At 72.7% G+C, this 115343-nt stretch carries 83 protein-coding genes, 6 pseudogenes and 1 riboswitch (1 of these 90 running past the window's edge); of the genes and pseudogenes, 30 read left to right on the forward strand and 59 right to left on the reverse strand.

Going from position 1 to position 115343, the window contains the following annotated elements; all coding sequences use genetic code 11:
- The first annotated feature begins 416 nt into the window (after nt 1–416).
- Nucleotides 417–866, forward strand: coding sequence for a PTS glucose transporter subunit IIA (locus ACIF8T_RS07960; protein WP_400032381.1), 450 nt, complete (start codon nt 417–419; stop codon nt 864–866).
- Nucleotides 867–939: 73 nt separating this feature from the next.
- On the forward strand, nt 940–2610 hold the full coding sequence (gene ptsP / locus ACIF8T_RS07965; RefSeq protein ID WP_400032383.1) for a phosphoenolpyruvate--protein phosphotransferase: 1671 nt from the start codon (nt 940–942) through the stop codon (nt 2608–2610).
- A 79-nt stretch (nt 2611–2689) separates the two neighbouring features.
- Here the strand turns inward: ptsP and ACIF8T_RS07970 are convergent, their stop codons facing one another.
- Nucleotides 2690–3580 carry a hypothetical protein gene (locus tag ACIF8T_RS07970; RefSeq protein WP_400032385.1) on the reverse strand — a complete coding sequence of 297 codons (891 nt, stop codon included), beginning with the start codon at nt 3578–3580 and terminating at the stop codon, nt 2690–2692.
- Between the two features lie 157 nt (nt 3581–3737).
- Nucleotides 3738–5705, reverse strand: coding sequence for an acetoacetate--CoA ligase (locus ACIF8T_RS07975; RefSeq protein ID WP_400032387.1), 1968 nt, complete (start codon nt 5703–5705; stop codon nt 3738–3740).
- Between the two features lie 212 nt (nt 5706–5917).
- Between ACIF8T_RS07975 and ACIF8T_RS07980 the strand changes: the two genes are divergently transcribed.
- Nucleotides 5918–8296, forward strand: coding sequence for a TIM-barrel domain-containing protein (locus ACIF8T_RS07980; protein WP_400032389.1), 2379 nt, complete (start codon nt 5918–5920; stop codon nt 8294–8296).
- Here the strand turns inward: ACIF8T_RS07980 and ACIF8T_RS07985 are convergent.
- Nucleotides 8287–8823 carry an NUDIX domain-containing protein gene (locus ACIF8T_RS07985; protein ID WP_400032391.1) on the reverse strand — a complete coding sequence of 179 codons (537 nt, stop codon included), beginning with the start codon at nt 8821–8823 and terminating at the stop codon, nt 8287–8289. The two genes, ACIF8T_RS07980 and ACIF8T_RS07985, sit on opposite strands and share 10 nt — an antisense overlap.
- 213 nt (nt 8824–9036) lie before the next feature.
- Between ACIF8T_RS07985 and ACIF8T_RS07990 the strand changes: the two genes are divergently transcribed.
- On the forward strand, nt 9037–10689 hold the full coding sequence (locus tag ACIF8T_RS07990) for an EAL domain-containing protein (protein ID WP_400032393.1): 1653 nt from the start codon (nt 9037–9039) through the stop codon (nt 10687–10689).
- Nucleotides 10690–11198: 509 nt separating this feature from the next.
- Here ACIF8T_RS07990 and ACIF8T_RS07995 read toward each other — a convergent pair.
- The 4 genes from ACIF8T_RS07995 to ACIF8T_RS08010 all read right to left on the reverse strand — a co-directional run bounded on the left by ACIF8T_RS07995 (nt 11199) and on the right by ACIF8T_RS08010 (nt 15785).
- Complete coding sequence (locus ACIF8T_RS07995) at nt 11199–11804, reverse strand: GTP-binding protein (protein ID WP_400032395.1); 606 nt, start codon at nt 11802–11804, stop codon at nt 11199–11201.
- Between the two features lie 118 nt (nt 11805–11922).
- A complete protein-coding gene (locus tag ACIF8T_RS08000; protein WP_400032397.1) occupies nt 11923–12318 on the reverse strand; it encodes a DUF742 domain-containing protein in 396 nt (131 codons plus the stop codon).
- A gap of 9 nt (nt 12319–12327) precedes the next feature.
- On the reverse strand, nt 12328–12762 hold the full coding sequence (locus ACIF8T_RS08005) for a roadblock/LC7 domain-containing protein (protein ID WP_400032399.1): 435 nt from the start codon (nt 12760–12762) through the stop codon (nt 12328–12330).
- Nucleotides 12759–15785, reverse strand: a complete 3027-nt coding sequence (locus ACIF8T_RS08010) for a nitrate- and nitrite sensing domain-containing protein (protein ID WP_400032401.1) — start codon at nt 15783–15785, stop codon at nt 12759–12761. The genes ACIF8T_RS08005 and ACIF8T_RS08010 overlap by 4 nt, the downstream gene beginning before the upstream one ends.
- A gap of 418 nt (nt 15786–16203) precedes the next feature.
- Between ACIF8T_RS08010 and ACIF8T_RS08015 the strand changes: the two genes are divergently transcribed.
- Nucleotides 16204–16947 (forward strand): hypothetical protein, encoded by a 744-nt coding sequence (locus ACIF8T_RS08015; protein ID WP_400033083.1) that lies wholly within the window; start codon nt 16204–16206, stop codon nt 16945–16947.
- Between the two features lie 123 nt (nt 16948–17070).
- On the opposite strand, the gene ACIF8T_RS08020 is transcribed toward ACIF8T_RS08015, so the two are convergent.
- The 4 genes from ACIF8T_RS08020 to ACIF8T_RS08035 all read right to left on the reverse strand — a co-directional run bounded on the left by ACIF8T_RS08020 (nt 17071) and on the right by ACIF8T_RS08035 (nt 25089).
- Nucleotides 17071–21774 (reverse strand): hypothetical protein, encoded by a 4704-nt coding sequence (locus ACIF8T_RS08020; protein ID WP_400032403.1) that lies wholly within the window; start codon nt 21772–21774, stop codon nt 17071–17073.
- A 53-nt stretch (nt 21775–21827) separates the two neighbouring features.
- Entirely contained in the window at nt 21828–22709 is an 882-nt protein-coding gene (locus ACIF8T_RS08025; protein WP_400032405.1) for a hypothetical protein, read from the reverse strand.
- Nucleotides 22710–22740: 31 nt separating this feature from the next.
- Nucleotides 22741–24267 (reverse strand): hypothetical protein, encoded by a 1527-nt coding sequence (locus tag ACIF8T_RS08030; protein ID WP_400032407.1) that lies wholly within the window; start codon nt 24265–24267, stop codon nt 22741–22743.
- Nucleotides 24268–24384: 117 nt separating this feature from the next.
- On the reverse strand, nt 24385–25089 hold the full coding sequence (locus tag ACIF8T_RS08035; RefSeq protein WP_400032409.1) for a GntR family transcriptional regulator: 705 nt from the start codon (nt 25087–25089) through the stop codon (nt 24385–24387).
- 128 nt (nt 25090–25217) lie between these two features.
- Here ACIF8T_RS08035 and ACIF8T_RS08040 point away from each other — a divergent pair, with 128 nt between their 5' ends.
- Genes ACIF8T_RS08040 through ACIF8T_RS08060 form a run of 5 tightly spaced genes read left to right on the forward strand, consistent with a single transcriptional unit; the run spans nt 25218 to nt 29632 of the window.
- Complete coding sequence (locus tag ACIF8T_RS08040) at nt 25218–26519, forward strand: MFS transporter (RefSeq protein WP_400032411.1); 1302 nt, start codon at nt 25218–25220, stop codon at nt 26517–26519.
- A complete protein-coding gene (locus ACIF8T_RS08045) occupies nt 26516–27343 on the forward strand; it encodes a putative hydro-lyase (protein WP_400032413.1) in 828 nt (275 codons plus the stop codon). Before ACIF8T_RS08040 ends, ACIF8T_RS08045 begins: the two co-directional genes overlap by 4 nt.
- A gap of 44 nt (nt 27344–27387) precedes the next feature.
- On the forward strand, nt 27388–28146 hold the full coding sequence (locus ACIF8T_RS08050) for a LamB/YcsF family protein (protein ID WP_400032415.1): 759 nt from the start codon (nt 27388–27390) through the stop codon (nt 28144–28146).
- A complete protein-coding gene (gene pxpB, locus ACIF8T_RS08055; RefSeq protein WP_400032417.1) occupies nt 28143–28766 on the forward strand; it encodes a 5-oxoprolinase subunit PxpB in 624 nt (207 codons plus the stop codon). Before ACIF8T_RS08050 ends, pxpB begins: the two co-directional genes overlap by 4 nt.
- Nucleotides 28763–29632, forward strand: coding sequence for a biotin-dependent carboxyltransferase family protein (locus ACIF8T_RS08060; protein WP_400032419.1), 870 nt, complete (start codon nt 28763–28765; stop codon nt 29630–29632). The genes pxpB and ACIF8T_RS08060 overlap by 4 nt, the downstream gene beginning before the upstream one ends.
- Before the next feature lie 86 nt (nt 29633–29718).
- On the opposite strand, the gene ACIF8T_RS08065 is transcribed toward ACIF8T_RS08060, so the two are convergent.
- The 5 genes from ACIF8T_RS08065 to ACIF8T_RS08085 all read right to left on the reverse strand — a co-directional run bounded on the left by ACIF8T_RS08065 (nt 29719) and on the right by ACIF8T_RS08085 (nt 35426).
- Entirely contained in the window at nt 29719–30600 is an 882-nt protein-coding gene (locus tag ACIF8T_RS08065) for an SGNH/GDSL hydrolase family protein (RefSeq protein WP_400032421.1), read from the reverse strand.
- Nucleotides 30597–31736 (reverse strand): glycosyltransferase, encoded by a 1140-nt coding sequence (locus ACIF8T_RS08070; protein ID WP_400032423.1) that lies wholly within the window; start codon nt 31734–31736, stop codon nt 30597–30599. The genes ACIF8T_RS08065 and ACIF8T_RS08070 overlap by 4 nt, the downstream gene beginning before the upstream one ends.
- A gap of 227 nt (nt 31737–31963) precedes the next feature.
- Nucleotides 31964–33091 carry a glycosyltransferase family 4 protein gene (locus tag ACIF8T_RS08075; protein WP_400032425.1) on the reverse strand — a complete coding sequence of 376 codons (1128 nt, stop codon included), beginning with the start codon at nt 33089–33091 and terminating at the stop codon, nt 31964–31966.
- A 223-nt stretch (nt 33092–33314) separates the two neighbouring features.
- Nucleotides 33315–34733, reverse strand: coding sequence for a HEAT repeat domain-containing protein (locus ACIF8T_RS08080; protein ID WP_400032427.1), 1419 nt, complete (start codon nt 34731–34733; stop codon nt 33315–33317).
- Nucleotides 34734–35033: 300 nt separating this feature from the next.
- Nucleotides 35034–35426, reverse strand: a complete 393-nt coding sequence (locus tag ACIF8T_RS08085; protein WP_400032429.1) for an ankyrin repeat domain-containing protein — start codon at nt 35424–35426, stop codon at nt 35034–35036.
- A gap of 301 nt (nt 35427–35727) precedes the next feature.
- Here ACIF8T_RS08085 and ACIF8T_RS08090 point away from each other — a divergent pair, with 301 nt between their 5' ends.
- Nucleotides 35728–35922, forward strand: a complete 195-nt coding sequence (locus ACIF8T_RS08090; RefSeq protein ID WP_400032431.1) for a hypothetical protein — start codon at nt 35728–35730, stop codon at nt 35920–35922.
- A gap of 49 nt (nt 35923–35971) precedes the next feature.
- Nucleotides 35972–37493: pseudogene (locus tag ACIF8T_RS08095) on the forward strand (hypothetical protein); the annotation flags it as partial.
- A 1179-nt stretch (nt 37494–38672) separates the two neighbouring features.
- Here ACIF8T_RS08095 and ACIF8T_RS08100 read toward each other — a convergent pair.
- Nucleotides 38673–40172, reverse strand: coding sequence for a PLP-dependent aminotransferase family protein (locus ACIF8T_RS08100; protein ID WP_400032433.1), 1500 nt, complete (start codon nt 40170–40172; stop codon nt 38673–38675).
- Between the two features lie 99 nt (nt 40173–40271).
- Between ACIF8T_RS08100 and ACIF8T_RS08105 the strand changes: the two genes are divergently transcribed.
- The 4 genes and pseudogenes from ACIF8T_RS08105 (at nt 40272) to ACIF8T_RS08120 (ending at nt 43724) form a co-directional block, all read left to right on the forward strand.
- Nucleotides 40272–40925, forward strand: coding sequence for a YitT family protein (locus ACIF8T_RS08105; RefSeq protein ID WP_400032435.1), 654 nt, complete (start codon nt 40272–40274; stop codon nt 40923–40925).
- Nucleotides 40922–41689, forward strand: a complete 768-nt coding sequence (locus tag ACIF8T_RS08110) for a glycerophosphodiester phosphodiesterase (RefSeq protein ID WP_400032437.1) — start codon at nt 40922–40924, stop codon at nt 41687–41689. Before ACIF8T_RS08105 ends, ACIF8T_RS08110 begins: the two co-directional genes overlap by 4 nt.
- Before the next feature lie 48 nt (nt 41690–41737).
- Nucleotides 41738–43083 (forward strand): annotated as a pseudogene (locus ACIF8T_RS08115) (MFS transporter).
- Between the two features lie 266 nt (nt 43084–43349).
- A complete protein-coding gene (locus ACIF8T_RS08120; protein ID WP_003977404.1) occupies nt 43350–43724 on the forward strand; it encodes an RNA polymerase-binding protein RbpA in 375 nt (124 codons plus the stop codon).
- Nucleotides 43725–43839: 115 nt separating this feature from the next.
- On the opposite strand, the gene fxsA is transcribed toward ACIF8T_RS08120, so the two are convergent.
- The 4 genes from fxsA to ACIF8T_RS08140 form a co-directional block, all read right to left on the reverse strand.
- Nucleotides 43840–44415, reverse strand: coding sequence for an FxsA family membrane protein (gene fxsA, locus ACIF8T_RS08125; protein WP_400032439.1), 576 nt, complete (start codon nt 44413–44415; stop codon nt 43840–43842).
- An 84-nt stretch (nt 44416–44499) separates the two neighbouring features.
- The gene (locus ACIF8T_RS08130) at nt 44500–45306 is read right to left on the reverse strand and encodes a polyprenol monophosphomannose synthase (protein ID WP_400032440.1); all 807 of its coding nucleotides are present in this window, start codon (nt 45304–45306) and stop codon (nt 44500–44502) included.
- Between the two features lie 569 nt (nt 45307–45875).
- On the reverse strand, nt 45876–47480 hold the full coding sequence (locus ACIF8T_RS08135; RefSeq protein WP_400032442.1) for an amidohydrolase: 1605 nt from the start codon (nt 47478–47480) through the stop codon (nt 45876–45878).
- Nucleotides 47481–47537: 57 nt separating this feature from the next.
- A complete protein-coding gene (locus tag ACIF8T_RS08140; RefSeq protein ID WP_400032444.1) occupies nt 47538–47978 on the reverse strand; it encodes an Lrp/AsnC family transcriptional regulator in 441 nt (146 codons plus the stop codon).
- Nucleotides 47979–48241: 263 nt separating this feature from the next.
- Here ACIF8T_RS08140 and ACIF8T_RS08145 point away from each other — a divergent pair, with 263 nt between their 5' ends.
- Together ACIF8T_RS08145 and ACIF8T_RS08150 are read left to right on the forward strand one after the other, a co-directional pair.
- Nucleotides 48242–48688, forward strand: coding sequence for a hypothetical protein (locus ACIF8T_RS08145; protein ID WP_400032446.1), 447 nt, complete (start codon nt 48242–48244; stop codon nt 48686–48688).
- A 303-nt stretch (nt 48689–48991) separates the two neighbouring features.
- Complete coding sequence (locus ACIF8T_RS08150) at nt 48992–49240, forward strand: hypothetical protein (protein ID WP_400032447.1); 249 nt, start codon at nt 48992–48994, stop codon at nt 49238–49240.
- Here the strand turns inward: ACIF8T_RS08150 and ACIF8T_RS08155 are convergent.
- The gene (locus ACIF8T_RS08155) at nt 49203–50375 is read right to left on the reverse strand and encodes an acyl-CoA dehydrogenase family protein (protein WP_400032449.1); all 1173 of its coding nucleotides are present in this window, start codon (nt 50373–50375) and stop codon (nt 49203–49205) included. The genes ACIF8T_RS08150 and ACIF8T_RS08155 overlap by 38 nt on opposite strands.
- A gap of 329 nt (nt 50376–50704) precedes the next feature.
- Here ACIF8T_RS08155 and ACIF8T_RS08160 point away from each other — a divergent pair, with 329 nt between their 5' ends.
- Nucleotides 50705–51946: a glycoside hydrolase family 18 protein gene (locus tag ACIF8T_RS08160; RefSeq protein ID WP_400032451.1), complete on the forward strand. Its 1242-nt coding sequence runs from the start codon at nt 50705–50707 to the stop codon at nt 51944–51946.
- Between the two features lie 48 nt (nt 51947–51994).
- On the opposite strand, the gene ACIF8T_RS08165 is transcribed toward ACIF8T_RS08160, so the two are convergent.
- The 4 genes and pseudogenes from ACIF8T_RS08165 to ACIF8T_RS08180 form a co-directional block, all read right to left on the reverse strand.
- Nucleotides 51995–52651: a TetR/AcrR family transcriptional regulator gene (locus tag ACIF8T_RS08165; protein WP_400032453.1), complete on the reverse strand. Its 657-nt coding sequence runs from the start codon at nt 52649–52651 to the stop codon at nt 51995–51997.
- Between the two features lie 66 nt (nt 52652–52717).
- Nucleotides 52718–52858 (reverse strand): SCO1431 family membrane protein, encoded by a 141-nt coding sequence (locus ACIF8T_RS08170; RefSeq protein WP_400032455.1) that lies wholly within the window; start codon nt 52856–52858, stop codon nt 52718–52720.
- A 139-nt stretch (nt 52859–52997) separates the two neighbouring features.
- A pseudogene (locus ACIF8T_RS08175) lies at nt 52998–53144 on the reverse strand (peptidase C39 family protein); the annotation flags it as partial.
- A 2353-nt stretch (nt 53145–55497) separates the two neighbouring features.
- Nucleotides 55498–56252 (reverse strand): annotated as a pseudogene (locus ACIF8T_RS08180) (transposase family protein).
- A gap of 691 nt (nt 56253–56943) precedes the next feature.
- On the opposite strand from ACIF8T_RS08180, the gene ACIF8T_RS08185 reads away from it, so the two are divergent.
- Nucleotides 56944–57183 (forward strand): hypothetical protein, encoded by a 240-nt coding sequence (locus tag ACIF8T_RS08185; protein ID WP_400032457.1) that lies wholly within the window; start codon nt 56944–56946, stop codon nt 57181–57183.
- A gap of 252 nt (nt 57184–57435) precedes the next feature.
- Here ACIF8T_RS08185 and drmB read toward each other — a convergent pair whose 3' ends face one another.
- The 4 genes from drmB to ACIF8T_RS08205 are packed head-to-tail and all read right to left on the reverse strand — an operon-like array spanning nt 57436 to nt 69234.
- On the reverse strand, nt 57436–59283 hold the full coding sequence (drmB, locus tag ACIF8T_RS08190; RefSeq protein WP_400032459.1) for a DrmB family protein: 1848 nt from the start codon (nt 59281–59283) through the stop codon (nt 57436–57438).
- A 2-nt stretch (nt 59284–59285) separates the two neighbouring features.
- Complete coding sequence (locus ACIF8T_RS08195) at nt 59286–62525, reverse strand: helicase-related protein (RefSeq protein WP_400032461.1); 3240 nt, start codon at nt 62523–62525, stop codon at nt 59286–59288.
- Nucleotides 62522–64459: a UvrD-helicase domain-containing protein gene (locus ACIF8T_RS08200; RefSeq protein WP_400032463.1), complete on the reverse strand. Its 1938-nt coding sequence runs from the start codon at nt 64457–64459 to the stop codon at nt 62522–62524. The genes ACIF8T_RS08195 and ACIF8T_RS08200 overlap by 4 nt, the downstream gene beginning before the upstream one ends.
- Nucleotides 64438–69234 carry a DEAD/DEAH box helicase gene (locus tag ACIF8T_RS08205; protein WP_400033085.1) on the reverse strand — a complete coding sequence of 1599 codons (4797 nt, stop codon included), beginning with the start codon at nt 69232–69234 and terminating at the stop codon, nt 64438–64440. Before ACIF8T_RS08205 ends, ACIF8T_RS08200 begins: the two co-directional genes overlap by 22 nt.
- 532 nt (nt 69235–69766) lie before the next feature.
- Between ACIF8T_RS08205 and ACIF8T_RS08210 the strand changes: the two genes are divergently transcribed.
- Genes ACIF8T_RS08210 through ACIF8T_RS08220 form a run of 3 tightly spaced genes read left to right on the forward strand, consistent with a single transcriptional unit; the run spans nt 69767 to nt 73787 of the window.
- Nucleotides 69767–71863, forward strand: coding sequence for a helix-turn-helix domain-containing protein (locus ACIF8T_RS08210; protein ID WP_400032465.1), 2097 nt, complete (start codon nt 69767–69769; stop codon nt 71861–71863).
- Nucleotides 71860–72840: a hypothetical protein gene (locus ACIF8T_RS08215; protein WP_400032467.1), complete on the forward strand. Its 981-nt coding sequence runs from the start codon at nt 71860–71862 to the stop codon at nt 72838–72840. Before ACIF8T_RS08210 ends, ACIF8T_RS08215 begins: the two co-directional genes overlap by 4 nt.
- Complete coding sequence (locus tag ACIF8T_RS08220; protein WP_400032469.1) at nt 72837–73787, forward strand: DUF6339 family protein; 951 nt, start codon at nt 72837–72839, stop codon at nt 73785–73787. The genes ACIF8T_RS08215 and ACIF8T_RS08220 overlap by 4 nt, the downstream gene beginning before the upstream one ends.
- 20 nt (nt 73788–73807) lie before the next feature.
- Here ACIF8T_RS08220 and ACIF8T_RS08225 read toward each other — a convergent pair whose 3' ends face one another.
- The 5 genes from ACIF8T_RS08225 to ACIF8T_RS08245 all read right to left on the reverse strand — a co-directional run bounded on the left by ACIF8T_RS08225 (nt 73808) and on the right by ACIF8T_RS08245 (nt 82747).
- The gene (locus ACIF8T_RS08225; RefSeq protein WP_400032471.1) at nt 73808–75094 is read right to left on the reverse strand and encodes a DNA cytosine methyltransferase; all 1287 of its coding nucleotides are present in this window, start codon (nt 75092–75094) and stop codon (nt 73808–73810) included.
- Nucleotides 75095–75149: 55 nt separating this feature from the next.
- Nucleotides 75150–76136: a DNA cytosine methyltransferase gene (locus ACIF8T_RS08230; protein WP_400032473.1), complete on the reverse strand. Its 987-nt coding sequence runs from the start codon at nt 76134–76136 to the stop codon at nt 75150–75152.
- A 98-nt stretch (nt 76137–76234) separates the two neighbouring features.
- Entirely contained in the window at nt 76235–79207 is a 2973-nt protein-coding gene (locus tag ACIF8T_RS08235; RefSeq protein WP_400032475.1) for a Z1 domain-containing protein, read from the reverse strand.
- A gap of 142 nt (nt 79208–79349) precedes the next feature.
- A complete protein-coding gene (locus ACIF8T_RS08240) occupies nt 79350–80882 on the reverse strand; it encodes an ATP-binding protein (RefSeq protein ID WP_400032477.1) in 1533 nt (510 codons plus the stop codon).
- A 467-nt stretch (nt 80883–81349) separates the two neighbouring features.
- On the reverse strand, nt 81350–82747 hold the full coding sequence (locus tag ACIF8T_RS08245) for a peptidase C39 family protein (protein ID WP_400032478.1): 1398 nt from the start codon (nt 82745–82747) through the stop codon (nt 81350–81352).
- Nucleotides 82748–83062: 315 nt separating this feature from the next.
- On the opposite strand from ACIF8T_RS08245, the gene ACIF8T_RS08250 reads away from it, so the two are divergent.
- Nucleotides 83063–83611, forward strand: coding sequence for a uridine kinase (locus tag ACIF8T_RS08250; protein ID WP_400032479.1), 549 nt, complete (start codon nt 83063–83065; stop codon nt 83609–83611).
- A 451-nt stretch (nt 83612–84062) separates the two neighbouring features.
- The gene (locus ACIF8T_RS08255) at nt 84063–85928 is read left to right on the forward strand and encodes an AAA family ATPase (RefSeq protein WP_400032481.1); all 1866 of its coding nucleotides are present in this window, start codon (nt 84063–84065) and stop codon (nt 85926–85928) included.
- Between the two features lie 45 nt (nt 85929–85973).
- Here ACIF8T_RS08255 and ACIF8T_RS08260 read toward each other — a convergent pair whose 3' ends face one another.
- From ACIF8T_RS08260 to ACIF8T_RS08305, 10 genes are all read right to left on the reverse strand, one after another.
- The gene (locus ACIF8T_RS08260; RefSeq protein ID WP_400032483.1) at nt 85974–87059 is read right to left on the reverse strand and encodes a hemolysin family protein; all 1086 of its coding nucleotides are present in this window, start codon (nt 87057–87059) and stop codon (nt 85974–85976) included.
- Nucleotides 87056–88408 (reverse strand): hemolysin family protein, encoded by a 1353-nt coding sequence (locus ACIF8T_RS08265; RefSeq protein WP_400032485.1) that lies wholly within the window; start codon nt 88406–88408, stop codon nt 87056–87058. Before ACIF8T_RS08265 ends, ACIF8T_RS08260 begins: the two co-directional genes overlap by 4 nt.
- Before the next feature lie 245 nt (nt 88409–88653).
- A complete protein-coding gene (locus tag ACIF8T_RS08270; RefSeq protein ID WP_400032487.1) occupies nt 88654–89109 on the reverse strand; it encodes a PH domain-containing protein in 456 nt (151 codons plus the stop codon).
- 20 nt (nt 89110–89129) lie between these two features.
- Complete coding sequence (gene hisG, locus ACIF8T_RS08275; protein WP_400032489.1) at nt 89130–89978, reverse strand: ATP phosphoribosyltransferase; 849 nt, start codon at nt 89976–89978, stop codon at nt 89130–89132.
- Between the two features lie 45 nt (nt 89979–90023).
- Entirely contained in the window at nt 90024–90296 is a 273-nt protein-coding gene (locus tag ACIF8T_RS08280; RefSeq protein WP_023552153.1) for a phosphoribosyl-ATP diphosphatase, read from the reverse strand.
- A gap of 33 nt (nt 90297–90329) precedes the next feature.
- Nucleotides 90330–90815: a 6,7-dimethyl-8-ribityllumazine synthase gene (ribH, locus tag ACIF8T_RS08285; RefSeq protein ID WP_400032491.1), complete on the reverse strand. Its 486-nt coding sequence runs from the start codon at nt 90813–90815 to the stop codon at nt 90330–90332.
- A 32-nt stretch (nt 90816–90847) separates the two neighbouring features.
- Nucleotides 90848–92137, reverse strand: a complete 1290-nt coding sequence (locus tag ACIF8T_RS08290) for a bifunctional 3,4-dihydroxy-2-butanone-4-phosphate synthase/GTP cyclohydrolase II (protein ID WP_400032493.1) — start codon at nt 92135–92137, stop codon at nt 90848–90850.
- Nucleotides 92134–92775, reverse strand: coding sequence for a nicotinamide riboside transporter PnuC (locus tag ACIF8T_RS08295; RefSeq protein ID WP_400032495.1), 642 nt, complete (start codon nt 92773–92775; stop codon nt 92134–92136). The genes ACIF8T_RS08290 and ACIF8T_RS08295 overlap by 4 nt, the downstream gene beginning before the upstream one ends.
- Nucleotides 92772–93386, reverse strand: a complete 615-nt coding sequence (locus tag ACIF8T_RS08300; RefSeq protein WP_400032497.1) for a riboflavin synthase — start codon at nt 93384–93386, stop codon at nt 92772–92774. The genes ACIF8T_RS08295 and ACIF8T_RS08300 overlap by 4 nt, the downstream gene beginning before the upstream one ends.
- Nucleotides 93387–93530: 144 nt before the next feature.
- A riboswitch (FMN riboswitch) is annotated at nt 93531–93661 on the reverse strand.
- 313 nt (nt 93662–93974) lie between these two features.
- A complete protein-coding gene (locus tag ACIF8T_RS08305) occupies nt 93975–95249 on the reverse strand; it encodes an ROK family transcriptional regulator (RefSeq protein ID WP_400032499.1) in 1275 nt (424 codons plus the stop codon).
- 128 nt (nt 95250–95377) lie between these two features.
- Here ACIF8T_RS08305 and ACIF8T_RS08310 point away from each other — a divergent pair, with 128 nt between their 5' ends.
- Nucleotides 95378–96589, forward strand: a complete 1212-nt coding sequence (locus tag ACIF8T_RS08310; protein WP_400032501.1) for an MFS transporter — start codon at nt 95378–95380, stop codon at nt 96587–96589.
- Here ACIF8T_RS08310 and ACIF8T_RS08315 read toward each other — a convergent pair.
- Nucleotides 96549–97007, reverse strand: a complete 459-nt coding sequence (locus ACIF8T_RS08315; protein ID WP_400032503.1) for an acyl-CoA thioesterase — start codon at nt 97005–97007, stop codon at nt 96549–96551. The two genes, ACIF8T_RS08310 and ACIF8T_RS08315, sit on opposite strands and share 41 nt — an antisense overlap.
- A gap of 163 nt (nt 97008–97170) precedes the next feature.
- Here ACIF8T_RS08315 and ACIF8T_RS08320 point away from each other — a divergent pair, with 163 nt between their 5' ends.
- Nucleotides 97171–98562 (forward strand): uracil-xanthine permease family protein, encoded by a 1392-nt coding sequence (locus tag ACIF8T_RS08320; protein ID WP_400032505.1) that lies wholly within the window; start codon nt 97171–97173, stop codon nt 98560–98562.
- Between the two features lie 4 nt (nt 98563–98566).
- Here ACIF8T_RS08320 and ACIF8T_RS08325 read toward each other — a convergent pair whose 3' ends face one another.
- On the reverse strand, nt 98567–99712 hold the full coding sequence (locus ACIF8T_RS08325) for a glycoside hydrolase family 6 protein (protein ID WP_400033087.1): 1146 nt from the start codon (nt 99710–99712) through the stop codon (nt 98567–98569).
- 205 nt (nt 99713–99917) lie between these two features.
- On the opposite strand from ACIF8T_RS08325, the gene ACIF8T_RS08330 reads away from it, so the two are divergent.
- The gene (locus ACIF8T_RS08330; RefSeq protein WP_400032507.1) at nt 99918–100649 is read left to right on the forward strand and encodes a DUF5995 family protein; all 732 of its coding nucleotides are present in this window, start codon (nt 99918–99920) and stop codon (nt 100647–100649) included.
- A 34-nt stretch (nt 100650–100683) separates the two neighbouring features.
- Here the strand turns inward: ACIF8T_RS08330 and ACIF8T_RS08335 are convergent, their stop codons facing one another.
- The 10 genes and pseudogenes from ACIF8T_RS08335 to rpe form a co-directional block, all read right to left on the reverse strand.
- On the reverse strand, nt 100684–102381 hold the full coding sequence (locus tag ACIF8T_RS08335) for a flavin monoamine oxidase family protein (RefSeq protein ID WP_400032509.1): 1698 nt from the start codon (nt 102379–102381) through the stop codon (nt 100684–100686).
- A 50-nt stretch (nt 102382–102431) separates the two neighbouring features.
- On the reverse strand, nt 102432–103220 hold the full coding sequence (locus ACIF8T_RS08340) for a carbon-nitrogen hydrolase family protein (protein WP_400032511.1): 789 nt from the start codon (nt 103218–103220) through the stop codon (nt 102432–102434).
- Nucleotides 103221–103466: 246 nt separating this feature from the next.
- On the reverse strand, nt 103467–104681 hold the full coding sequence (locus ACIF8T_RS08345) for an MFS transporter (protein ID WP_400032513.1): 1215 nt from the start codon (nt 104679–104681) through the stop codon (nt 103467–103469).
- Between the two features lie 140 nt (nt 104682–104821).
- Nucleotides 104822–105274 (reverse strand): Lrp/AsnC family transcriptional regulator, encoded by a 453-nt coding sequence (locus ACIF8T_RS08350; protein ID WP_093551890.1) that lies wholly within the window; start codon nt 105272–105274, stop codon nt 104822–104824.
- Nucleotides 105275–105284: 10 nt separating this feature from the next.
- On the reverse strand, nt 105285–106751 hold the full coding sequence (locus ACIF8T_RS08355; protein WP_400032515.1) for an amino acid permease: 1467 nt from the start codon (nt 106749–106751) through the stop codon (nt 105285–105287).
- Nucleotides 106752–107189: 438 nt separating this feature from the next.
- Nucleotides 107190–107396: pseudogene (locus ACIF8T_RS08360) on the reverse strand (GNAT family N-acetyltransferase); the annotation flags it as partial.
- Nucleotides 107397–107565: 169 nt separating this feature from the next.
- Complete coding sequence (locus ACIF8T_RS08365; RefSeq protein WP_400032517.1) at nt 107566–109008, reverse strand: GuaB1 family IMP dehydrogenase-related protein; 1443 nt, start codon at nt 109006–109008, stop codon at nt 107566–107568.
- Between the two features lie 108 nt (nt 109009–109116).
- Complete coding sequence (locus ACIF8T_RS08370; protein ID WP_400032519.1) at nt 109117–109506, reverse strand: barstar family protein; 390 nt, start codon at nt 109504–109506, stop codon at nt 109117–109119.
- A 3-nt stretch (nt 109507–109509) separates the two neighbouring features.
- A complete protein-coding gene (locus ACIF8T_RS08375; RefSeq protein WP_400032521.1) occupies nt 109510–110553 on the reverse strand; it encodes a sugar-binding transcriptional regulator in 1044 nt (347 codons plus the stop codon).
- 78 nt (nt 110554–110631) lie between these two features.
- A complete protein-coding gene (rpe, locus tag ACIF8T_RS08380; protein ID WP_400032523.1) occupies nt 110632–111318 on the reverse strand; it encodes a ribulose-phosphate 3-epimerase in 687 nt (228 codons plus the stop codon).
- 230 nt (nt 111319–111548) lie between these two features.
- Here rpe and ACIF8T_RS08385 point away from each other — a divergent pair, with 230 nt between their 5' ends.
- Both ACIF8T_RS08385 and ACIF8T_RS08390 read left to right on the forward strand, forming a co-directional pair.
- Nucleotides 111549–112121: a hypothetical protein gene (locus ACIF8T_RS08385; protein WP_400032525.1), complete on the forward strand. Its 573-nt coding sequence runs from the start codon at nt 111549–111551 to the stop codon at nt 112119–112121.
- 180 nt (nt 112122–112301) lie between these two features.
- A pseudogene (locus ACIF8T_RS08390) lies at nt 112302–112862 on the forward strand (hypothetical protein); the annotation flags it as partial.
- Between the two features lie 43 nt (nt 112863–112905).
- On the opposite strand, the gene ACIF8T_RS08395 reads toward ACIF8T_RS08390, so the two are convergent.
- Complete coding sequence (locus tag ACIF8T_RS08395; RefSeq protein WP_400032527.1) at nt 112906–114315, reverse strand: RsmB/NOP family class I SAM-dependent RNA methyltransferase; 1410 nt, start codon at nt 114313–114315, stop codon at nt 112906–112908.
- A gap of 119 nt (nt 114316–114434) precedes the next feature.
- Nucleotides 114435–115343: the 3' portion of a methionyl-tRNA formyltransferase gene (gene fmt / locus ACIF8T_RS08400; RefSeq protein ID WP_400032529.1), read on the reverse strand. The gene runs 24 nt beyond the window's last position; the window shows 909 of its 933 coding nt (coding positions 25–933); its start codon lies off the right edge, out of view; the stop codon is at nt 114435–114437.

The raw sequence follows: 115343 nt of genomic DNA on the forward strand, positions 1-115343 counted from the left end.
CTGGCGTTGACTTTTGGCACGCTGTTGAGTTCTCAAGGAACGGACGCTTCCTTCGTACTCACCCTCGCGGGCTTTCCTCCGGGCGCTTCCCTTCGCTGTTCTCAACTCTACCAGTGTTTTTCCGTCTCTCCGACCACCGTCCCGCAGACATGCAGGAGGAGACCCCGAGATAGGATCTGGCAAGTTGGGTTGCTGCCGGGCCAGGACGTCTGATGGCGTCGCTCAGCCCCGTGCAGGAGTACGACTGTACACGGGGCCGTGGAGTCGGTGCAAATCCGTGGGAAGGGTGGTCTAGACCTCTCATCGGCAGCTATCGTGCGGAACCCGTCCTACCTGTGACATACGCTGCTGAACAGTGCTTCGTCCGGGACAGGCAGTGACGGCCCCTACACATCTCCACCCCTGGGAGGCTTCCCATGACCACCGTGACGTCCCCGCTCGCAGGACGCGCCATCGGACTGGCCGCCGTGCCGGATCCGGTCTTCTCCGGGGCCATGGTCGGCCCGGGCACAGCGATCGACCCCGTGCGCGAGCCGGGTGAGGCCATCGCTCCCGTGGACGGAGTCATCGTCTCCCTGCACCCGCACGCGTTCGTCGTCGTGGACGCCGAGGGGCACGGCGTGCTCACTCACCTCGGCATCGACACCGTGCAGCTCAACGGCGAGGGCTTCGAGCTGCTCGTGAACAAGGGCGACACCGTCGTACGGGGTCAGGGCATCGTGCGCTGGAACCCGGTCGCCGTGGAGGCCGCCGGGAAGTCGCCGGTGTGTCCGGTCGTGGCACTGGAGGCCACGGCCGAGGCCCTCTCCGAGCTTCGTGAGGACGGCGACGTGAAGGCCGGCGACAGCCTCTTCCTCTGGAAGTGAGCACTGCCGTCACAGGACGGCTGGTACGACCACCAACGCGCGGCGGGGCCCGCGCACTAGCGGAGACGGTGAGATGGAGACAACGCTGCGAGGCGTCGGCGTCAGCCACGGTGTGGCGATCGGCGAGGTTCGGCACATGGGGACGGCGGTGCTCGAACCGCCCGCCAAGCAGATCCCGGCGGAGGAGGCGGAGCGCGAGCAGGGGCGCGCCCGCAAGGCCGTCGAAGCCGTGGCGGCCGACCTGACGGCGCGCGGCAACCTGGCGGGCGGCGAAGCCCAGGCGGTGCTCGAGGCGCAGGCCATGATGGCCCAGGACCCGGAGCTGATGGCCGACGTGGACCGGCGGATCGCCGTCGGCAGCACGGCCGAGCGCGCGGTGTACGACGCGTTCGCCGCGTACCGGGAGCTGCTGGCGGGTGCCGGGGAGTACCTCGCCGGCCGTGTGGCGGACCTGGACGACGTGCGGAACCGTATCGTCGCTCGTCTGCTCGGGGTGCCGATGCCGGGGGTCCCGGACAGCGACGAGCCGTACGTGCTCGTCGCCCGGGATCTCGCGCCGGCCGACACGGCGCTGCTCGACCCGACGCTGGTCCTCGGCTTCGTCACCGAGGAGGGCGGTCCGACCAGCCACAGTGCGATCCTGGCGCGGGCGCTCGGTGTGCCGGCCGTCGTGGCGCTGCCCGGTGCCGGGGAGCTCGCCGAGGGCACGGTGATCGCCGTCGACGGCAGCTCCGGTGAGATCTTCGTCAGCCCGAGCGAGGAGAAGAAGGCCCAGCTGCGGGCCGCGGCCGCGGAGCGCAAGGCGGCGCTGGCCGCCTCGACCGGACCGGGTGCCACGGCCGACGGGCACAAGGTGCCGCTGCTCGCCAACATCGGTGGCCCGGCGGACGTGGCGGCCGCCGTCGAGGCCGGGGCCGAGGGCGTCGGGCTGTTCCGCACCGAGTTCCTGTTCCTGGACGACAACAAGAAGGCGCCGTCCGAGGAGAAGCAGGTCGAGGCCTACCGGCAGGTGCTCGAGGCGTTCCCCGAGGGACGTGTCGTCGTGCGGGTGCTGGACGCGGGCGCGGACAAGCCGCTGGACTTCCTCACGCCGGCCGACGAGCCGAACCCGGCGCTGGGCGTGCGGGGGCTGCGGACGCTGCTCGACCATCCCGAGGTGCTGCGGACCCAGCTGACGGCGCTCGCCCGGGCGGCGGAGGGGCTGCCGGTCCACCTGGAGGTCATGGCCCCGATGGTGGCGGACCGGGCCGACGCGAAGGCCTTCGCGGACGCCTGCCGTGCGGCGGGGCTGCGGGCGAAGTTCGGCGCGATGGTCGAGATCCCGTCGGCCGCGCTGCGGGCGCGCGCCGTCCTGCAGGAGGTCGAGTTCCTGTCGCTGGGGACGAACGACCTCGCGCAGTACACCTTCGCCGCCGACCGGCAGGTGGGTGCGGTGTCCCGGCTGCAGGATCCGTGGCAGCCGGCGCTGCTGGACCTGGTGGCGCTGTCCGCCGAGGCGGCGAGGGCCGAGGGCAAGAGCTGTGGTGTCTGCGGTGAGGCCGCGTCCGACCCGCTGCTGGCGTGTGTGCTGATCGGTCTGGGCGTCACCTCCCTCTCCATGGGTGCGGCGTCGATCCCCTACGTGCGGGCGACGCTGGCGAAGTACACGCTGGCGCAGTGCGAGCGGGCCGCGGCGGCGGCTCGGGCGGCCGACAGCGCGGAGGACGCGCGCGGCGCCGCCCAGGCGGTGCTGTCGGGCGAGTAGCGGACTCGGCCGGCCCAACCCCGGCCGACGGTCGTCCTGAGAGGGGCGCTCCACCCAGGTGGAGCGCCCCTTTCCTCTGTCAGTGGTGGTGCCCCGGTGCCGGTTCGTCCTCGCCGAGGTCGGGGGGTGCGCAGTAGTCGACGCCGGATTCCGGGGAGACGAGGTCGCCGGACTCGGCGTCGGTGCAGTAGGCGTCGAAGACCTCGCCCGCCGTGAGCGGGGTCAGGCCGAAGGCGCGCAGGCGCCAGCCGTAGACGCGGTCCGCGGTGCCGGGGGCGGTGGTCCGCATGACGAGGCCGCCGGGGCTGCCGGTGGCGAGGCCGAGGGCCAGGACCGTCGTGAATTCGAGGGCTTCGGTCTCGTCCAGTTCCGTGATGCCGTCGCTGTCGTCGGCGTGCAGGACGGCGAGCAGGGTGTCCTGCGGTCCGGAGACGCTGCAGACGAGGTGGCGGTTGCCGGGCGGGGCGGTGTCGAGGATGCGGACGAGGAGGTCGGAGGCGCGGGTGAAGGCGGCCCGGCCGAGGTCCTCCTCGCAGGTGGCGCAGGTGCCGAGGCGGGCCAGGAGGGTGGAGGCGTACTCCCAGGTGGCCCGGCGGACGGCTTCGTCGACGAGGGCCGGGAGGAGGTCGGACAGGGGCTGGCCCTCGTAGGGGAGGGTGGGGCCGGTCGCCGCGAGTTCCGCGGTGAAGCGGGTGCGGCTCGACGGGCTGTCGGGGTCGAGGCCCGCGTCCTCGCAGAACTGTGCGTAGTCCTCCGGGTCGAAGAGGGCGACCGTGGTGTGGCCGCCCCGGGAGGCGCGGGTCTTGAGGAGGTTCTCGACCTGCCGGAGGTAGGTGGCGTGGTCGTCGAAGGTGAAGGTGCGGTAGCGCCGCATGGCGTGGAAGTCGTGCTCGTCGGTGAGCAGGCCGATGGTGCCGGCGATTTCGCGGCGCAGGACGCGTCGCATGGTCAGGTCGTCGGTGTGCGCCATGTTTCCCCCTGTGCGCAGTCGATCAATGCTCACTCACAGTAACCGGCGGCACTGACAACGGCGTCGCGCTTCCAGTGGTCGCGCTGGGGGCGGGCGCGCGCCGGACCCGGGCTTCACCTCCCGGGTCCGGCGCCGGCGTCGGGGCTCCGCGGCGTCGTCAGGCGCGCTTGCGGGCCAGGTCCTCGTAGAAGCGGAGCAGGTCGAGGTCGTCGATGGAGCCCGGGTTGACCGCCTTCTCCAGCGGGGTGCCCTGGAGGAGGCGCTTGACCGGGACCTCGATGCGCTTGCCGGTGAGGGTGTGGGGGACGCCGGGGACCTCGATGATCTCGTCGGGGACGTGGCGCGGTGACAGCTGCTCGCGGATGGTCCGCTTGATGCGGGCCAGCAGCGCCTCGTCCAGGACGGCGCCCGGGGCGAGGTGGACGAACAGGGGCATCCAGTAGCCGCCGTCGGGCTGCTCGATGCCGATGACGAGCGATTCCCTGATCTCGGGGAGGCGTTCGACGGCCTCGTAGATGTCGGCCGATCCCATGCGGACGCCCTGGCGGTTGAGGGTGGAGTCGGAGCGTCCGTGGATGACGACGGATCCGCGGGAGGTGACGGTGATCCAGTCGCCGTGCCGCCACACGCCGGGGTAGGTGTCGAAGTAGCTGTCGTGGTAGCGGCTGCCGTCGGGGTCGTTCCAGAAGTGGACGGGCATCGAGGGCATCGGGTTGGTGACGACGAGTTCGCCGACCTCGTCGACCAGGGGCTCGCCGCTCGGGTCCCAGGACTGCAGGTCGGTGCCGAGGCAGGGGGCCTGGAGTTCGCCCACGTACACGGGGAGGGTCGGTACGGCTCCCGCGAAGCAGGAGCACACGTCCGTGCCGCCGCTGACGGAGGCGATCCACAGGTCGGCGCGGACCTCGTCGTGCAGCCAGCGGAAGCCGTCGGGGGGCAGGGGGGAGCCGGTGGTGGCGACGCAGCGCACGGCGGAGAGGTCGAAGTCGCGGGCGGGGTGGACGCCGGCCTTGCGGCAGGCCATGACGTAGGCCGCGGAGGTGCCGTAGAGGGTGGCTCCGGTGCGTTCGGCGACGCGCCACTGGGCGCCGGTGTCCGGGTAGCCGGGGCTGCCGTCGTAGAGGACGATCGTCGTGCCGGTGAGCAGGCCGGAGACGAGGAAGTTCCACATCATCCAGCCGGTGGACGTGTACCAGAAGAAGCGGTCGTCCGGGCCGAGGTCGCAGTGCAGGCCGAGCTGCTTGAGGTGTTCGACCAGGATGCCGCCCTGGGACTGGACGATGGCCTTGGGCAGGCCGGTGGTGCCGGAGGAGTAGAGCACCCACAGGGGGTGGTCGAAGGGCACCTGCTCGAAGTCGGGTTCCGTGTCCGCGGCCGTGAGGGCCGACCACTCCAGGGCGCCCTCGGGGGCCGGGGTGCCTAGGAGCGGGATGTGGACGACGGCGCGCAGGGTGGGCAGGTCGCGGCGGAGCTCGGCGACGGTGTCGCGGCGGTCGTGCTCCTTGCCGCCGTAGCGGTAGCCGTCGACGGTGAACAGGACGACGGGCTCGACCTGCTGGAAGCGGTCCAGGACGCTGCGGGCGCCGAAGTCGGGCGCGCAGGACGTCCACACGCCGCCCACGGCCGCCGTGGCCAGCAGGGCGACGACGGCCTGCGGGACGTTCGGGAGGTAACCGCTGACGCGGTCCCCGGGGCGGACGCCGAGGGCCCGCAGCTCGGCGGCGAGGGAGCCGACCTGGCGGCGCAGTTCCGCCCAGGTGACGGGGCGCGGCTCGTGGGTCTCGTCGACGTGCAGGAGGGCCGGGTCGTCCGGGCGGGTGGCCGCCGCGCGCAGGGCGTGCTCGGCGTAGTTCAGGGTCGCCCCGGGGAACCACTGGGCTCCCGGCATGGCGCGCTCGCCCAGCACGCGCGTCCAAGGGGTCGAGAAGCGGACGTCGAACCACTCGGTGACGGCCTTCCAGAAGGCGTCCGGTTCGTCGACGGACCAGCGGTGCAGGGCCGGGTAGCCGCCTTCGGCGGGGGCGCCGTGGTGCTCGGCGGCCCAGGCCTGGAACCTGGTGATCTGCGCCTGGGCGATGCGCTGCGGATCTGGCTGCCAGAGCGGCTGCGGGTTCACGGTCGACATGGGGCGGCTCCCGGACTGTGCGCGTCGTGTGCGTCCTCCGCGCACGGGCTGGGTGTGCGCGTGACGCGGCTGACACGGACGATGCCATGTGATCGTCTCCCGCACCAGGGAGTCCCCCACATAGTCCGTGTCGTGAAGATGTGGCCGGGGCACGGGTGAACGGCAGTTGAACGAGGCCTCCGTGCGGACCGGTCGATGGCAGGGTGAGCAGCATGGACGGTCGTGACCTGGTGCGTTCGGTGAGGGCGGTAGGGGTGGTGGGGGCGGCGCAGGGGATGCGTACCGTACGGGCCGCGTGGCGCAGGAGGCGGGCCGACGCCGCCGGGCTGCCGCCGCGGGGGGCCGAGCGCGCGCGGGTGCCCGGGGCCGTGCGGGAGGTGGAGCCCGGGCCGGGGGGCGGCGTCCTCCGGTTCGACCGCTCGGAGCTGCGGATCTTCGTCGCCGTGAACGGGGCCGTCTTCTGGGGGTGGGACGGGGCCGCTCCGGAGCCGTCGTACGCGCTGGCGGACCGGTGCCCTGAACCGGATCCGCGGGCCGTGCTGGAGCCGGACAAGAACGGCGGCTGGCGGGTGGTGGCCGAACGGGTGACGGTCGGCGTCTCGCGGCACGGCGAGGTCCAGGTGTGCACGCCGGGGGGCGTGTGCCTGCGCCGGGATCTGCCGCCGCGCTGGTGGGAGCCGGTCGGCGGGGGCGCGGCGCGCTGGATGCAGCGGTCGGAGGTGGCCGCGGACGCGCGGTTCTTCGGGCTGGGGGGACGGGCTTCGGGTCCCCGGCTGCGGAACGGGACGTACCGGCTGTGGAACACCGATCCCGGCCGTGCCTTCTCCCCCGGTGACGACCCGCTGTACCTCACGATGCCGGTGCAGACGGTGGTGGCCGACGCGGGCACGCACCTGGTGTTCCACGACAACTCGTGGGACGGCACCGTGACGCTGCGGGAGGGCGAGGAGGGCGCGGGCTCCGGGCACGACCGGGCCGGGACGAGCGAGCTGCGGATGGCGGGCGGTCCGCTGCGCTGCTGGGTGGTCGTGGGCACTCCCGCGCGCGTGCTGCACGTCTGGGCCTCGCTCACCGGGGCGCCCGCGCTGCCGCCCGCGTGGGCGCTGGGCCACCACCACGCGCGGGAGGACTTCGGCAGCGAGCAGGAGGTGCGGCGGGTCGTCTCGGGCTACCTGGAGCACGACCTGCCGCTCGACGCCGTCCACCTGGACACCGACCACTTCGACGGGCACCGGGTGTTCACCGTGGACACCGATCGGTTCCCGAAGCTGCCGGTGCTCGCCGAGGAGCTGCGCCGGGACGGCATCCGGCTGGTGTCCGTCGTCGGTCCGGCGGTCGGGGCGGCGCCGGGCGACGCCGTGTACGACAGCGGCACCGCCGGGGACGTCTTCGTGCGGGACGCCTCGGGGCGTGTGGTGCGGGGGGTGGTGCGGCCCGGGGAGGCGGTCTTCCCGGACTTCACGGACGCGCGGGTGCGCGCGTGGTGGGGCGGTCTGTACGCGGAGCGGCTCGCGCAGGGGTTCTCGGGTGTCCGGCACGACATGGACGAGCCCACGTCGTTCGCGGCCTTCGGGGAGCCGACGCTGCCGCGCTCGGCCCGGCACCGCCTGGAGGGCCGGGGCGGTGACCACCGCGAGGCGCACAACGTGTACGCGCTGTGCATGGCCCGGGCCGGTTACGAGGGGCTGCGGGAGCTGGCGCCCGGGGAGCGGCCGTTCGTGTTCTCCCGGTCCGGGTGGGCCGGCGTGCAGCGCTACGGGGGGACGTGGTCGGGCGGCGCGGCGGCGGGCTGGCCGGGGCTGCGGGCGTCGCTGGCGCTGGTGCTCGGGCTGGGGCTGTGCGGGGTCCCGTACTCGGGGCCGGACGTCGGCGGCTCCGGCGGGGACCCGTCGCCCGAGCTGTACCTGCGGTGGTTCCAGCTGGGCGCCTATCTGCCGCTGTTCCGCACGCACGCGAGCCCGCGGGCCGGGCGCGGGGAGCCCTGGGAGTTCGGGGCGGAGGTGCTGGAGCACGCGCGCGCGGCGCTGGCCGAGCGGCGCCGGCTGCTGCCGTACTTCGTGACGCTGGCGCATCTGGCCCGGCGCACCGGGGCGCCGTACGTGCGGCCGCTGTGGTGGTCGGCTCCGGAGGATCGGGCGCTGCGCGACTGCGAGGACGCCTTCCTGCTGGGTGACTGCCTGCTGGTCGCGCCGGTGCTCGACCCGGGCGCGGACCGGCGTGCCGTGCCGCTGCCGCGCGGGCGCTGGTACGACACGGCGACCGGGCGGGCGTACGAGGGGCCGGCCCGGGTGATCGTGGACGCGCCCCTGGGCCGGATCCCGGTGTTCGCGCGCGCGGGGGCCGTGCTGCCCGTGCGCGGCGAGGACGGCGGGCTGGAGCTGGAGGTGTGGGCGCCCGCCCGGGGACGGACCGGGGGCGGGCTCGTCGTGCGGGACGCGGGCGACGGGTGGGACGAGCCGGAGGTCGAGCGGTACGGCGTGGGCTGGGAGGGCCGGCGGGTCGTCGTCGAGCGTGAGGACGGGGGCGGGGGCGGCCGGCCCGCCCGTCCGGTGCGCGTCCGCGGGCTGCGGGAGGACCGGGTTCAGACGTAGCGGCCCTCGAAGAAGGCCCGCACGGCCAGGGTGTGCAGGGGGAAGGCGAGTTCCTCCGGGCGGCGCAGCAGGTGCCAGCCCTCGGTCTCGTGCGTGGCCTGGGACCGCGGCAGGTCCTGCGCCGGCCGTTCCGGGAGGAGCCCGAACAGCAGCAGGTGCCCGTCGGGCGAGCTCATGGCGTCGGCGAGCCGGACGTCGCGGCTCGCCGCGACGATGCCGGTCTCCTCCTCGAGCTCGCGGACGACGGCCTGCCGCCAGTCCTCGCGGTCGTCGACGAAGCCGCCGGGCAGGGCGACGCCGCCGCGCGCGGGGGCGACGGTCCGCGTGATGACGACCAGGGCGGTGCCCTCAGTGTCGTACACGGGCTGGAGGGCGACCGCCACGGGCAGCGGGTTGCGGTAGGCGGTGGTGCCGCACGCCGGGCAGGTGCGGGGCCAGCCGGTGACGCCCTCCCCGTAGGGTGCGCCGCAGCTCGAACAGTGGGAACCCGGCGCGGAGTTGGGGGCCGAGTGCTGAGTTTCGGACACGCGGCGGAGCGTATCCGATCACGAGGGGGACGCCTGTTCGGGGGGCGCGTCGCGCGGAGGTGCCACGGATGGCGCCCGCCGCCCGCACGCGTTTCCGCCGGTCGCACACCCGCGCGGACCAGGGGTCCGTACGCTGTGTGATCGCCCCGGAATGCTGCGTGAACGCTTCGTGAACTGGGATTCGGCGCACGCCCGCGGAGCCATCATGCTCCCGTGCGCTCCTGGACGGACACTCCCCGTTTCGCCTTCCAGCCGGTGGTCAACCTGACGACCGGCGGGATGGCAGGGCTGGAGATACTCGCGCGCGCGGAGACCGGCGACCTGCTGGCCGAGGCCCGGCGCGATCCCGGGCTGGACGTCCGCCTGGCGGTGTCGGCGGTCCGCGCGGCGGTGGGCGTGGAGACGCTGCTGCCGCTGTACGTCAACGTGTTCGCGGGCACCCTCGCCGACCTGGGCGGGCTGCCGTCGCTGCACGACGCCGTCCGCCAGGCGGGGCGGCTGCCCTGGGAGGTGACGATCGACATCGGTCCGCCGTGGACGCACGTGCCGCAGCGGTCCCTGCTGGAGGCGGTGGCCGTGCTGCGCGGCCAGGGCTTCCGGATCTGCGCGGACGGCGTCGGGGACGGCGACCTGCCCCTGCGGCTGCTCACCGACCTCTCCCCCGACCTGGTGAAGCTGGACGCCTCGCTGCTGGCGCGGCGCCCGGCCATCCGCGCGATGCGGGCGCTCTGCGACGAGCTGGGCGCGCTGCTGTCGGTGGAGGGCGTGGAGACGGAAGGGCAGTGCGCGGCCGCGGTGTCCGCCGGTGCGCAACTGGCGCAGGGCGAGCTGTTCGCGCCGCCGGCCCGGCTGCCCGCGGCGGACGTGTACGTTCCGCCCCGGGAGCCCGGTGTGGCGGTCACGCCCCGGTCCGGGCCGTCGGTGCGGGAGTTCGTGCGGCCCGCCGCGCTGCTGCCGGCCACCGCGTCCGCGGCGCAGGTCCGCGACCTGCTGACCGGGTCGCCGGACGTGTCCGGGGTGCTGCTCGTGGACGCGGCCGGGGTGCCGGTCCGGTCGGTGCACCGGTCCCGGTTCCTGCTGTCGATGTCGGGGCGCTACGGGCACGCCCTGTACGCCGACCGGCCCGCCGCCAAGCTCGGGGACGCGCCGCGGACGGTGGGGGTCGGCGCCACCGCCTGGGAGGTGCTGGACGTGGTGGCGGTCGGCGGCAGGGACCGGACCTCGGACGACGTGGCCGTGGTCGACGCGTACGGGCGGTGCGTGGGCGTCGTGCGGCTGGCGGACCTCGTACGGGCGCTCGCCGAGAGCCGGGTGGAGGAGGCGGCCGGGCTCAATCCGCTGACGCGGCTGCCCGGCTCGGACGCGATCACCGGCGAGGTGAACCGCCGGATCGCGCAGGGGCGGTCCTTCGCGCTGAGCTGGCTGGACATCGACCACTTCAAGCAGGTCAACGACGGTGCGGGGTTCGCGGCGGGCGACGAGCTGATCCGGGCGGTGGGGCGCGCGCTGCAGCGGGCCGCGTCCGGCGGCACGCGGGTCGGGCACATCGGCGGGGACGACTTCCTGGTGCTGAGCGATCCGGAGCGGCTGGATCCGCCGGCCGCCGCGGTGCTGGACGTGCCCTGGTCGGCGGGCGGGCGGCCGGTCACGGTGTCGCTGGCCACGGTGGTGTGCGGGCCGGGCAGCGTGCCGGACCACCGGGAGGCGGCCGCCTGCCTGGCGCCCCTGAAGAAGGCGGCCAAGGCCCTGCGCGGGGCGAGTTGGGTGCTGGGGCGGGCGGGCGTGCCCGGGTACGAGGTCCGCCGTGGGACCGAGGGGATGGCGGCGCCCGCCGGATACGCGGTGGTGGAGCCGGGGGCGGGGTGAGTCCGGCGCGGAGGCGGGCGTGCGGCCCCCGCCTTCGTGGCCCTGCCGTCCGGCGCCCGAGGACCGGGGGAAGCCCGGGTGGGCGGGTCCGGCACGGGGCACCGGTCGCGGGGCGGGCCGGTGTCCGGCTGCGGGGCGGGCCCGTGTCCGGCCGTGTCCCGGCGCTTCCGCGACCGTTGCGGTCGGCGGCCTCGACGGCCCCCGGGCGCGGGTGGACGCTTCCCGTGCCGGTCGGCATCACCGCGTCTTTCGGTGTCGTCCGGGACTGCGCCGCGCGGGGTCCGCCGCGGCGAGTCCTTCCCCACGGGGGACGCGGCCGCGGACGGCACGCTCGTCACGGCGCCGGGCGGGGCGGGCCGTACGCGCGCGTGCGGGTGGTCGCCGGCCGGAGCGGGTCGTACGCGCGCGGGCGGGCGAGGCGCGGGGGCCGTACGCGCGCAGGGCGGGCGGAGTGCGGGGACCGTACACGCGCGGGGCGGGCGGGGTGCGGGGGACCGTACGCGCGCGGGTCAGGTCGTGACCGCGCGGCGGCGGTCCGCGGTGTAGGTCATGGCGTGGCGGACGACGCCGATGAGGACCTCCTTGACCGACTCGCGGTCGCGGGCGTCGCACATCACGAGCGGGACGCCGGGGTCGAGGTCGAGGGCCCGGCGGACGTCCTCCGCCGGGTGGCGGGACGCTCCGTCGAAGCGGTTGACGGCGACGAGGAAGGGTATGGAGCGGCGCTCGAAGTAGTCGACGGCGGCGAAGGAGTCCTCCAGCCGGCGGGTGTCGGCGAGGACGACGGCACCGAGCGCGCCTTCGGAGAGCTCGTCCCACATGAACCAGAACCGCTCCTGACCGGGTGTGCCGAAGAGGTACAGCACCAGGTCCTCGCGCAGGGTGATGCGGCCGAAGTCCATGGCCACGGTGGTGGTCCGCTTGCCCTCCACCCCGCGGAGGTCGTCGACCGGGCGCCCGGCCTCGGTGAGCAGTTCCTCGGTGCGCAGCGGCCTGATCTCGCTGACCGCGCCGACGAGCGTGGTCTTGCCCACGCCGAAGCCGCCGGCCACCAGGATCTTGAGCGTGACCGGCTCGACCGGGGGCTTGCCGCGCTCAGAACGCCCGAAGATCATCGGTCTCTTCTCCTGCTTCGATGGGGGGTCGGGCGGCGGCGGGCAGCAGCCCCCGCCGCCGGTGATGGTGTCGGTGCCGAGCCGCGAACACCGGCCGCGCTCCCCGGGTTCGCACCGCTCACAGTGCGCGCAGGCCGTTGATCACGTCGCGCAGAATACTCTCGTCCGGCAGTTCGGCCGGTGGTACGGGCCGGTTCACGTGGACCCACTCGGCGTCCACGAGGTCCCCGACGAGGACCCGTACCACTCCGATCGGCAGGTCGAGTTCGGCGGCGAGCTCGGCGACCGACTGCGGGGTGTCGCGGCACAGTTCGACGATGTCCACGTGCTCCGGCGCGAGCGTGGGGTCCGCCTCCGGATCGTCCGCGTGCGGTTCCGTGACGACCACCGCGATCAGGTCGAGGCGGTGCTGGCCCGCACTGGTGGTGCGGCCGCGCGTCATGGCGTACGGACGGACGACCGGCCCGGCCTCGTCGTCGAACCAGTGGCTTCTTCCCTGACCGTCAGCGCTCATGCCATCCCACTACCCGCCCTGGGGCAGACCGGTGCGCGGGGCCGTGCCCAGATGCACACCGACCCGCTTCACGAGAAGGGTCATCTCGTAGGCGACCTGGCCGACGTCGGAGTCGGCGTCCGACAGGACGGCCAGGCAGCTGCCGTCGCCCGCGGCCGTCACGAACAGGAAGGCGTCCTCGAGTTCCACGACCGTCTGCCGGACGCTGCCGGCCTCGAAGTGGCGTCCGACGCCCTTGGCGAGGCTGTGGAACCCGGAGGCCACGGCGGCCAGGTGCTCGCTGTCCTCCCGCGTCAGGTCCCTGGACACCCCGGTGGGCAGGCCGTCCCCGGAGAGCACGAGGGCCTTGCGGATGCTCGCGACGCGGTCCACCAGCTCGTCGAGGAGCCAGTTCAGCTCGCCCTTCCCGGTCTCGGTGTGGCCGGTCGCCTTCGGTGCGGTCATCGACCGTCCCCCTTTGTCGTTCCCTGTGGTGCCGTGCCGCTGTGGGCGTCGTCGCCCGCGGCGTTCTCCGCGCGGCCGCGCTGCCAGCCGCGCTGGAGCGAGGCCATGCGGCTGCGTACTTCCTCGGCGTCCCGCTCCTCGGGCCCGGCCCGGTCGCCGGTGCGCGGCGCGGGGAGGCGCTTGAGCTGCGGGGCCAGGTTGGCCTGGCGGACGCGCCGGGGCAGCGGTGAGCTGCCGGAGGACTGCTCCTGCCCGGGCTCGCCGGGGCCGCTCGACGCGGCCGCCGGGCGGTGCGGGCCCCCGGGGAGGGCGGCCTCCGAACCGTCGCCGTCCGTCCGGCCCGGTCCCGCCGGGACCTCGGGCCGCTGCCCGGCGCCGCCGTCCCGGCCCACCGGACCAGTGTTACGGAAGGAGGCGGGCGCGGACGGCTCGTACGGTTCCGGTCCGCCCGGCGCCCGGCCGGCCGGGGCCTCCCCGGCGCGCCGGCGCACCGGCAGCGGGGACGCGGGCTCCGGCCCGGATCCGCCCCGGCCGCCGGGTCCCTCGCCGCGGCGCCGAGCGGACGGCGACGGCGCGGACTCCGTCCCGGAACGGTCCTCGGTGCGGCCGCGCGCGGACTCCGCGTTCCGGCGGGCCGGCAGGGCAGGCGCGGCCTGCGGTTCCGGCCCGTCCTGGGCCCGGCCGGTCCCGGCCACGGCGTCCTCGCCGGTCCTGCCGCGCCGGGGGCCGCGCTGTCCGGTGACCGGGCGGCCGTGCGAGCTGACCAGCTTGGGGGCACGGCGGCGGGGCAGCGGGACCGGTGCCCCGTCCTCCTGGCCGGCCCCGTCCGCTCCGGTGCCGGACGCCGGCCGGCGGGGCTCGCGGCGGTGGTCCGGTACCCCGTCCTCGGTGCGGCGGCGGGGGCCGAACAGGCCGCGGCCGCCGTCCTCGTCGTCCAGGGCGCCGGGGAAGTCGTCGGCGAGGGCGTCCAGGTCGACCGGGGCCTCCAGTTCGACCGGGCCGTCCAGCAGGGAGGCGGGCAGGGCGACGGGCACCTGCGAGAGCGCGGCGCGGCGGCCGTCCGCCGGCCTGCTCTCCCCGGCGCGCCGGGGGCGGTCGAGGCGGAAGCCGACCCCGTTGGTGTCCGGGACGTCGTCGGTGAGCAGCGCGTCGGGGAGGAAGACCACGGCGGTGGTGCCGCCGTACGGGGAGGGCTGCAGGGAGACCCGGACGTTCTGCCGCTGGGCGAGGCGGCTGACGACGAACAGGCCGAGCCGGTCGGTGTCGGTGAGCTCGAACTCCGGTGTCTCGGCGAGCCGGAGGTTGGCGTCCAGCAGCGCCTCGGCCGTCATGCCGAGGCCGCGGTCGTGGATCTCCAGCGTGAAGCCGTTGGCGACGCGCTCGCCCAGCACCTGCACGGCCGTGTGCGGCGGCGAGAACACCGTGGCGTTCTCCAGCAGTTCGGCCACGAGGTGGGTGAGGTCGGCGACCGCGGGTCCGGCGACGGCCATGCGCGGCAGGCGGCGGACCTCGATGCGCTCGTAGTCCTCGACCTCGGCGACGGCGGCGCGTACGACGTCCATGAGCTGGACGGGTTTGCGCCACTGCCGGGAGGGCGCGGCGCCGGAGAGGATCACGAGGCCCTCGGCGTGCCGGCGCATGCGGGTGGTCAGGTGGTCCAGGCGGAACAGGTCGGCGAGTTCCTCGGTGTCCTCGGTCCGGCGTTCCATGGCGTCGAGCAGGGTGAGCTGCTTGTGGAGGAGGACCTGGCTGCGCCGGGCGAGGTTGACGAAGACCTCGGAGACGCCGGCGCGCAGTTCGGCCTGTTTGACGGCGGCTTCGACGGCGGCCCGCTGCAGGGTGTTGAGGGCCTGGCCGACCTCGCCGATCTCGTTCTTGTCGTACTCCAGGCGCGGCACTTCGGTCTCGACGTCGACCTGTTCGCCGGCCGAGAGGCGGCGCATCACGCCGGGCAGGCGCACGCCGGACGCCTCGTGGGCCTCCAGGCGCAGCTGCCGCAGGTCGCGGATGAGGGAGCGGCCGACGCGCACGGACAGGAAGAGGGAGAACAGCACGGCCAGCAGGCCGAGCAGACCGGCGACGACGGCCTTGGTGACGACGGACATGGCGACCGGGCGGACCCGGTCCTGATAGCGGTCGTTCGCCTGGTCGTTGAGGGTCAGCAGGTCGCCGAGCACGCTCTCGGCGGCGGCGTCCCAGCTCCGCGCGGTCACCGTGCGCGGGGGTTCGGAGCCGACGGAGGCGATGACGGCCTGTTCCTCCGAGCGCAGGGGGGCGGTGGTGGCGCCCTTCCAGAAGCGGGTGTAGCGCTCGCGTTCCGCCGCGGGCAGGACCGGCAGGCTGACGTCGTACAGCAGCGTGCGCTGGGCGACGAGGTAGGAGACGTCCCGGACCTCCGCGCGGGTGAGTTCGCCCACCACGAGGGCGGAACCGAGCAGGGCGTCCTCGCGGGCGAGCAGTTCGCGGGCGCGGGCCAGGTTGACGAGGGCGCGGTTCTGCTTGTCCATCTCGACGCTGTCGACGCCGTCGAGGGAGGCGAGCAGGACGTAGCAGGGGTCGACGAGGCGGTTGTACAGGTCGAGGGCCTGGGCCCGGGTGACGGAGCCGTCCTCGACGCTGCGGCGCAGTTCGTCGATGCCCCGCAGGGCGTCCAGGGCCGCGGTGAGGTGCTCCCCGTCGTCCTCGTCCATCTTGTCGCGGACGTCGGCGCTCTTCTCGTTCGCCACGATCTCGGCGATCGCGCCGTCGGTGGCGGTCCGGGTGGCGCGCAGCGCGGACCGGGCGTCCGAGGCCCGGGGGTCGGCGAGGTAGACGAGCGTCTGGCGGCGTTCCTGCTGCAACGCGCGGACGGTGTCCTCCACGGGGTAACCGACCTTCTCCACCACGGACGTCACGTGCCAGAGCTCGGCCACCTCACGCCCCGTCAGCACCGTGGCGAAGGCCCAGATGCCGGCCAGGGACACCAGCGGCACGAGGAGAAGCGCCACGATCTTCCGGCGGATGGACTTCCCGCGAAAGCGCATGGCCTCCCCCAGCTCGGCCCCCCGGACGACAGGGGGTACGCATGTGCGTCAACAAACGGCGCGAGCCTACTACCGACGCACAGCTAACTCGAAGGGCTGTCCGGAACCTGAACGTCCGTACCGGCGGACCGGCGGGGGGAGTTGTCCGGGCATTGCGGGAGATTGCCTCCCGCGATCCGGTGGGGGTCGCACCGCCCGGCCACCCCGGTCCGGCGTACCGGTTGGCCGAATTTTTTCCCTCCTGGGAATCTTCCTGACGGTCCGTTCGTCCTTGCCCGTGGGAAGCGGGGGCGGAATCGGTCACAGGAGCCGTGTGCCGCACCCGGGCGGCGTAAAGCAGCGCAAGCCGGGCAGCCAGTGGAGAACCGGGTCTTCGGACCGGGCCGATGGTCTGCTGGCGGTGGGGAGTGACACGGTGATGGGCACGGCGGAGCGGCACAGGGCGCCCGAGGACGGCGAAGCGGTACGGGAGACGGACCGGCGGGGCGCCGAGGCGCTGGACCGCGGCCTGCCGGCGGCCGGAGGCGGGACGGCGGACGGGCGCGGGCTTGCGCGGGATGCCCGGGGTGCCGGGGCGACGGCGGTTCGGGCGGCCGGGGTCGAGGAAGGGGCGAGCGGGGAGCCCGTGGCGTACGGGGCCGGAGCGGCGGCCGGGCGTCCGGTCCGCCACCGGGGGACCCCGGTGGCGGACCGGACGGACAGGGCCGCCCGGCAGGGCGCCGCCGGAGCGCGTGGCGCGGACCAGGACGGTCGCGCCGGTGAACAGCCCTCCTACCGGCCGTTGTGGATCGAGGAACCGGCGCGTCGGCGCCGGCTGCCGGATCCGGTGCGGGCCGCGGCCGTGCGCGCGGGCCTCATCATCGCCGTGACCCTGCTTCAGGCCATGGTGGCCTTCCTGTGCACCATGGCCGGGTCCTGGCTGGCCTTCCCCATGGTGATCAGCAGTGTGGTCAGCACGGTGGTGGCCACCTGGGGAGCCCTCGACGTGTGGGTGACGCGCCAGGTCTGGAACCAGCGCAACGGTGTGGTGTCCACGCCCAGCAGCACCGCGCGGGCCCTGCGGCGCGAGCGGCGCCGGGCCCGCCGGCGGGCCCGGACCGCCGAGCGGACGCAGGAGCGCATACGGCGCCGGGGCGGTGCGGGGCAGCTGTCGCACTCCTGACCGCTCCGGACGGCTCGGGCCGGGCCGAATCGGGCCGGACCGGGCCGGACCCGTCACGAGGCGACGGCCGGGGGGCCGGAGGGACCGCCCGGCCCAGCAGCCGTCCCCTCCCGCGTCCTTCCGTCACCTGGTGAGCTGTGGCGTACTCCCCGGCGCCGGACGCTTGTACATGCGCGTCGCCGTGATCTCGCTGTGCACCGCCTCCTCGGCCCCGGTCTGCTGGGGCAGGCCCGGCCGCAGGTGCTCCTCCACGCGGATGTACTTCAGCCCGGCCCTGAGGTCGGCGTCGTTGCGCAGCCGGATCACCAGGGGGAACTCGGCGAGGGCCGTCGTGTCGAACAGGCCGGTGGTGTACAGCAGTTGCACACCGAGCGCGTCGGCCACGGCCCGCTGGAGCTCCAGCAGGTAGGTGGCGTTGGCGCGGCCGATCGGGTTGTCGAGGAAGAGCGTACCGGCGTGGCGGTGCCGGTCGCGGCCCCGGTCGTTGGAGCGCAGCGCGGCCATCGTGCAGTACAGGGCGATGGCCGCGGTGAGCAGCTGCCCGCCGGAGAAGACGTCGCCCATCTGGCCGACGGGGACCCGCTCGGCGCGCAGCACGGCGTCCGGCTTGAGGATCTCGACGGCGACGCCCTTGGGCTGGAGGGCCGCGGCGACACCGCGCAGCAGCAGGGACATGCCGTCGCGCCGCAGGTCGGAGTTCTTCCTGACGGCGGCGCGGGTCGCCTCGTCGACGACCTCGCCGAGCCGCTCGGTGAGGGTGGCCTGGTCGGGCTCCTCGAACCGGATGCGCAGGAACTCCTGCCCCGACCACTCGCCGAGCCCTTCCGGCAGGCGGGAGAGGCGCTGGGCGGACCGGAGCGTGGCGAGGGCCGACTCGACGAGCCCCCTGAGCCGGTCCACGATCGAGTCGCGGTTGCGCTCCAGCTGCTCCAGCTCGTCGGTGAGGACCCGCAGCCGGGGCGCGAAGGCGTCCGCCCACTTCTGGGCGTGCTCGGGCAGCGCGGAGGCGGGCAGTTCGCGGATCTGCTGCCGGGCCGGGGTGCGGACCTGCTCGTAGCGCGTGGAGTTGGCGTGCCGCACGAGGACGTCACTGGCCTCGCGCACGGCGGCCTCGGCGGCGGACAGGTCGGCGGCGCAGCCGCGCAGGGAGCGGCGGGCCTCCGCGGCCGACTGGCGGGCCTCCTCCAGGCTGCCCGGGTACGGCTCGGGCTCCTCCTGCTCCTCGTCGGGGGTGTGCTCGCGCAGCAGGTCGCGGAGCATCGCGGCGATCTCGTCGAAGCCGGCCGCCGCGTCCTCGGCGGCGCGGTGGGCGTCGAGCAGCTCGGCGTGGGCCTCCCGGGACCGGTCCAGCGCCTCGGTGCGCGCGGCCAGTTCGGCCGTCGCCGTGCGCAGCAGTGCCTGCGCGTGCTCGGCGTCGCGCGGCACCAGGTCCTCGGGCAGCTCGGTGTGCGCGTCGCCGTCCTTGGGGGCGAGGCGCTCGGCGTCGCTGCGCAGCCGCCCGAGCTGCTCGCTCGCGGTGGACATCCGGGTCTCCAGGAGCTGCACCAGCTCCTCGGCGCGCGCGGCGGCCGCCTGCCGGGAGGGCCCGTCGGAGCCGTCGGGCGACTCCAGCAGCTGCTCGGCCCGGGTGCGGACCTTGTTGCTGAGCCGGTCCAGCTCGGCGCGCGCCGCGCTCTCGTCGCTCTCGGCGCGGGCCTGCTCGGCGCGCAGGTCGGCGCCGACGCCGACCTTCTCGTACACCTGGGAGGCGGCCCGGTAGGCCTCGCGCAGGGCGGGCAGGGACGCCTGCGGGGCCGCCGCGCCGTCCTGCGGGACGTCGTCGGGGGCGCCGGCGATCTCGGCGCGCTCGGCGCGCAGCGCCCGCGCGGTGCGGCGGGCGTCGTCGGCGGCGCGCTGGGTGGCGCGGCGGTCCTCGTCGGCCGCGCGGGCGCGTTCCAGGCAGGCCTGGGCGCGGGCCTCGGCCTCGGTCGCCTCGTCGGCGAGCTCGCGCAGCCGGGCCTGCCAGCCGGCCCGCTCGCGCAGCCGGAAGGCGAGTCCGGCGAGGGCGTCGGCGGCGCGGCGCGCCTTCTGCGCGGCCTCCTGCCGCTCGTCCCGCACCCGGACGGCCTCGGCGGCTGCCTCGTCGGCCTCGGCGCGGACGGTGCGCGCCTCGGCGAGCTCCGCCTCGGCCTCCTCGGCGAACGCGCGGGCCTCCTCCGCCGCGCGGGCCAGCTCGGCGAGTCGGCCGGCGGGGCAGCCGGTGCGCCAGGAGGCGAGCCGGGCCGCCAGCTCCCGGTCCTTGCCGAGCCGGGCGGCGAGCGCGCGGATCTCCTCGTCCCGCTCGGCGGCCCGGGCGCGCAGCGCCTGCCGCTCCTCGTCGGCGGCGTGCTCGTCGTGCATGGCCGGGTTCGGCGGCACGAGGAAGACGTCCCCGGTGTCCGCGTCCGGGGCGGGGGTGGGGGCGAGCAGGGCCGCGGCCGTGCCGACGGCGACGGCGGAACGGGGCAGCAGCGCGGCGTCGCCGAGGGCCTGGCGGGCGCGGGCGTGGGAGTCGGGGTCGGTGATGATCACGCCGTCGACGAGTTCGGGCCGGGCGGCCAGCACGCGCGCGTGGTCGGCGGGGTCGACGGCCTGGGCGAGGTAGCGCCAGCCGGGCAGTGCGGGGATGCCGTGCTCGCCGAGGTACTCGACGGTGGCCAGGACGTCGGGGCCGGGCGGCAGGAGGCCGCCGTCGCCGAGGGCGCCGAGGATCCGGGCGTCGTCGGCGGCGGCCGTGCGCAGGTCGAACAGCTGCCGTTCGGCGGAGGCGACGGCGTCGTCGAGCAGGCCGCGCAGGTCGTCGGCGAAGCGGTCCAGTTCCTCGGCGGTCAGGGGGCCGTCGGCGGAGGGGCGCGGGGTGCCCTTGCCCGGTCCGCCGGCGCGGTCCCCGTCGGCCGCCGCGCCGCCGGAGGCGGTGTCGGATCCCGTCCGCGGCCCGGGCACCGCGGTCCGTCCCGTCCGGGCGGCCGGCAGGCTCAGCACCTCCGCCAGCCGTTCCTCCGCCGCCAGTGCCTCGGCGGTGCGCCGCTCCCCCTCGTAGGACCGCTCGGCGGCGGTGGCCGCGTCGGCGGCCCGGGCGGCGGTCAGCTCGGCGCGGGTCTCCGCGGCGGCCGCCTCGCGGGCGTGCTCGGTGGCCCGGCGGGCCGCCTCGCGGGCGGAGTCCCAGGCCGCGACCGCCGTCTTCTCGGCGTCGCTGGCGGCGAGGGCCGCGCGGGCCGGGTCCGCGTCGGGCGCGCTGTCGTCGAGCCAGCCGGCGCGCACCGCCTCGGCGGTCTCCTGCTCGACCTCGGCCAGGCGCTGGCGCAGGTGCCCGATCTCGCTGCGGGCGCGCTGCGCCTCGGTGGCGGCGGCGGTGGAGTCCCGGTGGGCGGCGTCGCCGGCCTGCTGGAGGGCGGCGGAGCGCTCCTCCTCCTCGTTGGCGAGGTTCTCCGCGTTGTCGGCGGCCGCGTGCAGGGCGCGGACCAGGTCGACGGCGGCCCTGGCGCGGGCGGCGAGGGCCGGGGCCGCGTCGCGTTCGGCTTCCTGGATGGCGGCGGACACGCGCGCGACCCGGTCGGCGGCGGCGCGGTGGCGCAGCACGGCCTCGGCGGCCTGCCAGGCGGCGTGCAGCGTGCGCGCGTCGGCGAGCTCGCGCTTCTGCGCGGCGGCGGCCTTCTCGGCCGCGGTGAGCGCCAGGGAGGCGTGGCGGTAGGCGAGTTCGGCGGAGACCAGGGCGCTGCGCTCGCGTGCCGCCTCGGCGTGGGTGACGGCGTACGCGGCGGCGGTGACCCGCTGTGCCAGGTCGGCGGCCCGGGCGCGTTCGCGGACGCCCCGCGCGGTGAGCCTGCGCGCCAGGGTCCGGGTGCGGCGCTCGGCCGCGGTGTGGACGTCACGCGCGCGGGTGCGGGCGCCGGCGGCTTCGACGATGCGGCCCAGCAGGTCCACGGACCCGGCCGTGAAGTCCCGTTCGGCGATCAGCTCGGCGCGCCGGCCCAGCTTGTTGCCGAAGCCGCCGACCAGGTCGGCGAGTCCGTCGGTGTCACGGGTGTCGGTGACGGCGCGCAGCAGCAGGTCGGTGAAGTCGGAGTCCTTCTTGACCGCGAACAGGCCGGCGGCCTCGCCCTCGTCGGCGTTCATCTCCCGCTGGTAGCGGAAGAGTTCGGGGTCGAGTCCGAGGTCGCCGAGGTGGTCGGTCCAGCGTTCGTGGATCTCCTCCCAGTGCACCTCCAGGTGCGGGTAGGTCTTGCCGGCCTCGGTGAGGGCGTCGCGGAAGCCCTTCATGGTGCGGCGCCGGCCGCGCGCGCCCGACTGGCCCTCGGCGGGCGGCCGTACGGAGGTGGACTCGGCGACGGGCAGGCCGTCCAGGCTGAGGCCCGGGCCGGGCCGGAAGGAGTACCAGGCCTCGGCGAACTTGCGCGGGTCGCTGGAGACCTGCCGCCCGCGCCACTCGCTGACCTTGCCGACGACGACGCACTCGCCGGTCTGCACGTGCTGCCACTCCAGGGCCACGTGACCGCAGTCGTCGGCGAGCAGGAACTTGCGCAGCACGCCGGAGCTGGCGCCGCCCAGGGTGTTGCGGTGGCCGGGCAGCATCACGGAGAAGATCAGCTTGAGCAGCACCGACTTGCCGCCGCCGTTCTCCAGGAACAGCACGCCGGCGGGCGCGGGGCGGCGCGGCGGCCCGACGGGCTCCTCCTCGAAGAACTCCGCCTGCGTCGGCGCGGGGTCGGGCACCGGCTCGCCCACGCCCCGCAGGTCCAGCACGGTGTCGGCGTAGCGCGCACCGGCGGGACCGATGGAGTAGAGGCGGACCCGGGACAGCTCGTACATGGCGGACTCTCGTAAGTCTTCGGAAGACAGGGGCGGTTCGGGGAAAGGGGAGGTCAGGGGGCGTGGAACGGGAGGCCCGCGTCGGCCACCAGGTCCAGGTCGTCGCCGTCCTCGGCGGGCAGCAGGGTCGGCGTGCCGTCGGTGACCGGGACGACGCCCAGTTCCAGCAGCTCGGCCATCGCGGCGCTGCCGGCCATGTCGCGCACCTGGAGCTGGTAGCGGGCCGTCGTGCGGTACGTGCCGCCGTGGTCGTCGCCGGTGCGCTGCAGGAACCCGGAGTCGGTGAGGAAGGCGACGGCCTTGGCGACGATGCCGGTGGTCGACCCCGCCGGGCGGCGCGCGTCCTTGGTGGCGCCGGTCGCGCTGCGTCTGGCCCAGATCCGCCAGGCGGCCTCCAGGCCGGGCGCGTCGGTGACCGGGTCGGTGTTCTCGCCCTGCTCGGCGGCCCGCTCCTCCAGGCGGTGGCAGGCCTGCCGGACGAAGGAGTCGACGCCGTTGACGGTGACGCGTCCTATGTAGCCGTCGTCGGCGAGGTCCTCGGGGCGCGGGAACGCCATGGCGGCGACGGCGAGATGGGCGAGGCCGTGCAGGAACCGGTCGCCGGAGTCGGTGGCCGTACGACGCGCGTAGTCCCCCATGCGGACGGCGAAGACGGAGTCCTCGGCGGCGGTCACGGCCATGCCCGCGCGCGGGGAGACCTCCAGCACGATCAGTCCGAGTCCCGTCGCCACGGCGTCGGCGAGCCGGGCGAACGGCGGGTCCTCGCGGTACCGGCGCAGCAGGTCCGCGTACTCCTGGTCGCGGGCGGGCTGCAGTTTGGGCTGCAGCCCGAAGGCGACGAGCCGCGCCGCGTCGGCGGCGTCGGCGGGGGTGACGGCGGCGGACGCCGCCGCGGCGGGCGCCTCCGGCTCGCTCCACTCGACGTGCTCGCTCACGGTCGGTGCTCCTTGTCGCGGTGGTGCTCGTTCATGCTGCTTCCGTCCTGTCCGCCGCCATCCCGGCCGCGTCCAGCAGGGCGGTCCCGACGATGAGGTCGGCGCCGCCGAACTCGGGGTCGTCGAGCTCCGTCCCGTCGTCCACGGCGAACAGCAGCTTCTCCTCGCCCTGCCGGTAGGCCGTCCCCACCGGCGGGCTGGCCGCGTGGATGGCCAGCAGGGCCACCAGGTAGGGCAGGTCGGGGTCGGTCCGGCGGGCCTGCGCCAGCAGTCCGGACAGCCGCCGGGGCGCGTCCGCCGGCAGGTCGAGCAGCTCCATGGCGGCGGCCAGCTGCTCCTCGCTGAACCGGCTGTCGTCCGGGGTGGCGATGAGGTCGGGCTCCGGCATCTCGGCGCCCAGGTGCTCCCGCTCGACGGGCGGGGTCAGCAGGATGTCGACGAGGTCGCCGACCCGGACGGACACCGGGGTGCGCAGCCCGGTGCCGCGCGCGAAGAACGCGTCGGTGACCCGGACCGCCTGTTCCATGGGCAGCGGCAGGACGGGCGCGACGAGCTGGCCGTACAGGTCGATCCCGGCCGTGGACGGGGGGGTGGCGAAGGCCTGCCGGTCCTGCTCGGCGCGGAACAGCGGTCCGGCCTCCAGCAGGCGGGACTGCAGCTGCGTGTGGCGGCGGATGCAGTCCTTGACGATGTCGACCAGTTCGGCCGCGCGGCGCTTGTGCTCGGGCTCCTCGGTCTCGTCGCGGGCCTTGCGGATGTTGGTCAGGATCGCGTTCTCGTGGCGGTAGCGGTCGGCGACGTGGTCGAGGGCCTCGGCGATCATGTCGGGCACGGCGTTGAGCCAGTCCACCGCGCGCACGTTGCGCCGGGTCGTCTCCAGGGCCTTGCGCAGGGTCTCGGAGTACTGCACGGTCCGGTAGCGGGCCTGCTCCGCCGCGAGCTGGGCGTCGGCGAGCCGGCCGCGGCTGATGAGCACCTCCAGCTTGACCTCGGCGGCGATCTGCGCGCTGGTGACGTCGGTGTCGAGGGCGCCGACGAGGACGTTGACCGCCTCGTCGGTGGTGCGGAGGTAGACCGTGCCGCCGGGGCCGGGGACCTCCTCGATCAGCTTGAAGTCGTAGTCGCGGCGCACGTAGGTGCCGTCCGGCGCGAACGTGCCGTACACCGCGCGGAAGCCGCGGTCGACGCTGCCGACGTTGATCAGGTTCTCCAGGACCCAGCGGGCCACCCGCTCGTGCTCGGCGGCGGGCCGCCGCGGGGCCTGGGCGGCGATGCGCGGGATCAGGCGGGCGACGATCTGCTCGTGGTCGGCGCCGGTGTCGAAGTCCATGTTGAGGGTGACGAGGTCGATCGCCGCGAGGGCGATCTCCGCCATGCCGTACACCGTGTACTCGCCGGCGAGGTTGGCCTTGCGGGCGTCGAGATCGTGCAGCGGCGCGGTGCAGGCGAGCGCGCGCAGCCGCCGCGCCAGCCCTTCGTCGGCGGCCGGCCCCGGGGCGGGGCGCGGCCCCGCGCTGAGCTGGGGCGGAACGCTGTCCGTCGATGCAGGCGAAGTCACGGTGCACAGACTAGGTCCTCGGTCTGACATCGGCCCAAACGGCACAGACGGGCTCCCGGGCCACGGCCGCCGCGCCGCCCGCTCAGGAGCGCCGGACCTCCCGGCCGCGCCCCGGGGTCAGGACCGCCGGCCCTCCTCCCCGACCTGCCGCCGGTACACCTCGACGACCCGTTCCAGGGAGTCGTCGAGGTAACGGGCGAGCAGCCGCTCGGCCGTGGCCCGGTCCCCGGCCCGCAGGGCTTCGAAGATGTCCGCGTTGCGCGTTATGTAGGGTTCGTGCAGCGGGCGGGGCTCGTCCACGACGTGGAAGGCGAGGCGCAGTTCGGCGAAGACGCTGCGCATCAGCTCGTCGGTGCGCGCGCTGCCGGCCAGGGCGACCAGTTCCCGGTGGAAGTGGATGTTGGCCGTACCCACCGCTTTCCAGTCACCTTCGCGCGCCGCCCGCCGGCCCTGTCCGACGGCCGCCGCGAGGGCGTCGAGCCCGTACGGCGGTTCGCCGAGGCCGCGGACCACGGCGCACTCCACGAGCTTGCGGGTGCGGTAGATGTCCTCGACGTCCTCGACGGCCAGCATCCGCACGAAGACGCCGCGGTTGAGCTCGTGGACCAGCAGGCGCTCGTGCGTGAGCAGCCGGAACGCCTCGCGCAGCGTGTTGCGGGAGACGCCGAGGGCCCCGCCGATGCTGTCCTCGGACAGCCGGGTCCCGGGCGGGAAGTACCCGTCGGCGATGCGGCTCCTGAGGATGTCCGAGACCCGCTCGGCGGTGCTGGTGCGCCCGAGGAGCGCGCGGTCGTCGGCCAGGTCCGTCAACTGCTCTGCCATGCCCGGAATTCAAGCGCAGCCGGGAGGACGAGACAACGGGGGTATTGAAGGATCGTTGAACGATCCTCTACGTTCTTCTGCGTTGGCTCACGTCTGAAGCACCCTCCGTCCTCTCCTGCGAGGTGCCCATGAGCACGACCCCTCCCTCACCGGCCCTGACCGGCGGCACACACCCGGACGCGGATGAACAGCGGTCCGACGACGGCCCGTTGGGCTGGCTGCGCGCCCTGGGGCCGCGCGGCCGCCGTGCCTTCGCCGGCGCGTTCGGCGGCTACGCCCTGGACTCCTACGACTACTTCACCCTGCCGCTCGGCATGGTCGCGCTGGCCGCGTACTTCGGCCTGGACAGCGGCCAGACCGGCCTGTTCACGACCGTCACCCTGGTGGTCTCCGCGGTCGGCGGCGCCCTCGCGGGCGTCCTGGCGGACCGCGTCGGCCGGGTCAAGGCGCTGCTGCTGACCGTGATCACCTACGCCGTCTTCACGGTGGCCTGCGGTTTCGCGCCCGACTACGAGACGCTGCTGGTCTTCCGCGCCCTGCAGGGCCTGGGCTTCGGCGGCGAGTGGGCGGTGGGCGCCATCCTGGTCGCCGAGTACGCCGGTGCCCGGCACCGCGGCCGCACCCTCGGCGCGATCCAGAGCTCGTGGGCCGTCGGCTGGGCGCTGGCCGTGATCGTGTACACGCTGGTCTTCTCCCTGGTGGACCACGACCTGGCCTGGCGCATCATGTTCTGGACCGGCGCCCTGCCCGCCCTGCTGGTGGTGTGGGTGCGGCGCAGCGTCCACGACGCGCCGGAGGCGGTCGCCGCGCGGGAGCGCAGCGCCGGCCGGGGCTCGTTCACGGCGATCTTCAAGCCCGGCCTGCTGCGCACCACGGCCTTCGCGGTGCTGCTCTCCACCGGCGTCCAGGGCGGCTACTACACGCTCGCCACCTGGGTGCCGACGTACCTGAAGACCGAGCGCGACCTGTCCGTGGTCGGCACCGGCGGCTACCTGACGTTCCTGATCTCCGGGGCGTTCCTCGGCTACCTGACCGGCGGCTACCTCACCGACCGGCTCGGCCGCCGGCGCAACATCTGGCTGTTCGCCCTGCTGTCGGCGCTGTGCATCCTGGCGTACGCGAACATCCCGAGCGGCGCCAACGGGCTGCTGCTGGTGCTCGGCTTCCCGCTCGGGTTCTGCATGTCGGCGATCTTCAGCGGCTTCGGGTCCTACCTGAGCGAGCTGTACCCGACGGCGGTGCGCGGCACCGGGCAGGGCTTCACGTACAACACCGGACGCGCGGTGGGCGCCGTCTTCCCCACCACGGTCGGCTTCCTGGCGGACGGCTGGGGCGTGGGCGGCGCGCTGGTCTTCGGCGCGCTCGGCTACGGCCTGGCGGCGCTGGCCCTGCTGGGGCTGCCGGAGACGCGCGGGAAGGAACTGACATGACCGGCGCCTCCGCGCAGGACCGTCCCGTGACGGCCGTCGACCCCCGCGCGCACGCGTGGAGCCCGCGGACGGCCCGCGCCCGGTTCCGGGCGGGGCTGACCGGCCCCACCGCCGGGGTCGCGGCCGGCCACACCCAGGCCAACCTGATCGCGGTGCCCGCCGACTGGGCGTACGACGTGCTGCTGTTCTGCCAGCGCAACCCCAAGCCCTGCCCGGTCCTGGACGTCACCGACGCCGGGTCCTGGCGGACCGTCCTCGCCGAGGGCGCGGACCTGCGCACCGACCTGCCGCGCTACCGGGTGTGGGTGGACGGCGAGCTGGTGGACGAACCGACGGACGCGCGCGCGTACTGGCGCGAGGACCTGGTGTCGTTCCTGATCGGGTGCAGCTTCACCTTCGAGGCGGCGCTGTCCGCGGCCGGTGTCCCCGTCCGCCACGTCGAGCAGGGCCGCAACGTCCCGATGTACGTCACCGGCCGGCGGTGCAGGCCGGCGGGACGGCTGCACGGGCCGCTGGTGGTGTCCATGCGCCCGGTGCCGCCGCAGCACCTGGCGGCGGCGATCCGGGAGACCGGCCTGCTGCCCGCGGTGCACGGCAGCCCCGTGCACTGCGGCGACCCGGCGTGGCTCGGCATCGGCGACCTCGGCCGCCCCGACTTCGGCGACCCGGTGGACCTGGAACCGGACGACATCCCGGTCTTCTGGGCGTGCGGAGTGACCCCGCAGGCCGCCGTGACGGCCTCCCGCCCGCCGTTCGCCCTCACCCACGCGCCGGGCGGCATGTTCCTGACCGACGCCCGCGACGAGCAGTACCGCGTGGTCTGACGGACCGGCGGTCGCGCGCGGTCCGGGAAGGAGACACTGGAAGCATGACCTCCATCGATCTGAACGCCGACCTCGGCGAGGGGTTCGGCCGCTGGCGCCTGACCGACGACGAGGGCCTGCTGTCCGTCGTCACCAGCGCCAACGTGGCCTGCGGCTTCCACGCCGGGGACGCGGTCACCATGCGGCGGGTGTGCGCGCTGGCGGCCGAGCGCGGGGTGCGGATCGGCGCCCAGGTCTCCTACCGGGACCTGGCCGGGTTCGGGCGGCGCGCGATGGACGTGCCGCCCGACGAGCTGGCGGCCGAGGTGGCGTACCAGATCGGCGCCCTGGAGGTCTTCGCCCGCGCCGCGGGCACGCGCGTGGCGTACGTCAAGCCGCACGGCGCGCTCTACAACCGGGTCGTGCACGACGAGGAGCAGGCCGGCGCGGTGGTCGACGGCGTGCTCCTGGCCGGGGCCGCGCCGCCCGTGCTCGGCCTGCCCGGCTCGCGCCTGCTGGACCTGGCCGGGAAGGCCGGGCTGCCGGTGGTACCCGAGGCGTTCGCGGACCGGGCGTACACCGACGCGGGCACCCTGGTGCCGCGCTCCCGGGAGGGTGCCGTGATCACCGATCCGGAGACCGTCGTGGAGCGTTCGGTGGCACTGGCCCGCACCGGCGAGGTCGTCTCCCGCACGGGGGCGCGCATCGAGGTCCGCGCGCGGTCGCTGTGCCTGCACGGCGACACGCCCGGGGCGGTGGACCTGGCCCGCCGGGTCAGGGAGCGCCTGGAGGCCTCCGGGGTCCGGGTGGAGGCCTTCGCGTGAGAGTCCTGCGCGTCGGCGAGGACGCCCTGCTCGTGGAGGTCTCCTCGGGCGACGAGGCGCAGGCGCTGCACGCGGAGCTGCTGCGGCGCCGGGAGCGGGGGGCGCCGGCGGTCCGCGAGATCGTGCCCGCGGCCCGCACGGTCCTCCTCGACGGCCTCGACGACCCGGCCGGCCTCGCCCGGGAACTGACCGCCGCCGACGTTCCTCCCGCGCCCCCTCCCGCGCGCGAGGTGGTGGAGATCCCGGTGCGCTACGACGGCCCGGACCTGGCGGACGTCGCCGCGCACTGGGGCGTGTCCGAGCGGGAGGTCGCCGCCGTCCACGCGGCCACCGAGTTCCGCGTCGCGTTCTGCGGGTTCGCGCCCGGCTTCGGCTACCTCACCGGCCTGCCGCCCCGCTACGACGTCCCGCGCCGGGCCACGCCGCGCACGGCCGTCCCGGCCGGGTCGGTGGGGCTGGCGGGCCCGTACACGGGGGTGTACCCGCGCTCGTCGCCGGGCGGCTGGCAGCTGATCGGGACGACGGACGCCGTGCTGTGGGACCCCGCGCGCGTGCCGGCCGCGCTGCTGTCGCCCGGCACGCGCGTGCGCTTCGTCCCGGTCGGGGCGGAGGCGTCGTGACGGACCGCGCGCTCGCCGTCGTACGCGCCGGTGCCCTGACCACCGTGCAGGACCGGGGCCGCCCCGGGCACGCCCACCTCGGCGTGCCCCGCTCCGGGGCCCTGGACGGGCCGGCGGCGGCCCTGGCCAACCGGCTGGTCGGCAACCGGCCGGAGGCGGCCGTCCTGGAGACGACCCTCGACGGGTGCGCGGTGCGGCCCCGTTCGGCGGTCACCGTCGCGGTCACCGGCGCCCCGTGCCGGGTGACGGTGGACGGACGCCCGGCCGCCTGGGGCGCGCCGGTGCACGTGCCCGCCGGGGCGCTGCTGGACGTGGGACCGGCCACCGCCGGCGTGCGCGGCTACCTGGCCGTCTCCGGGGGCGTCGTCGTCGAGCCGGTGCTCGGCAGCCGCTCGACCGACCTGCTGTCGGGCCTGGGACCGCCGCCGCTCACGGACGGCGCCGTCCTGCCGCTGGGCGCCCCGCGCGTCCCCCGCGCGCGCGTGGACACCGCCCCGCAGCCCGCGCCCCCGGCCGAGCTCGTCCTGCGGGTCACGCTCGGCCCGCGCGACGACTGGTTCACGGCTCAGGCCGTGCGCACCTTCACCTCGCGCGCGTACCAGGTGTCCTCCGCCAGCAACCGCATCGGACTGCGCACGGCCGGGCCCGCCCTGGAGCGGGCCCGGCCGGACGAACTGCCCAGCGAGGGCATGGTCCTCGGCGCGGTCCAGGTCCCGCCCGACGGCCTGCCCGTGGTGTTCCTCGCCGACCATCCGACCACCGGCGGCTACCCGGTGATCGCGGTGGTCCGCGCGGCCGACCTCGCGGCCGCGGCACAGGCCGTGCCGGGCACACCGGTGCGGTTCGTGGCGGTGCGCCGCCGCTGACCCCCCGGCGGCCGGGTGTGCGTCACGGCCGCGGACGGAGCGGCGGCGACACGCCCCGCACCACCGCCCCGGACGCACCCGCGCACTCAGCCGTACGTCACCGCCGCGGACTCGGCCGGTGCGGCGGCCGGCCGTCGCTCCCCCGCGGACAGCGCGGCCAGCGCCGCCGACGCCGCGGCCGACGACCGCAGGTCGAGCCGGGCGCCGGTGCCCCGCGCCCGGTGCCGCAGCTCGTCGGCGGCGAGCACCAGGAGCTGCGGCAGCAGGTCGGTGCAGCGCCGGGCCACCCAGCCGGTGCCCGCCGTGGCCAGCAGGCGCAGGCGCGCCGCCCTGGTGGGAGCGGGGAACTCGGGCTCGGCCGAGGGCGCGGGCCCCGTCGCCAGGCCGTGTTCCGCCAGCAGCGCGTGGCAGCGCACGGCCAGTTGCCGGTGCCCCCGTTCGCCGGGATGCAGCCGGTCCGCGCTCCACAGGGCGCGGTCGGAGACCCAGTCGCCCCCGCACGCATGCAGGTGCAGGGCGCCGTGGCGGTCGGACAGGGCGTGGACGACCGTGTTCACCGCCCGCTGCCGCCGGGCCAGCGGGCGGGCCAGGGCGTCCGGCAGCCCGAGCACCGCGCCCGGGTCGGGCAGGCACGCCGTGAGCAGGGCCGCGCCCCGCCCGGCGCAGGCTCCGTAGACCGTGTCGAGCCGGGCGGCCACGGCGTGGATGTCGAAGGTGCTGCGCAGGGTGTCGTTGACGCCGACGACGACGGACACCAGGTCGGGCCGCAGGGCCAGCGCGGCGGGCAGCTGCCGCTCCAGCACGTCGCGCGTCTGCGCCCCGCTGACGGCGAGGTTGCGGAAGTCGACGGGGCCCTCGGCGAGCCCGGCGGCGAGCAGCGCGGCCCAGCCGCGCCGTCCGCCGCCGACGGGGTCGCCCACGCCCTCCGTCAGCGAGTCGCCGAGGGCGACGAAGCGCGCCGGCCTCATGCCACGCCCCCGGCCACGGACGGACGCGGCGAGACCGTCGCGTCGTGGGCGGCGAGGAACGCGGCGACCGCCGTGTCCCACCCGAAGCACGCGGCACGCGCGCGGGCCGCCTCCCGCCGGTCCGCCTCCCGGCGTTCCGTCAGCAGTTCGACGGCGTCCGCGAAGGCCTCGCCGTGGTCCGCCGCGACGGCGCCCGCCTCGCCGATCACCTCGGGCAGCGCGGAGGACGCGCTCGCCACCACGGGCGTGCCGCACGCCATCGCCTCCAGCGCGGCGAGCCCGAACGTCTCGGCGGGTCCCGGCGCCAGGCACACGTCCGCGGACGCCTGGAGCGCGCCGAGCAGGCCGCGGTCCGAGACGTGCCCGAGGAAAGCGACGGGCAGGCGCCGCTGCCGTGCCCGCTGTTCGAGCCGTGCGCGCAGCGGCCCGTCGCCGGCCACCACCAGGACCGCCGGCCGGCCGCGCCGCCGCAGCGCCTCCAGGGCGTCCAGCGCCGTACCGGGCCGCTTCTCCACGGAGAGGCGGGAGCACAGCACGAGCAGCGTCTCGTCCTCGCGCGCGTGCCGGGCGCGCAGCGCGGGATCGCGCAGCGCCGGGTGCCGCTCCGCCAGGTCGACCCCGAGGGGTGCCCGGACGACGTTGCGGGCCCCGATGCGGACGAACTCCCGTTCGGCGAACTCGGTGGTGCAGACGACCCGCGCGTACGTGCGGGCCGTACGGACGTTGAGCGCGTCGGCGGCCCGCCGGGCCGCTCCCTCCGGCAGGCCCCAGGTGCGCAGCACGCCGTCGGCGGTCTCGTGGGAGACCATCACGGCCGGGACGCGGGCCCGCCGCGCCCACTTGCCGGTCCAGCGCAGGGTGGTGCGGTCGGAGACCTCCAGGCGGTCGGGCGCCAGCTCGTCGAGGAGCCGGGCCACCCCGCGCTTGTCGGTGAGCACCCGGTAGCCGCCGGTGCCGGGCAGCAGCGGTCCGGGCAGGGTGACGATCCGGCCCTGCTCGGTCTCCCGGTCGCTCGCCCGCTCGCCGGGGACGACGAGGACGGGGTGGTGCCCGGCCGCCCGGTAGCCCTTGCCGAGCTCGCGCAGGGCGGTGCGCAGACCGCCGGACGCGGGCGCGACGAAGTTGGCGAGCCGCACGATCCGCAGCGCGTCCCCGCCGGCCCCGCGACCCGCCCGCGGGGCGCCGCCGCCCCGGCCCCCGCCGTCCGTCCGCGGGGCGCTTCCCGCCCCGCCGCGATCCGGGGGCGGCGCCGCGCCGGCCGCACCCGGTCCGGCCGGCCCTCCGGCCACGCCGCCGCCTCGCGCGCCCGGGCTCGTCCCGGCGCTCACGCCGTCACCCCCCGTGCCGTGGACCCTCCCGGCGCTCATGCCGCCACCACCGCCTCCCGCCCGGCGAGCACATCCGCGTAGTGCCCGATGAGCTGGTCCCCGACGGCCGCCCAGGTGCGCCCTTCGACCAGGGCGCGGGCGGCGGTGCCGAACGCGGCGCGCAGCTCCGGGGCGGCGGCCAGTGCCGCGACCGCGTCCCGTACGGCGGCCGCGTCGCGCGGCGGCACCAGCAGCCCGCTGCGGCCGTGGGCAACCAGGTCCAGCGGACCGCCCGCGGCGGGCGCGACGACCGGCACACCGCTGGCCATGGCCTCCTGCACGGTCTGGCAGAAGGTCTCGAACGGCCCGGTGTGGACGAAGACGTCGAGCGAGGCGAAGATCCGCGCCAGGTCGTCGCCGGTCCGGCGCCCGAGGAACACCGCGCCGGGCAGCTCCTGCTCCAGGCCGGGCCGGCTGGGCCCGTCGCCGACGACCACGACGCGGACGCCCGCCAGGCCGCACACCCCGGCCAGGAGTTCGACCTGCTTCTCGGGGGCGAGCCGGCCGACGTAGCCGACGATCAGCTCGCCGTCCGGCGCGAGGTCGCGGCGCAGGGCCTCGTCGCGGTGGCCGGGCCGGAACCGGTCGGTGTCCACGCCGCGCGGCCACAGCCTGACCCGGGGCACCCCGTGCGCCTCCAGGTCGCGCAGGGCCGCGCCGGACGGGGCCAGGGTGAGGTCGGCGGCGGCGTGCACCGAGCGGATCCGCCGCCAGGCCGCGGCCTCGCCCGCGCCCATGTAGGTGCGGGCATATCCGGCCAGGTCGGTCTGGTACACGGCCACGGCGGGCACGCCGAGCCGGGCGGCGGCCGCCATCCCGCGGACGCCGAGGACGAAGGGGCTGGCCAGGTGGACGACGTCGGCGCGGTGCTCGGCGAGCGCCGCGGCCACGCGCCGGCTGGGGAGGGCGACGCGCACCTGGGGGTAGCCGGGGAGCGGGAGGGAGGGGACGTGGACGACGGGGCAGGGCGCGACGGCGCCGGACGGGGTGCCCGGCGACGGGGCCGGGGCGACGACGACGGGGACGTGACCGCGGTCGACGAGGTGCCGGGCGGTCTGGAGCGCGCAGTGGGCCACGCCGTTCACATCAGGGGGGAAGGATTCGGTGACGATGACGACACGCATACCGGTGTTGTCGCCGGGTGCGACGTGGCCACGTCAACGTCGATCTTTCCGGCCGAGGAACGTCCCATGAGCGTTGCGCTCCGCACCCGCGCGGGTCAGGCGGTGTCCACGCCCGCCTGACCCGCGGGTCATCGCTCGTTCACCCGCCGGTGCCGCGACACCGCCGCTGTCCCGGGAACGGAGGCCGGACGGCCGCGCACCGCCGCTGTCCCCGGACCGGCAGTCAGACGGCGGTCCCCTCCGGACCGATCCGGCTGCGCACGGCGGTCTGCACCTCGGCCTCCTCGGCCGGGTCGGCGGCGAGCCGGCGCAGGCGTTCGACGACGCGGGTGTCGCCGGTCTCGGCGTGGCGGGCGGCCAGTTCGCGGGTGGTCTCCTCGCAGTCCCACAGGCACTCGACGGCGAAGCCGGCGGGGAAGGAGGGGTCGGTGGCGGCCAAGGCGCGGGCGGCCCGGCCGCGCAGATGGGAGGAGGCGGTCTCCCGGTAGACATGGCGCAGGACGGGGGCGGCGCAGGCGATGCCGAGCCGCCCGGTGCCGTCGACGAGGGTCCACAGGGTCGGGGCGTCGGGGCCCTCCCCCCGTACGGCTTCGCGCAGGGCGGCGAGGACGAGGTCCCGGTCGCGGGTCCCGCCCCGGCAGGCGAGCACGCGTCCGGCGGCGGCGCCCAGGGCGTCGGGCCGGCGGGCCCAGCCGCGCGCCCGGTCGACGGCGGCGACGCTGCGCATGCGTTCGAAGGCGTCGACGGCGGCGTCGGTGACGGCCGCCGGGCCGGTGGCCACGGCCGCCTCGATCAGGTCGAGGGCGTCGGGGTCGTTGCTGTCGGCGAGGTAGCGCAGGGCGGTGCACCGGGCTCCCTCGGTGCCGTCCCGGGCGGCCCGGACGATGGCGGGCCGGTCCTCGGGTCCGGCCACGGCGCCGAGGCAGCGGGCGGCCGGGACGTGCAGGGCGGTGCCGCGTTCGAGGCCCTGCTGGGCCCAGTCGAAGACGGCCTGCACGCTCCAGCCCGGGCGGGGTCCGGTGGACCGCATCTGCCGCTGCCATCGGTCGAAGCAGCCGGCTTCCTGGGCGGCGCGCACGCGCGTGGCGATGGACGCGCGGGGGTCGTCGGCCCACAACCGCCAGGGCCGGGGCTCGAAGGCGTCGCGGACGGCGGCGGCCAGCTCGGCCTCGCCCTCGGCGTCGGTGGCGAACCGCGCGAGGACGGGCGCGGCCAGGGACCGCAGTCCCGCGTCGTCGTCCCGCAGGGCGAGTTCGTCCAGGGCCCAGGCCCAGTTCGAGCCGTGGGCGGCGTACCTGCGCAGCAGGTGGAGCGCGTCCCGCCTGCCGTAGGAGGCGAGGTGGCCGAGGACGGCCAGGGCGAGCCCGGTGCGCGTCTCGTCGGTGTCGAGGACGTCCTCGGAGTCGAAGAGGTGGGCCTCGATCGCGTCGAGTTCGCCGTGCAGATCGAGGTACAGGCGGGCGTAGTAGAGGGAGCGGTTCTCGACCTGCCAGTCGTGGCGGGGGTCGCGCAGCACACAGTGGTTCAGCGCCGCGAGCGCCTCGGCGCGGGGGGCGGTGAGCGCGTGGAGTGTGCCGTCGCCGCGGCCCCTCTGGAGCAGGCCGAGCAGCGTACCGCTGGGCGCTATGACCGGATCGAACATGGGAAACAGCCTCACATCAAGCGTCGACGCAACCGGGGACGTGCACTACCTGGCCGCGTGACAACACGTCGGGGCGCCCGCCGTTTCCTGCTTGCTGTAGACCATCTTCCTCTGCCTCTCGTCGGTGGCCCATGCGGGCCGCAGCACGGCCCGCGCGGTGCGGCATCACCTGCCCAGCCATCACGTCCGTGAACCACGACGTCATGATGACCCGGCACTCCGACCTGCCGCGACCGATATTTCGGCGGCCTGGTACCGCCTCCCCCGTTGGTGGTGTTCTTACAGGTCAGCGCGCTCGGATCAGTGCTCGCCGAAGAGTTCGAGGACCTCGGTCCGGGCGAACATCCGGGCGGTGTCGACGGCCGACGGGGTGCCCGCGGCCGGGTCGGCGCCGCCTTCCAGGAGCGCCCTGACCACCTCCGTCTCGCCCTTGAAGACGGCGCCGGCGAGCGGGGTCTGGCCCCGGTCGTTGACCCGGTCGACGTCGGCGCCGCGGGCGAGCAGCGCCCGGACCGTGCCGGCGTGGCCGTGGTAGGCGGCGAGCATGACGAGACAGTCGCCGCGGTCGTTGGTGAGGTTGGCCGGAACCCCGGCGTCGACGTAGGCCACGAGTTCCTCGGTCTGCCCGCGCCGGGCCAGATCGAAGATCTTGGTCGCCAGCTCCACGACCTCGGGGTCGGGGGCTTCAGTCATCGGCCGGACCACCTCTCACTGCGTATGTCGGGGAATCAGGGCGTACGGCCGCGAGCGGCGCGGCCGTACGGGTGAATCGCCAGGGTACTGGCTCGCGCGGCACATGACCCGATGTGCCCGAGGTAAAGATCACCGCAGACGGGACCGCACGCAAGCGCGCGGCCCGGCCGGGTCAAGCACCGCCCCGCCATTGGTGGGAAAACTTCCGAATTTCCACCATTTGCACCTTTTATCGTATGGATACATGCTGTGATCCTGGAAGTACTCATGGTGACTGTCCCCCGCGAACCAGGAGAACCCCATGATCCTGTCCATCTCAGGTGTCGTCCTGCTCGGCATCATCGTCTTCCTCTTCTTGCGCAAGGACGGCCTCAAGGCCTCCCATGCCGTCGTCTCGGCCCTGTTCGGCTTCTACCTGGCGAGCACGGCCATCGCGCCGAGCATCAAGGCCGGCGGCGAGAGCCTGGCGAGCCTCCTCGGCGGCATCAAGTTCTGAGTCCCCTCCTGACGCCCCACCCGCCCGTACGCACTCCCAGGAGGCAGCAGTGGCCCGGCGCCCCCTCCCCCGCATTCTGAGCAACGGCGGCGCACAGCTCGCCCGGAGCAAGGAGCTGGCCCGGACGGCGGCCGACAGCGCCACCGACGTCCTCCACCCACTGATCACGATCACCCGTGGTCTGCGCCGGCTGGCCTCGGCCGGGCGGCGCAAGGTGGCCGACACCCCCAAGGACAAGCGCGGTGCGCTGCTGTTCATGGTGGCCTCGGTGATCCTGGCGGTGGCCCTGGTGCCGTACGGCCCTCTGCTGGCCGTCATCACCCTGATGGCGGCCGCGGCCTGGCAGGGCCGGGACCGCACCCCGCCGGTCCCGGAGGGGCCCGACGAGTCGCAGATCCAGCGCCTGAAGGCGCTGTACGAGGCCCTCGTCCCGCACTTCTCCACCGCCGAGGACCCGTCGCCCCTGTACGCGCACGGCGGCGAGTGGGAGAAGGCCTTCCCCGCCTACGAGTTCGACGGCGCCGGCCGGATCACCCACTTGGCCGTCAGCTACCCGGCGTACTTCCCGGACGGCGAGGCCGGGGCCCGCGCCCGGATCGAGCACCTGCTCGCCGCGAAGTCCGGCCGGGGCCGCGAGTACCACTTCGTCTGGGACGAGGAGGGCAACGAGCTCACGCTCGACGTCCTCGCGCCCCTGCCCGTCGACATCGCCGCCCAGCGCTTCGTCACGGCTCCCGGAGAAGTGGTCCTCGGCTTCACCGACCCCACCCGGGTCCAGCGCACGCTCCCCCTCACCCACGGCGTGGAGCGGCGCGACGTCCCCCCGGTCGTCTGGCGCACGGGCATCCGGTCGACCGAGCCCCACCTGCTCGCCCTCGGCCAGCCCGGCAGCGGCACCTCGACCCTGCTGCGGTCCATCGCCCTCCAGGCGCTGCGCCACGGCGACGTCGTCATCGTCGACGGCGGCGGCACCGGCGAGTACGCCTGCCTGATCGGCCGGGACGGCGTCCTGGCCGTGGAGTGCGGGCTGACCGGTGCGCTGGCCAGCCTGGAGTGGGCGGCGCACGAGACGGAGCGCCGCCTGATCGCCGTCAACCGCGCCCACCAGGCCGGCCACCCCCCGCCGGCCGACACCAGGCGCCCTCTGTGGATCCTGCTGGACCGTCCGAGCGCCTTCACCCACCTGGCCGCCGCCGACGGCCGCAGGGACCCGCAGTCCCTGCTCCAGGTCCCGCTGCGGCACGGCCGCCCGGCCAACGTCACGGTGGTCGTCGCCGACCAGCTGGACGGCCTCGACGCCCTGAGCGACGCGGTGCGCCAGCACACGCGCGCGCGGGTCGTGCTCGGCCCGGCCACCGCCCGGCAGCTGGAGACGGCCCTCGGCGCGCCCCCGCACACCACGCCCGTCGACGCCGTCCCGCCGGGCCGCGGCTACGCCCGCCTCGGCACGGGCCAGGTCCACCGCCTCCAGGTCCCGGCCACTCCCGACCCCTACGACGACGCGACCGGCGCGGCCCACCGGCAGGCCGTGCTGGACCTCCTGCCGCCGCGTACCACCCCCGCGGACGCCGCGACGGGCACCCCGTCCGAGCCCACCGGAACGGAACCCGTCCCCGCGGGCGAACCCCTGCCCGTACCCGGGCCGGTCTCCCTGGAGAGGGAGCCGGTCGCCGCCGGGGCGAAGGCGGCGACCGCCAGGGTGAAGGCGGTGCGCATCGAGTCCAAGGCGTTGCCCGTCACGGTGAAGCCGGTGGCGGTCGAGGTGAAGCCGGCACCGACCGAAGCGGAGCTGGTGCCGTCCGCGGCGGAGCCGGTGACGCTCGAGGTGAAGCAGGCGCCGACCGAAGGGGAGCTGCTGGTGCCGTCCGTGGCGGAGCCGGTGACGCTTGAGGCCGAGCCGGGGCCGTCGGGGGCCGCACCGGTGGCCTGCGGCGAAGCCGGGCGCGTACCGGCCGAACGGGTGGCCGGTGAGGTCGAGCCCGTGCCGTCCCGGTCCGGACCGGTGGCGTCCGCGCTCGAGCCCGTGGCTCTCGAAGTCGAGCCGCTGCCCTCCGACTCCGAGCCGGTGGCCGCCGAAGTCGCGCTGGTGCCGCCGGAGGCCGACGCGGCGGCCGTCGGGGCCAGGCCGGGGCCGCCCGACGTCAACCCCGTCCCCTCCGGGTCCGAGCCGGTGGCCGTCGAGATCAAGCCCGTACCGTCCGAGGCGAAGGCGGCCCCCGCCCAGGTGCACGCGGCCCTCGCCGAGGCGAACGCGGTCCCCGCCGAGGCCGTGGCCGTGCCCGCCGAAGCCGAGCGGTGACCGCCGGGACCCTGGTAACCGGAAGGCCCGACCCACCTCCCCTATACCGACACCGTGGCGGCGCCCGCCCACACCACGGCGGCAGTGCCTGCCGCAGCACAACCGGGTCCCGCCGAGGGGCAACCGGTCCCCACCGGGGCCCAGCCCAGTCCCGGCATCACCGAGCGGTGACCGCCAGGACCGCCATGACCGGAACGGCCCGACCCACCTCCCCCACCGACGCCGTGGCGGCGCCCGCCCACACCACGGCGGTAGTGCCTGCCGCAGCACAGCCAGGTCCCGCCGAGACCCAGCCCGGTCCCGGCACCACCGAGCGGTGGTCACCGGGTCCCGGGTCACCGGGACGACCCGACCCGCCTGCCCCACCGCCTCCCGCCGGAACAGGCGGGGCAAGCGGGGGCAGGCGGGGGCAGACGGGGCGGTCAGTCCCGGCTGCGGTCCCCGCAGTCCCTCACGCCACGAACGTGCGCGGCGCCTCCACACCCCCGGCCCCACCGATCTCCACCAGCCGTGCCGCCGCCGCCAGCCGTACGGCGGCCTCCTCGGCCACCGCGCCCCCCACGGTGAACGGCAGCCGCACGTACCCCTCGAACGCCCCGTCGACCCCGAAGCGCGGCCCGGACGGGACGCGCACGCCCACCCGCTCCCCCGCCTCGGCCAGCCGTGACCCCGAGAGGCCCCCCGTCCGCACCCAGAGCGTGAGCCCGCCCCCGGGCACCTCGAACTCCCACCCGGGCAGCTCCCGCCGCACCGCCGCCACCAGGGCGTCCCGGTTCTCCCGGGCCTGCGCCCGCCGCACCTCCACGGCCTGCTCCCAGCCGCCCGTGCCGAACAGCCAGTGCACGGCCAACTGCTCCAGCACGGGCGTGCCCAGGTCGGCGTAGGCGCGCGCCGCGACCAGGCTGCGGATCACGTCGGGGGCCGCCCGCACCCAGCCGATGCGCATCCCGGCCCAGAACGCCTTGCTCGCCGACCCGACCGTGATCACCGTGGACCCGGCCGGGTCGAAGGAGCACACCGGCCGCGGCATCTCCACGTCCGCGTCCAGCCACAGCTCGCTCATCGTCTCGTCGGCGACCAGCACCGTCCCGGCGGAGCGCGCCGCGTCCACCAGCCGCCGCCGCTGGTCCTCGTCGGCGAGCGCGCCGGTCGGGTTGTGGAAGTCGGCGACGACGTAGGCCAGCCGGGGCGCCGAGTCGCGCAGCACCTGCCGCCAGCGGTCCATGTCCCAGCCCGCCAGGCCCTCGGCCATCGCGACGGGCACCAGCCGGGCCCCGGCCTCCCGCATCAGCTGGAGGATGTTGGCGTACGAGGGCGACTCCACGGCGATGCGCTCGCCGCGCCCCGCGAACAGGTGGCAGATCGCGTCGATCGCGCCCATCGCCCCGGTCGTCACCATGATCTGCTCGGGCATGGTCGGGATCCCGCGGGCGGCGTAGCGCTCGGCGATCATCGCGCGCAGCGCGGGCAGCCCGGCCGGATAGTCGCCGTGGGTGTGGGCGTAGGGGGGCAGCTCCTCCAGGGCGCCCCGCACGGCCCGGGTCAGCCAGGGCTCGGGCGCGGGCAGCGCGGCGCAGCCGAGGTCGATCATCGAGCCGAGGGCCTCGGGCGGCAGCGGCTCCAGGCCGCGCGCCGGCAGCGGATTGCCGGCGGGCACGGCCGTCCAGCTGCCCGCGCCGCGCCGCGACTCCAGGAACCCCTCGGTGCGCAGCGCCTCGTAGGCGGCGGCGACGGTGGTGCGGCTGACCGACAGCGACAGGGCGAGCTCGCGCTCGGCGGGCAGCCGGGCGGCCACCGGCACCCGCCCCTCCAGCACCAGCAGCCGGATGCCGTCGGCGAGCGCCCGGTAGGCGGGCGGCCGGCGCGTGCCCGGCCCCGCCGGACGGTCCTGCTGCGAGGTGAGCAGCCGGGCGAGCTGCGCCGCACCCACGGCCGAAGTCCACTGCGCCATGGAAATCAGTCCACCTTCCACGAATTGGCCATGGATGACGTCTTCCTCCAAGCCACAGGGTGTCATGCGTCAGGCCACTGCGACCACTGGGGGCACCTCTTGTCCACGCGGGGACACCTCGTCCGACGACTGATCCAGCTGTACGCCGGGCTGGCGCTCTACGGGGCGAGTTCGGCCCTCCTGGTGGAGGCGGGCCTGGGGCTGGAGCCCTGGGGGGTGCTGCACCAGGGACTGGCCGAGCGGACCGGCCTGACGATCGGGGTCGTCTCCATCGCCGTGGGCGCGGTGGTCCTGCTGCTGTGGATCCCGCTGCGCCAGCGGCCGGGCCTCGGCACGGTCTCCAACGTGTTCGTCGTCGGCCTCGCGATGGACGCCACGCTCGCCGCGGTGCCCGCCGCGCACTCGCTGCCCGTGCGCGTGCCCCTCCTCCTGACCGGCATCGTGCTCAACGGCGTGGCCACCGGCCTGTACATCGCGGCGCGGTTCGGTCCCGGGCCGCGGGACGGGCTGATGACGGGACTGCACCGCCGCACCGGCCGCTCGATCCGGCTGATGCGGACGGCCGTCGAAGTGGCCGTGGTGGCGTCCGGCTTCGCCCTCGGCGGCACCATCGGCGCCGGCACCCTGCTGTACGCGCTGACGATCGGCCCGCTCGCCCAGCTGTTCCTGCGTGTGTTCGCCGTCCCCGCGACATCCGGCGGCAGCGAGGTCGTTGCCGCCGGTCGACCGCGAGGGGCGATACTGCGTCCGTGACCCCGCGGATACGCCATCCCTACCTCGACCACCCCGGCCCCCTCGCCTTCGCCCACCGGGGCGGGACCGCGGACGGCCTGGAGAACACCGTGCGGCAGTTCCGCCGCGCGGCCGAGGCGGGCTACCGGTACATGGAGACCGACGTCCACGCCACGCGGGACGGCAGGCTGGTGGCGTTCCACGACGCGACGCTGGACCGCGTGACCGACGGCACGGGCCGGATCGCCGACCTGCCCTGGCAGGAGGTGCGCCGCGCGCGCGTGGCGGGCCGGGAACCGGTGCCCCTCTTCGAGGAGCTCCTGGAGACCTTCCCCGACGTGCGCTGGAACGTCGACGTCAAGGCGGAGCCGGCGTTGCTGCCCTTCCTGGACCTGGTCGGGCGCACCGGCTCCTGGGACCGGATCTGCCTCGGCTCCTTCTCCGAGGCGCGCGTGGTGCGCGCCCAGCGGCTGGCGGGGCCGCGCCTGGCGACCTCGTACGGCACGCGGGGCGTGCTCAACCTGCGGCTGCGCTCGTGGGGGCTGCCGGCCGCGGTGCGCCGTTCCGCCGTGGCGGCACAGGTGCCGGAGGCGCAGTCGGGCATCCGGGTGGTGGACCACCGCTTCGTCCGCGCCGCGCACGCGCGCGGGCTGCACGTGCACGTGTGGACGGTCAACGATCCGGCCCGCATGCACCGGCTCCTGGACCTGGGCGTGGATGGCATCATGACCGATCACATCGACACGTTGCGCGAGGTCATGGAGGACCGCGGCGTCTGGGTCTGAGGCCCCGCGACCCGGCCTTCGTGCGTTCACGGGGAAGCGAGGGCACGGGTGGGCACCGACACCGTGCGGACACCGCCGGCCGACGAGGCCGCCGCACTCAGACGCGAGCAGCGCGGCTGGTACTTCTACGACTGGGCCTGCTCGGTCTACTCGACGAGCGTGCTCACCGTGTTCCTGGGCCCCTATCTGACCTCGGTCGCCGAGTCGACGGCGGACCCGGACGGGTTCGTGCACCCCCTGGGCGTCCCCGTGCGCGCCGGGTCCTTCTTCGCGTACGCGGTCTCCCTGTCGGTGGTCCTGGCCGTGCTGGTGATGCCCCTGGTGGGGGCGGCGGCCGACCGGACCGGCCGCAAGAAGCCCCTCCTCGCGGCCGCCGCCTACACCGGGGCCGCCGCCACGGCGGGCATGTTCTTCCTCGGCGGGGACCGCTACCTGCTCGGCGGGGCACTCCTCGTCGTCGCGAACGCCGCGCAGTCGGTGGCGATGATGCTCTACAACTCCTACCTGCCGCAGATCGCCCCGCCCGAACAGCGTGACGCGGTCTCCTCCCGGGGCTGGGCGTTCGGCTACGCGGCGGGCTCCCTGGTCCTGGTCGTGAACCTGGTCCTCTACACCGGGCACGAGAGCTTCGGCCTCTCCGAGGGCACGGCGGTCCGCGTCTGCCTGGCGTCGGCGGGTCTGTGGTGGGGCGCCTTCGCGCTGATCCCGCTGCGCCGGCTGCGCGACCGCCGCGCCCCCGCGCGGGAGGCGGCCCTGCCCGGCTTCCGGCAGCTCGCGGCCACCGTGCGCGACATGCGCCGCCACCCGCTGACCCTCGCCTTCCTGCTGGCCTACCTGGTCTACAACGACGGCATCCAGACGGTGATCTCCCAGGCCTCCGTCTACGGCTCGAAGGAGCTGGGCCTCGGCCAGTCCACCCTGATCGGGGCCGTCCTGCTGGTGCAGGTCCTGGCGGTGGCGGGCGCCCTGGCGCTGGGCCGGCTGGCCCGCAGGTACGGGGCCAAGCGCACGATCCTGGGGTCGCTGGCGGCGTGGACGGTGATCCTGGCGGCCGGCTACTTCCTGCCGGCCGGGGCGCCCGGGTGGTTCTTCGCCCTGGCCGCCGGGATCGGCCTGGTCCTCGGCGGCAGCCAGGCCCTGTCCCGGTCCCTGTTCTCCCACCTCGTACCGCCCGGCAAGGAGGCCGAGTACTTCTCCGCCTACGAGGTGAGCGACCGCGGCATGAGCTGGCTCGGCCCCTGCTGTTCGGCCTCACCTACCAGCTGACCGGCAGCTACCGGGACGCGATCGTCTCCCTGGTGGGCTTCTTCGTCATCGGCTTCGCCCTGCTGGCCCGGGTCCCGGTGCGGCGTGCGATCTCCGACGCGGGCAACCCGGTCCCCGAAAGGATTTAGCACTCGGCGCGAAAGGGCTGTAGTGTACGCGTTTGGCCTGCCAGGCGTACCGTTACTGCGCGTCAAAGATGCCGAAACGCTGGGTCACATGTGCTAGCAGATGTGACAAACCGGGCGCAGGTGGGTACAACAAGGGCGGCTACGACGGCGACGCATGACCCGGAACGGGACTCGGAACGGGAATCTTTACCGCCGACCGGACGTTGACCGGATGACGACGACAGCGACACCTGTCCTGTGGGCGACAAGCCCGGGAGGCACGATTCATGAGTGAGCGAGCTCTTCGCGGCACGCGCCTCGTGGTGACCAGCTACGAGACGGACCGCGGCATCGACCTGGCTCCGCGCCAGGCCGTGGAGTACGCATGCGAGAAGGGGCACCGCTTCGAGATGCCCTTCTCGGTCGAGGCGGAGATCCCGCCGGAGTGGGAGTGCAAGGTCTGCGGGGCCCAGGCACTCCTCGTGGACGGCGACGGCCCGGAGGAGAAGAAGGCCAAGCCCGCGCGTACGCATTGGGACATGCTGATGGAGCGGCGCACCCGTGAGGAACTCGAAGAGGTCCTCGAGGAGCGCCTGGCGGTTCTGCGCTCCGGGGCGATGAACATCGCCGTTCACCCCCGGGACAGCCGCAAGTCGGCGTAACCCCCACGGGGCCTGGGCGGACAAGCACCGCACCTACGAGATCGCGGGCGCCGTACGTGAGACATCACGTACGGCGCCCGCGTTCGTGCGTCCGGGAGGGGCGCGGGTCAGCGGGTCAGCGAGTCAGCGGCGGACGCTGCTCCCGCGGGGCGTCGCCCGGCTCGTCCCGGACGACCTCGCCCTGGACGACCTTGCCGTCGGGGTGGTGCATCCGGGCCTGCCGGAAGGCGTCGCCCAGCGTCCCGGGACCGGCCGCGCGCAGGCGGCGGTCGAAGGAGCGCTGCGCGGAGCGGCTCACCGCCTTCTGGACGGGGGGCAGCAGCAGGAGCAGACCCGCCGCGTCCGAGAGCAGGCCGGGGATCATCAGCAGCAGGCCGCCCAGCATCATCAGCCCGTTGCCCTCGCTGTCGGGGCGGGGCCCGGCGGGCGCCGTGCCGCTCTGCTGCTGTTGCAGCGTCTCGGTCAGGTTCCGGAAGGCCCGGCGCCCGGCCCTCTTGATCACGAGGGAGCCGAGGACGAGGCCCGCGATCAGGAGCAGGACGACCACCAGTCCGTTCGACGCGCCGGCGACCAGGGTGAGCAGCCAGATCTCCAGCACGAGCCACGCGGCGACGCCCAGCGGCAGGAACGTGCGCAGCCGGGAGCGCCGGGGCCGGGCCGGGTGGCTGGGGGTCTGAACACCAGTCGTCATGCCCCCAGTGTGCCCGGACCCTCCTCAGTTCGGGATAAGGCCCCCGGCCGGGCGGCGCCGTGCGGCCGGGGCGGCCGCGGGCGGCTAGGCCTTCGGCGCCGGTTTCCCGTCGCGGCCCAGCACCTTGCCGACCCGCTCCTCCACGCCCCAGGCGGTGACCCGCCACAGCGCCTCGACGAGGATGTCGCGGCTCATCTTGGAGTCGCCGTGCTCACGCTCGACGAAGGTGATGGGCACCTCGACGACGTGGTAGCCGGCCTTGATCGCGCGGCGCGCGAGGTCGACCTGGAAGCAGTAGCCCTGGGAGGCGACCTCGTCGAGGCCGAGGCCCTCCAGGGTCTCGCGGCGGAAGGCGCGGTACCCGCCGGTGATGTCGCGCAGCGGCAGGTCGAGGGCGAGGCGGGAGTACAGGCTGCCGCCGCGGGAGATGACCTCGCGGGAGCGGGGCCAGTTCACGACCCGCCCGCCGGGCACCCAGCGGGAGCCGAGCACCAGGTCGGCGCCCTTGAGCGCGGTGAGCAGGCGGGGCAGTTCCTCGGGCTGGTGGGAGCCGTCGGCGTCCATCTCGACCAGCACGCCGTAGCCGTGTTCCAGGCCCCAGCGGAAGCCGGCGAGGTAGGCGGCGCCCAGTCCCTCCTTGCCCTTGCGGTGCAGCACGTGGACGTGGTCGTCCTGGGCGACCAGCTCGTCGGCGAGCTTGCCGGTGCCGTCGGGGCTGTTGTCGTCGGCCACCAGCACGTGCGCCTCGGGGACGGCCTTGCGCACCCGGCCGACGATGCCCTTGATGTTCTCCGCCTCGTTGTAGGTCGGGATGATCACCAGAGCGCTGCCGAGCGGACCGAACGTCCTCTGCTGGGCCCCTGCCGCGAGGGTCCCGTCGCCGTCGTTCACTGCTGCCCCTTCATGTCCGTACGCAGGGTCCCACCATAGTGGCCCCGGCCTGCACCGACGTGACAGGACGTGCGTACGGCGGTGTCGGTTCCCCGGGACGGGAAGATGCCGGCCAGGACGTGCGGGGAGCCCCGGGACCCGCCGTACGGCCCGCCGGGCCGGTCGTACGGCGGATGGGGGCCCGGCGCCCTTCGGGCCGACCTGGGGTCCGCTGGCTGCGGATCGACCGAAAGCCGTTGTCTACTGAGCGCCCGGGCCCCACCCGGGTCACACCTCCCGGCCGGCCGGAGCGGTCCCCCGGCCCGGCGCCGGGCCGAGCCCGGCTCCCAGTGGCGGCGGTGCCCGGTGCGGCACACCGTCCCTGGCCCAGCGGCGCCGCGACGCGTGCGCGGATGTCCCCCGGTCGGACGTCCGGTGGTGGACGCGCCGAACCTACCGGCCTTCCGCCGCAGCCTGTCAACAGCCCTTTGACCTGGGCGTTCACGGTCAAAGGCCAGGTCAGGGCGGAGGATACGCAGGTCGTGCCACGGGGGTCCAGCGGGTGACCGCCGCCCCGCCGCTCCCGTAGATCACTCGCCCGGCCGTACGAAGACCGTCCGCCCGCCGACCACCGTGCGCAGGCATACCGGCAGGTCGGCGCCGGGGGTGAGGTCGGGCAGCCCCGGGGTGCCGGAGCGGGGGTCGGTCGACCAGCGGGCGACCCGGTCGTCGGGGGCCTGGACCACCAGGGCTCCGGTGCGCCAGACGGCGTAGTCGGCGGGCGCGCCCGGGACCAGGACGCCCGCGTCGTCGCGGCCGGCCGCCCGCCAGCCGCCGCGCGTGTGCGCCGTGAACGCGGCGCGGACGGAGACGCGGTGCTCGGGGGTGCGGTGGAAGGCGGCGGCGCGGACCGTGCCCCACGGGTCGAGGGGGGTGACGGGGCTGTCGGAGCCGAACGCGAGCGGCACGCCGGCGCGCAGCAGGGCCGCGAACGGGTTGAGGGCGCGGGCCCGTTCGGCGCCGAGGCGCTGGGCGTACATGCCGTCCTCGCCGCCCCACAGTGCGTCGAAGGCGGGCTGGACGGAGGCGGTCAGCCCGAGTTCGGCGAAGGCGGCGACGGTCTCGGGGGTGAGCATCTCGGCGTGCTCGACGCGGTGGCGGGCGGCGCGGATCCGGGCCGGTCCGAGCCGCTCGGCGGCGGCGCGCACGCCCTCGACGACGGTGGTGACGGCGGCGTCGCCGATGGCATGGAAGCCCGCCTGGAGGCCCGCCTCGGTGCAGGCGGCGACGTGGGCCGCGACGGCGGCGGCGTCCAGGTAGGCGGTGCCGGTGTGGCCGGCGTCGGCGTACGGCTGGTGCAGGCAGGCGGTGTGCGAGCCGAGGGCGCCGTCGACGAAGAGGTCGCCCGCCGCGCCGAGCGCGCCGAGTTCGCGGGCCTTGCCGACGTTCTGCTCGGCCCAGTAGCCGACCACCCGCGGGCCGGGTTCCTCGGCGGCGAGCCGCAGCAGGCCGGTGAAGTCGTCCTCGGAGGAGATCTCGGGTCCGGCGCACTCGTGGAGGGTGCCGATGCCGAGGGACGCGGCGTGCGCGAGCGCGGCGCGCTGGGCCTCGGCGCGCTGCGCGGGGGTGATCGCTCCCAGCGCGGCGGCGCGCACGGCGTGGTGGGCGTCGCCGGTCAGCGGGGCGTCGCCGCGGCCGGTGTCGCCGGGCACCAGGTCGAGCAGGGCGGTGGTCACGACGGCGGAGTGGACGTCGATCCGGCTGAGGTAGAGGGGGCGTCCGCCGGTGGCCTCGTCGAGTTCGGCGCGCGTCGGCGGACGGCCGCCGGGCCAGCGGGAGGCGTCCCAGCCGTGCCCGAGCAGGACACGGTCGCCGGGGCGGGCGGCGGCGAAGTCGCGGACGCGTGCGAGGGCGGCCTCCAGGGTGGGGGCGCCGGACAGGTCGAGGCCGGTGAGCGCGAGCCCGGTGGCCGTGGTGTGGACGTGCGCGTCGGTGAACGCGGGGGTGACCAGTGCCCCGTCCAGGTCGACGACCTCGTCGACGCCGTCCGCGAAGGCGTCGGCGGCGCCCTCGGAGCCGACCCAGGCGACCTGGCCGCGCTCGACGACCATCGCGGTCGCGAACGGGTCGGCGGGGCTGTGGACCTCTCCGCGGCGGAGCAGGACGGTTTTCGGCGGGGCGGTGCGTTCACTCATGACGGACAGTTTCGCGCCTGGCCCCGGCCGGCCCGCAGCCAGGTCCGCCGGCCCGGGTCAGATGCGCGGCGGCCGGGCCTCGTAGGGCGTCGACAGCACCACCGTGGTCCGCGTCGAGACGCCCGCCAGCGACCGCAGCCGGGAGAGCAGTTCCTCCAGTTCGTGCGGGGTGGCCACGCGCACCTTGAGGATGTAGTTCTCGTCGCCCGCCACGCTGTGGCAGGCCTCGATCTCGGGGACGCCGGCGAGCCGGTCCGCGATGTCGTCGGGGGCGCTGGGGTCGAACGGCTTGACCGAGATGAAGGCGGTCAGGGGCAGGCCGACGGCCTCCGGGTCGACGACCGCGGCGTAGCCGCGGATGACGCCGCGCTGCTCCAGCCGGCGCACCCGCTGGTGCACGGCCGACGTGGACAGGCCCGTGGCCTTGCCCAGGTCGGTGTAGCTCATCCGCCCGTCCTTGACGAGCAGCTGCACGATCTGTCGGTCCAGCTCCTCCATGGCGCAAGAACCTACAGGGCCGGTGATCTCCTCGGATACCTCGGCGGCCCGGGTCGTCTCCGGCCGGTGAGGTGGCCGCGCCGGCGTGCGCCCCCGGGGGCCTACACCCGCCGACGGGCACCTGCGGGCGGCATGTGACGAACGCCACACCACTCGAACGGTCTCCGTGATGTTCTCGTGATTACCGCCCGGGGGTGGCGGGAAGTGCTTGCTGTGGTCGAGGCCGCAGTGCCTTCACGGCCCAGCCCGAGGGGGAGAATCCCATGCAGAGTCTTAAGCGCCCTGGTCGTTTCGCACCCAAGCGCCAGCAGCCGGTCGTCGAGCCCGAGCCGGAGGGCGTCGAACCCGACGCCTTCGACGACGGGGACACCGACGAGTTCGACGCGTACGACACCTTCGAGATGTACCGGGTGATCTGCCCGGACTGCGCGCAGCCCATCGCCCTGCTGGCGGACGAGGAAGTCCTCCCGGAGCACGCGCTGTGCGCCTCGCCGTGGAACCCCTTCGGGCTCACGGTCTGCCGCGGCACCGGCCGCAACGCCTCCGAGGCCCGGCCTGCGGACGAGTCCTTCCAGCCGCAGGAGCAGGACACCGCCCTGCTGCTGACGCTCCCGCAGGGACTGGACTGGCGGACCCAGCCTTTCTCGCACGTCGGCGGCCCGGGCTCGCGCCCCATCAGGGTCCCGGTGATGCGGCGCCACGCCGCCTGAGCGCGGAACCGCCGCCCGCGCCCCTTCCGCAGCCCTCCCGCACCACGGCGCAGAACGCCGTCGTCCGCCCTGCCGCATGACGGCGGGCGGCCGTCCGCCCTGCGCCCCGCCGCGGGCTCGTGCCCGTCCCGCACCGTGGCCGCGAGCCGCCGTGGTGCGGGCGGTGCGGTCAGTCCGGGACGAGGTCAAGTGCCGTGCCCGACGGGCGAGTCGGGGACGGCCGGCGTCGGTGGGACGCCGCGTGAACGCACGGCCGATTCCGCCGGCCGGTGACCTGCCCGCCCCGTCCGGCGTTGCCCTGGTATGAGCCCCACCCGTTCCACGGCCGGGGACCGGCGCCGCCTGGTCGTCCCGGCATCCGCAGAATCGGTTCCGCCCGCGCCGCCGCGCGTTCCGGATCCGCCGATCTACAGCGCTCTGATGCGGACGTGGGCCGACCGCGGCCGCACCCTGCCCGGCCGGCACGACCCGGAGTGGACGCGGCTGACGGCACCCTGGCGGGGACTCGGCCGGTTCAGCGTGCCTCCGGACCCGCGAGGTGGCGGGCGATGACCATGCGCTGGATCTGGTTGGTGCCCTCGACGATCTGCAGCACCTTGGCCTCCCGCATGTAGCGCTCGACCGGGAAGTCCGCGGTGTAGCCGTAGCCGCCGAGGATCTGGACGGCGTCGGTGGTGACCTTCATCGCCGTGTCGGTGCAGTGCAGCTTCGCCATGGCCGCCTGCCGGGCGAACGGCAGGCCCGCGTCGCGCCGCCGCGCCGCCGCGAGGTACAGCGCGCGGCCGGCCTCGATCTGCGTCGCCATGTCGGCGAGCATGAAGCGCAGCCCCTGGAAGTCGACGATCGCCCGGCCGAACTGCCGGCGCTCGGTGGCGTACCGCAGCGCCTCGTCCAGGGCCGCCTGGGCGAGTCCGATCGCGCACGCCGCGATGCCGAGCCGCCCGGAGTCCAGGGCGGCCAGTGCGATCGCGAAGCCCTGGCCCTCCTCTCCGATGCGCCGCTCGTCGCCGACCCGGACCCCGTCGAAGTGGACCTGCGCGGTGGGCGAGCCCTTCATGCCCATCTTCTTCTCGGGGGCCGCGCCGCTCACGCCCGGCGCGTCGCCGGGCACCAGGAAGGCGGTGATCCCGCGCGGGCCCTCCTCGCCGGTGCGCGCCATGACCGTGTAGAAGTCGGCGATGCCGCCGTGGGTGATCCAGGCCTTGGTCCCGGTGATCACCCAGCCGTCGCCGTCCCGCACCGCCTTGGTGCGCAGCGCCGCCGCGTCGGAGCCGGAGTGCGGCTCGGACAGGCAGTACGCGCCGAGCAGGCCGCCGCCCAGCATCGCGGGCAGGTGCTCGACCTGCTGCTCCTTGGTGCCGTGGGCGGCGAGCGCGTAGGAGGCCAGGGTGTGGACGCTGACGCCGAGGCCGACGGTGAGGCGGGCCGCGGCGAGCTCCTCCAGGACCTGGAGGTAGACCTCGTAGGGCTGGTCGCCGCCGCCGTACTCGGCGTCGTAGGGGAGGCCGAGGAGGCCGGATTCGGAGAGCAGGGTGAAGACCTCGCGCGGGAAGCGTCCGGCGTCCTCCTCCTCGGCCGCCTTCGGAGCGATCTCTCGCTGCGCGATGTCACGGACGAGCGAGATCAGGTCCCGGGCCTCGTCCGTGGGCAGTTGCCGGTCCACCGGCTGCGGGGCGCGGTCGGGCATGGCGACGCTCTCCTCCCTGTTCGGGCGCTGACGGTGCGGCCCGTTGGTGGGGGCGGCTCCGCCGGGTCGTATCGGTGCCTCGCCGATGCTCGCACTTCCGGGTCTCGGAAGCTGCTGACCAGCGGCTGTGCGCTGTGAGTATGCCCGATCGGACGCAGCGAGTCATCAGTTAACGACCGCTTACTTCAAGAAAGCCCCGCCCCCTCCCGGAGGCGGCGTTGGTCCGCACCATTGACCAACTGGTCTAGTCCTCCTACTGTTTCGCTCCACCGAATTACCGCGTTCATGCCAATGGGCGCGCGCTCGCCTCCCCCACGAGGAGACACCGGATGCCCACCCCCCACCGTCCCCGCGCCCGCCGTTTCCGGGCGCTCGTGTCCACCGTGTGCTGCGCCGTCCTCGGCGCCGGCCTGCTGGCCGGCGCGGGCGCCACGACCGCGGCCGCCGCGCCCCCGGCCCGGGAGGCCGCCGGCTCCAAGGTCCTCGGCTACTTCACCGAATGGGGCACCTACGACCGCAAGTACCACGTCAAGAACATCAGGACCTCGGGCTCGGCGGCCAGGCTGACGCACATCAACTACGCCTTCGGCAACGTCACCGGCGGCAAGTGCGCGATGGGCGACGCCTACGCGGCCACCGACCGCGCCTACACCGCCGCCGAGTCGGTGGACGGCGTCGCCGACACCTGGGACCAGCCGCTGCGCGGCAACTTCAACCAGCTGCGCAAGCTGAAGAAGCTGCACCCGAACATCAAGGTCCTGTGGTCCTTCGGCGGCTGGACCTGGTCGGGCGGCTTCGGCGAGGCCGCGAAGAACCCGGCCGCCTTCGCCCAGTCCTGCTACGACCTGGTCGAGAACAGCAAGTGGGCCGACGTCTTCGACGGCATCGACATCGACTGGGAGTACCCCAACGCCTGCGGCGCCACCTGCGACACCAGCGGCCGGGCGGCGTTCGGGAACCTGATGCAGGCGCTGCGCGCGAAGTTCGGCTCCGGCAACCTCGTCACGGCCGCCATCACCGCCGACGCCACCGCGGGCGGCAAGATCGACGCGGCGGACTACGCGGGCGCCGCGCAGTACGTCGACTGGTACAACCCGATGACGTACGACTACTTCGGCGCCTGGGACGCCGCCGGCCCGACGGCCCCCCACTCGCCGCTGACCTCGTACGCCGGCATCCCGAAGGCCGACACCCACACCTCGGCGACCATCGCCAAGCTCAAGGGCCTCGGCATCCCCGCCGCCAAGCTGCTGCTCGGCATCGGCTTCTACGGCCGCGGCTGGACCGGCGTCACCCAGAGCGCCCCCGGCGGCACCGCGACCGGCCCCGCGGCGGGCACCTACGAGCAGGGCATCGACGACTACAAGGTGCTCAAGGCCAAGTGCCCGCCCACCGGCACCGTGGCCGGCACGGCGTACGCCAAGTGCGGGAGCGACTGGTGGAGTTACGACACCCCGGCGACCATCGCGACCAAGATGACGTACAAGAACCAGCAGGGGCTGGGCGGCACGTTCTTCTGGGAGCTGAGCGGCGACACCGCCAACGGTGAGCTGATCAAGGCGATCAACTAGGCCGGGAACAGGGGGCGGTGGTCCGGGGAACCGGCCGCCGCCCCTTTCTCACGCGCCCCGGCGGGCGGGCTCCGGCGCCGGGTGGGAGGGCTCCAGTTCCTCGATGGCGCGCAGCGCGCCGCCGAGCGTCCTCACGAACAGCTCGCACATGACCGCGCGGGGCAGCTCGGGGCGGTCGATCCAGGCCAGGGTGGCGCCCTCCACGCTGCACACCCAGGCCAGCAGGCCCATCCGGGCCAGCGGCGCGATCTCGCTGCGGCCGTACGCCCCTTCGGCGAGGGTGTCGACGATCGCCTCGCGCACCCCGTCCCGGATGGCGTGCACCTCGGTGTCGAAGCCGACGCCGCCGCTGACGATCGTGCGGAAGGCCGCCTGGTTGTGCTCGGCGTAGCGCAGGTAGCCCTCGATGGCGCGGTTGACCCGCTGGGCCGGCGGGAGTTCGAGGCCGCTCGCGGCGAAGGCGACCAGGTCGGCGACGGAGTCCTGGACGATGGCCAGGTAGTAGCCGCGCTTGGACTGGAAGTAGTAGTAGATCAGCCCTTTGGCGACGTGGGCCTGCCGGGCGATGTCGTCCATCGAGAGCGCGTCGTAGGACCTGTCGGCGAACAACCGCCGCCCGATGGCGATCAGTTCGGCACGGCGCGCCACCGAGCGCTCCGTGCCGCGCGCTCTGGGACGGGCGGCAGGTTGCTGACTGATATTCAATTTCTGCCCTGGTCTGCTGCGGGGGGTGGGACCTCCGCAGTATGGCAGGTCGGAACGTGGGTCAGGTCACAGCAGTCCGAGCTGGGTCACGAGCATCGCGACGACCACGACGAGGACCCAGCCCATGGCGTGTTCGAGGAGCTCCGGGCCGTCGTCCTTGGGACCGCCGGTACGGACGCGGGCGGCGGTGAGTGAGTTCGCGGTCATGGCGTCTCGCTGATTCTCGGTAGTGCGGTGGTTCCCCCGGTCGGTCATCCACCTTGCCACCCCCGGAGGCCGAGTGGGGCAGAGACGTTGGTCACACGCCGCGGGGCCCCGGCCGCGCCGGGACCCCGCGCCGGGCGGTTCAGCGCACGCCCACCGCGGCGAGCGCCGCCCGCTGACCTGCGGTCGGCCGCGCCGGGAAGTACAGGTAGCAGACGCCGCCCGTGCCGGAGGCGACCTTTCCGGAGGCGTTGTACCGCTTGGTCCTGAGCCAGATGTTCTCGAACTGCTACAGCAGCCCTTACCAGAAACGGCTCCTCACGGCAAACGGACAGCTCAAGGGCGTGGCCCCCTCCCCTGCGAACGGGTCTACACCAGCCTCGTGCCGACTCCCACTGCCGTCCACCCCGGTCCGCTCGGGCCCGCCGTGCCGGTTCGGTGCTGACTCTTACTCCCCAACCCAACTCACACCACACTTCCACACCCAGACGGCTAACCTTCACAGAGAGTGACCGTTGCCATAGGGACGGACAACGCCTTTGGCGCGGCCGCTCCTCCATACCTTCATCCTCACGAGATGATCAAATCATCCGGAGGCGTCATGACCGAGTCGCTCTAGGATGTTGCCGCCCTGGCCGAGTTCCTCGGAAAACCCGTCTCCCGGGTCTACGACAACCACACCAAGGAAGCCATCTCTAGTTTCCTCATCGGCCAGCAATTGCGCTTTCCCCCGCCGAATCCGGAATATGGAGCGTAAGTGCCGTACAACGACGTGAGCAACACACATTCCACAGTCTGACGCCCTCCCCTACGACTGGATTTCCCCCCTTACCAGCGCACCACACCGGACCACAGCAGCAGACAGGCTCGATGCACTCTGACCGCAACTGCTCTTGTATCGAATGCTGGTGAGACAGCAGGAAGGGGCAGCGTGCAGGACGACTTGCTGGTGGTCGAACTTGACCTGGGAACCGGGCGCGAGGTGCGTGTCTCCGAGCAGTCGATGGAGTATTGGAAGGCCCATGGATACAGCACTCTGGTGTGCTTCTACTGCTTCCACGGATTTGAGGCCCCCATGGGAACCCGGATGCCGTTGATGGTCCGCGGACGCCCGGGCGGAAGGGTCCGCCGCACTTCGCACATCCGCCTGGGAAAGCCCCGGCCGGCGGTCACCATCCCGAGACAGTCTGGCACCTCACCGCCAAGCACACCCTGGCCCGCTGGGCACGTGGCCTCCCCACCGTCACGGCCTTACATCTGGAGCAATGCCCCCAGCCACAACCGGCGCGCGGACGTGGCCGTACGACTCCACGACGGAACACGCATCGCGTTGGAAGCACAACAGGAAATGATGCCGACGGCGCCTGGCGTCGTCGGCATCACGATTACGCCCGTGTCGGGATCCGGAACGTGTGGTTCTGGCGGCCAGATCTGCACGTCCCACATGTCGCCTTCCGCGAGGGCCTGCCCATCTGGCTCTACGCCCCCTCCGGTGGCCAGGTCGGTACGGCCTTCGGCCGCCCCCACATCCGCGGCACCGGTAGTGGGAGCCAGAAGACCTGACGGTCTTCGCCCTGCACCATCCGCCCTGTCCACAGGACGAACTGGACAGGCATCGCCTGCCCCTGGCCGCACTCGGTCTACACCCATGGCGCCGCCCTGCCGGAGGGGATGCGGAAGTCGCTGCACGACTCACAGCAGAAGGTGCGACAGGAAGCCGCATAACCCAAGGGGAGCGAAGCCTGTTACGTGCGCCAGCTACACCACGCCCAACAGCGGATAGCCGCCCGGCACAGCTCCCAGCACCCCCAGGAGGGCGGCGGTGCGCAGTATGCAAGCGACCGCTCGCCTCCGAATTAGCAAAAGCTGGACGGCGCATCCTGTGCTGACACCCCTACCTCAGAAACCGTTGCTCTATCGATCATGGTGAGCATTGGTTCGAGTATGGGGATTCAGCTGGGAGACCTTCGGCCGGTGCAGTCCTGAAGGCAGGGCCTCCTGTCCAGCTCGGGGTCACTGAAGTCCCTCGAACGCCAGAAGGCCCTGTGTCGCAACCTTCCGTACGGACGGTCGGCGAGTCCAATTCGGTTGCCCCACCGTGGGACTGCCGCGCGCACCGGTCCGGAAACGCCGCGGACCGGCCGCACAGGGAACCGACGCACCCCTCGGATATAACGGGCACCGAGTGGGTGGCGGTCCGGAACCTGCTGCTGGCGCCGGGATAGCTGGAAGGCCGGGGCGGGCAGCCAGAGAGCTACTACCACCGGAAAATGCTCGATGCGATCCGCTATCTGGTCGAGAACGGCATCAAGTGGCAGACGATGCTGGCCAATTTCCCGCCGTGAGAATGGATCTACGCCTTCTTCCGCCGCTGGCGGACCGGCCACCTGGTAGCCGAGTTCCACGACCGGCTGCGAAGGCCGTGCGGAGCATCGGCTCAAATTGCCTGGTCGGGTCGAGCTGTCAGTGAGCCTTCCAACCTGACTGGAGTGAGCTGCTGATCGCCGCCTGGAGGCGGCCAGGGCCCGATCTCAAGAGTAGGAGACCGCTGCTCAGGAGTCTGGTCCGGCTGCGGCCGCAGTTTGGCCCCGGGCTTCTGACCAGCCCAAGCGGCAGGTCGGAAAAGGCTCAGTGAACGCTTCTCATCCTGCGCGCCAGGCGATTTCGATGGCGTGAATGCCAGTGACCGTGCGCCCGATGCGGTTGGTGCTGCACTGGGCCTTGCGGAGAATCCGCCATTGCTTGAGACGGGCGAAGGGGAGTTCGCCCGGTGCTCGCAGCCGGGCGTGATCCCGGTTGTACTGCTGGTAGTGCTTGGGAAGCTCGTGGTGACGGTAGTAGGAAGTGCGGACGGTGGCGCCGGCTCCCTCGTAGGCGCGGTCGGCCAGAACGAGGAGCTGACGTGACAGGCAGGCCTGGATCACACCGTGTGCGCGGGGTGCGGTCAGGTCGTGGGGGCGGCCGGGCAGCGCATGGGAGAGCCACAGGGGTGTTCCGTTCGGAGCGGCCATGAGCTGCACGTTCATTCCGTCACGGCGGTGCTTCATCAAGTAGTACGGGTCGTCCGCCGCGATACGGTCGGTGGCGATCAAGGTGCCGTCGGTGATGACGAACCCCTCCGGTGGCAGCTCGAGCAGGGCCTCGTGCAGGCTTGGGACGCGCTCGGCGAGGCTGTCGACCGTCTCACTCACGTACCGGCCAGCGGTGGCGGTGGCGGTGGAAACACCGAACCCCGCGGCGCCCTGGGTCAGAGTCTCGTTCTTGCGCAAAAGTGCACCAGGAACAGCAGAGCCTGCCGGAAGCAGTCCAACCTGCGCCGACGGGAGTTCAGCTCACACCTTCGGTCGTAGATCAGCCAGGAAACGTGCTCAACGACCTCGTGCGGGACGTCGAGCATGGCTCGATACGGGACCAACAGGACTCCTGTGTCGAGATGCTGGCGAGTGAGATCACCAGCCGAAACGACTAGAATCCCTGCCGCGTCGCGGCTCCCGGCCGTCAGCAGCCGTAACCCGCGAATCACAGGATGAGAAGCGTTCATTCACAAGGTTTCCCGGTGGATGGGCCATAGCACCATCAAGGTCACGGTGGACCGCTACGGTCACCTCACCCAAGACGGGAGCACACTGCCGTCGGATAGTCGAAGCAATCTTCGCGGGACAGGAATCAACGACTCTTTGATTTCCACCGTCCTCGATGCGGGAAAAGTCGAGAAGGAGGAACGGGAGGCACAGTGCTCCACCGGCCCTTTTCACACCTATAGCCACAGTGCGCCGTGGGAGGGCAAGGCTCACCGGTGCTCCAGCCGAGAACCACAGGCGTGGTACTCCGCACCTACAGCGATCCTCTCTCAAGAAGATCACGCAGCGCATCCTCTTGGCGTCGTAGCACAATGTGACCGTCTACGTTGCTGTACGGAAGACGGCGCTGCCGGGGCCAAGCCCGGCCTCGGCCAGAACCCCCATGGGAATCTCCACCCGACCGTGCTCGTCGATCGTCACTTCCGCCGGTTCCCTGATCACGCGGGCAGTGTGCCACCTGGTACCGGTGAGGCCTGCGATGTCGGTACGAGTCGGCAGAATGGGCGTGTGAGGCGCTTGGAGACGACCGCGAAAACCCGGGCTCGGATGAGCCGGCAGCGGAGCCGCAACACCGAGGGGGAACTGGCGCTGCGGCGAGTCCTGCATGCTTCCGGCTTGAGGTACCGGGTCCATCGGCGGCCTGTGAAGGGCGTACGGCGCGAGGCCGACGTGGTGTTCGGTGCTGCCCGCGTCGCGGTGTTCGTGGACGGCTGTTTCTGGCACGGGTGCCCGGAGCAAGCGACTTGACTCAAGAACAACGCCGAGTTCTGGCGCCGCAAGATCGAAGGCAATCGCACTCGCGACCTGGACACCGACGCCCGCCTGGCGGAGGCCGGGGGGATGGCGGTGCGGGTGCGGGAGCACGAGGATCAGGCGGATGCCGCGGAGAGGATCGCCGCGCTGGTGGCAAGCCGACATCGCGGCGGGATTAAAACCTGAGGTGCGTCGGAACGGTCGGCGCTCCGCGAAGTGCCGACCGTCCCGATGGCGGCTTCGAGCCTACTCCGGCACGGTGAAGAAGCCCCGCACCTCTTCACTGGGCGTGCCCACCAGCAGGGCACGGTCCAAGAAGCAGTTGTTGTTCTCGCAACTCGTTTCGGGTAGAAGCACACAGGCATGACAGGCAGCCAGGTTCATGCTGTCCACACCGCCGGCCTCGGATTCCATGCACAGGGGATCGTTCGAGCACCACGCCGCGCGCCGTAGTGCCGAGCGCAGGGTCTGCAGGAGTCGATCCGGTTCCCCCTGGACCACGATTCCGCCGAGGCTACCGGCCGAATCGCTGGTGGCCGTGTAGATCAGCACCCCTGCCATCTTCCCGTCGGAGTAGATGCGCTCGCGAAGAGCCGCGGCAGGATAGCCGCCGCCCAGACTCCACTCGTTGATCAACACATGGGCGAGGGTGTGCAGGAGCAGAAACCTCGGCGTGACCGGGGATTTCGGCAACTCCGCCGTCGCGTCGCCGGCGCGCTCGCGCAGGAGGGCGAGGTGGTTGGCACGAATGAGCTCGCTGCGGTCGACCACCTCGGGGTGAGTCTCCTCCCACTCCTCGACCCGGCGGCGGTCGAGGCGGAGGAAGACACCTTCGCCGCTTACTTCCATGGCGGGGAGCCAGTCGATCCCTCGGGCCAGTGTCAACGGTGCTCGACGCCTGTCCGTATCGGCGTCCGAGGGAGCTTCGCCCCTGGTGAAGCTCTCCAGAGCACGCACCTCACGCAGTCGCTTCACCAGCATGGTGGTGTCGATGCCCATTGCACGAACAGCGCCCGTGTCTTCCTTGGGCGCCTCGCAGACGAACTCCTGCAACTCCGCGCCGTACCGCTCCGGGTTGCCATGGACCAGACGCTCGTACTCCTGCTGCCGCAGCGCGTTGTGCGCCTGGCCCACGGGCACGTCGTCCTCGGCGGACCGGACGTCTTCCTCCTCTATCGCCTGGACCAGACGGACCACTTCATCGACGGTGTGGCCGGTGCCCTGCAGAACGTTCTTTTTCCGCTCGAAGAACTCCCGGATGTAGCCCTCGGACGCTCCGAACAGGTTGTGGCGCTCCACGATGGCGTGAAGCCCTTCGCCCCACGGCGGGATGGACAGGGCCGACCGCACAACCGGGTGCCATACGGAGGAGGAACCTCGCTGCATCGCTCGTGGCTGCCGATCGCAGTGCTCCACCGGAGCGTCCTTGAGCCAAGGCCGTTTACCCTCGCATCGAATGCCCAGCTCTCTGAGGGAACGGCTGCGGAAGGCCCCCTCCATGGAGACCTCCGGCACGCCGCAACTGCAACTGATGATCACAGAGCGCAAGGAGGCCGTGTCTCCGTTGGTGCGGAGCTTGAGTTCACCGCCACACCGGCCGCTGGCCGCTGCGCTGCCCCGGTGGACCCACTTCCAGTAGGGGAAGTCGTCGATGTGGCCGTGCGGACAGGCCAGTACGAAGCGGGACGGGACGAGATCCTCCTCGCAGTCACCGCATCGTGCCTTCCCCGGCGGGCAGTTGAAGCGCTGGAACGACTGGAGGCTGTTGCAAGAGGGGCAGGAGTACTTGTCCGGGAAGCGGTGGACGCGTACCCCGTCGGTGGCCCGGTCCGAATCGGGCGCCGGCGGAAGACGGAAGGACCTCACCTTGAGAATGCGCGCCAGTCGGTGCTCGAAGATCTCCGGTGCCTCGGAGACGTTCCAGGAGTCCAGGCCCGAGACGATGAAGGACTCGTTGTCGACCGCGATCATCGCGCCCACGCCGTACGTGGTCACGAGTTGGGACCGACGCGCCGTGCCCAGCTTGCGGGTGTTCCTCGGGGTGGGTGTGCCTGCGCCACGACGGCGGCGAATACTAGGGGGCGAAGGGGTCATGGTCAGCGCTCCAGGAAGAGGGTGGACTCGGCATCGACATCACGCAGACTCCACAGCGTGGCCATCCCGGCTTCGGGATCGTCGTCGTCGAAGCCGCTGAGCAGTGCGGGGGTCTTGGAGCCGCGCCTGGCCCTGTACACGAGGTTCGGTTTGTCGGCTGCCTCGTCCCGCCACCACTCGACGACCTCGTCGAAGGCACGCGCCGTGGCCTCACGCTCGTCGTCGTCCACGGACTTCACACGCGCCAGAACGCGCGGACGCACGATCCGGTTGATGTCGTCGGTGAAGCCCTCGATTTCCGCGGCGGATTCGTTGGGGCATGCTGCAGGTACGAGGATGCGGGTGAGACCGACGAGCACAGCGTGCAGTCCTCGGTCACGGGAGCGGGCCGAGAACGGAGTGACACTGGTGGATTCCACCTCGCGGTAGAGCGCGGAGTGGAAGCCCGGGAAGTTCTCGTAGTGCGAGCGGTCACGGGAACGGGCCGAGTTCAGCATGACCGCGACCAACCCGGGATGGCGGCGGCCGACTCGGCTGGTCGCCTGGATGTACTCGGCCGTGGTCTGGGGCTGGCCCATGACGGCCATCAGACCGAGACGGTCGATGTCCACACCCACGGAGATCATGTTCGTGGCCAGCAGCACGTCCAACGTATCGGAGCCGGGAAGCGCGCGTTCCAGTTGCTTGAGGCGGCGCGGGATCTCGCTGGAGTCGGCACGGCTGCTGAGTTCGATGAGGTTGGTCGCCTTGCGGGCTTCCTGTCGGCCGTCTCGCGTGGCGAGGTGTTCGAGGCGATCCTGCACGTCGTCCAAGACCTGGAGTTCGGCCGCCGACAGCAGACGCAGGCTGTTGAAGTAGCCGACCAGGGTCCAGTACGCGTCCCTCACCGTCGGGTCGGCCTCCGCGCGGGCCGCCGCGTGCAACAGTGCCGCATAGGTGCGGACGAGGAGAGTGGCCTGGCTGGTGCTGGGGGTGAGCAGGCCGACGTACCGGCGTGACGCCTTGGCTTCCCGGGGGGTTTCGACGGCGAACCAGGAGTCGCGGGAGTCCAGGCCGGCCGGCGGGAACTGGGCCACTTCGCGGTCGAACAGCGCCCTTCCCTGCTCGGATGCGCGCCGAATGGTGGCGGTCGAGGCGACGACCTTGGGACGGTCGGCGAGGACGTCGACCGCGGTCTCGTACAGGCCCGTCAGCGTGCCGAGGGGGCCGGATATCAGGTGCAGCTCGTCCTGGACGATCAGCTCGGGCGGACGTGGCCCGTCCGGCTCGTCACGGTTGAACAGGGCTGCCGTTTCCGGGCGCCAGGGCAGGGAGGCGAACTTGTCGACCGTGGCGATCACCAGGGTCGGGTGGGCGTCGTACACGGCCTCGTCGACCAGGTGCACAGGAAGTCCCGTGCCGGTGTGGAAGTCGCATGCGGAATTCGGACAGTGCACCATCATGCATCGCGACTCGTGCTGCACTCGGTAGTTGCGTGCGTCGAGGGGCTCACCACACCAGGGGCAGGTGTGGAGCTGTACCGGGTTCTCCTTCTGGAGTGACTTCTTGGGGGTGCTGCGCAGCTTGTCCAGCTGTGCCTCGGCTCGCTCCAGATTGTTGGGAGTCGCCGAGGCGCCTACCCACATGCCGATGGAGACGGGCTCGGCGCCCAGCCGGCCCTTGTGCTCGGCGCGGACGGTCTCCATGGCACAGATCAGCGCGGCGGCACGCTCGAACTGCTGGAGCGTGAGCAGCCTCAGCGTGTACCGCATGAGGACCGTCACGCCACCGCCACGCACCCCGTCGCGCAGGCGCCGCAGGAAGGTGGTGAAGGCGATGAGACCGAGGTAGGCCTCCGTCTTTCCGCCACCGGTGGGGAACCACAACAGGTCGGCGATGTCACGGTCCCTGTGGTTCGGGTCGACGATGCCTTCCAGGCAAAGCAGCATGAAGGCGATCTGGAAGGGCCTCCATCTGCCGATGGCGGGATCGGGGGTTCCCCGGCGCCCGTTCTTGATCCAGACGGTACGGGCACGCTGCTGAGCCATGGCCCGGTTGGCGAACCGGAACGCCTCCAGAATCTCCGGTCGTTTCCCGTCCCCGAGCAGCTCCACTCCACGGCGCATGCGGCGCAGGGCCTGCCTGCACAGTTCCACCTGCTGCTTGGCCGCGGCCTCGTGCTCGGTTCCGGCCAGTCCGGCAGCCTCTTCGGCCCGCGCGTCGATCCACTTCCCGTACTCGACCAGGAGACCGTTCAGGGCCGCGCGAATCTCGACGGCCGGGCGTTCGGCCAGCCCTCGCATGGTCAGCGCCCGGTCGTCGATGTCCGGGTTGGAGTCGGTCAGCAGCACCTCGTGCGTCGGTACGAACTCGGTGCGCAGGGAGGAGACGACCGCCCGCTCCGGCATGGGCGTTCTGATCGCCGGAGGGTTCCACTCCCATGCGACGGAACAGCCGTGTCCGGTGGCGAAGTAGGGCGCGTGGCGGTGAAGGAGCCGACTGAGGGCCTGCTCGCTGTCGACCGCGCCAAGCGGGGCGGGCCGCTCGACGAAGGGCTCGGTCCCCGCGGGCCCGGAGAGCGCCAGTTCGGGTTGGAAGAAGCAGTACGCGTCCTGGAGGTCCCACTCCCCCACCTTGTGGGTGTTGACCAGAGTGGCCGTCACCGTGACCGTGCCGTGGGGGGCAGCGGGGCGGCGCACCAGAACCCGGAGTTCGAGTCCGGGACACAGCGGCGTCGGGGTGTGATTGCCCGGGGTCGTCACGTCGATCGGGACCGATTTGCAGGTCACGGGTACGCGCCGCCAGCGCTCGCGCTGCTTCTCGGTGCTGCGGGCCTCGCTGCGGCGGGGCTCCACGGGCAGGCCGTTCTCGTCCTCGGGGACGTAGGTGGCGGCGGTGACGGTGGCCGTGATCGTCGGTGCCATCGCCGGATCGACGGCGAAGGTCATTCCCATCGACGAGGGTTTGCGGCGGTTGGCCAGTGCCACGCCGAGGTCGGTGCCGCCCTCCTCGCCGCTGTCGCCGGTGACGACCGCCGCGGGCACGTCCACTCCGTCGATCTCGCCGGCCTCCGTGGCGGCGGCCTTTTCGGCGGCCTTGTCAGAAGGTTGCGGGAACAGCACACCGATCGGGTACGCCGTGACGGGGGCATCACTGGCCAGGGTCTCGTGGTTCCCTCCCTGGGGACCGAGGAGATCGGCCTTCAGCTCGGCGCGCAGTTCGCCGCGCAGCGCGTAGTGCGCTTCGTAGGGGGATTCGCTCACGAGTGGGTGAGTCCTTCCGATGCGGTCTTTTCACGGCGTCGGTCGAAGCGGCCCAGGCCCGACAGGCGCGGCGCCAGCCACACACCTGAAGTGCCCAGTTTCGCGCGTTCGGTGACGGCGGTGGTTCCCGCCACCGTTTCCAGTCCTTCGACGCGCAGGCCAATGATCCGGAACGGCAGGTTGACCTCCCAGGTACGGCTGATCTTCAGAAGGCGCCACAGGTCTTTGCGGAAGCGTTCCGACACCTCACCGATCGATCGCCCGTTGTGGAAGATGCCGTACGGCGGTGCCTGCTCGGAGTCCATCGGGAGGTCGTGGAGTCGGCGCAGTTCCACCGGGTCGTTCGGCCGCACGACTTCGGCCAGATAGCGCTGTGTCTGCACAGGGTCGGCCTCTGGTTCCCGCACACCGGCCGGAAACTCGTGGCAGACGTCCTGGTCCCGCGCTTCGATACCATCGCGTTTGTATTTCTCGCGTCCCCCGATGTACCAGCGGTCGACTGACGTGTGCTTCCGCAGGTACCAGGTGTTCGGTCGGGCGAGGCGGAAGATGTCGTCACGGGGGCGGGTCATGGCGACGTACAGCAGCCGTACCTCCGCGGCGGGGTCGTAGTCCCGCTGCCTGCCGCGCGCCCGCGGGGCCACCAGCGGCTCCGGCTCGACGATCAGGACGCGGTCGAACTCCAGGCCCTTGGCACGGTGGACGGTGGACAGCACAAGCGGATGGTTCGGGGCGGCGGTGATCTCGTCCGGGAGGCTTCCCTGCGCGATGGCCTGGTGCAGCTTTTCGATGTTCAACGTGTTGCGCGGGCCGGCCGCGGCCCGGCGGAGGGACCGCCACGCCTGTGCTGCGGTGGTGCCCTCGGTCAGGTCCAGGTTCGCCACGAGTTCCGCGAAACGGTCCTCGGTGAAGGACACGGCCTCGGTGGCCGATATCAGTCCCGCGAGCCACGCGTGGGCCGGGCGCTCCTTCGGCGAGCGCTGCAACCGGTGTTCCACGCCCGCCGCGTGCAGCTTCTCCGACAGGTGCAGCACCTGGCCGTTGTCGCGGCAGAGGATGGCCGTGGTGCCGTCGAAGTCCCGCAGCGAATCCCGGACAAAGGTGTCCTCGAAGTCGCCGAACTCCGGAGCCGACAGAAGCTCGGCGCGCAGATCGGCGTGAATCCGTTCCGCCTCTTCGGCGGCCTCGTCCGGGGCCGTGGGAAGGGACTGGATGCGGGCACCGTACGGCAGGGCGACTCGGGCTTCCGGTGTGCGAGCACGGAAGTTGTGATCGAGGACAACCTCGACCAGGTCCTCCCCGAACGAGGCGCGCACCCAGTCGAAGAACCGGTTGGTCTCGCCCGAGCGCTGTTCGGGATCGGACACCTGGAACCCGTACACGGCCTGTGCCGCATCACCGACGACGGTGAAGCCGCAGTTGTCCTTGAACCGGTCGAGAAGCGCCTCGGTCATCTCCCGGCGGACTCCGACGAGGTCCTGCACCTCGTCGATGATCACGTGGGCGGGGACGCCCTGCTCGGTCGCCTCCACCGCGCCCTGGTCCACGGCGTCGGTCGCCATTTCGATGCGTTGGTCGAAGGTCGTGTCCGAGAGGTCCCGGTCGGGGTACGCCTGGTGCAGGAGGGCGGCGGCCCACGAGTCGAAGGTCTGGGCCCGCACCCGCCGTGCGATCCTGGCGTGCCTGTCGATACGTTGGCGCAGCTCACGCACTGCCGCACGGGAGAAGCTGAGCATCAGGATCTCGGCGGCCTCCAACTCCTCCCGGCCGGTGAGGGCTTCCAGACGGTGGGTGAGCGTGGTGGTCTTGCCGGCACCGGCGCCCGCCGTGACCAGCGTCCTGGCGTCCCAGGGCTGGTCGACGACGAGCTGCTGGGCCGGGGTGAGCATGTGCCCCACCACAGGGGTGATCGTCACCGCTGTCCCTTCTTCCATAGGTGCTCGAACTCGGTGAAGGCGAGGTCCTTCTTGAAGTTCACGATGTTGTCGCCGACGTCGAGGATCAGGCAGACGGCCTTGCCGCCGTTCAGAGGGCCGCGCAGGCCGCGCCCGATCATCTGCTGGTAGTTGTTGGCGCTGTAGACGGGCCGAGCGATGACCACGGCGTACGTGGCCGGGGCGTCGAAGCCCTGGGTCAAAACGCCATAGTTGGTGATGACGCGGATCTCGCCCTTGCGGAAGGCTTCCACCCGCTTGCTCCGTTCGGCCGTGGGCGTGGCGGAGTCGATGGCTGCGGCCCGGACACCACGATCACCCAACTTCGCGGCCAGGAACTTCGCGTGCTGGACGGACGTGGCGAAGACCAGGGCGGGGCCCTTCTCGGACACAGCCGCGATCTCCTCGATCAGCACCTGGTTGCGTTCCTGGTTGTCGGCCAGACGCTGCTCGGCGCCCTTGGGGAGGAAGCCGTTGAACTGCTCGATGGTGCGCAGTTCGTCGGCGTTCAGGTACATCTTCGCGCCTGCCAGCTGCCGGTGCTCGACACGGGAGAGCACACCGAGTTCCTGGAGCCTGGTGATCGGTTCTCCCTCGAAGATCCCTTCGTCGAGGCGTCGGTCGCCGAAGCGCTGGACCAGGCGGCGGGTCAGCTCGGCGTCGTTGCGGAAGGGCGTCGCAGTAAGTCCGACCAGGTGCCGGGTGGTTTCCCGGTGCGTGAGTCCCAGGTGCTCCAGGATTTCGGTGTACAGGGGCGAGATGGCGACGTGCGCCTCGTCGACCAGGACCAGGGAGGCCCTGCGCAACCAGGCGTAGGCATCGGTACCTAGGTGCAGGCGCAGCTTGGCATCCGTGGCGACGACGAGGTGCGGCCGACCGGTCACGGGGGTCGCGGAGTTCTTGCTCCAGAACCGGTCGATGACCAGGGGCTGGTCGGCGCCGACCTTCTCCCACACGAACTTCCAGCTCTGCACGGCCTGCTCGCACAGTTCCTCGGTCTGGGCGATCCACAGGATCGGGCCGTTCGGAGCGCCGGACCGGCGGATCCAGCGGATCACGCCCTCGGCCGTCACGCGAGTCTTGCCGGCGCCCGTCGGCAGGCTGAGCATGCCCCGCTGCGGCGTGTCCTTCTGGAGCAGGGCGGTGAGCTTCGAGGCCAGCTTCTCCTGGTAGTCGTGCAGGGCCGGGAACCGGGTGGGACCCTTCGCCTCCTCGCGCTCCGGGGGCGACGGCACTCGCGCACCGGCGAAGGAGTCGGGGAAGCCCAGGTTGGTGACGAATCGCAGCGCGGGGCCACTGCCGTCGAAGGTGCGCGGCGCGTCGTGGTATTCTGCGGCGATGTCCTTGGCGTGGACACGCAGAATGCCTTCTCCATGGGCGTTGTAGGCCATCTCGGCGAGACGGCGTGCGCTGGGCCTCTTTCCGCTCTCGGCGACCTCGCTGTCGTAGAGACCGGTCGGCAGTTCCTTCTTGAGGTTCTCCTCGGAGATCAGCAGAGAGATCTTGTCGATCACGCTGGCACCGTTGCGGATTTCATCAAGGCGGGCTCGGTAGGCACGGTCCTCCTGCTGCTTCCGGTGGATTTCCAGCAGTTGACGGCAGCCGCCGATCCCCAAGCCCCAGCCGAACTCGCGGTCGGCGGCGATCAGCGCGTCCTCGGAGGATGCGGTGTCGAGGACGAGGACGGTGGTCTCCTGCCGAGCGCTCTTCAACGGCTCCGTACGGCTTCCGGAAGGCGTACGGACGATCTCCTCCAACTCGCTGCACCGCTGCAGGAAATGCCCGTGCACCTTGGTACCGAGACGCTGGCGCAGCGGTGGGTACTCGTCCACGAGCGGCACCGCGGGACTGCTGAAAACGGACCGGACCCGTTTTTCGATCACCTCGGAGACACGGCTCATCCCCCACTCTTTGATCATGAGTTCGGCCTGCTCGTGGTCCTTGGGGGAGTCGACGAGCAGTGCCGGGTGGCATTCGCGTACGAGCTCCCCGTACTCCTCCTTCGACACGGCGACGGCCACCTCGCTGTCGGGACGCATTTCCCAGCGGTCGCCGACGCGGCAGCGGACGGTGGCTTCCTCGGAGAAGTCGAAGCCCACCCGTATCAGCAGTGCGTAGGTGCTGCCGACGAACGCGTCGTTCTCGCCAGCCTTTGCCAGCTCCAGCAGCTCACTCCACCGCTCGGGCTTTACCTCGTCGACCGTCGTGGGCAGACCGAGGCGCTGGGCCTTCCCGGCGCTCAGCTCAGCCACTGGAAGGACGTTGGTGTACGCCTTCAGCTGGGGACCGACCGCGTCACGGAGTCGGGTGAGCCCTTTGGAGGTCCTGACCCATCCGTACTTGCGCAGCAACCAGCGAATAGGCGATGTCACGGCCTCGCGCGTGCCGGCGCTGCGGCCGATCTGCCGGGTCCAGCTTTCCACGAGTCCCTCATCGGGAAGCTCGGCGAGGAAGGCGGCCCTTCCCTCGTCGGAGAGTTGGGTGAACAGACGCAGAGGGCCGGCGACGGGCGCGCCTTCAAGCTTCAACGTGTGGAGCTGGATTCGGTGAGCCTTGACATCGAGCCCTTCGCAGTAGGCCTCGTGCATGGCCTGGTGGTAAGCGGGAAACCAGTCCTCCGCCTCGGGCCTGTAACCGTGCTTCGGGCGATCGGTCATGCCGAGCTCGCGGAGAGTGAGGATGTCGTCCGCGTGGAAGCGGGGATCCACCGCCATCGCCGAGTCCCGGGAGCCGTCGCCCGGGATGACCGGTCCGGGCAGCAGACAGTCCTTGAGTGGACGGAATTCCCCCGCCACGGTCCTGACGTGGACGGTCGCAGGGAAATCCTCGACCCTGCCCTTGATGTCGGCCATTCGCTGACTTCCGCCTGCGCTGCGCAGCAGCTCCCAGAAGCGAGTCCACGACCGATCGGTGTAGCCCCTGAAACCCTGGTCCAGGACGCTTTGGAAGCGCCCCTGGGCATCGGCGTTGTGAACGCCGATCCGCTCCAGGTGATGCAGCATTGTCGGGTCCTCGGAGACCTTCGGATCGACATAGACCAGATCGTCGCGCAATCCGTCCTCGTCGGTTCGGCGGTAGACGCGGCCCGCGACGGGGGCGACGAAGCCGTGGCTCTCGGTGAGCACGATGCGCGCCTTGCGCGCCTCCTCGACGTCCTTCCGAAGGTCCGCGTCACCCGAGGTGAGCTCGTGTTCCAGGAGATGCGAGAGCAACCGGATCGCGGCGGCCGACGCCTCGGCGGTGCCGTCCTCAACCAGCGCCTCGAGCCAGGATCGGATGTCGGCGGTCTCCTCCTTGATCCCGGCCGCTTCGAGAATGTGGTTCACCTTGCCGCGCCGGTTGCGATCGGCCTCCACCGAGTGGTGCACCCAGTTCGTGGGACGACCGGAGTGGGACCGCCACAGCTCCATGGCCTGTGAGCACATCTTGGACGGGTGGATGCGCAGGTCCTTGGGAAGCTGTAGGACGCCTTCCTGGTCGGGCAGGGACGGATTGACGGCGGCCCGCTTCCACACCTGCGCCGTCAAATACTCGCAGGCCCAGTTGGGCGACTCGCGCGTACGGCCCGGCAACAGCGGCAGGTAGGCGGCCGGGTCCTCCGGAACGACGAGGTCTTCCAGCGAGCCGACGACGAGCCCGGCCGCCACCCTCAGGAGTTCCTTGTTGAGGTCGCTGCCGTCGAGGAGGTTCTGCCGGTCCTCATTGGTCTTCCACGCGGCGTTGAGCGCACCGCTGAGGGTGGTGGGGTACTTGGTCGGGAAGAAGGACCAGAACGTCCCGCGCTCGCCAGGTACCAGGTGAGTCCCCCGCTCGCCGATCGTGTACTCGGGCACCGCCCAGGACACGTCGATGGTCACCCGGTCGTGCAGCTCGCCCGCGCTGTCGCGGGACGCGTCGGTGACCTGGTGCGGCAGGGTGAAGACCCGGTACCGCACCTCCGTGGACTTGGCCCCGTTCCGCGACTCGTGAATGGCGTGGTGCACGCCTTGGTGCTCGACGGTGATCTCACGGCGCACGTACGGCATCCGGCGCCGGTCCTCAAGGTGCACCGTGCCCACGTGGTGGGAGAACAGCTGGAAGAGACGGGGGAATTCCTGCTTCTCCCCGTCCCCGCGTCCCTTGGACGGCTGGTGGATGTCCTGGCCCAGACGGACCGCCGCACCCTTGATCAGCGGCAGACGCACAACCGTGGTCGCCCAGGACAGCAGCTCGTGGAGGATGGGGTCGGCGGCCCGCTCCCGGTCGGCGTCCAACGGGCGCGCGAGGCGAAGGACCGGGGTGTCCCCGAGCTTGTCGAGCGAGGGCTCGCCGCGATCGGTGCGTCCCTCGTTCACCGCCTTCAGGATCTCGCTCGCGGACCAGTCGGCGTCGAAGCCGAACGACCCCGAGGCGCCGAAGAACTGGGGGGTGCGGGTGACCGACAGGACGGACTTCACGCCGACGCCGAAGCGGCCGATCTGCCCGCCGCGCTTTCGCGACACTCCCATGTGCAGGATGGTCCCCGCACCGGCGGGAGTGACCGGTGTGCCCTCGTTGGCGCAGTACAGGTGGTCGTCGGTGAGAACGACCTGTATGCGTCCGCCGGGCTCCGACTGCAGCTCGTCGGCCGCGTTCTGTACCAGCTCGAAGAGCTGCCGGTCGCCGTAACCGCCCTGGGTGATGCGGCGCTCGCCGTTGGCGTGTTCTTCGACGAGCCCGGGGTTCACACGGTAGGTGCGCAGGGCGAGTTCGGAAAGCTCGGAGACCTTCTTCAAGACAGGGGTGTCCAAGGGCATGTTCAAGGGACGGTTCGCTCCTCGGCGGAAACCAGGATTTTGAATGCGGGAACCGTGGGGGGTTCGAGACCACGCCCGGGACAGGCGGGTCGGAAAGTGGTGACGGATGTCGAAGATCGCGACCGATACGACCGGTCCGGCTCTGCCGACTCGGACGGGTTGCGAGGAATACCTCGCGTGCGGTAGTTACGCGTGCGCGCCGGGCACGGCAAAGATAAATGAATACACGAGTGAACCCCCCGCAACGCAGTGAATCGGAACAACGAGCGCGTTCGACCCCGGTCTCCCCAACCGTTACGGATCGGACGCTTCCACAAGTGAGCGAACCCTACAACCAAGCCCTTGGGCTGTCCAGTTGGAGCTCGCGACCTTCCTCATCCCGGTTACGACCCGCGATCATCGGGTCCGTGCCGCAAAGACACCGTCAAATATGCATTGTATATCGATATTTGACGCATGTCGACTCGTCAAACAGAGGTGCTAGGTTGTTCGATGCATACGACAGGTAGCGCCGGGACGAGGGAGGACGCCGATGGCAACGCAGCGGGGGGAGGAGTTCGGGCCTTGGCTCGGGAGGCAACTCCAGCGCACGGGTATGAAGCAGGCCGAACTCGCCGAACGGCTCGGCCTCACCAGGGCGGCGGTCTCCGCCTGGATCACGGGCAGGGCGGAGCCGCGGGAGGAGACGAAGCGTGCCCTTGCCGAGGTGTTCGGCACCGATCCGGCAGCCGTACACAACCGCACCACGGACGTGCAGGTGGACCTGCCCATCCAGTGGCACCACCGCCCCGCACACGCCGACGGCGGGCGTGAGTACGGGAACGCGGCGGCCTTCGCCTTCGACGCCGATCTCTCCGTGCTCGCCCGCGAGGCCACCCAGAACTCCCTCGACGAGCGTCACGATCCGAAGAATCCCGTCCGGGTCCGATACACCCTGCACGAGTTGAGCGGCGAGTACCTCGACTCCTTCCTGCGCTCCCTGTGCTGGGACAAGTTGCGGCCTCACTACGACCGGGCCTCGTCGGCGAAGCAGAAGGTCTCGCGCAGCCTCCGGGCAGCGCTGGACGACCTGGAGGAGAGCAGGACTCTGCTGTTGCTGCGGGTCGACGACTACAACGCGGCGGGCCTCACCGGTCCCGAGTACCAGGACGGCCGCTTCGCCGCCGTGGTGCGTCGGCAGCTCGACAGCCACAAGCAGTCCGGCGGTCGCGCCGGCGGTTCCTACGGGCTCGGCAAGGCCACGCTTTGGGCCACCAGTCGCTTCGGCCTGGTGCTGATCAGCTCCACCCTCTCCGAGCCGCACGAGGGGCGGACCGAGCGCCGGGTGATCGGCCGTCTCGACCTCCCCTGGCACCAGCTCGACGGCCGTGCGTTCGCCGGCCCGGCCTGGTTCGGCGAGCCCGACACCGACCCTGAGCACAAGGACGTCTCCCGCTCGTGGTGGGCCGACGAACAGACCGTCCGCGACCTGCATCTCGAACGGCCCCGCCCCGATCCCGGAACCTCGTTCCTCATCGTCGGCGCCCACGACGCCTCCGGCGACGCCGAAACGCTTCAGGAGATGCACGACAAGCTCGTCCGTTCCCTGGCGGACGGCTTCTGGGCCGCGATGATCGGCGGGCGGAGCGCGGACGCGCTGCTCGAAGCACGCGTCACCACACTGCGCAACGGGCATGTGCTCATTCCCGAGGAGCGCGTCGACCCGCACTCCCACCACCCCGCGTTGAGCCGCGCCCTTCAGGCGTACCTCGACGGCGAGACCGTCCCCGAGCTCACTTCCGGTGACCAGGTCGCCCGCGCGGACATACCCCTCGTCGTCACCCCGCTGAAGGGCAGGGGACGCCCCCGCGACAGGGGACGCGAGCACCTCGCCGTCCTGCTGCTCACCCCGGCGGCCGATACCGACGAGCGCCACAGCCGCGTCGTGTGCATGCGCGGCAACCGCATGACCATCACCGAACACCGTCCCCGGGAACTTCCTCTGGGTACCGCACCGTTCCAGGCCGTGTTGCTCGCCGGGTACGCCACCGAACGGAACGGAGAGGACGTCGACCTCGCCGAGGCGTTCCTGCGGGCCTCCGAGCCTCCCGAGCACGACCGGTGGGACCGTACGGAGGAGTTGACCTCCCTCTACGAGCGTGGTGCCCTCACCCGCCTCAAGGAATTCCGCGCCGAGATCGACAAGGCCGTCCGAAACCTCGTCGGCCGGCGGGAGACCGCGCGGAGCGGAGGTCCCGCGGTTCTGCGCGAGCTGTTGAGGCTGGACGGCGGCACGGCTGCTCCGCGTCGCGCCCAGGGTTTCCCCGTGGTCAACAGTCTCAAGGCCCATGTCGAGGACACCGGTGCATGGCACGTCACCGTCGGCCTCAAACTGCCGAACTCTGAGGATCCCTGGATGCTCACTCCGGTCGCCAAGTTCGACGTACGGTCCGGGGGCCGCCCCGCGGTCGACTGGGCCGTGCTCACCGCTTCCGACAACTGTCGGGTGGAACAAGGCAACCTCGTGATCGATCCCAGGGTTCGGACGGCCGTTTTCACAGGCGTCACCGACCCGTCCACCCATCCCGTGAGAAGCGGCTTCGCCCGGCTCGTCGTGGACATCCAGAAGGCCCGTGGGAGTATGTCGTGAAGCCTGTGTTCCCCTATCCGACCCTGTTCGGGGATGTCGAGCTCGAGGTCGTCTCCGTCACCGTGGACGGTGCCGAGCTTCCGTACTCCAGAATTTCCAAGCCCGAGCGGACGGTCGCCCTGCACCAGTCGGGCCGTGAACGCTGGGATCAGGCCGGCTTGCGCCTGAAGGCCTCGCTACCCGATCGGGAACTCGCCGAAGGGCCGTGGTCGGACGTCGTCTGTCTGGCGGTCCTGTCGGAGAAGGCGACGAACGCACGTGCCACCGCCCGACTCACCCCAGGCGCCGACGGCAACCTGCACGGCAGCATCGATCTGAACCGCGCCTGTCATCTGAGCCGGGCCGCTCTGGGCCTGGTCGTCGTCGCCACGGTCGACGGTGTCGCGGGACGTGTCATCGGCTCGGCGGCTCAGGACTGGTACATGGACCTCAAGGCCACCAAGCCCGTGCGTCAGCGCGAGATCGACATCGTGGAGGTCGACTTCCGGGAGGGTCCCCACGAGTGGCTTCGGCCTTTCAAGGAGTCCTCGTGGATCGTCGAGACCACCGGGGACGCCCCCACCGTCTACCTCAACACCACGGCGGTGGAAGGGCTGATGGAGGTCCTCGGCGGTTCGGGCGGCAGCGCGGCCGAGAAGCTGCTGCGTGAGGTGACGGCAAGTCAAATAGCCCAGGACGCGTGGACCGCCATGTTCCACACGGCGGTCAGCGACCTCGATGTGGACGAGGACGGCACTCCGATCTTGCCCACCGGCTGGCGCGAATCCGTACTGCGGATGATGCTCCCCGACGTCCTCCCCGGACGGCAGCTCACCGACGCCCTTTACGACATCAACGAGCGCCGGACCAAGGGCTTCGGCTGGGCCGAACTCCAGACGAGCGTGCAATACGCCGCAGGACGCCGAAGTCAGATCGTCAAGAAGCTGACCAATGCGGTGCGCTCCGTCGACCGCGCCGAAAGGAGCGGAACCCGATGAGCCGTGTGAGCCCCCCCGACCTGCCGGCCGTACTCGGTCTGCTGCCCGACACCGCCGTCACCAAGCACCTGAGCCGAGGCATGCAGGCCGGTCAGGAGAATCCGCCACAGGTGGCGCTCAGGCGTGCGTCCACTTCCCTGGACGAGAGTGCCGTCCGGTGGCGCACGGGCCCCGTGCGGGAACTCCTCGAAGAGGCGATGCGGCGCTTCGACGGCGGGCGGACCGCGGCGGACGGCTGGCTGGCACCGCGTCTGCACGCCACCTTGCGCATGACACGGGCCGAGGCGGCGGACAGCCGTCTGTGGAACTTCCTCGCCATGATTGTGGCCCCGGACTACGTGGTGTGGCGGCACAAGGGCACCGATACCACGAACAGCCCGGGCACCGCCGCCACCTCACGTTTCAGCGGTCCTCACTACACCCAGGCGTTCGCCAGGCTGTGGTGGGCCGCGGAGCTCCTCCGAGACGGGCCCGACTACGGCCCCGTCGAGACCGCATGCCGTGTCCAGGACGTGTTCAACACCACCCTGCGCCTGGACGTCATCGATCACAGACCGACCGCTCAGGCGATCTTGAAGGTACTCGAGCGGCTGATCAGCGCGGGCATGCCTCGCCCGGGCGATCACGTCAACGCGCTGTCCTCCGCGGTGAACGCCGCCGGCAGCACTCTCGTGTACGACGTGCTGGCCCCCGACTCCGGTCCCGACATCGATGCCCTGCAGGACTGGATCTCCGAGGCCGAGTACAGCGCAGCCGTTCCGTGGGAACGGCTGCCGGAAGGCCCTGACGACGGCTCGGTGAGTCCGCAGGCAGTGAATGCACTGCTGCCCCTCTTCGAGAGCCTCTTGATCGAGGCGCCGGTCCGCAAACGCACGAAAAAGAACGCTTTCCCCGAGGACGCCCCCGCACCGGGAGTGAGCCTCGTCAAGGAGGTCGCCGCTCCATAAGGGGCAGCTTCCGGATATTTTCAGGACCGACCGGACAGGAAGGTGTGGATGGCCTCGGCAAGCTTCACGGCGAGGCCCGTCGGTACCGCGTTGCCGATTTGGCGGGCGATCTGAATTTTCGATCCATACCACTTGAAACCCTCGGGAAACCCTTGGATCAAAGCGGCTTCGTAGTGGGTGATGGGGCGATTCTCTTCCGGGTGAAGGTATCGCCCTTTCTCCGGTTTGTAGAACTCGGTACGAATAGTCACCGAGGGGTCGCTCTTACGCAATCGCCCCATGACATCGCCGGACCCCTTGTTGTGCTTGTCCCAGCTCTCGGTGGACAGGTAAACCGGAACTCCGTCAACCCGATCATACTCTTCATCGGTCGACAACCAAATATTTCCACCCTTGTCCATCTTGAAATATTTACCGCGCAGGTCGTTGCGGTTTCCGTTCTCAGGAATCGCCATGTACCGCGCACGAGACAAAGGTTCAGGGTTGCGCCCGAAATGAAGGTCACCAGTTCGATAAAAACCGGGAATTCCCGGAATGTAGGACTCCTCGTCCTGCGGCTCGGGCATTTGATCCCACAGGACCTTCTTGGCCGACTTCTCAAAGATTTGCGAGACCGGGACCCAACGCGGCTTCCCCCCCTCCCTGCCGGAAAGGGCGGGGAAGAGCAGGCCCTGAGGATCTTCCTCCGACGGTTCGTAGCCACGCCTGTCATGCGTGGGAACAGGGTGCCGCAAAGGATCACCGAAGTCCTTGTGAGTACAGATGACAATGACACGACGCCGGGCCTGCGGCACCCCATAGTCGGCCGCATTGAGGACCTTGGTGACCACTCTGTAGTCGTGCAGTGGGTGGCCGGGTTGCCGCGATGCGGCTTCCAACTCCCGGTACTGCCCCGACCTCAGGAAACGGTCGACGTTCTCGATCACAAAAATTTTTGGATGGACCTTGGCAACGATGTTCACGTATTCTCGCCACAACTCATTGCGCGGATCATCGGGATCCTCATTGCCGAGACCGGAAAACCCTTGACAGGGCGGCCCTCCCAAGATCACGTCGACCTGCCCCTTGAAGGGCGTCGAATCGAAGTTCGCAATGTCACCTGCATGAACGTGCGCGGCACCGAAATTCGCAGCATAGGTGGAAGCGGCTGCCGGGTCGAACTCGACCGCTGCCACGGAGACGAACGGGTTCTTTCCCCGAATCGGTCGATACATGGCGAAACCGGCAGAGAACCCACCTGCCCCGGCAAACAGGTCCATAACGCGAATCTGCCCTGGTTGGGACGGGTGAGGTTCTGTGCTCGTCATGGGGTTGAAGTTTAGCCGGCTTGAAGTCCGTCCGGTCACCGGCTCCCACCACCGATCATGATCGCAGTGCGGCAGCCACAGCCCGTCCCAAGGCGCGTCCCACCGGCGGAGGGCAGGCATGGCCCACCTGCCGATACTGAGCCGTCTTCCGGCCTGCGAAGCACCAGTCGTCCGGGAAGCCCTGAACGCGCGCCGCTTGGGCGACGGTGAGGGGCATCATGCCCGTCCTGCCCAGGGACGGGTCCCAGTGGAAATCGGGGCCAGGAACGTCGTCGGCCACGGTCCCCCCGTCCACCCCCATGCGAGCCCAGACTTCCTTTGTACGGGTGGGGCCCAAGTCGGCCCCGCCCCGGTCCCAGGAGCCACCGACGATCGTCGGAGCCGGCTGGTTGGCCTGCGCGGCCCAGGCCCGGGCACCCGGCCAACCGCGCGAGGCCATGGAGTCGACCAGGGACTCCCCCACCGTCGTGTGACGGTCGGCGGTCGGTGCGGGCGGGGTGAAAGCGTCCATGGCATCGCCTTTGAACGCGACGAGGATGCCTTGTCTCCTGTTCTGAGGGACGCCGAAGTCGGCGGCGTTCATGACGAACCAGCGGTATCGGTAGCCGAGGTGCTCCAGCTCCGCGTGGACGAACTCGCGGATCGGCGCGTGCTCGTCCTTGATGACGAGATCGGGGACGTTCTCCAGGAGGAACGCACGGGGCTGCACCCCATGGAGGAGCATGATCGTGGCTTCCAGCAGCTTGAGCTCGGTGTCGCGCTCCCGGCGGGCCACTGCGGCCGTCGCCTTCACCCGCGGCAGCCCTGCGGAGAGGAGGTCGACGTCGTAGGTCTGCTGGTGCTCGTACGGATCGAAGTCCAGCAGGTCCTCTTCGAGGACATCCCAGGTGGGGCGGTTGAGACGCAGGGTCTCGCAGGCGACCTTCCGGTTGTCGAGCAACAGGACGGGCTGGAAGCCGGCTTGTTCCAGGCCGAGTGCCAGGCCTCCCGCACCCGAGCAGACATCCAGCGACCGCAGAAGTTCCGTTCCGGGAGTGGTCATGTTCTCCGATTCATCGCGATGGGCTCGAGGTCGAATCTCGCGGTGGCACGCCGGAACGAGCCGGCGTGCCACCGCCATACGGCAGGGCTTGCGAAGCCTCAGGAACGATCGGCGTCGCTCGCGTCGATGATCGGCGAGCCCTTCTTCGAGGAGTCGATGGTGGTGAAGCGGACGACCCGGCCGTCGCCGCTTCGCGCGGAGGACGGCGCCACGAAGGAGAAGGCGAGCACCAGCTTGCCAGGGTCGATGCGCCCGTCCGTGCCGAGCTCCGCACGGTGAGCGGACTCGATGATCGGATACAGCACGACCACACCGCGCCGGTCGCCGACGAGTTGCTCCGTCGCCTGATCCCCCGAGCCGGTCAGGGCACCCGCGATACGCAGCGGAACCGCGCGGTGCTTGCGGTCGCTGATCGCACCGAACAGGGGGCCACGACGACGGTCGCGGGCGAACCAGGAGTAAGAGCGCCCCTCGCTCCCGATGACCACGTCCTGTTTGCCGCGCCCTGTGAGCTGCGGTGCCAGAACGACCCAGTCGTCGACCTGCGCCGGGACTGTGTTGGTGATCTCCTGAAGGTAGGTGCGGTGAGGATCGAACTGCGACGGGGCGTACCACTTGAGGTTCTCGACGAGACCGAGGAACTCGGCTGCCGAGAGACGACCGGTGAAGGCCTCGAACCGGTGGATGACCCCTTCCTCCTCGAAGCGGTACGCGAAGGTGGTGGAGGCAGTGGACAGCGCCTCCAGAACGGGAGTCCACAGCGTGGTGTTGTGCTGCAGATCCACGGCTTTGATCGGATAGGCGGTCGGCTCCTGCCACTGGCCGGGCGAGCGCACCTCCACCAGCCGGGCGTTGTACATCTTGTTGGGGCTCGTCGGCTTGAGCCAGGGCAGGTGCTGCGAGACCAGAGGCGGCACCTGGGCGGGAGTGATCTGGGGTAGACCGTCGATCACGACGGAGTACTGCTCCAGTTCGGAGCGGAAGCTCTCCTCGTCCAGGCAGATGGCCTCGAAGGCCTCGTACAGGTCGATCTCCTTCTTGCCCACCGTCTCCTCGCGCCCGAGACAGAGCCGCACGAGGTCGCGGTATCCCTCCCGGAAGCCGAACCAGCGGCCCATCTGCATGAGGGTCGAGGCGTTGCCGGCGCGGCGGCGGAAGTAGGAGACGGTCAGACCTTCGACGGTGAAACCGCGGGAGAGCTTCTGGCCACCGATAAGGATCTTCCAGATCGATCGCTTGTCGAAATCCGCCTCACCGGTCTCGATGTCCTTGTCCCCGTTGACCACGATGATCGGCTGGTCGTCACCGCCGATGCGCATGGCGGCGGGTCCGATGTACGGAAGGAGTTCCTCGTAGGAGACGGGAACGGCGTGTCCGTCGGCGCGTACCGCGGAGACCGGGGCGATGTCGGTCTCGAACAGTTCCCGCAGCCGCTCATGCCCCCTCGCGCCCATGTACCCGGAGTTCCACCACAGCTGCGTGACCCTGCCCAGCAGTTCGCGCTGGGCATCGATCCGTACGGATTCGTGGATCAGCATGGTGTGGTGCTGGAAGAAGCGCTCGCCGAGGCCGCCCTTGTCCTCGCGGTAGAGCTTCACGGCGGCCGTGAGGACGAACATGTCCATGGCGCGCTGGAGACAGGTGTCGTCGTCTTCATCCTGCACCACGATGTCGCGGACGTGGGCCTTCTCGTTGGAGTTGGCGAAGGTCCGCTCCTCCGGCGGGACGACAGAGTCCAGGTCGTGGAAGTCCCGGGCGCCCATGTAACCGTCGGGACGCGGGAGCGAGATGATGAAGTCCCTCGGGAAGATGTCCTGGGCGTCGCTGGGATCCACGAAGACGTTCGCGAACGGCGTGGCCGTGTAGCCGACGTACTGGGCGCGCGGCAGCATCTTCAGCAGTTCGGAGATCTTCTGGTTGATCGCGGTCCGCTCGCTGTCCGACTTCTCCAGTTTGGAGGTGTTCACCGAAGCCTCATCGGACTCGTCGTCGACAATCAGGACCGGAATTTCCGACAGCGGCGTCTTGATCTTTCTGAGGTCCTTGACCAGCTTGGTCAGCACCGTCTTGTTCTTCTTGACGACCATGAGGCGCGCCGAGGAGCGGTGCAGGTTCCGCGGGTCGTAGAGCGGGAGCGCGGGCTCCTGCTTTTCGAACTCCAGGGCGACGATCCCCTGGAGCAGGCTCTTGTAGTCGTGGTCCCTGGTGGTCATGCGGACGATGTCGAAGGCTCCCAGCGCCGAGGGGAGGCCTCCGAAGGTGAGGAACTTCCCCTTGTTCCACGCCGGGTCGTCGGCGTAGTCCGACTCGTACTCGCTCGCGCCGCGCAGGATGTTCTCCCGGCCGACGAGCTCCATGTCGAGCCGTCGTTGGGTCTGTCCCCGCAACATGTTGAGCGTGCCGCCGAGGACGATGACGAGGCGGTAGCCGGCATCCACCGCTTTGGCTATGACGCCCGTGAAGTTGGCCGTCTTGCCCGACTGGACGTAACCGACCACCAGCCCTTTCGACTGATATGCCTCCGGCCTGGTCGGGTCGGCCAGACGTTCCACCACGCGGTCGGTGGCGATGTCGAGCCCGGCCACCGCACGTTCGGGCCAGCCTTTCCCCACGAGAAGGCTGCGATAGGCGGGCCAGTACCACTGGCGTCCCTGCTGGGACTGTGGGGTGTACCAGGGCGTGAACTCGTCACTGATGACGACCGGGGCAGCGGCCTTGGCGACCGGGATCAGCTCGTCGAGCAGCTTGCTGGTCTCCTGTTGGAGAGCGAGCAGGCGGTGGACGTCCGCGCGGCGCTCGTCCGTGCGGGCATCGGATGTGGACCAGACCGGTTTCTCCGCATAGTCCCACCGTGTGAGCTGCTTGCGCCACAGCTCGACGAGCCGGTCGATAGGGTGAGCGGAGCGCAGGGCATCCCGGAAGTCCTCCTCGGTGGTGTGGCGTTCGGCCTCGGGAGGCAGATCCTCCGCCTGATACTCCAGGGCGCGTACCAGTCTCTTGGGCTTGCTGCCGCTCATGTCCGCCAGGGCGGCGCTGTGCAGTTCGAGCCTGAGCTGGTCGGAGTCGGTCATTCGAGGATCCTCATCGATCGAAGAAGTCGGTGAAAGGAGGTCGGTCGGAGCAGGGAAAGACCGCGGGCGGTTCGAGCCGGTCCACGTTGCCGCCGGCCGATGCCTCGGCGGTCGGCCGGTACGGCTCGGGAGGCGCCGCCTGTCAATCGTCGTCGGTCATCCGTTCCAGTTCCGCTCGCGCGGCGGACACCAGCACGGACTGCCACAGTTGGAGGTTGTCCTTCTCCCGAGGGCCGCTGTATTCCTTCTCGAAGACCTGGTGGAGCAGCAGGTACATGAGGGACTTGAGGACCGGCGCGTCGTTGAGTCCGCCTCTCCGCCCTCCCAGGATCGCCGCCCGGTAGTGCTGGTTCAGGTGGATCGCGCGCTCCTCGCGGTCCACCTCGAAGAAGACACTGTTGTCGAGCTTCTGCCAGCGGATCGAGATCGGATCCTCCGCCGGAATCAGAGGCAGCTCGTCCTCGATGGTCTCGCGCACGGAGGGGTCGACACCCTTGCCGGGGCCGATCACCGGCTTGCGCGTGGTTCCCGACTTCTTGCGGGCCTCGCGGTAGACGGTGTCGGCATCCGTCACGTAATGCGTGAAGGAGCGTCCGTCCTCGTTCCGAGCGTGTTCGAGGGCGGCGACGACCTCGGGGGACATCTCGACGCCGTCCTTCTTCACGCTGAGCCGGAAGACCTTTCCCGAATCCTCGGGGAGGTCGACGACGACCCGGGCGAGAGCGAGGTGCTGATCCGGCTGCCGGAAGTTGTTCCAACCACCTGCCTGAACCAGGCGGTTGTGACGGTAGAAGTAGAAGCCCTGGCGGTCCGTGACCGATCCGACGGCCTTGTACTCGTCGAGCGTGGACTTCGGCGGCCAGATGTGCGCCTCGAAGCGGACCGGCCCGATCGATGGCACCTCGGCGACGAAGGAACGCGGGTAGTCGGGGTGGCCGGTGACGGGGTACGCGAAGGGGTTCAACGGCTCGACCCCGAAGTTCATGTACTCCGTGCCCGTGGTGACGTCCTCCACCGCGATCGTGATGTTGAAGTCGTCGCGTTCCAGGAAGCGGTGCAGGTGCAGGCCGAGGTGAAGGCCGAGCTTGTTGATCGTGCGGTGCAGATAGCGGTCCGTCTGGCCGCCTCCGCCGTACTGGGGGAAGTTCTTGACTCCATCCCACCGGATGACGGTTCCCTGCCAGACGATGGGGCGGCCGGCGTAACGGTCGATGAGCAACTGCGCGTAGTCGGACGCGACGATGTCGCACTGGAAGCCCGTCACGGCCCGTTCCATCAGCCACCGCCGGCCGACGGCACGCGTCCGGCGCGTCTTGCTTACCACGGTGACCGAAGAGGCATGGCTGAGGGAAGCGGACTTCAGTCCCGTGCCGAACATGCCGAGCGCCTGGACGTCGTAGTTCCGACGACCACCGACCGTCATCGCGACGTCCAGCTCCTCCTCGGTCATGCCCTTGCCGTCATCGATGATCAGCAGGCTGACCAGTCGATCGTCTTCCCGCAGGAAGTGGATCACCACGTCCTTCGCGCCTGCGTCGATCGAGTTGTCGACCAGGTCCGCGATGGCGACTTCGAAGCTGTACCCCTGGCTGCTCAGCGCCTCCATGTACCGGGCGTCCGGCGGGAGGTGCTTGCTGCCCGTCGTAGGTACTTCGAACTTCCACTCGTCTGCCATGGCCCGCCCTGAGATGGTGCGCTTTTGAACAATCCGAGAAGACCATAGCGAAGGGTACCGACAGGAACGGCAGCGAGTGACGGAAAAGTGTCCTTTCGTTGACAGTAGCCGTCTCCCGTCCCGCAACGAGCATCGACGGGCTCTCGAACGGCTTCGAACTCACGCGCCCAGACATCGGGCGTCATCACACGTCTTGGACGTGTGGAGCGCTCCCCTGCCCTCTCTCCCATTCCGCTCTTTCCGATGATCGGCCCAGGGAATTCACCGATCACCGGAGACGCCGAGTCATTCGGGCACGCGTTCCTTTTCTCGTGTGCAAGCTGCTAGTCCGGGAGCTTCGTGAGGCCGCTCCGCCGTGACCTTGAGTAACGGTGTCCCCCGCGACCGCCGCGGCCTGCCTGATGGGGCACAGGTCTCTCGGGGTCACGGCGGAGCGCGGGCGCCGCGGCCGTAGAGACGACGTCGGATCAGCGGATGCCGAGCGCGCGTAGAGCGCGCTGCTGACTCGGTGCTGACTTCACGGGGAAGATGATGTAACAGATGCCTCCCGTACCGCTTTTGACCTGGCCCTTCGCGTTGTACCGCTTGGTCCTGAGCCAGATGTTCTCGAACTCACGGCGGCGGTACACCCGCCGCACCGCGTCGTTGGTGGGCGAGGCGGGGTCGTTGGCGATCACGTCGCCGTCGGCGGTGAAGCCGATCACCGTCATCAGGTGCCCCGCGGTGCCGTACCCCGCCCCGGTCAGCTCCCCCTTCACGAAGGACTGGGAGGTGATGGCCGGGATGCCGGCCCCGATCAGCGTCTCCAGGTCGGTGAGGGAGCCGAGCCGGGTGACCACGCCCCGCAGGTCCGGGAAGGTGGCCGCGTAGGCGGCGTTGAACGGCCAGTTGCCGCAGCCGGCGTACTGGTGGTCGTAGGTGTACCGGGCCGCGTGGCACACCTGCGGGTCGGCGTACGACGGGTCCACCCAGGCGAGCTGCTGCGGGGTGAGCCGGCCGCCCCAGTACTCGACGACCATCTGCGAGGAGGTCGGGCTGCACCAGGCCTCGCCGCCGTTGTCGTACTCGGGGTACTGGCCCTTGTGGATCTCCTGCGAGTAGCGCGGGACGGTCAGCTCCCCGGCCGGGCCGGGCTCGGAGGCGGGGACGGTGAAGCGGTCGGGGACGTCGGAGCCCATCGCGCCCAGCCGCCACACGGTCGGCGTGGCCCCGCCGCCCGGCCTGCGGTACAGGGTCAGCCGCAGCCGGCAGGCGACGACGCGCAGCCCCGATCCCGGGGCGTCGACGGCGAGGGTGTCCGTCCAGACCGTGCTCCTGCCGTCGCCCTGGTCGTCGACCGAGGTCCGCCGGATGTCCTGGTCGCCGGCGGCCCAGCGGCCCATCACGTACCAGGGCGAGGCGGTGCCGTCGGAGTAGGTGGCCCGGAGGTCGACCTGGAGCCAGGTGCCGGCCGGGGTGCGGGCGTTCCAGGAGGCGATCACCTCGGTCGCGGGCACGGCGAACCGGTGGACCGGAGAGGTCCACCGCGCGTACTCCCAGGAGGCGGTGCGGCCGGAGTGCGGGTCGGTGTAGTCGGTGGTGCCCTCGGGGGTGTCGATGACGACGCCGGGACGGAGGCCGGCGACGGCGCGCGTGCCCTGCGCCGTCCCGCCGAGCCAGTCGGCGTACGTCGTCCAGGCGCGGTTGTCGACGGTGCGGGCCGGGTCGGCGGCGGGGCGGACCGGGGTCCGGCCGGGGCCCGCGGCGCCGCCGGCGGGGGCGGCGGACGCGGGGGCGGCGGACGCGGGGCCCGCGCCGCCCGCGACGGCGGCGGCGACCGCGGCCGCCAGGACGGTCCTGCGGGACGGCTGTTCGGCTCTGCTCATGGGCGGAAGACCCCCAGGTGTCGGAGTCGGGCGGGTCCAGGTGCACGGCCGGTTGCACGGATGTGCGCCACATATGAGCACAGCCGGGAAGGGCTGGCCAGCACCTCGGCGCGTGCCGCGGCCACCAATATTGGCGTCGACCAGTGGCACCGCTCCGGGCGGCGGCCCGTGGCACCGTCCGCCGGGCGGCATGGCACGCGCGCGTGCACCGCCGTTAGAGTGCGGGGCACGGCACCCGCCCCTCCGCACCTCCCAGGAACCGCCATCCACGCCCTCGCCTCCCGGATCCGCCGCCTCCCGCCCTCCTGCGGGCCCGTGCGCCTGATCGGCGTCGACGGGCACGCGGGCTCGGGGAAGTCGACGTTCGCCGGGCGGCTGGCGGCCGAGCTGGACGGCGCGCCCGTGCTGCACCTCGACGACATCGCCTGCCACGACGAGCTGTTCGGCTGGACCGGGCGGCTGCTGCGCCAGGTGGTCGAACCGCTCGGCCGCGGCGAGACCGCGCACTACACGCCCTACGACTGGCGGGCCCGCCGCTTCGGCCCGCCGCGTCCGCTGCCGCCCGCCCCCGTGGTCCTCGTCGAGGGGGTCGGCGCGGGCCGCCGGGCGCTGCGCCCCCGTCTGGCGCTGCTGCTGTGGATGGAGCTGCCGTGCGAGGAGGCCTGGGCGCGGGGTCGGTCGCGGGACGGCGAGGAGCAGCGGGAGTTCTGGGACGGCTGGGTCCCGGCGGAGCGGCGGCACTTCGCGGCGGACCCCTCGCGGCCGTTCGCCGACCTGCTGGTACGGCAGAGTTCCGAGGGATACGAGGTGTCCGACGGGCCTGGTGGGACGGCTGTGTCCGGTCCCGCCGCTCACTCTGGGTGAGGGGCCATCGGCAATGTGCTGAACGTGTGAAGAGGCCTGTCTTTCAACTTTCCGGAGTCTCCAACTCGGCTTGACCGGGGGGCCGTACAGGTCTTACGTTCTCAATGTGCGGCCCTGTGGGGCCGCCGACCGACGCGAAGCCCCCGGTTGTTCCCCCGTGACCGGGGGCTTCGTTCTGCCCGCGTCCGGTTTTCCCGGCGCCCGCGGGCGCCGGGCACTCACCCTCGGTCACCGTGCGCTGTGCGCCCCCTGTGCTCCCACCTCGCCGGACGGCCCCGGCGGCACCCTACGGGGGCGACGCCCCCGCGGGTACGATGCCCTCGGTGCGACCTACGGACAGCTGCTGCGCGCACCTTGCAACTCCGGTCCGCGGCACAGCGGTTCGACCAAGGCAGCCGGCGGGTGACGGCCCGGCGGCACACCGACGGGGGCACGGTTTGTGGGGGACGTGATGGACTTCGGCACGCAGGGCCCGCAGGCCCCCGCCGACCTCGCCTGGCTGCGGGGCGTGGACGCCTACACCATGGGCGGCTACCCGCAGGCGGAGGAGGAGTTCCGGGCCGCCGTGCGCATGGACCCCGGGATGGCCGACGCCTGGCTCGGGCTGCACGCCCTGCGCGTCGACACCACGACCGCGCTGCTGCGGATGTTCCGGCACCGGGACCGCTTCGGCGAGCAGCGCGCCCGCCACCGCCGCACGCTCAACTCCTGGTACTGGCTGGGCTGGTGGGTGCAGCCCGTGCTGGAGAGCCCCCGCGACCTGCTGCTCGCGCACGCCTCCCACTGGCTGGACGGCCGCCACGTCCCGGAGCTGGACCGGGCGCTCGCCGGACTGCCCCCGGTCGACACCGACCCGCAGGTCCGCTTCCTGCACGCCTGCCGCGCCTACCTGGTCAAGGACTGGGAGCGGCTGGTCCGCCACACCGACCCGCTCCTCGACGATCCGCTGCTCGGCATCGAGGCGGGCCTGTTCGGCGGCATGGCCCGGGTCCGCCTGGAGATGTACGGGCAGGCCGAGCCGCTGCTGTCCGCCGCCCTGATGCGGTGCCGCAGCGAGCAGCCGCAGCGCAAGGAGCTGCGCTACTGGCTGGCCCGGGCCCGCGAGGGCACCGGCCGCAGCGCCGCCGCGCTCCCCCTGTACCGGGCGGTGCACCGCGTCGACCCGGCCTTCATGGACACCTCGGCCCGGCTCGCGGCGATCGCCGAGGGGGACGAGTACGACGACTCCGCCGACCTCGCCGCGATCACGCTGACCGGCGCCGGCCAGGACGCCGGGGACGGCCCCGACGCCCTCGACCCGATCTTCGGCACCGAGGAGCGCGACCTGAGGCTGTCCGCCTGCGAGCCGCCGCCGTCCGCTCCCCCGCCGTCGATGACCGGCCCGGCGTACCGCGAGAAGGCCGGCACGCCCGTCCCGTCGCTGCCCACCGGGCCCACCGATCCCGCCTTACTGGAGCAGGCGCTCGCCGAGCTGGAGCGGATGGTGGGCCTGGAACCGGTGAAACGGCAGGTCAGGGCTTTGTCGGCGCAGCTGAACATGGCCCGGCTGCGGGCCGGGCAGGGGCTGCCGGTGCAGCCGCCCAAGCGGCACTTCGTCTTCTCCGGCCCGTCCGGCACCGGCAAGACCACGGTCGCCCGCATCCTGGGCCGGGTCTTCTACGCCCTCGGTCTGCTCGGCGGCGACCACCTGGTGGAGGCCCAGCGGGCCGACCTGGTCGGCGAGTACCTCGGGCAGACGGCCGTGAAGGCCAACGAGCTCATCGACTCCGCGCTGGGCGGGGTCCTCTTCGTCGACGAGGCCTACGCCCTCTCCAACTCCGGCTACGGCAAGGGCGACGCCTACGGCGACGAGGCCCTCCAGGTGCTGCTGAAGCGGGCGGAGGACAACCGCGACCACCTCGTGGTGATCCTGGCCGGCTACCCCGAGGGCATGGACCGCCTGCTGACCGCCAACCCGGGGCTGTCCTCGCGCTTCACCACCCGCGTCGACTTCCCGTCCTACCGCCCCCAGGAACTCACCGAGATCGGCAAGGTCCTCGCCGCCGAGAACGGCGACGTCTGGGACGAGGAGGCCCTGGACGAGCTGCGGTCCATCGCCGGGCACGTCGTCGACCAGGGGTGGATCGACGAACTCGGCAACGGGCGGTTCCTGCGCACCCTGTACGAGAAGAGCTGCGCCTACCGGGACCTGCGGCTGTCCGCTTACCCCGGGGCGCTGACCCGGGACGACCTGGCGACGCTGCGGCTGCCGGACCTGATGCAGGCGTACGGGGAGGTGCTGTCGGGGCGGGGCCCCCGGGACCCGTCGGCCATGTGACCGGCGGGTCCCGCGGGCGCCCGTGCCGTCCGGCGGCCGGTCCGGCTAGGTGGCCAGCGCCTGCTCGGGCGTGCCGCTGACCCGCGGTTCGGCCACCCTCGCCTCGACGGCCTCCCGGTGCGCCGGGTCCTTCACCTCCCCGACCAGCAGTTCCAGCACGTCCTCCAGCGCGACCAGCCCGAGGATCCGCCCGGAGGCGTCGGCGACCTGGGCCAGGTGCGTGGCGGCCCGGCGCATCACCGTCAGGGCGTCGTCGAGCGGCAGCTCGGACCGGAGCGTGGTCATCGGCCGCCACAGCTGCTGCGGCACCGCCCGGTCGGAGTCCTCCAGGTCGAGGACGTCCTTCACGTGCAGGTAGCCCATGAAGGCGCCGTTCTGCGCGGCGACCGGGAAGCGGGAGTACCCGGTGCGGGCCGTGAGCTCCACGATGCGGCCCGGGGTGACCGACGGGCTGACCGTCACCAGGGACTCGCGCCGCAGCAGCACGTCCGTCACCGGGCGGGAGCCCAGCTCCAGGGCGTCCTCCAGGCGCTCGGCCTCCTCCGGGTCGAGGAGGCCGGCCTGGCCGGAGTCCTCCACCAGCCGGTTGAGCTGTTCGCTGGTGAAGACGGCCTCGACCTCGTCCTTGGGCTCGACGTGGAAGAGGCGCAGGATCGCCTGGGCGCAGGCGCCGAGGGCGACGGTGATCGGCCGGCACAGGCGGGCGAACCAGACCAGGCCCGGGCTGAGCCACAGGGCGGCCTTCTCCGGGGCCGCCATCGCCAGGTTCTTCGGGACCATCTCCCCGATGACGAGGTGGCAGAAGACCACGGCGGCCAGCGCGATCACGTAGGTCAGCGGGTGGATCATGCCGTGCGGCAGGTGGATCCACTCGAAGACCGGCTCCAGCAGGTGCGCGACCGTCGGCTCGGCGACCGCGCCCAGGGTCAGCGAGCAGACGGTGATGCCGAACTGGGCCGCGGCCATCATCTGCGGCAGCCGCTCCAGGCCGTACAGGACCTGCCGGGCGCGGGCGGTGCCGAGCGGTTCGATCTGGCTGCGGCGTACGGAGACGAGGGCGAACTCGGCGCCGACGAAGAAGCCGTTGGCGAGCACCAGGAGCGCGGCGAAGACGAGTTGGAGCACGCTCATCGGGCGGCCTCCACGGCAGCGGCGGCGGCCTCCGCCACGGGCGGCGGGGCGGTTCTGACCAGGCGGACGCGCTCGGCGCGGTAGTGGCCGACCCGGCGCACCGACAGCCGCCAGCCGGGCAGTTCGGCCCGGTCGCCGACGGCCGGGATGCGGCCGAGCAGGTCGGCGACCAGACCGGCGACGGTCTCGTAGGGGCCGTCGGGCACCTGGAGGCCGATGCGCCGCAGCGAGTCGACGCGGCAGCTGCCGTCGGCGTCCCAGGCGGGGGCGCCGTCCTCGGGCGGGGCGGCGGCGAGCTCGGGCACGTCGTGTCCGTCGTGCTCGTCGCGGACCTCGCCGACGATCTCCTCGACGATGTCCTCCAGCGTGACCACGCCGGCCGTGCCGCCGTACTCGTCGACGACGACCGCGATGGGCTGCTCGCTGCGCAGGCGGGCGAGCAGCGGCCGCACGGGCAGCGTCTCGGGGACGAGCAGCGCCGGGCGGGCGATCCGGCCGGCCGGGGTGCGCAGCCGCTCCGGTGCCGGGACCGCGAGGGCGTCCTTGAGGTGGACCATGCCGACGATCTCGTCGATCTTCTCCCGGTAGACGGGGAAGCGGGACAGGCCGGTGGCGCGGGTCAGGTTGACGACGTCCTCGGCGGTGGCCGAGGAGTGCAGGGCGCTGACCTTCACCCGGGGGGTCATGACGTGCTGCGCGGTGAGCTCGCCCAGGGACAGGGTGCGGACGAAGAGGTCCGCGGTGTCCTGTTCGAGGGCGCCGGCCTGCGCGGAGTGGCGGGCCAGGGAGACGAGCTCGCCGGGGGTGCGGGCGGAGGCCAGCTCCTCGGTGGGTTCGATGCCCAGGGCGCGCACGAGGCGGTTGGCGACCGCGTTGAGCGCGGCGATCACCGGGCGGAAGAGCCGTGCGAAGACGTGCTGCGGGCCGGCGACGAAGCGCGCGACCTGCAGGGGCCGGGACACGGCCCAGTTCTTGGGCACGAGCTCGCCGATCACCATCTGCACGGCGGAGGCCAGCAGCATGCCGACGACGACCGTGACACCGGAGACGGCTCCGCCGGGGATGCCGACCGCGGTGAACGGCCCGTGCAGCAGCCCGGCCAGGGCCGGTTCGGCGAGCATGCCGACGACCAGGGAGGTGAGGGTGATGCCGAGCTGGGTGCCGGAGAGCTGGAAGGACAGCTCCTTCAGGGACTCGACGACCCGGTGGGCCCGTCGGTCTCCGTCGGCGGCGGCCCGCTCGGCGTCCGCCCGCTCGACCGTCACCAGGCCGAACTCGGCGGCGACGAAGAAGCCGTTGGCGAGGATGAGCAGGAGAGCGGCTGCCAGGAGCAGCAGGGGGGTGGTCATGATGCCGCCGCCTCGGCAGGTGCGCAGGACGCGTGTACGCGGTCCGCGCTATGTCGGCAGGGGGCGGCGCAGGTACTGCAGGACGATCCGTCCATCGCCGGAGGGGGTCACTCCTCGGGTAGCAGGAACCCCTGTGCACCGGGCGGGGCAACAGGGGCGGAGACGCGACGATCGCGTCTCCGCCACCAGATTAATCAAGACAGCGCCCGCTGCGGCAGGGTGGACCGCCCGGAGGAGTCCCCGAGTCAGCCCCGGGGCGTCCCGGGGTCGCGGGTGGCGCGGTCCTCGACGAGGGCGCGCAGGGCGCGGGCGTCGGCGACGGCGCGCTGCTTGGCGATGCCCGGCTGGATGCCGAGGGCCGGCAGGCTGGTGCCGTCGCTGAGGTCGAGGAAGACCCACGGGTCGCCCGGACGGAGGTTGACCCGGAGGATCTCGGCCCACTCCAGGCGGCGCTTGTTGGTGAGGTTGACGACGGTCACCCCGGCCTCGTCGGCCGCGACCTTCGGCCGGGCCAGCAGGCACAGCACGCCGGCCAGCAGGGCGGCCGTGAAGACGAAGCTGAGGCGCTCGCCGGGGCCGAGCTGCTTCAGCAGCATCGCGACGGCCGTGATGACCACGAAGAGGGCGACGGCCGCGGTGAGCAGGACCGCACGGGTGCGGCCCGGCCGGAAGGTGACGGGCAGGTCAGGCAGATCGGACATCGCGGTACGGCTTTCCCGGCTCAGAGACGGCAGGCGTGGATGGCCGTCGTCAGGATGGCCCGGGCACCGATGTCGTACAGGTCGTCCATGATCCGCTGTGCCTCCTTGGCCGGGACCATGGCGCGGACGGCGACCCAGCCCTCGTTGTGCAGCGGGGAGACGGTCGGGGACTCCAGGCCGGGGGTCAGCGCGACGGCCTTCTCCAGCTGCTCCACGCGGCAGTCGTAGTCCATCATCACGTAGGTCCGGGCGACCAGGACGCCCTGGAGGCGGCGCAGGAACTGCTGCACCTTGGGCTCCTCGCCGTCGGAGCCGGTGCGGCGGACGACGACGGCCTCGGACTTCATGATCGGCTCGCCGACGACCTCCAGGCCCGCGTTGCGCAGGGAGGTGCCGGTCTCGACGACGTCCGCGATGACCTCGGCGACGCCGAGCTGGACGGCCGTCTCGACGGCGCCGTCGAGGTGGACGACGGAGGCGTCGATGCCGTGGTCGGCGAGGTGCTTGGCGACGATGCCCTCGTAGGAGGTGGCGACCGTCTTGCCGCTCAGGTCCGCCAGGTCGGTGACGGTGCCGGGCTTGGTGGCGTAGCGGAAGGTGGAGCGGGCGAAGCCGAGGGGCAGGATCTCCTCGGCGTTGGCGCCGGAGTCGACGAGCAGGTCGCGGCCGGTGATGCCGATGTCGAGCCGGCCGGAGGCGACGTAGATCGCGATGTCGCGGGGGCGGAGGTAGAAGAACTCGACCTCGTTGTCCGGGTCGACGATCCGCAGCTCCTTGGACTCGCGGCGCTGCTGGTAGCCGGCCTCATGCAGCATCTCCGCCGCAGGGCCGGACAGGGAACCCTTGTTGGGGACGGCGATGCGCAGCATGGGGTCGGCTTCCTTTGCGTGGTGTCGGACGGGAACGGGTGCGGTTCACAGGTGGGCGTAGACGTCGTCCAGGGAGATCCCGCGCGCGACCATCATCACCTGAACGTGGTACAGCAGCTGCGAGATCTCCTCGGCAGCCGCCTCCTTGCCCTCGTACTCGGCGGCCATCCAGACCTCGGCGGCCTCTTCGACGACCTTCTTGCCGATGGCGTGGACGCCCTTGCCCACCAGCTCGGCGGTGCGGGAGGTGGCGGGGTCCCCGTGGGCGGCCTTCTGCTGGAGCTCGGTGAAGAGCTCCTCGAACGTCTTCTTGGACATGGTGGTCCCACCCTACGCGGTGCGGGGGGTTCCTCAGCGCCAGGGTTCGGATACCGAGCGCAGCGTGGCCGCCGTGGCGACCGCCGCCGTCACCGCCTCGTGGCCCTTGTCCTCGCTGGAGCCGTCCAGGCCGGCCCGGTCCAGGGCCTGCTCCTCGGTGTCGCAGGTGAGCACGCCGAAGCCGACCGGGACGCCGGTGTCGACGGACACCTGGGTGAGGCCCTGGGTGACGCCCTGGCACACGAAGTCGAAGTGGGGGGTGCCGCCGCGGATGACGACGCCGAGGGCGACGATCGCGTCGTAGCCGCGGCCCGCGAGCACCTTGGCGACGACCGGGAGCTCCCAGCTGCCGGGGACCCGCAGCAGGGTCGGCTCGTCGATGCCGAGGTCGTGCAGGGCGCGCAGGGCGCCGTCCACCAGGCCGTTCATCACCTTCTCGTGCCACTGCGCCGCGACGACGGCGACCCTGAGGTCCCCCACGTTGCGTACGGTCAGTTCGGGTGCGCCCTTGCCGCTCACGTCTCTCCTCGGTGCTCTCTTGCCCGGTTCTTCTACTGGTTGCCGCAGGCGGGCACGGTCGGCGTGTCCAGCCAGGGCAGGTCGTGGCCCATCCGGTCCCGCTTGGTGCGCAGGTAGCGGAGGTTGTGCTCGCCCGCGGTGACGGGCATCGGCTCGCGGCCGGTGACCTCGATGCCGTGCCGGGCGAGCGCGTCGGTCTTGTCGGGGTTGTTGGTCAGCACGCGCGCGCTGCGCACGCCCAGGTCGGCGAGGATCTGCGCCCCGGCGCCGTAGTCGCGGGCGTCGGCGGGCAGACCGAGTTCGAGGTTGGCGTCCAGGGTGTCGCGGCCGCGCTCCTGGAGCTCGTAGGCGCGCAGCTTGGACATCAGGCCGATGCCGCGTCCCTCGTGGCCGCGCAGGTAGACCACCACTCCCCGGCCCTCGGACTGGACGCGGGCCAGGGAGGCGTCCAGCTGGGGGCCGCAGTCGCAGCGCGCGGAGCCGAAGACGTCGCCGGTGAGGCACTCGGAGTGGACCCGGACCAGGACGTCCGTGCCGTCGCCGATCTCGCCGTGCACCAGGGCGACGTGCTCGACGCCGTCGACGGTGGAGCGGTAGCCGTACGCCGTGAAGGTGCCGTGGGCGGTGGGCAGGCGGACCTCGGCCTCGCGGCGGACGGTGGGCTCGGCGGAGCGCCGGTAGGCGATCAGGTCCTCGATGGAGATGATCGTCAGGCCGTGCTTGCGGGCGAAGGGGACGAGCTCGGGCAGGCGGAGCATGCGGCCGTCCTCGCCGGCGATCTCGACGATGGCGCCGGCGGGGCGCAGCCCGGCGAGGCGGGCGAGGTCGACGGCGGCCTCGGTGTGGCCGTTGCGCACGAGCACGCCGCCGGGCCGGGAGCGCAGCGGGAAGACGTGGCCGGGGCGGACCAGGTCGGACGGCTCGGCGGTGCCGCTCGCGAGCAGTTGGAGCGTGGTGGCGCGGTCGGCGGCCGAGATGCCGGTGGTCACGCCGTGCTCGGCGGAGGCGTCCACGGAGACGGTGAAGGCGGTCTTCATCGACTCGGTGTTGTCCTCGACCATCTGCGGCAGTCGCAGCCGGTCCAGTTCGTCGCCCTCCATCGGGGCGCAGATCAGGCCGCGGCACTCGCTCATCATGAACGCGATGATCTCGGGGGTCGCCTTCTCGGCGGCGATGACGAGGTCGCCCTCGTTCTCCCGGTCCTCGTCGTCGACGACCACGACCGGCCGGCCGGCCGCGATGTCGGCGATGGCCTGCTCGACGGGGTCGAGGGCGAGGTCCTCGTAGCCGTCGGCGCTGTACAGGACGGTTGCCGCGGTCATGCGGGCGCTCCTTCCGGGACGGGCTGCGAGGCCTTGCGGGAGCGCAGCCACCAGTCGCGCAGGCCCCACAGGACGAGCGCGCCGTAGATGACGTAGACGAAGCCGGAGAAGGCGTAGCCGTTGGCGAAGTTGAGGGGGACGCCGACGAGGTCGACGAGCAGCCAGGCGAACCAGAACTCGACCATGCCGCGGGCCTGGGCGTACATCGCGACGATCGTGCCGACGAAGATGTAGGCGTCGGGCCAGGGGTCCCAGGACAGGGTCGGGTAGGCCTTGAAGAGCAGGGCGACGGCGACCGTGCCGGCGGCGGCCGCGGCGGTCATGACCGCGCGCTCGCGCCAGGTGGCGAACCGGACGGCGATCTGGCCGTCCTCGGTCCGTCCCTTGCGGCGGTTCCACTGCCACCAGCCGTACAGCGCGACGACCATGACGACGACCTGCTTGCCGGCGCTGCCGGTCAGGTGGCCGAAGAAGGCCGCGAAGAGGATGAGACCGGCGAGGAACTGCACCGGCCAGGTCCACAGGGAGCGCCGCCAGCCGAGGGCGAGGGCCGCCAGTCCGAAGAGGTTGCCGACCATGTCCGACCAGAGGATGTGCTGGCCGAACAGGGTGAAGGCCTCGGAGTTCAGCCAGTTCACCGGGTCGCCCCCTCGGCAGCGGTGCGGTCGCCGAGCATCCGCTCGACGTACTTGGCGATGACGTCCACCTCGAGGTTGACCGGGTCGCCGGGCTGCTTGTGGCCGAGCGTGGTCAGGGCGAGGGTGGTCGGGATGAGGCTGACCGTGAAGTGGTCGCGGGCGGCGTCGACGACGGTGAGGCTGATGCCGTCGACGGTGATGGAGCCCTTCTCGACGACGTAGCGCGAGAGGTCCGCCGGCAGGGAGATCTTCACGATCTCCCAGTGCTCGGAGGGGGTGCGCGCCAGGATCTCCCCGGTGCCGTCGACGTGTCCCTGCACGATGTGCCCGCCGAGGCGCTCGCCCACGGCCGTGGGGCGTTCGAGGTTGACGCGGGAGCCGACGGCGAGGGCGCCCAGGCTGGAGCGGCGGAGGGTCTCGGCCATGACGTCGGCGGTGAATTCGTCGCCCTCGTGTTCGACGACGGTGAGGCAGACGCCGTTGACGGCGATGGAGTCGCCGTGCTTCGCGCCCTGGGTGACGACGGGGCCCCGCAGCCGGAAGCGACAGGCGTCGTCGAGGGTCTCGACGGCCGTGACCTCGCCCAGCTCTTCGACGATTCCGGTGAACACTTCCCGGGTCCTCCTGCCTCTCGGGCACGGACTCCGGGGCTGTCGATGACGACAGAAGGTACGGGCGAGGACACCGGGAACGACGCCGGACGGAGTCCGTCGCGTGGACGGACCGGTACGGCGGCGCGCACGTATGCCCGCCCGCCGCGCACTGCCTCCCATCCGGACTTTAACCGTCGGTCCAGGAATTTCACCTGGTCAACCGGCCGCTGGAGGCGACCGGGTCGCGGACTGTAACCGCCGGTTCGGACTTTCACCGACCCCGGAGTGCGCTGCTACTGGTACACGGCCAGTTTGCCACGCCCGATCGACATCCATACGGGTGACTGATGTGGGCTGCCTCACAGAGCGTGCCGCGGTCCTCACCGAGCGAGGGCCGCTTCCGCAACGGCCGGGCGGGACGCGGGGGTTGCGGGGCCGAAGCGATTGGTCCATACCTATTGACGCTCTGGTCTAGTCCTCTTAGGGTCGGCCCGGTCCGGCACCGCCACAGCGTTCGACCTCCCTGCCGCACCCCACAGACGGCCCGGCGGCGGTGACGACGGCCCTTGCCCGCCGTCGGGCCTTCCAGCCGCCCCGGCGGCCGCGCTAGCGCTCCGGCGGCGCGAACAGCTCGTCCTGCGCGCGGTCGCGCGCGGTCAGCAGGGCGCCGCGCAGGACGGCGCCGCCGCCGAGGGCGCCGGGCCGCACCTCGGTGGGCAGCGGCGACATGCGGGCGACGCGTTCCCGCACCCGGGCGGCGAGCCGCTCCCCGCCCGCCTGCCCGACCTCGCCGCCCAGCACCACGCACCCGGGGTCCAGGACCGCGACCACCGAGGCGACGCCCACGGCGACGCGGTCGGCCAGGGCGTCGAGGAACCGGGAGGCCGCGCGGGCGCCGGGCGGGGCGGCGGACGGCGGCGCGGGGGAGGCGTCCGGCCCCGCCCCGGCGGACCCGGCCGACGGAACCGCCGAAGCCGCGCTCCCCGCCTCGTCTTCCGCGGCCGCCCGCACGAGCCCCGCCGCGGACGGCTCGCCCGCGTCCGCCGTCACCCCGTGCTCCCGGGCGAGCTCGGCGACCGCCGCCGGCCCCACCAGGGAGTGGAGGCCGCCCGCGCAGTCCGTCGCCGACGGCAGCGCGCCCGTGCCGGGCACCGGCAGGAAGCCGATCTCGCCCGTGCCGCCGGAGGCGCCGCGCCGCAGGGCCCCGTCGAGCACCACGGCCGCGCCGGTGCCGTGGCCCAGCCACAGCAGCACGAACGTGTCCCGGTCCCGGGCGGCGCCGTCCCGCTGCTCCGCCAGGGCCGCGAGGTTGGTCTCGTTCTCCACGCTGACCCGGGCCTCGGGCAGCCGCTCCTGGAGGGCGGCCACCAGGCGGCGGTGCCACTGGGGCAGCCCGCTGGAGACGCGCAGCTCGCCGGTGGCCGGGTCGATCAGGCCGGGCGCGCCGATGCCGACGGTGTGCAGCCGGTCGGCGCCCGCCTCCTTCACCACCCGCTCGACCAGGGCGACCGCCTGCTCGACGGCGGGGCCCGTCCCGCGGCCGCCGTCGATGGGCACGGCGGCCTCCCCCAGCACCCGGCCGACGAGGTCGGAGACGACCACGGCGACGCTCTGGGTGCGCACGTCCAGCGCGGCGAGGTGGGCGCGGTCGGCGACGATGCCGTAGAGCTTCGCGTTCGGGCCGCGGCGCTGCTCCCCGGACTCCCCCACCACGGCGATCAGGCCGGACGCGGTGAGGCGCTCGACGAGGTCGGCGACGGAGGGCCGGGACAGGCCGGTGAGCTGCTTGAGCTGCCCCGCCGTCAACGGGCCCTGCTGCACGAGCAGGCGCAGGGCGAGCCGGTCGTTGATGACCCGGGCGGTGCTCGGGGATGCGGGCATGCCGGGATCCTTCCAGATCGGCGGGGAGCGAGGGGCGCCCCGTCGTCCTCTATCTATCAGGCAGGGTTCCTGATAGTTTACGGCGGCGGTGCGCCGCGACGGAAGCGGAGTCCAGGAAGGGCGGGAGAATGAGCGCAGTGGTCCACGAGCAACGCCAGGTGAGGCGCGCCCGGTACGCCGTGGCGGCCGTCTTCGCCGTGCACGGTGCCGTCACCGGCTCGTTCGCGACCCGGGTGCCGTGGATCCAGGACCACGCGGGGGTGAGCGCGGGCCAGCTCGGTCTGGCGCTGGCCTTCCCCGCGCTCGGCGCCTCCGTCGCCATGCCGCTGGCGGGCAGCGTCAGCCACCGGTTCGGCGCCCGCACCGCGCTGCGCGGCCTGATGGCGCTGTGGACGCTCGCGCTCGTCCTGCCGTCCCTCTCCCCCAACCTGCTCACCCTCTGCCTGGCCCTGTTCGTCTACGGCGCCACGGCCGGGATGGCGGACGTGGCGATGAACGCGCTCGGCGTGGAGGTCGAGAACCGCCTCGGCCGGTCGATCATGTCCGGGCTGCACGGCATGTGGAGCGCGGGCGCCCTGATCGGCTCGGCGGCCGGCACCCTCGCCGCCCACCTGGGCGTGGACGCCCGGCTGCACCACGCGCTGGCCGCGGCCGTGCTCACGGTGCTCGGCACGGTCGCGTGCGCCTGGGTGCTCGACCTCCAGCCCGCCGAGGACGAGGACCCGCCGCCGCAGTTCGCGCTGCCGCCCCGCTCGGCGCTGCTCATCGGCGCGATCGGGTTCTGCGCGGTGTTCGCGGAGGGCGCGAGCCTGGACTGGTCGGCGGTCTACCTGCGCGACCGGCTGGAGGCGTCCGCCGGTCTGGCGGCGGCCTGCACCACCGCCTTCACCCTCACCATGGCCGTCGCCCGGATCGCCGGGGACAGGGTGGTGGACCGCTACGGGGCCGTGCGCACGGTCCGGGCGAGCGGTGTCCTCGCCGTCCTGGGCGGCGTGCTGATCGTCGTCGCGCCGCAGCCGGCCGTGGCGATGGGCGGGTTCGCGCTGATGGGGCTGGGCATCGCGGTGGTCGTGCCGCTGTGCTTCGCGGCGGCGGGCCGCAGCGGCTCCAACCCCAGTCTGGCCATCGCCGGGGTCGCGACCATCACCTACACCTCGGGGCTCGTCGCGCCGAGCGCGATCGGCCTGCTGGCCCAGGCGACCAGCCTGATGGTGTCGTTCGTGCTGGTGACGGTGCTGTCCTGCGGGGTGGCGGCGTTCGCGGGCGTGCTGCGCCCCGGCGAGCGCGAGCGGGCGAAGCTCAGCCGGCCGGACGCAGCAGTTCCCGGCCCACGGCCCTGAACGCCTCGCTCCAGGGCGCCGGGCGCAGCGTGTCGGCGTCCAGCCGGACCAGCACCCGGGTGCCCTGGGCGTAGGTGGTGGCGCCGTCCGCCGAGCAGAAGCGGAAGCCGTACGTCAGCCCGGTCGTGCCGAGGCGGTCCAGCCACAGGTGGACGGCGTACGCGCCCGGCCGGGTCACCGGCGCCTCGTAGCTGATCCGCAGTTCCCTGACCGCGTTGCAGGCGTCGCCGGCCGCCGCCCAGTCGCCCTCGAAGCGGAAGCCGTGCTCCTGCCACAGCGCGGTCCAGGCCCGCTCGACCATCAGCGGGTAGCGGGCGTTGTGCAGCAGCCCGAGCGCGTCCAGGTCGTCGAAGTGGACGGTGACGGGGATCAGCCGGCCGTACGACAGGGCGGGGGCGATCGGGGCTTCGGCGGTCACGGGCGGTACTCCTGGGACGTACGGACTGGGTGCCGCGTACATCGAAGCGCGGCGCGCCCATCCTAGGCCGATGGCCTGAGCGGACGCTCACGTGTGCGAAGCACGCCCCGGCTGCCCCGACAATGGTCCGGACGAGCTGCCCGCACGACGAAAGCGACACCCCATGGATCTCGGCGTCCGCTGGACACTGCACGGCGACGGACGCACCCCGGCCCCCGGCGCGGTGGTCCGCCCCGACGAACGGCTCTCGTGGCCCCGCACGGCCGGGCTCGGCGCCCAGCACGTGGTGGCCATGTTCGGGGCGTCGTTCGTCGCCCCGGTCCTGATGGGCCTGGACCCGAACCTCGCGATCATGATGTCGGGCGTCGCCACCGTCGTCTTCCTGCTCGCCACCCGCGGCCGGGTGCCCAGCTACCTGGGCTGCTCGCTGTCGTTCGTCGGGGTGGCGGCGGTGATCCGCGCCCAGGGCGGCACCAGCGCCACCGTGACCGGCGCGGTCCTCGTCGTCGGTGTCGCGCTGTTCCTCGTCGGGCTGGCCGTGCAGCGGTTCGGGGCGCGGATCATCCACGCCGCGATGCCGCCGGTCGTGACCGGCGCGGTGGTGATGCTGATCGGCTTCAACCTGGCGCCGGTGACCGCGTCGACGTACTGGCCGCAGGACCAGTGGACGGCCCTGCTGGTGATGCTGTTCACCGGTCTGGCGGTGGTCTGCCTGCGCGGTTTCTGGTCGCGGATCGCGATCTTCCTGGGACTGGTCTTCGGGTACGCCGTCTCCTGGGTCTTCGACCTGGCCTTCGGGAAGATCCACTCGGCGGACGGCAGCGGCAAGGTCACCGACCACTGGCGGCTGGACCTCTCCGCGGTCGGCCAGGCCGACTGGATCGGGCTGCCGACGCTGCACGGCCCGTCCTTCGAGTGGTCGGCGGTCCTGGTCGCGCTGCCGGTCGTCATCGCGCTGGTCGCCGAGAACGCCGGGCACGTCAAGGCGGTCGGCGAGATGACCGGCGACGACCTGGACGACAAGCTGGGCACGGCGATCTCGGCCGACGGCGTCGGCTCGGTGCTCTCCACGGCGGTCGGCGGCCCGCCCACCACCACGTACTCCGAGAACATCGGCGTGATGGCCGCGACCCGGGTCTACTCGACGGCCGCGTACTGGGCGGCCGCCGGTTTCGCGCTGCTGTTCGGCCTGTGCCCGAAGTTCGGCGCGGTCGTGGCCGCGATCCCCGGCGGGGTGCTCGGCGGCATCACCGTCATCCTGTACGGCATGATCGGCCTGCTCGGCGCGCAGATCTGGATCAACGCCGAGGTGGACCTGCGCAACCCGCTCAACCTGGTGCCGGCCGCGGCGGGCATCATCATCGGCGTCGGCAACGTCACCATGGAGTTCACCGACACCTTCTCGCTGAGCGGCATCGCGCTGGGCACCGTGGTCGTCATCACCGGCTACCACGCACTGCGCGCCTTCGCGCCCGCCCACCTCAAGACACAGGAGCCCCTGCTGGACGAGGGCACCAGCTCCTACGACGAGCCGGAGCGGCGCACGCGGCCGTGACGGCTCAGCGGGCCAGGTCGTAGGCGTACGACGGCGTGAAGGTGCCCGGCGCGCCCTTGCAGCCGTCCGACTCCCCGGGCAGCTTCACCCACAGGTAGCCGTCGATCCGGTCCTCGCCGGTGCTCAGGGTCGGGGTGCGGCCCAGGGCGCGGCCCGCCGGGTCGCACCACTCGCCGTCGGGCGGGGCGCCGTTGCCGTTGCGGCTGGTGTCGATCACCGCGCCGAGGCCCCGCGGTCCGCCGAGGGCGTCGAGGACCCGGCGGTCGTAGGCGATCTCGTCGTCGGTGGCGTGGAAGTTGGAGACGTTGCTGAAGACGCCGTCGGAGGAGTCGGCCGAGGCGGCGCCGGCCTGCCGCAGCAGCGCCGCCTGCTCGGCGGGCGGGTGCCAGCCGGAGTGGCCCGCGTCGAAGTAGACCCGCGCCCGGGGGTTGGCGTCCTTCAGGACCCGCCCGGCGCGGGCCAGCGAGGCGAAGCGCTCGGCCCGCGGGCCGGCGGGGAGGCACCCGGACTGCGCGACCGCGTCCGGCTCCAGGATCACCACCACCTCGCCGGAGCCGAGCCCCGCGGCGAACCGGTCGATCCAGGCGTCGTACGCCGCCAGGTCCGGCGCCCCGCCCTCGGAGTGCCCGCCGCAGTCGCGGTCCGGGATCGCGTACGGCACGACGACCGGGACCCGGCCCTGCGCGGCGGCGCCCGAGGTGACCGCGCGGACCCGGGAGGTGATGGTGCCGGGCGTGAAGTCGGCGAACCACACCGCGGCCGGCTGGTCGGCGATGCGGGACTCGATGACCGCCCGGCGCGGGTCGCCGGGGTTCGACCGAACCCAGTCGAGCACGTTGGAGTCGGGGTGCCGGTAGAGCCGGGTGGCGGTGGCGGGCCCGCGCCGCTCGCGCTGCCCCGTCGCGGTCCCGGCCGGCGCGGGCGGGGCGCTCGCCGTCCGCCGGGCCGGCGTGGCCGTGGGCGGGGCGGCGGACGCGGTGGCCGACGGGGACGCCGGCGGGGACGCCGACGGCACCGCGGGCAGCGGCGCCAGGCGCGGCGACGCGGTCACCTCGGGCCCGGCCCGGTCCGGGGCGCGCCCGTCGTCGTACGCGGACATCACGCCGGCCGCGGTGCCCACCGCGACCACCACCGACGCCGCGGCCACCATCACGCCGCGCCGGGCGGCGCGCCTGCGCTCGGCCCGGCGGGCGGCCAGCCGCCGGGCACGTTGGCCTGCCACGCTGTGTTCCCCCCTCGTCGGGTGGCCGCTCCCCCGCGGCGCACGCTCCCCCGCGGCGGGCCCGTTCCCCCTTTCCGGGGAAGCGCCGGACCCGCCGGTACGCGCCCCAGCCTAAAGCTGCGACTCTGCCCCCATGGCGCAATGCGAACAGATCAGCACCCTCGCCGACCCGGCGAGCACGCCCGTCGACGCCGTCGTCCGCCGGATGCGCGCCCTCGACGCGGCCCTGCCGGCCCGGGACGGGCTGGCGGTGTTCAACCGCGTCTACCTCACCGTCACCGAGGCGGTGGACCGGAGCGTCGACGCGGGTCGCTTCGCGGACGCGCGGGCGGCGATCACGCTGGACGTGCGGTTCGCCGAGCGCTACCTGGCCGCCGTCGACGCGGCGGCCGGCGGGGGGCGTCCGCCGGCCTGCTGGCGGCCGCTGGCGCAGCTCCGCCGCCATCCCGGCGTACGGCCGCTGCAGTTCGCGCTGGCGGGCATCAACGCGCACATCGGCCACGACCTCGCGCTCGCCGTCGTGGACACCTGTCGTACGGTCCACTGCGAACCGGCCGACGTGGAGGACGAGTTCGACCGCGTGGGCGATCTCCTCGTCGCGCTGGAGGAGCGTGTCCGCGAGGATCTGATGCCGGGCCCCGACCTCCTGCAGATCGCCGATCCGCTGACGCACCTGCTCGGCGCGTGGAGCCTGGAGCGGGCCCGGGACGCCGCCTGGACGGCGGCCCGCGCGCTGTGGGCGCTGCGCGGACTGCCGGAGGTGGCCGGGGAGTTCACCGAACGGCTGGACGCGGCGGTGGGCTTCGCCGGGCGCATGCTGCTCACCCCGCTGCCCTCCTGGAACGGCGACGGCCGCGCCCCGTGAGGGGGCGCGGCCGTGGCCGGGGCGTGGACCGGTCTCAGTCCTCGGGAAGTTCGACCGGGGCGATCTCGTCGTAGACGTCGCCCGGGCCCGGGTTGGACGCGTCGGTCCCGCCGCCGAAGTGGTGCATGACGCCCCAGACGGCGTTCAGCGCGGTCTGCACGGCGCCCTCGGCCCAGCCGGCCGTCCAGGAGATGTCGTCGCCGGCGAGGAAGATGCCGCGCTTGTCCTCGGGCAGCCGGTCCTGCATGAAGTGCGTGAACAGGCGCCGCTGGTAGCGGTAGTGGCCCGGCAGGTTGGCCTTGAACGCGCCCATGAAGTAGGGCTCGTTCTCCCAGGAGACGGTCACCGGGCTGCCGATGATGTGCTTGCGGATGTCGACCTTGGGATAGATCTCGCCGAGCGACTTCAGCATGACCTCCATCCGCTCGTTCGCGGACAGCGGCAGCCACTTCAGGCTGTCGTCGCACCAGGTGTAGGACAGGCAGATGACGGCGGGCTTGTCGGGGCCGTCGTCCAGCAGGTAGGTGCCGCGGGTCATGCGGTCGGTGAGCGTCATCGACATGACGTCCCGGCCGGTCTCCTCGTCCTTGTCCAGCCAGAACGGCCGGTCCACGGGCACGAAGAGCTTGGAGGACTCCATGTAGTGGGTGCGCTCGATCGCCGTCCAGTGGTCGATCGGGAAGAGCGAGTCGTCGCAGGCGATCTTGGACAGCAGCATCCAGGACTGGGCGGTGAAGATCGCCGCCTTGTAGGTGCGGATGTCGCCGTTCGCGTCCGTCACGGTGATCCGGTTGCCCGCGGTGCGGTGCAGCCGGGTCACGGCCGGGCGCGGCTCGCCGTCGACGTGCAGGGACTTCAGGGAGGTCCCGTACGGCCAGTGCACGATCTTCTCCGGCTCGCGCTCCCACAGGCGCAGCGGCAGCTGCTGGGAGCCGCCGACGATGCCGCGGTGGTGGTCGTCGGCCTCGGTGTAGACGACCCGCAGGATCTCCAGGATGGAGTTCGGGAAGTCGGTGTCCCAGCCGCCGGTGCCGAAGCCGACCTGGCCGAAGATCTCGCGGTGCCGGAAGGACTTGAACGCCTCGGAGTCGCAGAGGAAGCCGTAGAAGGTCTGGTTGTCGAGCTTCTCGACGAGCTTCGCCCAGATCTCGCGGATGCGCGGCACGTCCCGCTCGCGCATCGCGCGGTTCATGTCGGAGAAGTCGGCGCCCTCCTCCAGGCACTTGTTCCACGCCTCGGCGACGTCCCGGTAGACCTGGGGCAGGTCGTCGATGGTCTCGGCGTAGTGGCTCTCGCCCTTGAGGTCGACGACCGTCGAGGGCGTGGCCTCCGCGAGCGGGTTGGGGAACGGCCTGGTCTCCAGGCCGACCAGGTCGATGTAGTGCTGCAGCGCCGTGGAGGACGGCGGGAAGCGCATGGCGCCCATCTCGGCGGTGAGCGAGGGGTCGCAGCCCTCGAAGCCGACCGTGCGCAGCCGGCCGCCGATCCGGTCGGCCTCGTACACGACGGGCCTGAGGCCCATCTTCATCAGCTCGTACGCGGCGACGATGCCGGACAGACCGCCGCCGATGATCGCGACCTCGGTGCCGTGCTCGGTCGCGGGGACCTGGCCGAGACCGGCCGGGTGGGCGAGGAAGTCGTCGTACGCGTACGGGAAGTCCGGGCCGAACATGGTGATCGGCGGCTGCTGCTCGTCGGCGTGCTCGACGGCGTTGGGCACCGTGGACGTCATGGGGTACGGACTCCTTGCGCGGAATGCTTGCGGGGGAAGAGCGGGGAGGGTCAGACCAGGGACCCGTACAGGCCGGGGCGGCGGTCCCGCAGGTACGGGTTGGCCTCGCGGGACGCGGCGAGGAAGACGGGGTCGGCGTCGGCGAGGACGAGTTCCTCGGCGCGCCCGGCCCGGGTGCGCGCGACGCCGTCGGGCCCGGCCAGGGTCGACAGGCCGACGAACTCGAACTCGCCCTCCGCGCCGACCCGGTTGACGTACGCGACGTACATCTGGTTCTCGAAGGCCCGCACCGGCACCACGGACTCGGCGACGAACTGGAACGGGTGCATCTGCGCGGTCGGCACCAGCAGCAGGTCCGTGCCGGCCAGGGCGTGGGCGCGCACGTTCTCCGGGAACTCGACGTCGTAGCAGATCATCAGGCCGATCCGCAGACCGTCCAGCTCGGCCTGCACGACCTGCCGGTCGCCCGGCGTGAAGTGGTCGCGCTCGAAGCAGCCGAACAGGTGCGTCTTGCGGTAGTTGGCCAGGCGGGTGCCGTCGGCGGAGATCAGCTGGGCGGAGTTGTACACCGTTCCGCCGTCGCGCTCCGGGTAGCCGTAGGCGATCGCGATGCCGTGCCGTGCGGCGGTCTCGGCGACCGCGTCGGCGGCGTCGCCGTCGGCGGGCTCGGCGAGCCGGGCGATGTCGTCGCCGATCGCGTACCCGGTCAGGAACATCTCCGGAGCGGCGAGCAGCCCCGCGCCCGCGGCGGCGGCGCGGCCCGCGGCCTCGTCGAGGACCTTGAGGTTCTCGACGGTCGAGCCGGGCCGGCCGGAGCTCTGGAGCAGGGCGGTGCGCATGCGTGTTCCTCACCGGGACGCGGGGTTTCGGGGGTCAGATAGACGGTACGGTCGGCGGGCTCGGCCGGACAAGGAGGAGCCGTTGCGCACGGGTGAGCGGATCATTGCGTCCGCCGGGCCCTGCGCGGCGATTCGTTGCGCGCCGTCCGGCGGGCCCGCGCGGCGCCTGGCGGACGGACGGGGAGGGCCCCGGGAGGGACGCCGGGGACCCGGTCGCCGCCGCGGGAGCCGGAGCGGCACGCCAGGTCAGCGCGGCGCCGCGCGCCCACCGGTGTGCCGGCCGGCCCGCGCCCGCACGCCGAGCAGCAGCGCCGTCACCAGGTAGGGCACCGCACCCCACACGAACGCCGTGCCGTGGGTGCTCACCGAGCCGACGACGCCGTACGCGCCGTACACGACGACCGTCGCCAGGCCGGTGCCCAGGCCCGCCACCGAGGTGAGCGTCGCCCGGCCGGCCTCGTCGATGCGGTGCTGGAGGCGGGCGTCGGCCAGCACGGTGGCCAGCTGGAAGCCGCCGAAGGCGAGCGCCACGAGCGCCAGCCCGGCGGGGGTGCCGGTCGCGGCGCCCGCCGCCAGGGCCAGCGCCGAGCCCGCGAGCAGGGCCGCCGGTCCGCCCGCGGCCAGGCGCTCGCCCGGCCCGGCGAGCAGGCCGCCGGCCGTGGCGCCCGCCCAGACCAGCAGGAGCAGGTACGGCACGTGCTCGTCGCGCACGCCGGTCTCCCGCACCAGCAGCGGGGTGTACTCGTCGAGCGTGCCCCAGACGGCGGTCACCGCGGGGACGAGCAGCAGCGCGCCGCGCACGGAGCGGTCGTCGCGGACCCGGGCGAGGCCGCCCCGCAGGGTGGCGGTCCAGCCGTCGCCCCCGGCGCCCGGCGCGCGGTGCTCGGGGAACCGGGTCGCCGCCGCGGCGGCCAGCAGACAGGCCAGCACGCTCGCGGCGCCCACGGCCGGGTAGCCGCCGAGGTCCAGCACCGGCCCGGCGAGTCCCATCGCCGCCAGCACGCCGAGCAGACCCGCCGCCCGGGCCCGGCCCGTGACGCGGGCGTACCGGCCGGCCGCGCCGAGCCGGTCGAGTTCGTCGTAGACCAGCGCCTCCTGGGCGCCGGAGACGAGGGCCTCGCCCGCGCCCCACAGCACGAAGCCGAGCGCGAACGCCCCGTACGACGGGACGCACACCCACAGGGCGAAGGCGGCGGCGGTGAGCAGCGGGCCGAGCCCCAGCAGCAGGCGGCGGGAGACGGCGTCGGCCCAGGCACCGGAGGGCACCTCCAGCACCAGGCCGGTGACCGACCACAGCGCGAACAGGGTGGAGATCTGCCCGACCGACAGACCGGTGTCGGCGAACAGCAGCGCGTACACCGGGTACAGCAGGACGAGGTCGTGGAGGAACGCGTAGCCGTACAGCGTGGCCGTCAGCCGCCGGACACCGGTGGCCGGCACACGCGTGGGTGAGGATGTCATGAGGCCTTCCCGCAGGGACGGATCGGACGCCGGGGGTACGGCGTCCGAGGCGGCCCTCGGGACGAGGCACGGCTGCGGGATCAATGTCGCCAGGTCATGGCACCGATGCTAGACCGGGCGGGCGGCGCGGCGCCCGGGGATTACGTGGGCGACCCCGACGAGAAGCGCCGCAGCAGCGGCGACAGGACGAGCACGGACTTGGTCCGCTCCACGAACGGCTCCCCGGCGATCCGCTCCAGGACCCGTTCGAAGTGACGCATGTCGGAGGCGAAGACCTGGGCGACCGCGTCCGCGTCCCCGGTGACGGTGGACGCGGCCACGACCTCCTGGTAGCGCTCCAGGCCCCGCTGGATGGTCTCCGGGGAGGTGTTGCGCCGGCAGTAGATCTCGACGAACCCCTCGGTCTCCCAGCCGAGCGCCGCCGGGTCCACGCGGACGGTGAACCCGGTGATGGCCCCGGTGGCCCGCAGCCGGTCCACGCGCCGTTTCACGGCGGGCGCGGAGAGGCCGACGAGCTGGCCGATGTCCGCGTAGGAGCGGCGGGCGTCCTCGGCGAGGGCGTGCACGATGCGTTCGTCGAGATCGTTCAGCACGGTCGGGTGATCACTTCTCAGATGGTGCGAGTCGGGAGCGGCGGTAGCCGTACACGAAGTAGAACACGAGACCGGCGGCCATCCAGAACCCGAAGACCTGCCAGGTCACGGTGTCGAGGCTGAACATGTTGTAGGCGCAGAACAGGAAGCCGAGCACCGGCAGCACCGGTCCGAACGGCACCTTGAAGGTGCGCTCCAGCTCCGGCCGGCGGTAGCGCAGCACGACGACCGCGATGTTGACCAGGGCGAAGGCGAACAGCGTGCCGATGCTGGTGGCGTCGACGAGCTTGCCCAGCGGGATCAGCGCGGCGAGCACGCCGCAGAACAGGGAGACGATCACCGTGTTGAGGCGGGGCGCGCCGGTCTTCTCGTCGACCTTGCCGAGCGCCTTGGGCACCAGGCCGTCGCGGGACATCGCGAACAGGATGCGGGTCTGGCCGTAGAGCACGGTGAGGACCACGCTGGCGATGGAGATGACCGCGCCGAGCGCGAGCAGGGTGCCCCAGAAGCCCTGGCCGCTGACGTCGTTCATGATCGCGGCGAGGGAGGCGTCGGAGCCCTCGAACTTCGTCCAGTGCCAGGCGCCGACGGCGACGCCCGCGACGAGCACGTACAGCGCGGTCACGATGATCAGCGAGAGCATGATCGCGCGCGGCAGGTCCTTCTTCGGGTCCTTGGCCTCCTCACCGGCGGTGGAGGCGGCGTCGAAGCCGATGTAGGAGAAGAACAGCGTGGCGCCGGCCGCGCTGACCCCGGCCATGCCGAGCGGCATGAAGTCGGCGTAGTTGCCGGACCGGAAGCCGGTGAAGCCGACGGCGCAGAACAGCACCAGGGCGGCTATCTTCACGGCGACCATGATCGTGTTGGCGCGGGCGGACTCCCGGACGCCGCCGAGCAGGAACACCATCGCCAGCAGGACGACGATCAGGGCGGGCAGGTTGACGATGCCGCCCTCGCCGGGCGCCGACGACAGGGCCGCGGGGACGGTGACCCCGATCGTGCCGTCGAGCAGCTCGTTGAGGTACTCGCCCCAGCCGACGGCGACGGCGGCCACCGACACGCCGTACTCCAGCACCAGGCACCAGCCGCACACCCAGGCGACCAGCTCGCCCATCGTTGCGTACGCGTACGAGTAGGAGGAGCCGGCGACCGGGATGCTGCCCGCGAGTTCGGCGTACGACAGGGCCGAGAACAGGGCCGTGAGGCCGGCGATCACGAAGGCCAGGGTGACCGCGGGGCCGGCCTCCGGGACGGCGTCGCCGAGCACCACGAAGATGCCGGTGCCGAGGGTGGCCCCGATGCTGATCATGGTCAGCTGCCACAGCCCGAGCGAGCGCCGCAGGGACCCGCCCTCGCCCTGGCCGCCCTCCGCGACCAGGCGTTCCACGGGCTTGCGCCGCATGAGACGCGCGGCGAGGCCGGCGGCTGCCGGGCTTGTCTGACTGCTGTCCTGCGGGGGTGCGCCTTGGTCGAGCACGCGCGGCTCCTTCATCGCTGCCGGTCGGTGTCGGCGGGGACCGGCGGCGATCCGGCGCACAGCCGGGACCCACCGAGCGGGGTCCTCGCCACGCCACGTACAGCGCAGAACCCTACGAGCGGGGCGTTGCCCCCGTAATGCAGCAACCTTGCGCGTCTCCGCAAGATCGTTGCGTTCCTCGCGGCACGGCGGGTGTTCGTTGCGCGAGGGCTTTCGACCGTTGCGCGGGGGCCTGATCAGGCCGGTTCCCGGACGAGGAAGGCGCATGCCGCGACGGCCCCGTGCGTGCGTCCGGCGGGGTCCTCGTGGGACCGGCGGGGTCCTCGTGGGACCGGCGGTCGAGGCGGGCGGCGAACGGGCGGTATCCGGGCCGCGCGTGCGGCCGGGCCGCCCGCGGGTTGTCCGCCGCCACGCGAGGCCGGCGGCCGTGCGGCCGCGGGCCAGGTCCTCCGCCCGGCGGATCAGGGCGCTGCCGATGCCGCGCGAGCGCGGCCTCGCGGGCCGGACGGCGAGGGCGTTGGTCTCGGGGCGGGCGGGGAGCCGGGCCTCGCGGGCCGCGCGGCCGCCCCGGTGGGCCTCGGCGTGGCCGACGGGCCGCGCGTCCCGCCGGGCGACAGGGCACGCGCTCCGCCCGGCCTCCTGGCAGGCGAACCGGCGAGCGGGGAGCCGGGGCCGTGCCGGAGCCGGGGAAGCGGCCGGGCAGCGCCACGTCGGCGGCCCGGCAGACGGTGGTCACCGTGTCCGGCGACGGCGGCGCGCGGACACGGCGACGGCCCCCGGTTTTCGCCGGGGGCCGTACGCGAGAGGGGCGGGATCAGGTCCAGCTGGCGTGCAGCGGCTTGCCCTCCGCGTAGCCGGCGGCGCTCTGGATGCCGACGACGGCCTTCTCGGCGAACTCCTCCAGGGAGGCCGCACCGGCGTAGGTGCACGAGGAGCGGACGCCCGCGATGATCGAGTCGATCAGGTCCTCGACGCCCGGGCGGGCCGGGTCGAGGAACATCCGGGAGGTGGAGATGCCCTCCTCGAACAGGGCCTTGCGGGCCCGGTCGTACGCCGACTCCTCCGAGGTGCGGTTGCGCACCGCACGCGCGGACGCCATGCCGAAGGACTCCTTGTACGGCCGCCCCTGGGCGTCGTGCTGGAGGTCGCCCGGGGACTCGTAGGTCCCGGCGAACCAGGAGCCGATCATCACGTTGGAGGCGCCGGCCGCGAGGGCCATCGCCACGTCACGGGGGTGGCGGACCCCGCCGTCGGCCCACACGTGCTTGCCGTACTTCTTCGCCTCGGCGGCGCACTCCAGGACGGCGGAGAACTGCGGCCGGCCGACGCCGGTCATCATGCGGGTGGTGCACATGGCGCCGGGGCCGACGCCGACCTTGACGATGTCGGCGCCCGCCTCGATCAGGTCGCGCACGCCCGCCGCGGCGACCACGTTGCCCGCGACGAGGGGCACCTGCGGGTCGAGGTCGCGCACCAGCTTCAGGGCGCTGAGCATCGACTCCTGGTGGCCGTGCGCGGTGTCGATGACGAGCGTGTCGACGCCGGCCTCCAGCAGCTGCTGGGCCTTGCCGGCGACGTCGCCGTTGATGCCGACGGCCGCGGCGATGCGCAGCCGCCCCCGGGCGTCGGTGGCCGGCGTGTACAGCGTGGCGCGCAGCGCGCCCTTGCGGGTCAGGATGCCGGCGAGCGTGCCGTCCTGGTGGACCGCGGGCGCGTAGCGGCGGTTGGCGTGGTCCAGGGTGTGGAAGGCCTGGCGCGGGTCCATGTCCGCGTCGATGAGCAGCAGGTCGCGGGACATGACCTCCAGCAGCTGCGTGAAGCGGTCCACGCCGGACAGGTCGGAGTCGGTGACCACGCCGACCGGCCGCTGGTTCTCGTCGACGACGACACCGGCGTTGTGCGCGCGCTTGGGCAGCAGGGAGAGGGCGTCGGCGACGGTCTGGTGGGGGGCCAGCACGATCGGGGTGTCGAGCACCAGGTGGCGGCTCTTGACCCAGGAGACGACGTCCTTGACGACCTCGATCGGGATGTCCTGCGGGATGACCACGAGGCCGCCGCGGCGGGCCACCGTCTCAGCCATGCGGCGCCCGGCGATGGCGGTCATGTTGGCGACGACGAGCGGGATGGTGGTGCCCGTGCCGTCCGGCGAGCCGAGGTCCACGCCCTGACGCGAACCGACCGCGGAGCGGCTCGGCACCATGAAGACGTCGTCGTACGTCAGGTCGTAGGCAGGCTGGATGTCATTGAGGAAACGCACGTGCTGCACATCCCAGTCGATCAGAGGTGGCCCCCGGACAGGTCAGCCAGGGGGAAAGAGCACGTACTTCATTCTCCCATGCCGGGGGACCGCATGACCCCCAGCGGATCATCCAGGCTGGTCAGGGGCCTGTTCGGAGGAACCTCCAAGAGCGGTTTCCCCGGGGCCGAGGGTGACGAAGAGCCCCGGGCCGCGGTCGGTCGCCTCGGCGAACACCTCCTCCGCGACCTGCCACTCGTCGGGCCGCGCCTCGGCGTACGCCCGCCAGCCCCGGACGACGACCAGCAGTCCCCGGTCCTCGGACCCCTCGGGCCAGAAGGCGGGGTCGGAGAGGCAGTCGGCCAGGGCGTCCCAGTTGCGGCCGAACCACTCGGGCAGGGCCAGGGTCCGGGCGCAGCGGTCCATCAGGCCCGCCCGGTCCGTGACCCCGCCGAGGTCCAGGGTGACCACGATCCGGCCCGCCGGGTCGCCGGTCACCCCGTCCGTTCCCCTGACCATCCGTCAGATCCCGTCCGGGTCGGCCCGGTTGAGCGCCGGCCTGGGCGCCGGCCCCGCCGTCATCAGGTAGTCCGCGGCCGAGGTGTCCGTCACCAGGCTGGTGACGAGCCCGGAGCGCAGCACCGCGTCGATCGCGGGGCCCTTGCGCTGTCCGCCGGCGATCGCGACGACCTCCGGGATGCGGCGCAGCTGGTCGGCCTTGACCGTGATGCAGCGCTCCCCCAGGTCCCGGCCGACCCGGCGGCCCTCGGCGTCGAAGAGGTGCGCGGACATCTCGGCGGCGACACCGAGGGAGGCGTAGTGCGCGCGCTCCTCGTCGCTGAGCATGTCGTGCACCGTCGAGATGCCCGGCTCCCACGAGCCGATGGAGACGCAGGCGACCGTGACCTTGTCGAAGTACTCGAAGGCCCGGGCGATGCCCGTCTGGTGGCGCAGCGCCGCCGCGGTGGCCTCGTCGGGCAGCAGCATCGGCGCGTAGATGGGGTGGGCGTCGCCGCCCGACACCTGGGCGGCGCGGCGCACGGCCTCCACCGAGCCGCGCTCGGCGGTCCCGGCGTCGTACACGCCGGTCAGCTGCACCACCGTGCACGGCGGCAGCTTGTCCAGCGCCGCCGCCATGTGGATGGTGGAGCGGCCCCAGGCCAGGCCCAGCACGTCGCCCTCGTTGACCAGTTCGCCGAGCAGGTCGGCGGCCACCTCTCCCAGGTTCTCGGGGTCGGGTGTCTCCTCGGCCTCGGCCGGGGACTCCACCACGACGGCGTGCCTGAGGCCGTAGCGGGCGCGCAGCGCGTCGGAGCGCTCGGCGTCCAGCTCGGCCGGGACACGGATCTCGATGCGCACGAGGTCCCGTTCGAGGGCGGTCTCCAGGACCCGGGCCACCTTGAAGCGGCTGACGCCGAACTCCTCGGCGATCTGGATCTTGGACTTGCCCTCGAGGTAGAAGCGGCGGGCCATGGCCGCCGCCTGGACCAGCTCAGCGGGTCCCATCCGCATGGCTGACCGGCCCGCCGACATACCCGACACGGCGATCTCCTCACTACTGTTCACACTCTGGATTCGCCGTTCATCCTCGCAGATCCGGCGCCGTCGATCAGCCCTGATGGGAGCCGTTCACGTTCTGGTGGCTCAGTGGTCGCACGCCCAGGAGGCCCGGGCCGTCGCGGCGTCCGCCTGGGTGCGCAGTGCACGGACCGCCTCGGCCGGGTCGGAGGCGCCGTAGACGGCGGATCCGGCCACGAAGACGTCGGCTCCGGCCTCGGCGCACCGCTCGATGGTGGAGGCCGAGACTCCGCCGTCGACCTGGAGCCACAGCTCCAGACCGTGCTTGCTGATCAGCTCGCGGGTGCGGCGGATCTTCGGGAGCATGATGTCGAGGAAGGCCTGTCCCCCGAAGCCCGGTTCGACCGTCATGACCAGCAGCATGTCGAGCTCGGGGAGCAGGTCCTCGTACGGCTCGATGGGAGTGGCGGGCTTCAGCGCCATCGAGGCGCGGGCGCCCTTGGCGCGGATCTCCCGGGCGAGCCGGACCGGCGCGGCGGCGGCCTCCACGTGGAAGGTGACCGAACCGGCCCCCGCTTCCACGTACTGGGGCGCCCACCGGTCGGGGGCCTCGATCATCAGGTGGCAGTCCAGCGGGGTGTCCGTCGCACGGGCCAGCGACTCCACGACCGGCACGCCGAGCGTGAGGTTGGGGACGAAATGGTTGTCCATCACGTCGACGTGGAGCCAGTCGGCTCCCTCGACCGCCTTGGCCTCGTCCGCGAGGCGGGCGAAGTCGGCGGACAGGATGCTGGGGTTGATCTGCGCGGCCATGCCCCAAGCGTATGCGCTGCGCCGGGCTTGAGCGGTAGGGGGCCGGAGGTTGTCCGTTCGCTGCGGCTGCGGGCCGTACGTGGCTGGTCGCGCAGTTCCCCGCGCCCTTTCAGGGCGTCGGTGCGGAGGTCCTCAGGAGGGGGGACGCGGTGTCGGTCGTCTCGTCTGCGGGCGGCGGGGCAGGGGGTGGCGGCGGTGCTGTGGCTGGTGGTGCCGTTCCCCGCGGTGCCGTGCGCGCGGAAGCCGACCGGCGCGCAGGACAGCGACGCGGCGTCCCGGCCGCCGGGTCGGCGGAGTCCGCCCAAGTCCTGGAGATATCCGGGGACTTCCGGCCCGGGCGGATCCCGGCGGCCGTCGTCCGCGCCCGGGACGGCGGTCCGGCGGAGCGGGGCCGGGCGCGGACCGCCGGGGACGTGGCGGAGCCCGGGCGGCTGCGCGACCACGGGGTCCGCGGCGCGGAGATCCGGGGCCCGGTCGTCGACCGGCCGGCCGGTCCGCGCGCGGCGCGGGTGTTCGCGCCGGTCACGAGGGACGAGCGGGGCCGGGAGCGGATCGCGCCCGCGGTCGACGCCGTCCGGGGCGACGTGGGCGGGGGCGCCGACGGGCCGGCCGTGCACGTCACGGGGCCGGGCGGCACCTCCGCGGACTTCGCGGAGGGCTCCGAGGGCATTCGGCTCCACGCCGCTGTTCTCCGCGACGGCCGTCGTGGTGGTGATGCCGCTGCTCCCCCACCGCAGTACGACCCTGCTGCCGGTCCCGCCGGTGGCGGTGGTTCCGCGCGCCGTTCGCCGCCCGGGCCCTGATCCACCTGCCGGCCGGGCGCGGGGCCCGACGGTCGACGGCCGGAGCGCGGGCGTCCTCACGGTCCTCGTCTTCGGCGCGGGCACGGACCACGCCCTGCTGCCGGTCGCCCGCCACCGGAGGAGCCGCGCCGCCCCGGGGACCGGCACGAGGCGACGGCCCCGGCGCCGCACCGCGCGGGCCCGGCCGTGCTCGCCTCCGGCGCCGCCGTCGTCCTGGGCATGCTGGTGCCGCCGGCCGCCGAGAGGGACTCCGCCCGCGGCCTCGGCCCGGTCGCCGCGGCCGGCTTCGCGGTGGCCCCGGGCGTCCCGCTGGACACCCTCGCCGTCCGCCCGGTCCTGGTCACGGCCCTTGTTCCCGGACGTCGGCCCGAAGGTGCGGTGACCGCCCGGCCGGCCTGCGGTGACCGCACCGGCCGGCCCGCGGGGACGGCGGCGCGAAGGCGCCGGAAACGGTCGTGCGCGGGGGCCGCCCGGGCCCCCGCCGCCCCCCCGGGGGGGGGGGGCCCGGGGGCGCCCCCCCCCCGGGGGGGGGGGCGCCCCCCCCCGGGGCCCCCGCCGCCCGGGGGGCCCCCCCCCGCCCGCCCGGGGGGGCGGGCGGCGCGCCGGCGCCGCACCGGGGGGGCCGGGGCCCCGGCGGGCCCCGCGGCCGACCGCGAGGGGCGAGGCGCCGAGGGGCAACGCGCGCCGGGGGACGGTCCGCGCCGGGATCAGCCGGTCCCGCGGACAACCGCAAGGAGCTAGGCGCCAAGGGGCGAGGCGCGCCGGGGGACGGTCCGCCCCGGGATCAGCCGGTCCGGCGGATGAGCGCCAGGTACATCGCGTCGGTCCCGTGCAGGTGCGGCCACAGCTGGACGTCGGGTCCCTCGCCCAGGTCCGGTACGCCGGGCAGCAGCGGCCGGGCGTCGATCAGCTCGGTCTCCGGGACCTGCTTGAGGAGGTCGGCGACGACCGCCCGGGTCTCGGCGAGGTGCGGCGAGCAGGTGGCGTAGCCGACGACCCCGCCGACCCGCACCGACTCCAGCGCGGTGCGCAGCAGCCCGCGCTGCAGCGGCGCGAACCCGTCCAGGTCCTCCGGCCGGCGCCGCCAGCGCGCCTCGGGGCGCCGCCGCAGGGCCCCGAGCCCGGTGCACGGCACGTCCACCAGTACCCGGTCGAAGCTGCCGGGCCGCCACGCCGGCCGCGTCCCGTCGGCGGTGATCACCTGATAGGGCCCCGGGTTGCCGTCCAGCGCCTTGGCCACCAGACCGGCCCGGTGCGGCTGCTTCTCGGAGGCGAGCAGCACGGCGCCCCGCCCGGCCGCGAGCGCGCCGAGCAGCGCCGCCTTCCCGCCGGGTCCGGCGCACCCGTCCAGCCAGCGCCGGTCGGGTCCCTCCAGGGGCGCGTTGGCGAGCGCCAGGGCGACGAGCTGACTGCCCTCGTCCTGCACGCCCGCCCGGCCTTCCCGGACGGCCGTGATGCCGCCCGGCTCGCCGCCCTCGGCCAGCCGCACGGCGTACGGCGACCAGCGGCCCGGCACGGCGGCGTCCTCGGCGAGCAGTTCGTCGGTCGTGGCCCGGCCGGGCCGGGCGACCAGGGTCACCTCGGGGCGCTCGTTGTCGGCGCGCAGCAGCTCCTCGATGCCGGCGCGCCCGCCGCCGAGGGAGTCCCACAGCGCGGAGACGATCCAGCGGGGGTGCGAGTGGACGACGGCGAGGTGGTCCTCGGGGTCGTCGTCGTAGGGCGGGGCGACCCGCTCCAGCCACCCGTCGAGATCGTCCTGCGCGACCTTGCGCAGCACGGCGTTGACGAACTTGGCGCGCCCGTCGCCGAGCACGACCCGGGCCAGCTCGACGGTGGCGGACACCGCGGCGTGCGTCGGGATCCGCGTCCCGAGCAGCTGGTGCGCCCCGAGGCTCAGCACGTCGAGCACGGGCGGGTCGACCTCGCCGAGCGGCCGGTCGACACAGGCGGCGACGACCGCGTCGTACGTCCCCTGGTGCCGGAGCGTCCCGTACACCAGCTCGGTCGCGAGCGCCGCGTCCCGGGCGTCGAAGTCGCCCTTATCCCGCGCCTTGCGCAGCAGCGGCGGCAGGACGAGGTTGGCGTACGCGTCCCGCTCGTCCACGGCCCGCAGGGCCTCGAACGCGAGGATCCGCACGGGGTCCTTCTGGGGCCGGCGGTAGGGCTTGCGGGGACGACGGGGCTGGTCGCTCACGAAAAAGGTGCTCCGGGTGTGAGGTGAGATGCGCTGTCCAGCCTACGCCGTCGCCCCCGGGGCCCGGCCGGGGAGGCCGGTCCCCCGGACATCCCCCGCCGGTGCCCGTCCGCGGGGCGTCAGTCCCCCAGACGCTCCCCGTCGGCCACCCGGACACCGCGCGCCCAGTCCGCCGCCCTCATCGGCTTCTTGCCCTGCGCCTGCACCCAGAGCAGCTCGACGGCGTACGAACCGGTGCCGACGTACACGTTGTTCTTGCCGACGTGCGGCTGCCCGGGGGTGAGGTCCGTGCGCTCGGGCACGGGCGCGACCTGGATCAGCTTGAGCCGCTCCCCGCGGAAGGTCGTCCAAGCGCCGGGGGCCGGGGTGCAGCCGCGCACCACCCGGTCGACGCGCAGGGCCGGGGCGTTCCAGTCGACGCGGGCGTCCTCGACGTTGACCTTCGGCGCGAGGCTGATGCCCTCCGCGGGCTGCGGCACGGCCTTCAGGGTGCCGTCCTCGATCCCGTCCATGGTCGCCGCGAGCAGCCCGGCGCCGGCGAAGGCGAGCCGGGTCAGCAGGTCGCCGCTGGTGTCGGTGGGCCGGATCTCCTCGGTCACCGTCCCGTAGACCGGCCCGGAGTCGAGCCCTTCCTCGATCAGGAAGGTGGACGCCCCCGTGATCTCGTCCCCGGCCATGATGGCGTGCTGCACGGGCGCGGCCCCGCGCCAGGCGGGCAGCAGCGAGAAGTGCAGGTTGACCCAGCCGTGGGCGGGGACGTCGAGGGCGACCCTGGGCAGCAGCGCCCCGTAGGCGACGACCGGGCAGCAGTCAGGACCGATCTCCCGCAGCCGCTCCAGGAACTCCGGGTCCTTCGGCCTGACGGGCTTCAGCACCTCGATCCCGGCCTCCTCCGCCCGCTCGGCGACGGGCGACGCGACCAGCCGGCGCCCGCGCCCGGCCGGCGCGTCGGGCCGCGTGACGACGGCGGCCACCTCGTGCCGCCCGGAGGCGAGCAGAGCGTCCAGAGCGGGAACGGCGACCTCGGG

It is taken from the genome of Streptomyces sp. NPDC085946 (genome assembly GCF_044540485.1).
Taxonomy (GTDB): domain Bacteria; phylum Actinomycetota; class Actinomycetes; order Streptomycetales; family Streptomycetaceae; genus Streptomyces.

Excerpts from the sequence above, each read along its gene's own strand:
- ACIF8T_RS07960 (WP_400032381.1), top strand. The coding sequence starts at position 417 with ATGACCACCGTGACGTCCCCGCTCGCAGGACGCGCCATCGGACTGGCC.
- ptsP (WP_400032383.1), top strand. The coding sequence starts at position 940 with ATGGAGACAACGCTGCGAGGCGTCGGCGTCAGCCACGGTGTGGCGATC.
- ACIF8T_RS07970 (WP_400032385.1), bottom strand. The coding sequence starts at position 3,580 with ATGGCGCACACCGACGACCTGACCATGCGACGCGTCCTGCGCCGCGAA.
- ACIF8T_RS07975 (WP_400032387.1), bottom strand. The coding sequence starts at position 5,705 with ATGTCGACCGTGAACCCGCAGCCGCTCTGGCAGCCAGATCCGCAGCGC.
- ACIF8T_RS07980 (WP_400032389.1), top strand. The coding sequence starts at position 5,918 with ATGGACGGTCGTGACCTGGTGCGTTCGGTGAGGGCGGTAGGGGTGGTG.
- ACIF8T_RS07995 (WP_400032395.1), bottom strand. The coding sequence starts at position 11,804 with ATGATCTTCGGGCGTTCTGAGCGCGGCAAGCCCCCGGTCGAGCCGGTC.
- ACIF8T_RS08000 (WP_400032397.1), bottom strand. The coding sequence starts at position 12,318 with ATGAGCGCTGACGGTCAGGGAAGAAGCCACTGGTTCGACGACGAGGCC.
- ACIF8T_RS08005 (WP_400032399.1), bottom strand. The coding sequence starts at position 12,762 with ATGACCGCACCGAAGGCGACCGGCCACACCGAGACCGGGAAGGGCGAG.
- ACIF8T_RS08010 (WP_400032401.1), bottom strand. The coding sequence starts at position 15,785 with ATGCGCTTTCGCGGGAAGTCCATCCGCCGGAAGATCGTGGCGCTTCTC.
- ACIF8T_RS08015 (WP_400033083.1), top strand. The coding sequence starts at position 16,204 with ATGGGCACGGCGGAGCGGCACAGGGCGCCCGAGGACGGCGAAGCGGTA.
- ACIF8T_RS08020 (WP_400032403.1), bottom strand. The coding sequence starts at position 21,774 with ATGTACGAGCTGTCCCGGGTCCGCCTCTACTCCATCGGTCCCGCCGGT.
- ACIF8T_RS08035 (WP_400032409.1), bottom strand. The coding sequence starts at position 25,089 with ATGGCAGAGCAGTTGACGGACCTGGCCGACGACCGCGCGCTCCTCGGG.
- ACIF8T_RS08040 (WP_400032411.1), top strand. The coding sequence starts at position 25,218 with ATGAGCACGACCCCTCCCTCACCGGCCCTGACCGGCGGCACACACCCG.
- ACIF8T_RS08045 (WP_400032413.1), top strand. The coding sequence starts at position 26,516 with ATGACCGGCGCCTCCGCGCAGGACCGTCCCGTGACGGCCGTCGACCCC.
- ACIF8T_RS08050 (WP_400032415.1), top strand. The coding sequence starts at position 27,388 with ATGACCTCCATCGATCTGAACGCCGACCTCGGCGAGGGGTTCGGCCGC.
- ACIF8T_RS08065 (WP_400032421.1), bottom strand. The coding sequence starts at position 30,600 with ATGAGGCCGGCGCGCTTCGTCGCCCTCGGCGACTCGCTGACGGAGGGC.
- ACIF8T_RS08075 (WP_400032425.1), bottom strand. The coding sequence starts at position 33,091 with ATGCGTGTCGTCATCGTCACCGAATCCTTCCCCCCTGATGTGAACGGC.
- ACIF8T_RS08080 (WP_400032427.1), bottom strand. The coding sequence starts at position 34,733 with ATGTTCGATCCGGTCATAGCGCCCAGCGGTACGCTGCTCGGCCTGCTC.
- ACIF8T_RS08085 (WP_400032429.1), bottom strand. The coding sequence starts at position 35,426 with ATGACTGAAGCCCCCGACCCCGAGGTCGTGGAGCTGGCGACCAAGATC.
- ACIF8T_RS08090 (WP_400032431.1), top strand. The coding sequence starts at position 35,728 with ATGATCCTGTCCATCTCAGGTGTCGTCCTGCTCGGCATCATCGTCTTC.
- ACIF8T_RS08100 (WP_400032433.1), bottom strand. The coding sequence starts at position 40,172 with ATGGCGCAGTGGACTTCGGCCGTGGGTGCGGCGCAGCTCGCCCGGCTG.
- ACIF8T_RS08120 (WP_003977404.1), top strand. The coding sequence starts at position 43,350 with ATGAGTGAGCGAGCTCTTCGCGGCACGCGCCTCGTGGTGACCAGCTAC.
- fxsA (WP_400032439.1), bottom strand. The coding sequence starts at position 44,415 with ATGACGACTGGTGTTCAGACCCCCAGCCACCCGGCCCGGCCCCGGCGC.
- ACIF8T_RS08135 (WP_400032442.1), bottom strand. The coding sequence starts at position 47,480 with ATGAGTGAACGCACCGCCCCGCCGAAAACCGTCCTGCTCCGCCGCGGA.
- ACIF8T_RS08140 (WP_400032444.1), bottom strand. The coding sequence starts at position 47,978 with ATGGAGGAGCTGGACCGACAGATCGTGCAGCTGCTCGTCAAGGACGGG.
- ACIF8T_RS08145 (WP_400032446.1), top strand. The coding sequence starts at position 48,242 with ATGCAGAGTCTTAAGCGCCCTGGTCGTTTCGCACCCAAGCGCCAGCAG.
- ACIF8T_RS08150 (WP_400032447.1), top strand. The coding sequence starts at position 48,992 with ATGAGCCCCACCCGTTCCACGGCCGGGGACCGGCGCCGCCTGGTCGTC.
- ACIF8T_RS08155 (WP_400032449.1), bottom strand. The coding sequence starts at position 50,375 with ATGCCCGACCGCGCCCCGCAGCCGGTGGACCGGCAACTGCCCACGGAC.
- ACIF8T_RS08160 (WP_400032451.1), top strand. The coding sequence starts at position 50,705 with ATGCCCACCCCCCACCGTCCCCGCGCCCGCCGTTTCCGGGCGCTCGTG.
- ACIF8T_RS08170 (WP_400032455.1), bottom strand. The coding sequence starts at position 52,858 with ATGACCGCGAACTCACTCACCGCCGCCCGCGTCCGTACCGGCGGTCCC.
- drmB (WP_400032459.1), bottom strand. The coding sequence starts at position 59,283 with ATGACCCCTTCGCCCCCTAGTATTCGCCGCCGTCGTGGCGCAGGCACA.
- ACIF8T_RS08200 (WP_400032463.1), bottom strand. The coding sequence starts at position 64,459 with ATGGAAGAAGGGACAGCGGTGACGATCACCCCTGTGGTGGGGCACATG.
- ACIF8T_RS08205 (WP_400033085.1), bottom strand. The coding sequence starts at position 69,234 with ATGCCCTTGGACACCCCTGTCTTGAAGAAGGTCTCCGAGCTTTCCGAA.
- ACIF8T_RS08210 (WP_400032465.1), top strand. The coding sequence starts at position 69,767 with ATGGCAACGCAGCGGGGGGAGGAGTTCGGGCCTTGGCTCGGGAGGCAA.
- ACIF8T_RS08220 (WP_400032469.1), top strand. The coding sequence starts at position 72,837 with ATGAGCCGTGTGAGCCCCCCCGACCTGCCGGCCGTACTCGGTCTGCTG.
- ACIF8T_RS08225 (WP_400032471.1), bottom strand. The coding sequence starts at position 75,094 with ATGACGAGCACAGAACCTCACCCGTCCCAACCAGGGCAGATTCGCGTT.
- ACIF8T_RS08230 (WP_400032473.1), bottom strand. The coding sequence starts at position 76,136 with ATGACCACTCCCGGAACGGAACTTCTGCGGTCGCTGGATGTCTGCTCG.
- ACIF8T_RS08235 (WP_400032475.1), bottom strand. The coding sequence starts at position 79,207 with ATGACCGACTCCGACCAGCTCAGGCTCGAACTGCACAGCGCCGCCCTG.
- ACIF8T_RS08240 (WP_400032477.1), bottom strand. The coding sequence starts at position 80,882 with ATGGCAGACGAGTGGAAGTTCGAAGTACCTACGACGGGCAGCAAGCAC.
- ACIF8T_RS08245 (WP_400032478.1), bottom strand. The coding sequence starts at position 82,747 with ATGAGCAGAGCCGAACAGCCGTCCCGCAGGACCGTCCTGGCGGCCGCG.
- ACIF8T_RS08255 (WP_400032481.1), top strand. The coding sequence starts at position 84,063 with ATGGACTTCGGCACGCAGGGCCCGCAGGCCCCCGCCGACCTCGCCTGG.
- ACIF8T_RS08260 (WP_400032483.1), bottom strand. The coding sequence starts at position 87,059 with ATGAGCGTGCTCCAACTCGTCTTCGCCGCGCTCCTGGTGCTCGCCAAC.
- ACIF8T_RS08265 (WP_400032485.1), bottom strand. The coding sequence starts at position 88,408 with ATGACCACCCCCCTGCTGCTCCTGGCAGCCGCTCTCCTGCTCATCCTC.
- ACIF8T_RS08270 (WP_400032487.1), bottom strand. The coding sequence starts at position 89,109 with ATGTCCGATCTGCCTGACCTGCCCGTCACCTTCCGGCCGGGCCGCACC.
- hisG (WP_400032489.1), bottom strand. The coding sequence starts at position 89,978 with ATGCTGCGCATCGCCGTCCCCAACAAGGGTTCCCTGTCCGGCCCTGCG.
- ACIF8T_RS08280 (WP_023552153.1), bottom strand. The coding sequence starts at position 90,296 with ATGTCCAAGAAGACGTTCGAGGAGCTCTTCACCGAGCTCCAGCAGAAG.
- ACIF8T_RS08290 (WP_400032493.1), bottom strand. The coding sequence starts at position 92,137 with ATGACCGCGGCAACCGTCCTGTACAGCGCCGACGGCTACGAGGACCTC.
- ACIF8T_RS08305 (WP_400032499.1), bottom strand. The coding sequence starts at position 95,249 with ATGCCCGCATCCCCGAGCACCGCCCGGGTCATCAACGACCGGCTCGCC.
- ACIF8T_RS08310 (WP_400032501.1), top strand. The coding sequence starts at position 95,378 with ATGAGCGCAGTGGTCCACGAGCAACGCCAGGTGAGGCGCGCCCGGTAC.
- ACIF8T_RS08320 (WP_400032505.1), top strand. The coding sequence starts at position 97,171 with ATGGATCTCGGCGTCCGCTGGACACTGCACGGCGACGGACGCACCCCG.
- ACIF8T_RS08325 (WP_400033087.1), bottom strand. The coding sequence starts at position 99,712 with ATGGTGGCCGCGGCGTCGGTGGTGGTCGCGGTGGGCACCGCGGCCGGC.
- ACIF8T_RS08330 (WP_400032507.1), top strand. The coding sequence starts at position 99,918 with ATGGCGCAATGCGAACAGATCAGCACCCTCGCCGACCCGGCGAGCACG.
- ACIF8T_RS08335 (WP_400032509.1), bottom strand. The coding sequence starts at position 102,381 with ATGACGTCCACGGTGCCCAACGCCGTCGAGCACGCCGACGAGCAGCAG.
- ACIF8T_RS08340 (WP_400032511.1), bottom strand. The coding sequence starts at position 103,220 with ATGCGCACCGCCCTGCTCCAGAGCTCCGGCCGGCCCGGCTCGACCGTC.
- ACIF8T_RS08345 (WP_400032513.1), bottom strand. The coding sequence starts at position 104,681 with ATGACATCCTCACCCACGCGTGTGCCGGCCACCGGTGTCCGGCGGCTG.
- ACIF8T_RS08370 (WP_400032519.1), bottom strand. The coding sequence starts at position 109,506 with ATGGTCAGGGGAACGGACGGGGTGACCGGCGACCCGGCGGGCCGGATC.
- rpe (WP_400032523.1), bottom strand. The coding sequence starts at position 111,318 with ATGGCCGCGCAGATCAACCCCAGCATCCTGTCCGCCGACTTCGCCCGC.